The organism is Mycobacterium basiliense (genome assembly GCF_900292015.1).
In the GTDB taxonomy this organism is placed as follows: domain Bacteria; phylum Actinomycetota; class Actinomycetes; order Mycobacteriales; family Mycobacteriaceae; genus Mycobacterium; species Mycobacterium basiliense.
The window spans coordinates 575570-690912 of record NZ_LR130759.1 but is presented as its reverse complement, the minus strand read 5'-3'; the positions used below and the strand labels follow the sequence as shown (position 1 = coordinate 690912).

Genomic DNA, 115343 nt, shown 5'->3' with positions numbered 1-115343 from the left:
GGCGCTTTCCCGGTTGGGCACCGTGGGCAGCAACTCGGCAGCATCGGCGACAACGGTCGTGTAGGTCCACGAGGTGCCGGCCGGTCGGGCCGTCACCAGCGTTGCCCGCACGGTGAGCCGCTCGACGGCGACGCCGGTCTCCTCCTGCGCTTCGCGGATCGCGGTTTGTTCGGGAGTCTCGTGACTATCCCGGGCGCCGCCCGGCATCGCCCACGTGCCACCCTGATGGCTCCACACCGCACGATGCTGCAGAAGCACCGCGGGGCTGCCGTCGGAGCGTGGGGCGCGCAGCAGCAGCCCGGCCGAACCGTACTTGCCCCAGTAGTGGGCGCCGCCCTCGGAGATTGCCCATCCGTCACCGTCGCCCTGCACAGAATCCAGGATATGCAGGCTCATCAACCGTCTTGTTGGCGGCAATTGGGTCCGCCTCCGCACATCTGTCGGAACATTCTCTTAGTATTCGCTTATACGAGTTCGCGACATGGCCGAAAGATGAGGTCCGAGCAGACGTGACGGTTGAGTTGGCGCACCCGTCGACCGAACCGCTGGGATCGCGGTCGCCCGCCGAACCGGCCCATCCCCGCTGGTGGTTCGTGTCGACGACACCCGGACGCATCCTGGCCATCGGCCTGGTGCTGGCGACGTTGGGAGCCGCCAGCGCCTTCGCCACCTCGACCACCATCAACCACCGCCAACAAGTGCTGACGACTGTGCTCGATCACACCGAGCCGCTCTCGTTCGCCGCTGGACGGCTCTATACGACGCTATCGGTGGCCGATGCCGCGGCCGCCACCGCTTTCATCGCCCAGGCGGAGCCGCGCGCCGTCCGAGAGCGCTACGAACAGGCCATCACCGACGCGACGGTGGCCGTCACCCGAGCGTCGAGCGGGCTCACCGACGAGTCGTTGGTGCAGTTGCTGGGCCGGATCAATGCCGAATTGGCGGTCTACACCGGGCTGGTGGAAATCGCGCGGACCAACAATCGGGCGGGCAACCCGGTGGGGTCGTCGTATCTGTCGGAGGCCTCAGGCCTGATGCAGTTGACCATCCTGCCCGATGCCCAACAGCTCTACCAGGCGACCTCGGCGCGGGTAGACAGCGAAACCACCGCGTCCACCCAGATCCCGGCTCCGGTGATCCTGGTCGTCGCCACCACCGTGGTCTTCGGCGCCTTCGCACATCGCTGGCTGGCGCGACACACCAGGAGGCGGATCAACCCCGGCCTTGTGGTCGGTGGGCTCGGTATTCTCGTCATGGTGGTATGGGTCGGAACTGCGCTGACAATTTCTACGGCCGCGAGCCGCATCGCCAAGGACACCGCGGCCGAGTCACTCAAGACGGTCACCAACCTGGCGATCACCGCCCAGCAGGCGCGAGCCGACGAGACGCTGTCGTTGATTCGCCGTGGCGATCAAGAGGTCCGCAAGCAATCCTTCTATCAACGCATCGAAGGCATGCATCGCCAGCTCGACGAGTACATGGCCCGTCCCGACGCCGTCGACAAGCCCGATCTGCAGGGTGCCGAACAGTTGCTGGTCCGCTGGCAGCAGGCCAACGACCGAATCAACTCCTACATCTCGGTGGGCAACTATCGGGCCGCCACCCAAGTTGCGCTCGGCGAGGGAGAAGACGACTCCACGCCGGCGTTCGACAAGCTGGACGAGGCGTTGACCAGCGCCGTGGAACAAAGCCGCAACCACTTGCGTAACGACGTTCGCAATGCACGCCGGGGACTGGCCGGTGCCCAAGTCGGCGGCGTGGTGCTGAGTCTGGGAGCTGCCATCGCAGTCGCCCTCGGCTTGTGGCCAAGGCTGAAAGAATATCGGTGATGAACGGCCTGCCCAGAATTCGGCGGGCAGCTATCCTGCTCGCCACCGTGATGCTGTCCGCCGGTTGCGCCCACCCGGAGCCGTTGAAGGTCGAGGCGACACCGACGCTGCCGCTGCCCACACCGGTCGGCATGGAGGAGATGCCCCCGCAGCCCCCGCTGCCCGCGGACAGCACCAGCGACGACTGCAACCCCACCGCCAGCCTGCGTCCCTTCCCCACCAAAGCCGAAGCCGACGCCGCGGTGGCCAACATACGCTCCCGGGGCCGGCTGATCGTCGGACTCGATATCGGTAGCAACTTGTTCAGCTTCCGAGACCCGATCACCGGCGACATCACCGGCTTTGACGTCGACATCGCCGGCGAGGTGGCGCGCGACATCTTCGGCGACCCCTCGCATGTCGAGTACCGGATACTGTCGGCAGCGGAACGCATTACCGCACTGCAAAATTCGCAGGTCGACGTCGTCGTCAAGACCATGACGATCACGTGCGAGCGGCGCAAGCTGGTGAACTTCTCCACCGTCTATCTGGATGCCAATCAGCGCATCCTGACCTCGCGTGACTCGCTGATCTCGAAGGTCTCCGACTTGTCCGGCAAGCGGGTCTGCGTGGCCAGAGGCACCACGTCGTTGCGCCGCATCCGCGAGATCGCCCCGCCGCCGGCGATCGTATCGGTGGTCAACTGGGCCGACTGCTTGGTAGCGCTGCAGCAGCGCGAGATCGACGCCGTCAGCACCGACGACACTATCCTGGCCGGACTGGTCGAAGAAGACCCCTATCTGCACATCGTCGGCCCCAACATGGCCAATCAGCCCTACGGCATCGGCGTCAACCTCGACAACACCGGGCTGGTCCGGTTCGTCAATGGCACGCTGGAGCGCATTCGCAACGACGGGACATGGAACACGTTGTACCGCAAGTGGTTATCGGTCCTCGGTCCCGCGCCGGTACCACCGCAGCCGAGGTACGTGGACTGATGGCCAAAGCCGTGAACAAGGGTCTGCCGCAGCGGTCGGAGACGCCGTCGGACAGCGAATACCCCGAGGCCGCGGACGGTACCGGGGACGCCGTGAGCCCGGACAACCAGCCGGAGGAAGCGCAGACCGGCGCCGCCGCCGGGACCCGGCCGGCGGGTACCCAGGCGTTGTTTCGCCCCGACTTCGACGATGACGACGACAAGCTGTCCATACCGCTGGGGACCATAGATACCCAGCCGCAGGACCGGATGGCGACGCGGGCCCTCCCCCCGGTCAGACGGCTCGGTGGTGGGCTGGTGGAAATCCCGCGGGTGCCCGATACCGATCCACTCAAGGCGCTGATGACCGACCCGGTTGTCCCGGAGGCCAAGCGATTCTGCTGGAACTGTGGACGGCCGGTGGGTCGCAGCGACTCGAAGGACAAGGGGGCCGAGGGGCCCAAGGAAGGCTGGTGCCCCTATTGCGGCAGTCCGTATTCGTTCCTGCCGCAGCTCAGTCCGGGAGACATCATCGCCGGCCAGTACGAGGTCAAGGGCTGCATCGCGCACGGTGGAATGGGCTGGATCTACCTGGCTCTCGACCACAACGTCAACGACCGCCCGGTGGTACTCAAGGGTCTGGTGCATTCCGGCGATGCGGAAGCCCAGGCAATCGCGATGGCCGAACGGCAGTTCCTGGCCGAAGTGGTGCACCCGTCGATCGTGCAGATCTTCAACTTCGTCGAGCACACCGACAAGCACGGGGATCCGGTCGGCTACATCGTCATGGAGTACATCGGCGGCAAATCGCTCAAGCGAGGCCGCAAAAACGGGAAGGCCGAGAAACTTCCGGTCGCCGAAGCGATCGCCTACCTCCTCGAAATCCTGCCGGCCCTGGCCTACCTGCATTCCGTCGGCCTGGTCTACAACGACCTGAAACCGGAAAACATCATGCTCACCGAAGAGCAGCTCAAGCTGATCGACTTGGGGGCGGTGTCGCGGGTCAATTCGTTCGGCTACCTCTACGGCACCCCTGGCTTCCAGGCACCGGAGATCGTGCGAACCGGCCCCACGGTGGCCACCGACATCTACACGGTGGGACGCACTCTGGCAGCGCTTACGTTAAACCTGCCCACCCGCAACGGCCGATACGTGGACGGGTTGCCCGACGACGACCCGGTGCTGAGCACCTATGACTCCTTTGGCCGATTGCTGCGCCGCGCCATCGATCCCGACCCACGACGGCGGTTCGCCAGCGCCGAAGAAATGTCCGCGCAGTTGATGGGGGTGTTGCGGGAGGTCGTGGCCCAAGACACCGGGATTCCCCGGCCCGGGCTCTCGACGATCTTTAGCCCCAGCCGCTCCACGTTTGGCGTGGATCTGTTGGTCGCGCACACCGACGTGTATCTCGACGGCCAGGTGCACTCGGAGAAGCTGACCGCCAAGGAGATCGTGACCGCGCTGCAGGTACCGCTGGTCGATCGGACCGACGTCGCGGCCCCAGTCCTGCAAGCGACGGTACTTTCCCAACCGGTACAGACCCTCGACTCACTGCGCGCCGCTCGGCACGGCGCCCTGGACGCAGACGGCGCCGACCTTTCCGAATCGATCGAACTACCATTGATGGAAGTCCGTGCCCTGCTGGACCTTGGCGATGTCGCCAAGGCCACCCGCAAGCTCGATGACCTGTCCGACCGGGTGGGGTGGAGATGGCGGCTGGTTTGGTACCGAGCCGTCGCGGAGCTACTTACCGGCGACTACGACGCCGCGATCAAACACTTCACCGAGGTACTAGACACCTTCCCCGGTGAACTCGCACCCAAATTGGCGCTGGCCGCCAGTGCTGAACTCGCCGGTTACACCGACGAACACAACTTCTACAGAACGGTTTGGAATACCAACGACGGTGTGATTTCGGCGGCGTTCGGATTGGCCCGAACCCTGTCCGCCCGAGGCGATCGTGCCGGCGCGGTGCGCACCCTCGACGAAGTACCTGCAACGTCAAGGCATTTCACTACCGCGCGGCTAACCAGCGCGGTCACCCTGTTATCGGGGCGGTCGCAGAGCGAAATCACCGAGGAACAGATCCGCGACGCCGCGCGTCGGGTGGAAGCGCTGCCGCCAACCGAACCGCGCGTGCTGCAGATTCGCGCCTTGGTGCTCGGTGGCGCAATGGATTGGCTGCAGGACAACGAGGCCAGCACCAACCACATCCTCGGGTTCCCATTCACCGATCACGGGCTGCGGTTGGGCGTAGAGGCGTCGTTGCGCAGCCTGGCCCGCGTCGCACCGACTCAACGGCATCGCTACACGCTGGTCGACATGGCAAATCAGGTGCGCCCCGTCAGCACGTTCTGAACTGCGGGACGTGGCCGAGCCGCGTTCTGCTGGCGCGCCCACGCACACCGACCGCACCAGTTCTTGCGGCGATCGTCGGCTCACTGGCTACGCGAAACCGATTAGCCAAGTGACACCGATTGCGGCTCGGCGGCCGGCGATCTGCTCAGCGATTGGGACATCGTGCACAGATCATGCGATGAGTGACGTGGACGGATTCCTCGGACGATTGGGCATGTTGCTGAATTTTCGCCAATCTCCCGGAGTTCGGGCGAATTCAACCTAGTTTGAGGCCCGGGGCGTTGGGGTGGAAAACCTGGATCGGAGGCTAGCGATGTCGTATGTGGTGGCAGTTCCGGAGTTATTAGCCTCAGCGGCAACGGATTTGGCGGACATTGGCACAACAGTCGGTGCGGCGAACGTGGCGGCGTTGGGTCCGACGACTGCGGTGTTGGCCGCTGGTGCCGATGAGGTGTCGGTGGCGGCGGCCGCGTTGTTTGCCGAGCATGGGCAGGCGTATCAGGAATTGAGCACGCAGGTGGAGGCGTTTCATGCCCAGCTGGTGCGGGGCCTTAGTGGCGCGGGGAGCGCGTATGCGGACGTCGAATCGGCCAATGTCGTGTCGTTGCAGGCCTTTCAGGATGTTGCGCTGGGGGCGATCAATGGGCCTACGCAGGCGTTGTTGGGGCGTCCGTTGATTGGTGATGGTGCGAATGGTGCGCCGGGGCAGGCGGGGGGTGCCGGTGGGTTGCTGTATGGCAATGGTGGCAATGGTGGTGCCAGCGTGACTGCGGGTGTGGCCGGTGGTGCTGGTGGTGCTGCGGGGTTGATCGGCAATGGTGGGGTTGGCGGTGGTGGTGGCGCGGGTGCGGCCGGTGGCGATGGTGGAGCCGGCGGGTGGTTGTTCGGTAACGGCGGGGCGGGCGGTGCGGGTGGGACCGAGACCGCCGTGGGCTGGCCGGGTGTCCGCGGTGGAGCCGGAGGTGCTGGTGGGAGCGCCGGACTGTGGGGCGACGGCGGCGCCGGCGGGGCCGGCGGTGAGGGCGCTTGGGGGGGAGATGGCGTTGGCGACGGCGGCAACGGCGGCGCCGGAGGCGACGGCGGCAACGCCGGATTGCTGTTCGGCAGCGGTGGGGCTGGAGGCAACGGCGGCCATGCCGGCGGCGGCGGCGATGCTGGTCATACCACCAGGCCCCCCGGCAACGGTGGAGCCGGTGGCATAGGTGGGGCCGGCGGCGACGGCGGCAATGCCGGGTTGTGGGGCGACGGCGGGGCCGGCGGGCACGGCGGCGACGGCGGCGACGGCGGGGAGGGCGGCTTTCAATTGAACACGCTAAATGGCACGACCGGCGGCGACGGCGGCGGAGGAGGGGCCGGCGGTGCCGCCGGCGACGCCGGTCTGCTGTTCGGCAACGGCGGGCCGGGGGGCGACGGTGGCGGCGGCGGTGCTGGCGGCGTGGCTAAGGGCATCGACCTTCGGGGCAACCCCGGTGCCGCCGGCGCTGCTGGCGGCGGCGGCGACGGCGGCAATGCGGGACTGCTCTTCGGAAACGGCGGGGCCGGCGGGCACGGCGGCGACGGCGGCACCGGCGGCCAGGGCGCCTACGACACCGTCAATGACGATGGCGATGGCGCTGACGGCTGGGGAGGCGGCGCCGGCGGCGCCGGCGGCACCGGCGGCAGCGGCGGTTGGTTCGGCAACGGAGGGGACGGCGGGCACGGCGGTAGCGGTGGCACCGGCGGCAGGGGCGGCCTAGGCGTAGACGCCGGCGGTGCGGGTGGGGCCGGTGGTACCGGCGGGCAGGCCGGCGGCGGCGGCGCCGCCGGCCTGCTGTTTGGCAATGCTGGGACCGGCGGACAAGGCGGTAGCGGCGGGGTCGGCGGCGACGGCGGCTATGGCGGCACCACCGGCGGGGGCACGGGCGGTACCGGCGGTACCGGCGGTACCGGCGGCCTGGGCGGCAGCGGCTCAATCCTGACCGGGGACGGCGGGGTTGGCGGAAAGGCCGGCAGCGGGGGGCGCGGAGGTACCGGTGGTACCGGCTATGCCGTCGGCACCGGAGGTATTGGGGGCACCGGCGGTACGGGCGGCATTGGAGGCGGCGGTGGTGACACGTGGGTGTCCGGCAACGCTGGAGCTGGCGGCCAAGCCGGTAACGGCGGCCACGGCGGCGCCGGCGGTGGCACGTCGGTGCCCGGCAGCGCTGCGGCCGGCGGCAGCGGTGGCACCGGCGGCGTTGGCGGCGCGGGAGGCGACGCGCGGCTGTTCGGCAACGGCGGGGCTGGCGGCGACGGCGGCAGCGGCGGGCACCCCGATGTGCTCGGCGGGACCATGGGCGCCGGCGGCGGCGGCGGCTCCGGCGGGCATGCGCGACTGATCGGCGACGGCGGAGATGGCGGCGATGCTGGGCACGGCGGCATCGGCGTGCCCGGCGGGGTCGGCGGCGACGGCGGTGCCAGCGGGCTGCTGTTTGGCAAGCCCGGAGCGCAAGGGGCCTGATTCGTAACTGGCTACGACCTGCGTCGCTTGGGCCCACACCGTCTCGCGGATCCCGAAAGCGGCTGCGCCACAAAGGTTGCTGCGGTTCTTGCAGAGATTGGCCCATGTCCACCACGGCACCCCGGAGTAGCGCCGAATCTGGGCGCGTGGGAGTCCGGCGATGTCGCATGTAGTGGCAGTTCCGGAGTTATGCCGGAGCGGCGACGGATTGGCGATCATCGGCATGCCGGTCGGCGGCGCACCCTGCCGTCCGCTCCTGCGGCCGGTGCGCGCGGGGTTTGCTCTGGCCAGGCGCCGGGGCCGGCGTGACCCGGCAAGCCCACCATCGCTCAGGGGTCGGGACATCCTGCACAGGTCAGGCGGCGGCCGACCTGGGTGGATTCCGTCGACCGGTGGGCACGTTGCTGAATTTTGCGAAACTGTCAGATTCCGGTCGGCATCACACTACATTGAGTCGCAATGTGTGGTTGCTAATCACTGGGTGGAGGCTGGGAAATGTCGTCTGTAGTTGCGGTTCCGGACATGCTCGCCGCCGCGGCGGCCAACGTGGAAAGCATTGGCGCAGCACTTGGTGCGGCCAACGCGGCGGCCCTGGGCCCCACCACCGAGGTACTCGCCGCGGGCGCCGATGAGGTATCGACGGCGGTGGCAGCACTGTTTGCCAGCCACGCGCAAACCTATCAGGGACTGCGCACGCACGCCGAAGCATTTCATGCCCAATTTGTCCGAGCCCTCACCGGCGCCGGTGTGACCTATACCGCCGCCGAAGCGGCCAACGCCTCACCGCTACAGGCCCTCCAAGAAAACGTGCTGGGCGTGATCAATGCGCCCACCCAGACATTGCTGGGCCGCCCACTCATCGGCGACGGCGCCAACGGCGCGCCCGGACAAGCCGGCGGCGACGGCGGGCTGTTGTACGGCAACGGCGGCAACGGCGGTACCAGCACGACTGCCGGTGTGGCCGGAGGCGCCGGCGGTAACGCCGGGCTAATCGGCAACGGCGGAGTCGGCGGCGGTGGTGGGGCCAGCGCGGCCGGCGGGGCCGGCGGCGCCGGCGGATGGTTGCTCGGCAACGGCGGGGCCGGCGGTGCCGGTGGGACCGCGACCGCCGTGGGCTACCCGGGCGCTAACGGCGGAGCCGGCGGGGCCGGCGGCAGCGCCGGCCTGTGGGGCGCCGGTGGCGCCGGTGGGGCTGGGGGCGCGGGTGCGATGGGGGCAGACGGGGCCGGTACCGGCACCGGCGCAGGTGCCGGCGGGAATGGTGGCGCCGGCGGGAAAGCCGGCGACGGCGGGCTGTTGTTCGGCGACGGCGGCGTCGGTGGGGGCGGCGGAGCCGGCGGTCACGGCGGCGGCGATGTAAACGAACACACCCATGGTGCCGGCGGTGACGGTGGTACCGGCGGCGGTGGCGGCGGCGGCGGCCGCGGTGGGTGGCTGCTGGGTAACGGCGGCGCCGCCGGTGATGGCGGTGCCGGCGGTAACGGCGGCGCGGGCGCTCTGGACACGCCTAGTAGCGGCGGTGCGGGCGGCGCCGGTGGGGCCGGCGGCAACGCCGGCAGCGCCGGGTTGTGGGGTGATGGCGGGGCGGCGGGCGCCGGCGGTGACAGCGGTGACGGCGGCGATGGCGGGTTCGTGTTCGGTGGCACCGTCGGCAGCATGGGCGGTGCCGGCGCGAACGGGGGTGTGGCGGGTGCCGCCGGAAATGGTGGGCTGCTGTTCGGCAATGGCGGCGACGGCGCCGCCGGTGGGGACGGCGGTGCCGGCGGCAACGGCTTCCGCGACCAGGATGCCGGTGCCGGCGGTGTTGGCGGTGCGGGTAGCAACGCGGGCAAAGCGGGGCTGCTGTTCGGCAATGGCGGTGCCGGCGGGGCGGGCGGCGACGGCGGCAACGGGGGGAGCCATCAGGACAACGGCGTGTTCGGCGGCGATGGCGGCGCAGGCGGCAACGGCGGTGTTGGCGGCGCCGCCAGCAATGCCGGGCTGCTGTGGGGCGACGGCGGTGCCGGCGGTGCCGGCGGCGCCGGCGGCTCCAGCGGGGTCAGCAGTACGGTCGCTCTTGCCGGTGGCGCTGGTGGGGCCGGCGGGGTTGCCGGCAAGGCCGGGTTGTTATTCGGCAACGGTGGCGCCGGCGGCGACGGCGGTGCCGGTGGGACCGGCAGCCTTGCGCTCGGCAATTCCAACGGCGTCCCCGACGGTGGCGCCGGCGGGGCCGGGGGGGCCGGAACGGCCGGCGGCGATGCCGGCTTGTGGGGTAACGGCGGGGCCGGCGGGCACGGTGGCGCCGGCGGTCACGGCGGCGACAGCACCGCCAGCGGCGGGGGCGCCGGCGGGGATGCCGGGGCCGGCGGCGGCGGCGGAAGCGCCGGGTTGTTGGTTGGCACCGGCGGGGCCGGCGGCGGCGGCGGACACGGCGGCGGCGGCGGCCAAGGCAGCTTCGGAGGCGCCGGCGGCGGCCTCGGCGGCGCCGGCGGCGGCGGCGGCACCGGCGGGGCCGGCGGCAACGCCGGGTGGCTCTCCGGGGACGGCGGCACCGGCGGCCACGGCGGCAATGGCGGGGCCTCCGGCCAAGGAGGCAACGAAGGCGGCATCGGCGGCATCGGTCGCATGGGCGTCGACGGCGGCACCGGCGGGGACGCCGGTCGCGGCGGCAACGGCGGTCAGCTGTTCGGCACCGGCGGCACCGGCGGCAACGGCGGCACCGGCGGCACCGGTGGTCAAGGCGGTCAAGGCAATAGCGGCGGCGGCGGCGACGGCGGCGCCGGCGGCGGCGGTGGACTCGGCGGCGACGGCGGGGCCGGCGGTCAGCTATTGGGCGATGGCGGGGCCGGCGGGCGCGCCGGGGCCGGCGGGACCGGCGGGACCGGCGGGGCCGGTAGCGGTGACGGCGGCGATGGAGGGACCGGCGGCAACGGCGGCCTCACCGCCGGTCGCGGCGGCAGCGGCGGGTGGCTGTTCGGCGCCGGTGGGTCCGGAGGGTCCGGTGGGTCCGGCGGCACCGGCGGCACCGGCGGCTTTAGCTTCGCCAACACACCCGGCACCGGCGGCACTGGCGGCATCGGCGGGAGCGGCGGCACCGGCGGAAACGCCGCAGCATGGGGCGACGGCGGAGCCGGTGGAGCTGGCGGGACCGGCGGGACCGGGGGTACTGGCGGGACGAGCGGTAGTGGCCTACCCGACGGCGCTCCTGGCGGCGGCGGCGCCGGCGGGGATGGCGGCGACGGCGGCGTTGCGCGGCTGGTCGGCAATGGCGGCGCTGGCGGGGCCAGCGGCACCGGCGTTCCTAACGGGTCCGGCGGTAGCGGCGGCGCCGGCGGGCTACTGTCCGGTCAGCCCGGGACGCCGGGAACGTAGGTGTCACCCTGACGTCTGCAGCGCGGATGTGCAAGAGCGGGGCATGACGACACCCGCTCCAACCAAGACCCGTCCAACCTCACAGGCACGGAAGGCATCTTCGCGGAGATCGGCTCGGCGATTCGGATCCACCGGCGCCAGTACAAATAAGTTGCGCACCAACGCTATTCGCAATAGCGAATGTAGCGATCGGGCCGGGTCCTTGACCGCAGCGAACCGCGCCGAACACGCTAAAGCGGCTAACGGAAGCAAGCGCAGCGTTGCCCTGCCGCGCACCCCGACACCGGAGTAGCCAGAACCTAGCTTGCCGGGAAGCGTATTTTTACGTTGAATATGTTACATATTGTGCTGCAGAACAATGGTATTGGTCACGCATGCTTGACCACGTTCGACTACGCGTGCGGTGTGGATCGAGACGCACAGGAGCGAGATCTGTTGCTGCAAATCAAATACGATGCGCTGCGCTTGGCGGCCTATCGATCGGACCGCTGCAGACGAAGTGACGTTATACCCGTCATGAATGCTAGTTGTTGTGTTGCAACGTTTTCCGATGTTCTTGGACAATCTGTCGAATATTCGCGAACGTGCCGCATCGCGGGCAAAAGTCAGACTACGTCAAGTTTTGATGTGTGTCTGTTGATGGCCGGTTTGCCGGCCACGCGCAAACCTATCAGGGACTGCGCACGCACGCCGAAGCGTTTCATGCCCAATTTGTCCGAGCCCTCACCGGCGCCGGTGTGACCTATACCGCCGCCGAAGCGGCCAACGCCTCACCGCTACAGGCCCTCCAAGAAAACGTGCTGGGCGTGATCAATGCGCCCACCCAGACATTGCTGGGCCGCCCACTCATCGGCGACGGCGCCAACGGCGCGCCCGGACAAGCCGGCGGCGACGGCGGGCTGTTGTACGGCAACGGCGGCAACGGCGGTACCAGCACGACTGCCGGTGTGGCCGGAGGCGCCGGCGGTAACGCCGGGCTAATCGGCAACGGCGGAGTCGGCGGTGGTGGTGGGGCCAGCGCGGCCGGCGGGGCCGGCGGCGCCGGCGGATGGTTGCTCGGCAACGGCGGGGCCGGCGGTGCCGGTGGGACCGCGACCGCCGTGGGCTACCCGGGCGCTAACGGCGGAGCCGGCGGGGCCGGCGGCAGCGCCGGCCTGTGGGGCGCCGGTGGCGCCGGTGGGGCTGGGGGCGCGGGTGCGATGGGGGCAGACGGGGCCGGTACCGGCACCGGCGCAGGTGCCGGCGGGAATGGTGGCGCCGGCGGGAAAGCCGGTGACGGCGGACTGTTGTTCGGCGACGGCGGGGCCGGCGGCGACGGCGGCGCCGCCGGTCACGGCGGCGGCGATGTAAACGAACACACCCATGGTGCCGGCGGTGACGGTGGTACCGGCGGCGGTGGCGGCGGCGGCGGCCGCGGTGGGTGGCTGCTGGGCAACGGCGGCGCCGCCGGTGATGGCGGTGCCGGCGGCAACGGCGGCGCGGGGTCGTGGGGCACTGAAGACAGCAACGGTGGCCTGGGTGGCGCGGGTGGGGCCGGCGGCAACGCCGGCAGTACGGGGTTGTGGGGCGACGGCGGGGCCGCCGGTAGCGGCGGCAGCGGCGGCAGCGGCGGTGACGGCGGATTCAGGTACAGCACGACCAATAGCACTGGCGGAGATGGGGGGACCGGCGGCGCCGCCGGTAAAGCTAGCGACGGTGGGCTGCTGTTTGGCACTGGTGGGACTGGCGGCACCGGCGGTGCCGGCGGGATCGGTGGCGCCGGTGGCGAAGGCACCGTCTCCGGCGCCAACGGTGCCCCCGGCGGAAATGCCGGAAACGCGGGCGCGGGCGGCACCGGCGGGTGGTTCTTCGGCAACGGCGGGGCGGGCGGACAGGGCGGTAACGGCGGCGCGGGCGGCATCGGCGGGTTTGGCGGCGACGCCGCCGGTGAGGGTGGTGCCGGCGGAACGGGCGGGGATGCCGGCGCGGGCGGCAGCGGCGGCTGGTTAGTCGGCAACGGCGGCTTCGGCGGTCAAGCCGGCGGCGGCGGCAACGGCGGAGCCGGGGGCGATGGCTTCGACACCAAAGGCGGAAACGGCGGCATGGGCGGCAGCGGCGGCAGCGGCGGGACGGCAGGCAGCGGTGCACAGCTGTTCGGCGGCGGCGGCGCCGCCGGTGGTCACAGCGGGCAGATCGGCAACGGCGGCGCTGGTGGGCAAGGCGGCGCCGGAGGACAAAGCGGTGGGGCCGGCGGGGGCGTGGGCGCCGGCGGGGATGGCGGCGCCGGCGGCGACGCGCAGCTGATCGGTGACGGTGGACACGGCGGGGCCGGCGGGACGGGCGTGCCTAACGGGTCCGGTGGCAGCGGCGGCACCCAGGGGATGCTGTTCGGCCAACCCGGTAAGCCGGGCAGCTAGCCTCGATTTTTCGCGCCGGTGGGGTTCGGCGGCGCCGGGCCGTGAAAGTCGGTGAGTGCAGGCTGTGTTAGGCCTAAGGCATATTTGACTGCCCCGCGTCGCCGGGTCGGGCGGGCTTTCCAGGGGCCGGTGGATCTTCTGGTTCGCGGGACAGGGGTTGTCGCTGTCGGGGGAAGACGGCGCGGAGTTCGATGCCAGGCGGCGGCGATTGTTGCGGCCCATCGCCGGGTGGCGTCGATGCGAAGGCGGCTTCGGCGGACGCCGCGGGTGATGCCGGCGGCGATGTGCAGGACTCGGTAGCGGGACGTGGTGATCTCGGCGCGGGCCAACTCGGGGCGGCGGTGAATCCGATGATTTTGGTCCAGGAAACCAGATCTGCTGCAGTCAGGACGATTTCGACCCAGGCGGCATTGGCGCCAAAGCCATGGCAGGGCAGGTTGGCCAGACCAGCGGCTTTGGCTTCACGGATGCGGTCTTCGACGCGGGCGTGTTTGCGATAGCGCAGTTCCAAGCCGGCGAGTTGTCCTGGAACCACCCCGGGTGCGGTGTCAGTGATGAAGGCAGTCAACCTCCCGCCGTCGGTATCGGTGAACCGCAGCTGCGCCCGTGGGTGTGGGGCGTTCTTTGCGCAAGACTGGCCGGGTTCCGATCGGCCACGAGACCAGGTACCGGGTTGGTGGCCTCGGCACCCCCAGGCCCCGTCGCGGATGCCGCCGTCGGTGTCGATCATCGGGTACCAGCCATCGCCGAGGTTGGGGGGGTGTCCACGGGGTCTTGCACCCGCCAATCGGCGGGGTAGCCGAACGAGTACCCCACCCCGGCGGTGCGGCAGGCCGTGGCGAAATCATGGGTGGCCCGGGCGGTATCGCAGCGCTTCAGCGCCCGCGATCTTGGGGGCGGTCCAAAACGCCGGCAGCGGGTGGTGTCCGTAGGTTTCTTCCGGGTCGGCGCCGCCAGTTCTTTGTTGTCGGAGTGGTCGATGACCAGGTTGGCCCCAATGTCGATGTGCAGCCATTGCCCCGCTGTGGGGGCCGCCAGCGGTCCAGGTAGGTGTGCGGCGGCGATCCGTTCATCGACCAGCCGCGGCGGTGACCTGCGCCGACAACCCGTGCGGTTAGCGAGCTCACGCACCATGGCCATCCCGGCATGCGACCCGACTCCATGACCGTCGATCGACACTTTCAGCTGGAACGATTGAACCCTACAGAAGTCTAATTCTTCTTGCAGGACAGTCACTTTCGAATATCTACACCCAGACCTCACAATATTTCGCAAATAATCCGGTCTGGTGCGGACTGCTTTTGATTCGCCGAACGCCCCGCCAGCCGTTGTTGCGCATCAGCCGGATCAACCAACCCTGTTCTCCCCAATCGCATTTGGACCGAACAGCCGAAAATATTCCTCGCGTTCGGTGTAGGTGTTGCCGTCAACGCCGCCGAAATATGGGCGGACCCACTCTGTTCGGCCGGCACTTCATCTTCTTCACCTGGCTCGCCGCCGACAGATGTTTCCCCGACAAACGGACCACATTCGTCCAGTGCGCCCGCTAGCGCGACATCGACTGTTTCGCAACCACTTGCACCAGCGGCCATCATCGGCAAATCCGGGTGGGCCGACTGTCTCAACCAGTTCCCGCGCACTCACGTGTGACCGCCGTCGCAGAAATTGTTGGGTTACAAGTTACTTCGTGACCGGCGTTCCCCGGGGGCACCCACGACGTGCCCGGGTCGATGGCCTTCGGCACCTATACAGCGCTCCCGGGGCCCGCGAAATTCTGCTCATTCTGTATTTGCTGCTACACCGGCAGGGTTGTCGCCACCAGCGCGAGAACCCCTTGCGGGACAATGCTTTTTCGAACCGCTCCGACAAGTCATCGCGTCCATCAAGAACACCCCCAAGACGCGATTGGACTCGAGCGTCACGGCGGGCGCACCATCGCCGGCGTCTGCGTCCGCGTCCTTCCACGAGTCCTTACGCCGACCGCGGCGACCTGGCACAACCACAGCCAGCCGACTCATCCTGCGCTCACTGATCGCCTACGACAACTAACCAGTGCGGCCCGATCATGACCGGTAACCGCAGCCTGGTGCGGCAGTACGGCGGACCGGGCTCGCACCGACCGAAAGAGCTGGGATTCGCAGAGCTAGTGTGCATTTCGCATGGTCCGGTGTGCATTTCATACGGTCTTGTTGGCCGGTAGCCGGACAGTGCGCCAATCGCCTCAATGGGCATTGACGGATGTAGTAGCGTCCGCTTCCATCCGCGTCTGCCGAGCATGTTGATGCTTGTTTGAGGTTGCCGCGGCCGAGGAAGTGGAGGTCCGTCTATGTCGTCGTATGTGATCGCAGTACCCGAAGCTTTGGCCGCAGCCGCAACGGATTTCAGCGGGATCGGCGAGGCGGTCAGGCGGGCCAGCGCGGCGGCGGCGGGATCGACGACGAATCTGCTGGCGGCCGGGGCTGATGAGGTGTCGGCGGCGATCGCGGGGCTGTTCGGCTCCCATGCGCAGGAGTATCAGGCGCTTAGCGCACAGGTGACGGTGTTTCACGATCGGTTTGTGCAGACCATCGCTGCGGGGTCGGGCGCGTATGCGGCCGCTGAGGCCGCCAACGCGTCGCTGTTGCAGACCATTGAGGCCGACGTGCTGGCGATGATCAATGCGCCCACCAAGGCGTTGTTTGGGCGCGCGCTGATCGGTGATGGCGCCAACGGGGCCGCGGGCAGCGGGCAGGCCGGCGGGGCTGGCGGATTGTTGTGGGGCAACGGCGGTGACGGCGGCTCCGGGGCGGCCGGACAGGCCGGCGGGGCCGGAGGGAATGCCGGGCTGTTCGGCAACGGCGGCAACGGCGGAACTGGCGGGGCCGGTGGTGTCGGCGGTGGCGGTGGTGCGGGTGGCTGGTTGGGCGGGTTTGGTGGGGCTGGCGGGACTGGGGGGGCCGGTGGGGCCGGCGGCGTTGGGGGTGCCAGTCGGGCGCTGTTCGGGTTCTCCGGCGGTGCTGGCGGTACCGGCGGGGCCGGCGTTGCCGGTGGTGTGGGTGGTGTCGGCGGGGCTGGCGGTGCGGCCTGGGGGCTGCTGAGCAATGGCGGCCCCGGTGGCACCGGCGGGCTTGGTGGCAGCAGCGGGACCTTCGGCGTGGCCGGCGGTACCGGCGGCGCCGGCGGTGTTGGTGGTCATGGTGGGCTGTTCGGGGTCGGCGGTCACGGCGGCCTCGGTGGTGGTGGCGGACTCGGCGGCGCGGCCACCGCCGGCTTTGCCGCCCCTGGCGCCGCCGGAGGGGTCGGCAGCGCCGCCGCCGGCGTCGCCGGTGGTGTCGGCGGGCTCGGCGGGATAGGCGGGGCTCCCGGCACCGTCACCACCATCACCGTCGGCGACGCTCCGACCGGGGTGGCGGTGAACCCCGGCGGCGACGTCTACGTCACCAACCGAGGCGACGGCACGGTGTCGGTGATCAACCCCGCCAGCAACACCGTCATCGGATCACCCATCGGCGTCGGCTCAAATCCGACCGGAGTGGCGGTCAATCCCGGCGGCTACGTCTACGTCGCCAACTCCGGCAGCAACACGGTGTGGGTGATCGACCCCACCACCAACACCGTCACCGGAACACCCATCCCCGTCGGCGACTTTCCGTTCGGGGTGGCGGTCAGTCCCGGCGGCCACGTCTACGTCACCAACCGGGTCGACGGCACGGTGTCGGTGATAGACCCCACCACCAACACCACCGTCTCCGGAACACCCATCCCCGTCGGCAACACTCCGTTCGGGGTGGCGGTCAACCCCGGCGGCGACGTCTACGTCACCAACCTGAGCGGCGGCACGGTGTCGGTGATAGACCCCACCACCAACACCGTCACCGGAACACCCATCCCCGTCGGCAACAATCCGTACGGGGTGGCGGTCAACCCCGGCGGCAACATCTACGTCACCAACCAGGCCGACGGCACGGTGTCGGTGATAGACCCCACCACCAACACCGTCACCGGTACACCCATCGCCGTCGGCAGCGGGCCGTTCGGGGTGGCGGTCAACCCCAACACCGGCTACGTCTACGTCACCAACCATTTCAGCAACACGGTGTCGGTGATCGACCCCACCACCAGCACCGTCACCGCGACCATCGACGTCGGCGCCCTTCCCTTCGGGGTGGCGGTCGACCCCACCACCGGACACGTCTACGTTGCCAACATAGATAGCGGCACCGTGTCGGTGATCAGTGGTTAGCTAGGAGGCCAGCAAGCTCAGCGGGTCCGACTGGGGCCCGCATGCACAACGTCGATCGGCGGCGCACCCCGTCGCGGACGCACCCGCACACCGCATCAGACGTCGGGCGAAAGCGCTCGGATGCAGTCCCTGGCTATGGCCAGTTCTTCATTGGTCGGCACCACCAATACGGCAATGGGCGAGTCATCAACGGAAATGCGCCGCACACCGCCCGACGGGCTAGCGTTACGGTTCCCGGCAAGGTCGATACCGAGCTCGGCCAATCCGGCTAATGCGTCGCGGCGCACCGCCGCGTCGTGCTCACCGATCCCCGCGGTAAAGCTCACCACGTCGGTGTGGCCGAGCACCGCCAGGTAGGCACCGATGTACTTCCGTAGCCGATGGATGAACACGTCGTAGGCCAATTGTGCTGCGACGTCGCCTGACTCGATCAGCTTATGAAGCTGGCGGAAATCGCGTTCACCAGCCAGGCCGAATACTCCCGATCGGTGGTTGAGCATCGACTCGATATCATCCACACCCATCTTCGCGGCGCGCCACAGGTAACCGATTACACCGGGGTCCAGGTCACCACTGCGGGTGCCCATCACCAAGCCTTCCAATGGGGTCAGACCCATCGACGTCTCGACCGGCCTGCCCCCGGCGATAGCCGATGCCGATGCGCCGTTACCCAGGTGCAGCACAATCTGATTGAGCTCACCGAGCGACCTACCCAAGAACTCTGCGGCGCGTTGGCTGACGTACTCATGCGAGGTCCCATGAAACCCGTAGCGGCGGATCTTCCAGACTTCAGCCAAGTCACGGTCGATCGCGTAGCTGGCAGCGGCGGCGGGCAGGTGGTGAAAGAACGCCGTATCGAACACCGCGATGTGCGGGACCTCGGGCAGCAATGTGCGCGCCACCCGGATGCCCAGTATCGCGGGTGGATTATGCAGTGGAGCCAGCGCAGACAGCTCCTCTAGCCTGCCGATCACCGCCTCATCTAGCACCGTCGGTTCGTAGAAGTCCTGTCCTCCGTGCACTACCCGGTGCCCGACCGCCACCAGGCCACAGGTCTGCAAGTCAATGCCGTGCTGGGACAGCATGTCAAACACCAGATGCAGGGCCGCGTCATGGTCGGGCACCGATGACGAATCTTCACCGATCTGCTCGACGTTGCCGACCGCCAGCGACCTGCCGGAGTCCGGCTCGACAAGTTGGTATTTCAGCGAGGAAGATCCCGAGTTGAGCACCAGGACCACTTGATTACCCGTCATCTGCCGCCTTGCGCCTGAATAGCAGTAATGGCAACGGTATTCACGATGTCCTCGACCAGAGCACCGCGGGACAGATCATTTACCGGCTTGCGTAGGCCTTGAAGCACCGGGCCGATCGCGATCGCCCCCGCCGAACGCTGCACGGCTTTGTAAGTGTTGTTGCCGGTATTGAGGTCGGGAAAGATCAATACCGTCGCTCGGCCGCCCACCGGTGAGTCATGCATCTTAGTGGCCGCGACCGATGGATCGACAGCGGCATCGTACTGAATCGGCCCGTCGACCAGCAGCTCTGGATCTCTTTCTCGGATTAATTGCGTTGCAGACCTTACCTTTTCAACGTCAACCCCGGTACCCGAGTCGCCAGTTGAGTAGGAGAGCATGGCCACCCGCGGGTCGATGCCGAACTTGGCAGCTGTACGAGCCGAACAGATGGCAATGTCTGCGAGTTGCTCGATCGTAGGGTTGGGGATGATCGCGCAGTCGCCGTATGCCAGCACCCGGTCCGGCAGGCACATCAGGAAAATACTGGAGACAGTGGAGACACCCGGAACGGTTCTGATGATCTGCAGCGCCGGGCGAACGGTATGCGCTGTGGTGTGCACCGCGCCGGACACCATGCCGTCGACCATGTCATTGAACACCAACATGGTGCCGAAATACGTCGCGTCGTGCATGATTTCGCGGGCCTGCTCGACCGTTACGCCTTTGGACTTGCGCAATTCCGAATACTGTTCGGCGAATTGCTCATTCAGCTCGCTGACTCGCGGGTCGATGACTGTCGCGCCGTCCAGGCTGACGCCGAGTTCCGATGCCCGCAGGCGGATATGGGCCTCGTCGCCCAAAATGGTGAGGTCGGCAACCGAGCGCTGCAGCAGACGGCCCGCGGACTTGAGGATGCGGTCGTCGTCACCCTCTGGCAACACGATGTGTTTGCGCATGGAACGGGCCTGCTCCTGCAGCTGGTGAACGAACATCTGTGGTGTAGTGACCGTCGGGATGGGAATTGCCAACTGCTCCACCAGGTCTGCCATGTCGACGTGGCGATCCATCAGTCCCAGGGCGGTGTCGATCTTGCGCTGCGATGTCGCGGTGACCCGGCCCCGGGCCGACGCCGCCGCGCTGGCCGTGTCGTAGGTACCGGCGGTGGTGGCAATGATGGGTAGCCGCAGCCGCAGTCCCGCGACCAGGGCCGCAATCGACGTATGCAACTCGAAACCACCGTTGAGGATGAGGCACGACAGCGACGGAAACCCTTGGGCACCATGGGCGCTGGCAACAGCGAGCACCACGTCGGAGCGATCACCCGGCGTGATGACGGCCATGCCGTCACGCAGCCGCTCCAGGCAGTGGTCGGCGGTCATGCCGGCGACCATCACATCCATGACCTCACGTTCGAAGAGTTCCGTGTCGCCGCGGATCGCCTTACCCGCCACTGCTGTCTGCATTTCGGCGACGGTGGGAGCGGCCAGCAGCGGCTCCTCGGGCAGCACGTAGTTTCGCGGGCCGAATCCGCTCAGCGCCCGCGCGACCTCAGCCAGCCGCGCGGGATCACAGCGATTGGCCAACACCGCGGCAACGTGAGCACGTTGGCCAGACAGCTCTTCCAAGCAGACCCCGACGACGCTGGCGATCTCGTCGGGTGTGCGACCCCAGCCGCGCACCGTCAGCAACACCGGCGCGCCGAGATTGGCCGCAATCCGCGCATTAACCGATAGCTCGGCTGGGCTGGCCACATCGGTGTAGTCACTGCCGACAATCACTACCGCGTCGCACATCGTTGCCACCGCGTGGTAAGCCTCGACGATGGCCACGATGGCAGCGTCCCGGTCGTCGTGCAACTGTTGGTAGGTGACGCCTATGCACTGTTCATACGGCACGCCCGCGGTGGAGTGCGCGAGCAACAGCTCCAGAATGTAATCGCGTTCCTGACGGGATGTTCGGGTAATTGGGCGGAACACACCAACTTTGGCCGCGCTAGCCGCCAATCGGTGCAGCAGGCCCAGCGCGATCGTTGACTTGCCCGTCTCCGACTCTGGCGCCGCGATGTAGATCGCAGAGGTACCGGCCGGCCGCTTAGGTTCAGCCAAGTTTCCGCAATCTAGGTGCCAGATCCTTTTCGAAGAGCTCCAGGAACCGGCGCTGATCGTGCCCGGGGGCGTGGAACACGAGGTGGTTGAGACCCCATGTCACATACTGGCCCACCTTTTCGACCGCCTCGTCGGGATCCGACGCCACGATCCAGCGCTTGGCGATCTGTTCGATGGGCAATGCGTCGGCGGCCTTTTCCATCTCGATCGGGTCATCGATGCTGTGCTTCTGCTCGGCGGTCAACGAGAGCGGCGCCCAAAATCTGGTGTTGTTCAGCGCCAATTCGGGATCCGGATCGTAGGAGATCTTGATTTCGATCATTTTGTCGATCTCGTCGACGTTTCGGTTGGCGGCGACCGCCCCCTCCAGCACCGCGGGCATCAGCTTTTCGGTGTACAGCTCCTCGCCCTTGCCGGATGTACAGATAAAGCCATCGCCGGCGCGGCCGGCATATTTCGCCACCGCTGGCCCGCCGGCCGCGATATAGACGGGAACGCCCCCCTCGGGCACGTCATAGATCGAGGCGCCTTTGAGGCGGTAATAGTCACCGGCAAAGTCGACGCGGTCGCCGCCCCATAGTTCGCGCATGAGCCGCACCGATTCACGCAGCCTGGCGAACCGCTCCTTGAACTCTGGCCAGGCGCCTTCGTATCCGGTGGCGATCTCGTTCAGAGCCTCACCGGTGCCCACTCCGAGGAAGACGCGATTCGGATACAGACACCCCATGGTGGCGAAGGCCTGCGCGATGACAGCGGGGTTGTAACGAAAGGTGGGAGTGAGCACCGAGGTGCCCAGCAGCAGTCGCTTGGTGCGTTCGCCGACGGCGGTCATCCAGGCCAGCGAAAACGGAGCATGCCCGCCCTTGTGCCGCCACGGCTGGAAGTGGTCACTGACGGTGGCGCTGTCCATGCCGCGGGCTTCCGCGACGACAGCGAGTTCGACGAGTTCGCGCGGTGCGAATTGTTCAGCGGATGCCTTGTACCCAAGTTTTAGTTCAGCCACCAGTTCTTTCTACTCCTACACTCGCGGGCATGGTCCGCCAGTCAAAGACGTCGTCAAAGTCTTCGCCCCCGCTTGTTCGGCTCACCGACAAGGTCCACCTGGTCCAGGGGCCCATGGTCAATTGGGCAGTAGTGGCCGACGAAAGCGGCGTCATGCTGGTCGATGCCGGCTATCCCGGCGACCGCGAACGGGTACTCGATTCCCTACACCGGCTGGGCTACCAGGCCGGTGACGTGCGCGCGATCCTGCTGACCCATGCCCACATCGACCACCTAGGCTCCGGGATTTGGTTCGCGCGGGAGCACGGAACCCCGGTGTTCTGCCACGCCGACGAAGTGGGTCACGCCAAGCGGGAGTACCACCAGAGCGCGTCGGTTCTCGACGTCGTGTTGCGCAGCTGGCGCCCCCGCACGGCGGTGTGGGGCCTTCGGCTGCTGGGCAGCGGCGGCCTCATTCGCACAGGCATCCCGACCACCCAGCCATTGACCGCCGCGTTGGCCGCCACGTTGCCGGGTCAGCCGATGGAGATCTTCACCCCGGGGCACACCAGCGGGCACTGCTCGTACCTTATCGACGGCGTGTTGGTCAGCGGTGACGCCCTGGTCACCGGCCACACGATGTTGCGCCACCATGGACCGCAGCTGCTGCCGACGGTGTTCAATCACCGCTGGCAGCAATGTATCCGCAGTCTGGATGCGCTGGCATTGCTGGAAACCGAGATCTTGGCACCAGGCCACGGCGACGTTTGGCGCGGACCGATTCGCGTGGCGGCGCAAGAGGCGATCGCTCGAGCCCGACGCTGACGCACGTCACGTCCTAGCCGGCCCGGTCAGAAATCCAGTCGTGCAACGCCGTCGCGGTGGATCCACTCGATGTGGTAATCATTTCGAAGTGATCGCCGGGGACTTCGGCGACCGAATACGCCACCTTTTCCCCGGCCGCTCGCCATCGGTTAAGTCGCTCCGACCGCACATCGTCACCACACAGCGTTTCGTCTTTGGCGACGATGTTCAAAAGCGGTGCGATTGAGGCGCCGGGCTGCCATGAGTGAAAAATCGATGCGTACGCATCCGCGGCGGTCAGGCGCGTTGCATTGAGTCGATTGAGCGCCCTGGCCGTTTCGATGACTTTGCGAGAAAGACTGCTTCCGGCTTCGGTCATTTCGAACTCGCCATCAGCCCGTGAATGTGCGATCTGACAGGGTAGGTACGTATCGATGAGTGCGACCCCGAGAGGGTTGCGCTGGTGCCGCTTGGCCAGGTAGCAGCCCAGGGCATAGGCCAACAGACCGCCCGACGAATACCCGGCAAGCACAAAGCGCTCGCCACCGCCGACCATGTCAAGAATTGTGCCGCAGATGCTTTCCATGATCATTTCTTGGTCCTGCGGTAACGCGTCGTCCGGGCAGAACCCCGGAAGCGGTAGCGAATAGACCGAATGGCGGCCAGCCATCGCCTTGGCCATTTCGCGATATTCTTGCACATCGGAAAGCACGGTTAGCGTGGGAATGCACAGCAGGGCCACATCTGATACGCCAGGCGTGAGTAGCCGGGCACTGTATTGATCGTGGCGTCGAACCGGGACAGTCATGCGCTCTCGCATATTCGACGCCAGGGCGACCATTTTCCATCCGTCCTGCTCCCGGCCCGAGTCGTGCGCTTGCAAGAAAAGCTGTGCGAGCGAATCGACTTCCCCCTCCGGGCACTCGGCGGTGGTGGGGTTGGGGTTGCCGTCTGCGTGGGTGATCAAGTACCGAGCCAGGGCGGTGGGCGTGGGGTAGTCGAACACGATGGTGGCCGGTAGGGCCGCCCCGGTGGCGATCTTGAGCCGGTTACGTAACTCGACCTCGCTTAGCGAGTTGAACCCCGAATCACTAAATGCCTGTTCAACATTGACCTCATCGGCCCCATCACGACCCAACACCGCCGCGGCGTGCTCACACACCAACTCCAACACCACCGCGTATTGCTGCTCACCGGACAATCCCCGCAGCCGAGCGGCTAACCCCGCCCCATCCGCCTCAACCCCACAGTCCCCCACCACCGCCGAGACCACCTCGCCAGCACCACCACCACCAGCTAACGCTGCGGGCGGGCCCAGCCAAAACCGTTCATGCTGGAAGGCATACGTCGGCAGCGGCACCCGCATGGCCCCACTGCCAGAAAACACCGCAGCCCAATCCACACCCACACCCGAGACAAAAGCCCGCGCCGCCGCAACCGTCACACCCAACGACTCCGAACGGTCTTTAACCAGCGTGGGTACCGACACAATCTCAGCATCAACCAGCGATTGCTCCACCAACGACGTCAGCCCACCACCGGGCCCCACCTCAACAAAACGCTGAGCCCCCGCCGCGTGCGCCCACCGCACACCGTCGGCAAACCGCACCGCCGACCGAATGTGCTCAACCCAATACTGCGCGGAAGCAAAATCATCACCCACCACCTGCCCGGTCACATTCGAGACCACCGGAATACTGGGCCGACCCACACACACCTGCGCGGCAACAGCTTTGAACTCGGCGATCATCGGCTCCATCAACGCCGAATGGAAAGCATGCGAAACAGCAAGCTCACGCACGCGCCGACCCCGAGCACCCCATCGATCCGCGATCGCACGCACCGCCTCCCGAACCCCCGAAATCACCACCGCCCCCGGAGCATTAACCGCCGCAATGCTGACCTGCTCACCCAACATCGGCCCGACCTCATCTTCGGTTGCCTGCACCGCACACATCGCCCCACCCTCAGGCAGCCCCTGCATCAACCGCCCACGCGCAACCACCAACAGCGCCGCATCCTCCAAACACAACGCACCAGCGACATAGGCAGCGGTCAACTCCCCCACCGAATGACCCATCACCAAACCAGGCCGCATCCCCCACGACTCCAACAACCGATACAACGCCACTTCCACCGCAAACAACGCCGGCTGCGCGAATTCAGTACTGTCCAAAAGACGTTCGTCATCACCCCACAACACCGCACGCAACCCACATCGCAGGTGCAAATCCAACTCGCCCACCACCACATCGAAGGCCTCGGCAAACACCGGGAAGGCCGCATACAACTGCGACCCCATCCCCAACCACTGCGCACCCTGACCGGGAAACACAAACACCGTCGAGCCCCCCGCCAACACCCGCCCACAGACCACCCCAGCACCGGCACGGCCCGCAACCAAATCCCCCAACCCCGCCACCAACTCCGCACGACCAGCACCCACCACCACCGCCCGATGGTCAAACACCGACCGCGTCGTCACCAACGAATACCCCACATCCACCGCAGACAACTCCGCACGCGACCCCACAAACTGCGCCAACCGAGCCGCCTGCCCCACCAACCCCGCCGCCGTCTTACCCGACACCACCCACGCCACCACCCCACCCCAACCAACCCCAACCCCAGCCCCACACACCACATCCGACTCCGGCGCCTGCTGCACAATCACATGCGCATTAGTCCCGCTCACGCCGAACGACGACACCCCCGCACAACGCGGCCGACCACCCACCACCGGCCACTCCCTGGCCTCGGTGAGCAACTGCACCGCACCCGATGACCAATCCACATGCGAGGAAGGCTGATCGACATGCAACGTTGCCGGCAAGACCTGATGCCGCATCGCCTCGATCACCTTGATCACACCGGCTACCCCCGCGGCCGCCTGGGAATGCCCAATATTCGATTTGATCGACCCGAGCCACAACGGTGCGTCCGGGGCGCGGTCCTTCCCATAAGTGGCCAACAGTGCTTGGGCCTCAATCGGATCGCCCAACCTCGTGCCCGTGCCGTGGGCCTCCACCGCATCGACATCCGCGCCCGTGATGCCCGCATCCGCCAGCGCCGCGGCAATCACCCGCTGCTGAGCCAGCCCGCTCGGAGCCGTCAAACCGTTCGAGGCACCGTCCTGGTTCACCGCCGAGCCCGCCAACAGCGCCAGCACCGGGCGACCGGCACGGCGGGCATCGCTGAGTCGCTGTAGCACCAGCATTCCGGCGCCCTCGGAGAACCCGGTTCCATCGGCGGCCTCGGCGAACGACTTGCAACGTCCGTCGGTCGAGAGCCCCCGCTGACGACTGAACCCGAGAAATATCGACGGCGTAGCCAGCACCGTTGAGCCGCCGGCCAAGGCGAGATCGCACTCTCCGGCGCGCAACGAGTTCGCGGCCAGATGCAGCGCCACCAACGACGACGAACAAGCGGTATCCACCGACAGCGCGGGACCCGCCAACCCTAGGCAATACGCGATGCGGCCGGAAGCCACGCTGGTGATGTGGCCGGTGTCGGCATACCACTGAGCCTGCGCGGTACCCATCCCATAACCGTCTCCGTAGATACCGACGTACACACCGGTAGCGGTGCCGCGAAGTGTCTGCGGATCAATACCGGCGTTTTCTAGGGCTTCCCATGAGGTTTCCAGCAACAGGCGCTGCTGGGGGTCCATCACTATCGCCTCACCCGGGGAGATCCCGAAAAAGGCGGCATCGAAGTCGGCCACGTCATCCATGAATCCGCCGTAACGGGTATAGGACTTGCCGACGGCGTCGGGGTCGGGGTCAAAGAGCCCCTCGACATCCCACCCACGATCGGTCGGGAACTCGGAGATCACGTCTCGACCCGAAGCGACCAGTCGCCACAGATCGCCTGCCGACGCTACCCCACCGGGGTAGCGACACCCCATCCCTACCACCGCAATTGGCTCACCGATGTGCACCGAGGCACGTTCGGCAGCCGCGGTGGTGGGGTTGGGGTTGCCGTCTGCGTGGGTGATCAAGTACCGAGCCAGGGCGGTGGGCGTGGGGTAGTCGAACACGATGGTGGCCGGTAGGGCCGCCCCGGTGGCGATCTTGAGCCGGTTACGTAACTCGACCTCGCTTAGCGAGTTGAACCCCGAATCACTAAATGCCTGTTCAACATTGACCTCATCGGCCCCATCACGACCCAACACCGCCGCGGCGTGCTCACACACCAACTCCAACACCACCGCGTATTGCTGCTCACCGGACAATCCCCGCAGCCGAGCGGCTAACCCCGCCCCATCCGCCTCAACCCCACAGTCCCCCACCACCGCCGAGACCACCTCGCCAGCACCACCACCACCAGCTAACGCTGCGGGCGGGCCCAGCCAAAACCGTTCATGCTGGAAGGCATACGTCGGCAGCGGCACCCGCATGGCCCCACTGCCAGAAAACACCGCAGCCCAATCCACACCCACACCCGAGACAAAAGCCCGCGCCGCCGCAACCGTCACACCCAACGACTCCGAACGGTCTTTAACCAGCGTGGGTACCGACACAATCTCAGCATCAACCAGCGATTGCTCCACCAACGACGTCAGCCCACCACCGGGCCCCACCTCAACAAAACGCTGAGCCCCCGCCGCGTGCGCCCACCGCACACCGTCGGCAAACCGCACCGCCGACCGAATGTGCTCAACCCAATACTGCGCGGAAGCAAAATCATCACCCACCACCTGCCCGGTCACATTCGAGACCACCGGAATACTGGGCCGACCCACACACACCTGCGCGGCAACAGCTTTGAACTCGGCGATCATCGGCTCCATCAACGCCGAATGGAAAGCATGCGAAACAGCAAGCTCACGCACGCGCCGACCCCGAGCACCCCATCGATCCGCGATCGCACGCACCGCCTCCCGAACCCCCGAAATCACCACCGCCCCCGGAGCATTAACCGCCGCAATGCTGACCTGCTCACCCAACATCGGCCCGACCTCATCTTCGGTTGCCTGCACCGCACACATCGCCCCACCCTCAGGCAGCCCCTGCATCAACCGCCCACGCGCAACCACCAACAGCGCCGCATCCTCCAAACACAACGCACCAGCGACATAGGCAGCGGTCAACTCCCCCACCGAATGACCCATCACCAAACCAGGCCGCATCCCCCACGACTCCAACAACCGATACAACGCCACTTCCACCGCAAACAACGCCGGCTGCGCGAATTCAGTACTGTCCAAAAGACGTTCGTCATCACCCCACAACACCGCACGCAACCCACATCGCAGGTGCAAATCCAACTCGCCCACCACCACATCGAAGGCCTCGGCAAACACCGGGAAGGCCGCATACAACTGCGACCCCATCCCCAACCACTGCGCACCCTGACCGGGAAACACAAACACCGTCGAGCCCCCCGCCAACACCCGCCCACAGACCACCCCAGCACCGGCACGGCCCGCAACCAAATCCCCCAACCCCGCCACCAACTCCGCACGACCAGCACCCACCACCACCGCCCGATGGTCAAACACCGACCGCGTCGTCACCAACGAATACCCCACATCCACCGCAGACAACTCCGCACGCGACCCCACAAACTGCGCCAACCGAGCCGCCTGCCCCACCAACCCCGCCGCCGTCTTACCCGACACCACCCACGCCACCACCCCACCCCAACCAACCCCAACCCCAGCCCCACACACCACATCCGACTCCGGCGCCTGCTGCACAATCACATGCGCATTAGTCCCGCCAAATCCGAACGACGACACCCCCGCACAACGCGGCCGACCACCCACCACCGGCCACTCCCGGCATTCCTTCGCGACTTCAAGCCCCAACTTGGTAAATGGAATGTCTGGGTTTGGCTCGTCGAACTCTCCACTGGGAAGGATCAGGCCGCGCTGAATGATGAGCACCGCCTTGATGAGGCCGGCGATGCCGGCGGCGCCTTCCAGATGTCCTATGTTGGGCTTGATGCTGCCGATCATCAGCGGCGTGGTAGTTGGCCGTCGGCGGCCATAGACTTTCCCCAGGGCGTGCGCTTCGATCTTGTCGCCCAATAATGTTCCAGTGCCGTGCGCCTCCACGTATGCAATATCCGAAGGATCGACTCGAGCGTCTTTACATGCACTGTCCAGAACGGCGATCTGTGCGCGCGGGTTGGGCGCCATGAGGCCATTGGATTTGCCATCTTGATTTACCGCCGAGCCGGTCAGTAACGCTAATGTTGGCCGGCCTTCGCGGCGCGCGTCGCTAAGACGCTGCAGGATGACCACGCCGCAGCCTTCGCCACGCACCATGCCATCGGCAGATTTATCGAACGCGCGACAGCGGGAGGTGCGCGACAATACGCCCGCTTCTCGAAAGCCGATAAAGGGTTCCGGCGAAATAAGAACATTCGTACCCGACACGATGGCAAGATCGCACTCCCCATTCGAGAGGCTCCGACAAGCCAGGTGGACGGCGACCAGGGACGACGAGCAAGCCGTATCAACAACAACAGACGGACCGTTGAGATCTAAGAAGTACGAAACCCTGTTGGCGATAATGCTTGACGAGCCACCGGTGTTGTCCCAAATGGTCGTTTTACGCAATCCGTCGGACCACAAGAACCTCACATAATCGCTCGACGACACGCCAACGAATACGCCCGTACGAGATAGCCGCAGTGTCTCGGGAATTATTCCCGCCTGTTCCAACGCCTCCCAGGACAGCTCCAGCAACAATCGTTGTTGTGGATCCATTCGTAACGCCTCGTCGGGAGGAATATCGAAAAACCGGTTGTCGAATTCGTCGATCGTGTCCAGAAATCCACCGTAATTTGTCTCCGACTCATCACAGTCGCAATCGCAGGCCGGCGTGCGGTCATCGGCAACGGTTGAGCGGCGATCAGGGTAGCCGGTGATTCCCGACTTCTTGTCGGCGAGGAAGTCCCATAGCTGATCGGGATTGTTGACGCCGCCGGAGAACCGACATGCCATGCCAACCACGGCGATTGGGTCATCGGTCTGCCGCTGGGGCGCCAATTCGTGAGCGCCGTGCGGATAAGCTTCGGCAGCCCCTCCGGCGGCGTGCTCATGGAGAAGACTTTGGATCAATTCGTTGGCGCTCGGGTTGTCCCATACGGCCATGTCTGGGACGGTACGGCCGAAGCAATCGGATAAATCTCCCGGAATCGCCAGCACATCAATCGATTTCAAGCCTAGGTCGCGCACCGGAACATCAAGCCGGACCTCGTTGGGATCGCACCCAATCCGCGCGGCCAGGTACGTTTTGAACCATTTTTGCAATGCGTCTGCGCGCAGCGGATCGTCGGTCATCACGGCGCCTCGGTCGGGTCAAACACGTCCGCCCGGTGCCACATTGCACAGCCGGCACCTCGACTGGGGTGTTCCATTGTGGTCCCGAGCAGCAATCCGGACGGCACTCGTCCGCTGGCGCCCCCCCGATCCGAACTTCGTGCAGGCGCTCTCAAAGTATCCTCAGCTCGTCAGACGAAATTGCCCGTGCACTTCGACCGGTGCGGCTTCGAAGTGGGGTTCTGGGTCGCTGACTATATGCTGATATTGACGGCTGGGTAGACGGTTTCGGGGAATCCCCAACCCCCTGCCTTCACGGTGCGGCTGATCGCTCGATAATGCCCGCGGCGCTGGCGCGACCCGGCCGATCCCGTCCGGCTCGACACGGGGCAGATTGCCCATCATTGCAATGTCTCGATGCGTTCTAACTCGGCCGACTCGTAGCGCATTGCACAGGCTGCGCGACTGATCTTCCCGCTCGTGGTCTTCGGCAGCGATCCGTGCGGCACCAGAAGAAAGTCCGTTACCCGCAGGCCATGTAGTCTCGACAGGGCAGCGAGTACCTGCTTTTTCATCCTCGACAAATCCGTGCGAATCGATTCATCCGCGAGTTTTTCTACCTTGACCTCCGCCGCAATGATGAGGTTTTCGCCGAGCTCGCCGGGAACCGAAAATGATGCGACCCGACTGCCGGTGAACTTGTTCACCGTGTTCTCGATATCTTCTGGATAATGGTTGACACCATCCTGAATTACTAGATCCTTGATACGTCCAACGATGTAGAATTCTTCATCGAACGCGAATCCCAAGTCGCCGGTCCTAAGCCATGGCGATCGGGGCGTTGCCGCGGAGGGTTCTCGAATAGCGGCATGAAATTTGTCTTTATTGAGTTGGCTTTCCGCTCCGTGGTATCCGGTCGAGAGGTTGGCGCCGTGGGCCCAGATCTCGCCGATTCGCCCCGGCTCGACCTCGGCCTGCGATTCTGGATCCACAATCCGAATGAGCGGCTGGCTGCCGGACCGGTGGTAGCGGACCAACGTCGACGTCAGTGATGATTTGTCAGTCCCTGGTTCCGCACATCCCCGCGTCAGGCTTTTGGAATCGAACACGGTTGACGTCGGCGACGATCCATATTTGGTGGTCGCCAAATACACCACCGCCTCGGCCATTCCGTATGCCGGCCTGACCGCAGTGGGTTTGAGATTATACGGACGGAACTTGTCCAGAAACCTTTCTATCGTGCCGGCCTGCACCCGCTCGCCACCGTTCGCCATTGCGGAAACATGCGCAAGGTCGCGGCCTGCCATGTCTTTGTCGGAAATTCTGGCGGCCGCCAGATCAAAAGCAAAGTTAGGCGCGGCCGTGAACGGTGTGTCGTTCTGGGCAACTAATTGCAGCCACCTGGCGGGCTTGCGGATGAAAGATGCCGGACTCATTATCGTAGATGGGCATCCGGTCAGCACCGGGATGAATAGATTCGTCATTAGGCCCATATCGTGGTACAGCGGCAGCCAGGAAACGACGGAGCCTGGCAAATTTTGCGTCTGGTCTTCGGCCGTAAATAGGTCCCGAAGGATATGATTCGTGTTTTCCACCACATTATGGACGGACAGGCGCGCCCCCTTGGGATTGCCCGTCGAACCGGATGTGTATTGCAGGTATGAGCCCGTATCGAATTGCGGCGCAGCCCAAGCGTCGCGGTCCTCAGGTGCGCCAAAACACGGGTCGTCCAGTGCGTCCAGCGCTATGACCGGAGTGGTGGCCGATAAATGGTGACTGCCTAACGTCGCCCTGATCGCATCTTCCGCGGACACCGTGGTAAGCACCGCATCCGCCGAACAGTCAGCTAGAACCAAGCCGGTCCGCTTGTCCTGCAGGCTCCCCTGGGGTTCTGGCAATGGAACCGGAATCCATCCGGCACGAAGAGCCCCAAGAAATCCGACAATATAATCCAATCCTTGAGGAGCGGATATGGCGGCGAATCTTTGACGCTCGAAATGTCCGTTGAAACTAGCCAGGTACTTAGCCAGTGCCGTGGTTCGAGCATACAATTCCTGCCAGGTAAGCGTGTCAATTTGAGGCTCATCCCCGACCGCATAGTCGAAAAATCTAAATGCTTCCCGGTCGGGAGTGGTGTTTGCTCGGTCCCGCAGCGTCGAGATAATAGGCATGGCGATATGAGTCCTTTACGTCGATTGGGCTGGTCCTGAACCGTGGATGCCGATTTCCTGATGGCCTCCGACTGCTGGTCGCGATTCCCGCATCCGATGCGGCAGCGTGCGCGCAAGTTGTCACTTCGGGCCCGGCGGAGCCGTCCGGAAGAGGTGGTGACCGCGGCACAAGCCGCAGGTGCGGCACGAAATTGGCGGCAGCACAACACATAACGGGCCAGGGTCGAAAGATCCGGAACGGTTGCCGGGTTGTCGCGGCCCTCACCGGTGCGCGGTCGCGGCCGGCAGATCGCACCGCGCGACCAAGCCGGTCGCCTCGCGCCCCGGCCGTCGAGCCCGGCCAACGGCCCTCAGACGACCCAACCCGCGGCCCGATGTCGCATGACACCACCCTCACCAACCCCATCAAAACCCGCCTAGCAGGGCCCACTGCCTGCCGGAATGACATGCCGATCACCCGGCCCCGACAGCGCAACAGCAATTTGCACAACGAAATCGCCATGCAATGTATTGCCCTATTTGCAGTAGCATTCGCATACGGTACTTGTCAACATGTTGGACGAATTGGTTGTCGCAAGTCGTTAACACGAATGTCAAACTGCAGACATGTCCGAGCGACGTCCGAATATTCGCGGTTGGGTGAATTTAGATGCCGAGCCGCGCGGAACTGCCCTCCGCATGACGGCTCCCCCGGTATGGTTGATGCTCTTATGGCGACGGTTGTCGAGGCATCGCAGGCAGGGAGCCTATGATCCGCTTTGTCAGGCGCATATGGGTGCCGATTGTGATGGCTGTCGTCGTGGTGGTGGGGACAGCCGTTGTGGTGCGGTTGCATGGGGTTTTTGGTTCTCATCGATATGTTCCGGATACCGGCAACGGCGACGCGATTGTCGCGTTTAACCCGAAATACGTTCGCTATGACGTCTTCGGTCCCCCCGGAGCGGTCAGCACGATCAATTACCTGGATGAGCACGCCCAGCCGCACGAGGTTGTCGACGTAGCGATTCCCTGGTCGTTGACGATCGTGACCACGCTGACCGCGGTGATTGCCCACGTAGTGGCCCAGGGGGACGAGCAGATTATCGGTTGCCGTATCACCGTCAATGGCGAGGTACGTGCTGAACGCACAGCGAATTCGCATGATGCTGCGACCAGCTGCCTAGTGAAATCCGCGTGAGCATCCAACATTCCTCCGGGCCGCACTTCGTTATCGCCCGGACGATCCGTAGGTTCGCGGTACTGGTCATTCTGTGCTGGGTAGCACTGACCATCGCAACGAATATAATGGCGCCGCAGCTGCAAGAGGTGGCGCGGACGCACTCGGTGGCGTTAGGCCCCCACGATGCCCCGTCTCTAATTGCGATGAAGCGGATCGGCAAGGACTTTCAGCAGTTCGACTCCGATAACACCGTAATGGTGGTATTAGAGGGTCAGTCCGCGCTCGGTGATGAGGCGCACCGGTATTACGACGCCCTGATTGCCCGGTTGTCGCGGGACACGGCTCATGTCGAGCACATCGACAATTTTTGGGGCGACAGGCTGACCGCGGCGGGCTCGCAAAGCGTTGACGGCAAGGCCGCGTATGCCCAGCTTTACCTCGCTGGCGATCAGGGCGGTTGGCAGGCGAACGATTCCGTTGCCGCGGTGCAACGGATCGTGCAGAGCGTGCCGCCACCGCCGGGTCTCAAGGCCTACGTAACGGGTCCCGGCGCCCTCAGCACCGATCGAGTCGTATTCGGCGACCGCAGTCTGCAGAAAATCACCGGGATCAGCATCGCGGTGATCGCGCTCATGCTGCTGATTGCGTACCGCTCGCTTTCGACCGTTCTCCTGACGCTGCTGACGGTCGGCACCGAACTGACGTTGGTGCGCGGCGTCATTAGTGTGCTTGCCGTCAATCACCTCGTGGACTTGTCGACCTTCACCGTCAATGTTCTGGTGACGCTGGCGATTGCGGCGTCGACGGACTACATCATTTTTTTGGTTGGTCGGTATCAGGAGGCCCGCACCGCCGGTCAGAACCGAGAACTGGCGTATTACAGCATGTTCGGTGGCACGGCTCATGTGGTCCTGGGCTCGGGCCTAACCGTGGCCGGGGCCATGTACTGCCTCAGCTTTACCCGCCTGCCCTACTTTCAGACCCTCGGCGCACCCTGCTCAATCGGACTGCTGGTGGTCGTCGCGGCCTCACTGACCCTGGCACCGGCGGTCATCGCCATCAGCAGCCGATGGACAATCTTTGACCCCAAACGCAACACCACCACCCGCCGCTGGCGACGCATCGGCACCATCGTGGTGCGCTGGCCCGGCCCCGTCCTAGTCGCCACCGCACTAATCTCACTGATCGGCCTGCTGGCCCTACCCAAATACCAAACCAACTACGACGAACGCCACTACATCCCCACCAACGCACCCTCCAGCATCGGCTACCGCGCCTCCGACCGCCACTTCCCCCCGGCCCGGATGGAACCCGAAGTCCTGATGATCGAAACCGACCACGACCTACGCAACCCCACCGACATGATGCTGCTCGACCGCATCACCAAAGCCGTCTTCCACCTACCCGGCATCGCCCGCGTCCAAAGCATCACCCGCCCCCTGGGCTCACCGATCGAACACAGCTCCATCCCCTTCCAACTCAACATGCAAAACACCATCACCCTCGAAAACATCGGCTACCTCAAAAACCGCGTCGCCGACATGTACCGCATGACCGACCAACTCCAAACCATGATCGAACTCGCCCAACGCCAAGAAACCCTGACCCGAGAACTCACCAACACCAACCACGACATGCTCACCCACACCCGACACATGCAAGCCACCACCAACCAACTGCGCGACCAACTCGCCAACTTCGACGACTACTGGCGCCCCATCCGAAGCTACTTCTACTGGGAACACCACTGCTTCGACATCCCCATCTGCGCCTCCCTGCGCGCACTGCTCGACGCCGTCGACGGCGTCGACAAACTCAGCCAAGACATCGCCACCCTCACCACCGACCTCGACCACATCGACACCCTCCAACCCCAACTGCTGGCCCTCATCCACCCCACCATCCTCACCATGCAAACCGTCAAAGACCTCACCCAAACCACCGCCAGCACCTTCTCGGCACTAATCACCCAAATGCAAGACCTCACCCACAACGCCACCGCCATGGGACAAGCACTCGATGCCTCCCACAACGACGACTCCTTCTACCTACCCCCCGAAGCCTTCGACAACCCCGACTTCCAACGCGGCCTCACCCTGTTCCTATCCCCCACCGGCACCGCCGCCCGCTTCCTCATCACCCACCAAGGCGACCCCGCCACCGCCACCGGCATCGCCCACATCGACCCGATCCTGCAAGCCGCCAGCGAAGCCATCAAAGGAACCCCCCTAGCAGCCGCCAACCTCTACCTCGCCGGCACCGCAGCCACCTACAAAGACATCCACCAAGGCGCCACCTACGACCTCATGATCGCCATCGTGGCCTCCCTATGCCTGGTCTTCATGGTCATGCTCGCCATCACCCGAAGCATCGTCGCCGCCGCGGTCATCGTCGGCACCGTCGCCCTCTCCGGCGGTGCGGCCTTCGGACTGTCCGTGCTGATCTGGCAACACCTCCTCCACATGCCCCTGCACTGGCTGGTCCTACCCATGGCCATCATCGTCATGCTCGCCGTCGGATCCGACTACAACCTGCTCCTAGTGGCCCGCTTCCAAGAAGAAATCACCGCCGGCCTCAACACCGGCATGATCCGCGCCATGGCCAACACCGGCCGCGTCGTCACCATCGCCGGCCTCGTCTTCGCCTTCACCATGGGCTCCATGATCACCAGCGACCTACGCGTCGTCGGCCAAGTCGGCACCACCATCATGATCGGACTGCTCTACGACACCCTGGTCGTCCGCGCCTTCATGATGCCCGCCGTCGCAGCCCTACTAGGCCGCTGGTTCTGGTGGCCACGTCGAGCCCCCCTACCGATCCGCCAATCCCAGGTGCTCGCGCAGCGTCGCGCCGGTGTACGCGGTCCGGAACGCGCCGCGCTCCTGCAATAGCGGCACCACCCGGTCAACAAATTCGTCCAGACCATGCGGTGTCAGGTGCGGCACCAGGATGAATCCGTCACACGCATCCGCCTGGACGTAGCGGTCGATCTCGTCGGCGATGTGTTCTGGGGTACCGACAAACTGCTGACGGCTGGTGACGGCGATGACCAGTTCCCGAATCGACAGGTTTTCCGCTTGCGCGCGCTCACGATATTGGCGGGCCACCGCAACCGAATCGGCGTGCCGAACGCGCCCCTGGGTGATGCCGAAGTCGCTGGTCGGCTCGACATCGGGCAGCGGGCCATCGGGGTCATAATCCGAGAGGTCACGGCCCCATACCTGCTCGAGCATCGCGATCGCCGTGGCGCCGCTGACCTGCTGATGTTGGATGTACCGCGCCTTCTCTTCGGCGTCCCCGCGGCTGTCCCCGATGACGAAGGTCACCGCGGGAAAAACCTTCAGCTGGTTCGGGTCTCGCCCGTAGGATCGAGCCCGGCTTTTGACGTCGGCGTAGTAACGCTGGCCTTCGGGCAACGACGCGTGCAGGGTAAACAACGCATCGGCGTGCCGAGCCCCGAATGCCCGGCCCTCCTCGGAATCACCGGCCTGCAGAAGAACCGGATAACCTTGTGGCCCGGCCGGAAGAGTAGCGAAACCGCGCACATCGAAGTGCTTGCCCGAGAATTCGGCGCTTCGGATGCGCTCGGGGTCAACGTAGACCCCGGTTGCCGGGTTGGCCAGCACCGCATCGGGAGCCCAACTGTCCCAGAACCTTTGGGCCGCGGTCACAAACTCCTCGGCCCGTAGATAGCGGTCGGCATGCTCGAGAAAGCCACCGCGCCGGAAATTGGCACCGGTGAATGCATCCGACGAGGTGACGATGTTCCAGCCGGCTCGACCCTCGGACAGATGGTCAAGACTCGCGAACTGCCTTGCCACTTCGAATGGTTCGTTGAACGTGGTGTTGATGGTCCCGGTCAGACCGATCCGTTCGGTGACCCCGGCCAGCGCCGCCAGCACCGTGAAGGTGTCCGGTCGGCCGACCACATCCAGGTCGTAAATCCGGCCGCGGTGCTCGCGCAGTCGCAACCCTTCGGCCAAGAAGAAGAAATCGAACAGCCCGCGTTCGGCGGTGCGGGCCAGATGGATGAACGAATCGAACTCGATCTGGCTACCGGAGCCGGGGTCGGCCCAGACGGTCGTGTTGTTGACTCCCGGAAAGTGCGCGGCCAGATGAATCGGTTTGCGCTCCATCAGATAAGCCCCCAGCGTCGTGCGATGAGTTGGTGGGAGCGCAGTCGGTCCTGCTGTCGATACGTCACCGAGGTGATGACGAGCTCGTCGGCATCGGTGACCCGCTGCAGTGCCCGCATCCGCTCGGCGACCTCGTCCGGATTCCCGACGAATTGCGTTGCCAACCGGTCGGTTACCACCGCAAGCTGCTCGCTGGTTAGGGGAGCACAGTCGTCGGGATCCGGGTAGGGGACGGCGCCGCCACCCGTCCGAATGGAGTACACCCAATGTCCATAACTGGATGCCAGGTGCTGGGCGGTTTCGGTGTCATCGGCGACCACGATGTCGGCCGAGACCACAACGTAGGGCCGCTGCAGGGTCGCCGACGGAACGAACGCGTCGCGGTAGGCCTCGATTGCGTCCAGCGCGGTGGCGGGTGTGATGTGATAGCTGGCCACGAACGGCAGCCCCAGCTCGCCCGCCAGCCGTGCGCTAGGCCCCTTGGTGCTGCCGAAGATCCACGGTGTCAGGGCGGCGCCTTCACCGGGCACCGCATGCACGTCGAACCCGTCCACCTGATAGGTGCCAGCGAGCATAGCGACGATGTCGCCAACCTGCTCGGCGAAGTCGGGCGCCACCGCCTCCGGCTGCTGCAGGATCGATAACGTGGCCTGCAACCGCTCGCTTTGCAGCAGCGTTCGCATGTCGAACGGCGCCGGAATCACTACACCGCTTACTTCCCGCGATTGGCGCGGCGGTTGCGGCTTTCGCGTTCTTGCCGGGTCCCGTGGCTGCACGCCGCGGCGCTGCGCCGATCGGCCCAGTCCCAGATCGATGCGACCGGGGTAGAAGGCGTCGAGCATGCCGAAGCTCTCGGTCACCGCGATGGCGGTGGTGTGGCTGAGCTGGACGGCGGCCGACCCCACTCGAATCCGGTTGGTTGCCGCTGCAATTTGTCCGATCAGTACGGCCGGAGACGCGCAGGCGACGGCGACGAAGTGGTGCTCGGCGACCCAAAACCGGCGATAGCCCCAACCTTCGGCGCACCTCGCCAACTCGATGGTGTTGCGTAAGGCGGTGGCAGCATCGCCGCCGGCGCTGATCGGCGACAGGTCCAGAATCGACAGTGGAACGGCGCTCATCAATGCATCGCCTCACTGCACCGTATAACGGTTGGGTGCCGGCGGCAGACCAAGGCGCTCACGCAATGTTTCACCGTCCCGATAGCCGGTGCGGAACCGGCCGGCGCGTTGCAGTAGCGGTACCACCTGGTCGACGATAACGGGAAGGTCGTTGGCGTTCACCGCCGGTCGCAACCGCGCCCCGTCGATGCCGAGCCGCTGCCAATCCAGCAGCATGTCAACCAACTCCGTTGCTCTGCCGGCGAAGACCAGCGCATCGGATTTGAACTCATCATGACCGTCAAACGAAACAACCACGTCGGCAAACACTTTCAACTCCCCACCCCCGGCTGCGTGGACTTGCGCGAGAATGCCTTGCGCCGAGGACCCATCGGTCGGCGTGATGAACACGACATCGGCCGCGGCCGAGGCGAACTCATAAATCGGGGTGGCGTGCGCCAGGGCCGACACCAGCGGTTGGCCCTGCGGGGGGCGTGGGGTTATCGATGGCCCCTTCACGGAGAAGTACTTTCCGACGAAGTCGATGTAATGCAGTTTTTCTGTGTCGATATAGCGGCCCGTGGTGATGTCGCGGATCACCGCATCATCTTCCCAACTATCCCAGAGCCTGCGCACCACCTCGACGCAGTCTCGGGCCTCGGCAAACAGTTCGTCGGGACGCACCGATCGACGTCCGAATAGGGCCGCCTCGTGTTCGGTCGCGCTGACCCGCACCTGCCAGCCCGCCCGACCGTGCGAGACGTAGTCAAGCGTGGCAATGGATTTCGAAATGTGAAAGGGCTCGGTATGAGTGACCGTTGCCACCGGGACCAAGCCGATGTGTCGTGTCAGCGGGGCGACGCGCGCCGCAACCAACACGGCATCGGCACGACCGGCCAGACGGCGCGGGTCGATACGCTCCCGGCGCCCCGGTTGCGGCATCAGGGTGTCATCGATGGTGAGGAAGTCGAGCAAGCCGCGTTCGGCGGTTACCGCCAGATCAGCCCAGTACCGGCCGCCCAAGGCGGACCCCACACCCGACCCCGACAGGAACCGCCAGGCCTGGGGATGCCAACCAAACCCGTCCAGCGCCACCGCCAAATGCAGCAGACCGGTCATGTCAGCCTCTTGAGAAACGCAATGGGCAGCACCGGGCCCCGTGACGGTAGCGGTCCGGGCAGCCGGGCGTAGCCGCAGGCCTCATACAGCGCCTCGGCCTCGGGCTGGCGATCCCCGGTGACCAAATAGACGTTCCGATATCCGCGGGCCACGATCTGCGCCTCCAGCAGGGCCAACAACGCCTGCGCATACCCGCGGCGGCGGTAATCGCGATGCGTCCAGATGCGCTTGAGTTCGGCCGTGTCGGCGTCAAGTCTGCAGAATGCGCCGCCGGTGACCGCCTCGCCGTTGACCACACCGATCAACATTCCGCCGTGCGGCAGCGCAAATTCGGAGGCCGGGCTGGTCTTGAACCACTCCAGCACGGTGGCAGGAGTGCTTCCGTAGCGCTGCGCGTATTCGACGGCGAGCTCGTTCAGCAACGGCTGGGCCAGCGGGTCGTCCAGGGCCGCCGGGACGAACCGTAGTTCGCCGACCGCCTCGCTAGATCCGGGTTGTGCTGACATAGCTCGGGGTCATCGACAGGATGTCCATCATCGCGCTCGTGGTCGGTTCACCGGTGCCGTCGGCTGCGCCGAAATCGCCGTCGATCACCCAGTTGGAGTCGTCCACACTCGCCGCGCGAACCAGTGCCTCGGCGAACCGATCGTCGAGCAGGCCGTTGCCGGTTGCCACCGCCCTGGCGGTCGCACCGAAGCCGGCGGTCCCGACACCCGTCGACAGATCCCAGTCGGCACCGTCTGTCCACACCATCTGACTTCGGGCCTCGTTAGGCATCCGTGCGGTGTCGCAGCATCAAGATGACGACCGCCCGCCACCCGAGCAACAGGATCGCGGTGACCGTGCCGGCGACCACGACGAAACTCGCGGCCACGCCCGCCGAACTGGCTTTACGCAAGATCATGCCGACCGCGACGGTGGACAGCCACACGGCCACCCCAGTGGGGACCACATTCGTGGGGCGCTGCCAACCACGCGACACCAGCCACCCGATGATGGTCCCGGCGAGGAACGGCCACGCGGTAGTCGCTACGCCACCGATACTGATTCCTTCGGCGTGACTGCGGCGCCCGACAGCGCAGAAAACCAGCACAGCGACGATGTCGATAGCCAACCAGCCCAGCCATGAAAGCCCACGGCGCGGTTGCATGCAGCGAGACTACCGGGCCGAGGCAGGATTGGGTCATGAGCACCGACACACCACCCGCCTTCGACCCCGACGATCCGCTCGGTTTGGACGCATCGCTATCCAGCGACGAGATCGCGGTCCGGGAGACCGTCCGAAAGTTTTGCGCCGAGCACATCACCCCGCATGTCGCCGACTGGTTCGAGAGCGGCGACCTGCCGGTGGCGCGCGAACTAGCCAAACAGCTAGGCCAACTCGGACTGCTGGGCATGCATCTGCACGGATACGGCTGTGGGGGCGCGTCCTCCGTCCACTACGGCTTGGCGTGCCTGGAGCTCGAGGCCGCCGATTCCGGCATCCGGTCGTTGGTGTCGGTCCAGGGTTCGCTGGCGATGTTTGCGATCGCGACCTTTGGCACGGAGGAACACAAACAGCGGTGGTTGCCATCCATGGCGGCGGGGGAGCTGATCGGCTGCTTTGGGTTGACCGAACCCGACGTCGGCTCCGACCCGGCCGCGATGAAGACCCGGGCGCGCCGAGATGGTGCGGATTGGGTGCTCAACGGCCGAAAAATGTGGATCACCAACGGCTCGATCGCCGACGTTGCGATCGTATGGGCCGCCACCGAGGAGGGCATCCGGGGGTACGTGGTGCCTACAGAAACCCCCGGATTCAGTGCCAACACCATCCACCACAAGTTGTCCCTGCGGGCATCGGTCACCAGCGAGTTGGTGCTCGATGATGTGCGGCTGCCGGCGGAGGCGATGCTGCCGGAGGTAGCCGGGCTTAAGGGGCCGCTGAGCTGCCTGTCGGAAGCACGCTACGGAATCGTGTGGGGCGCCATGGGCGCGGCGCGGTCGGCGTGGCAGTCAGCGCTTGAGTACGCCAAGCAGCGCACCCAATTCGGCCGGCCAATCGCCGGATTTCAGTTGACCCAGGCGAAGCTGGTCGACATGGCGGTCGAACTGCACAAGGGTCAGCTGCTGGCGTTGCAACTGGGCCGCCTCAAGGACACCGTCGGCCTGCGTCCCGAGCAAGTCAGCTTCGGCAAGCTCAACAACACCCGGGAGGCGATCGAGATTTGCCGCACCGCGCGAACCATCCTGGGCGGAAACGGAATATCGTTGGAATACCCCGTCATTCGGCACATGGTGAACCTGGAATCGGTTTTGACCTACGAGGGCACACCCGAGATGCACCAGCTGGTGCTCGGCCAGGCCTTTACCGGGCTGCCCGCGTTCCGCTGACGGTCGCGCCCTGGGGTAGAACACTGACATGTCACTTTTGCCAAGGATTGCCTGGGTGATTTTGGCCGGCTGCTTGCTGGCCGGTTGTGGGTCACTACCCGTACCACAGCCCAGCTCGTCGCCGGGCGCGCCGGGCAGCACCAGCGGCAAGGCCGACGCGGTGATGCGGGTCGTGCGCGAGTTCATGGCACAGGCTCACCTGCGGGCCGTCATAGTCCGGATCACGGAGAATGGCAAGGAGATGCTCACCGAAGCCGTCGGTGAATCGATGACCGGCGTTCCGGCCACCACCGACATGCACTTTCGCAACGGCGCCGTCGCGATTTCGTATGTGTCGACGTTGTTGCTCAGGCTAGTGGACGAGAACAGGGTGAGCCTGGATGACACATTGTCGAAGTGGTTGCCAGACTTTCCCCATGCCGACCGCGTGACGCTGGGTCAGCTGGCACAAATGACCTCGGGCTACCCCGACTACGTAATCGGCAACGACGCGTTCAACAACGAGCTCTACGCTAACCCGTTCCGGCAGTGGACAACCGAAGAACTGCTGGCCCAAATCGCCGCGCGACCACTACTCTACGAACCCGGCACCAACTGGGACTACGCGCACACCAATTACCTCTTGTTGGGGCTGGCGCTCGAAAAGGCTACCGGCCAGGATATGCCGACGTTGCTGCGCAAGAAAGTCCTGGCACCACTGGGCCTGACCGCCACCGCTAACTTCGATACGCCCACCATCCCGCGACCCGCCCTGCACGCATTCAGCTCGGAGCGTCGGGAGTTTTTGAAGATCCCGTCTGACATACCGTTTTACGAGGAGTCCACCTTTTGGAATCCGTCGTGGACCATCACCCACGGCGCGGTGCAGACCACCAACATCTACGACATGACGGCAACAGCCGCCGGCATCGGCTCGGGCAAGCTGCTCTCCGCGGATTCGTACAAGAAAATGGTGTCGACCGACCTGCGCGGTAAGACGCGGCCCCAGCCGGGCTGCCCCACCTGCTTCACGCAAAACGAGGGCTACACCTATGGCCTGGGAATCGTCCTCTCCGGCCATTGGCTGCTGCAGAATCCCATGTTTGCCGGGTATTCGGCGGTAGCGGCGTATCTACCGTCGCAACGAATCGCAATCGCCGTCGCGGCCACCTACGCCCCTGAAGCCTTCGACGATCAAGGCGACTACAGCAACCAGGCTGACATACTATTCCGCAAGGTCGGCGCCGAGGTAGCACCCAACGACGCGCCCCCCATGCCACCGGGGAGATAGCCGAATGGACACCGAATGGACCTAGTCAGGCATCGAGTCGTTGTCACCATCACCGCGTGCCTGGTATCGCTGGGCGCCTGGCCGGCCATGCCCCAGGCAGGCGCCGACCCCGACGTCACGCTGCCGCCGATGACCTCGACCGGCAGCGGACCGATCATCGGTGGTGGCGACACCGCACTGCAGCAGCGGATCTCCGAGCAACTGGTCAGCTTCGACAAGCCCGATATTGAAGAGGTCGACGGGTCGGACGCGGCCCAATTCATCACGGCCGCAACCGCGGTGCCTAATCGCGAACTCGCGACGGTGTTTCGGCTGCTGGAACGGGCGCTGGGATGCCAAACGAACAACGCCGGATTCGGCGCGCGGGCTTATCGACGGACCGACGGTGGATGGGGCGGAGCGATGCTGGTCATCGCCAAGAGCACCGTCACCGACGTCGACGCTCTCAAGGCCTGCGTCAAGTCCGGTTGGCGCCGGGCCACGGCGGGTGGACCGGATGCGATGTGCAACAGCGGCTGGACCTACCCGCCATACACGGGTAGCCGTGGCGGCGAGGGCTACTTCGTCTTGCTGGCCGGGACGGCCGCGGACTTCTGCAGTGTGCCCAACGCAAACTACCGGACCAAGGCCAGCGGCTGGCCGCTGTAGCAGGCGCGCTAGAACGGCGGCGGATCGGCCGTGACGGGCCGCGCTTGGCGTCGGCCGCTTCAGCATCGATGCGCGCCTTGTTGATGCCGCGCTCCCAGTCGATGCGGGCGGCCGGTCCTGGGCCCGGGTGCGTCGCCGGAGCGGCATCATCAGACCTCGATGCTCCGCCGGTGGCGGCAGATCCGCCGGCAACACCAGTGCGCCGGTCGGGATGGCCAGCGCCGGAAAGAAAAGACTCCCGCCGGGCCTGGTGGTGTAGACGTGTCTCCGGACGGTGCGGTCCAGAACACGGTGCCGTCCGGCTCCTGGCGATCCTGCCAACCGTGCGACCCGGCATAGAACGACTTCAGCCGATGATGAATTCGGCATAGTAGCTTGAGGTTTGACGCATGTGTCGGCCCCAACGGATACGGCACCGTGTGGTCAATGTCGCAGTGTGCGGCGGGGCGATCGCAGCCAGGGAACCGACATGTGAGATCGCGGCATCGAACGAACTCGGCCAAAGCCGTCGACGGCCGGTACTGCGGCTCGGGCGGACGATCCTTGGGGTGGATTAGCGGGCGCAGCTTGGCCGACTTGGCCAGTTCTCGAAGCCCAGGCGCGGGAAGGCCACCGAACCCCGACAGGTAGCCAGGGGCCGCCGAGTCGCCCGCAATGGTCGCGGCGTCGGCCAGCACGTGGACGACCAGCCCACCACACGCCGCAGATTCGGACGCCGGGCACACATCACATCGATCAGCCCGGCATCGTCGAGATCATGCACCGCGCCGACGTTAGCCAACCGAATATCGAACACACATTCGACACTAGCGTCCTCTGCTGACCTCAACCATCTTAAGGGTCGGACCCACGCCGCCGTAGTCAGTCGTTCTAGTCGGTCACTGTGGTCCGGGTCGCCGATCGGCCGGCCGAGATCCACCGATCCGCGTCAGGCCAAAGCGCGCCGCGGTCGCGGGCGGTTACCACGATGCGGTTCTTGTTCGCGGCTGGCGCCGGCGCCAGGGCGACGAGACTCGTTGCCCAAAGCATCTGGGCGAGCACCGCGTACGCTTGGTGCGGATCCGAGATCGCGGCGTCGCGGAGCAGCAGAAAGTAGGTGTCGCGGCCTCATAGAGCCCGGTGACCTCCTGTTACTCGCGACGCAACACGGTGTACGCGCGACCGTCCGCCATGCGCTCGTCCGGAGTCCAGCCAAGAGCGTCACATACCGGGTCGGTGGTGGCGAGGTCGACCCAGCTGAACGTCCCCTCCGGGTACCCGGTGCGCGCTCCCATTCGAACGGAGATACCAGGAGCCGGCGGGAAACCGATACAGCGGTTACCAGCCAAGGGATTTCAATTCCCGCTCCGCGAACCTCGGCGTCCGGCATGCCTCACACGCGCAGCCTGCAACCCCGCGACAGGTTCCGTGGCAGGGCACCGGCCATGCAAACCGGGTGGGACCTCACCCGCCGAACACGGGGCGCGGCATCACCGTGGGGCGCATGCCCGCCCGCGCGCCGGCGACACCGCCAACACCCTCGCCGGCTCGGCCGGACGTGCCCGCAATTGGCAAGCCGCCCAGAATGTTTCCGACGCCACTTGGCAGCGCCGGACCCGCGCCCACGGCGGCGGGTAGCGGCGCCGCGGAGGCGCTGGGCGGCAGGGCGACGGAGGTCCAATTCGGCGGCACCGACAACTGTCCCAGGGACATTGCCCTGCCCAACCCGGCCGATCCTGCGAAACTCGCCAGGCCTGCAATCCGTGCCGGCAATGCACCCGCGGCGGGGCCGACCGCGGCAGCCGGGGTGGGGCCGAGCGTCCTGGCTTCATCCGAGACGACGGCGGTGGACGAGCCGAGCATCTTAGCCACCGAGCTCACCGACGACATGGCCGACATCGACGAACTCATCGTCGAGGCGGCCGAACTGGCCGGCGACGACAACGAGCTCAGGGTGCTCAGGCCGTCCGACAGGGTCAGGCCGGCAATTGACGACTGCACCGGCTGGGCGAGCTGTTGTAATGCTTGGGGCACAGCAGATGTCAGCTGAGACAAGGCGGCCGAGGCCGGGTCGACCACCACGGCCACGTTGGCTACTCCCGGGGCCGGCGCGAAGTCCGTCAAGGTCGTCGTCGCCGCCGCACCCGCATAGCCGTACATGGCGGCGGCATCTTGGGCCCACATCTCGCCATAGTGGGCCTCGACGGTCGCGATGGCGGGAGTGTTGACGCCCAACACGTTGGTTGCGCTCAGCAATATGAGCAAAGCGCGATTGGCGGCGATCACCGGCGGGGGCACCATTGCGGCAAACGCGGCGTCGAATGCGCCGGCGGCGGCCCGCATTTGCGTAGCGGCTTGCTGGGCTTGTGCCGCGGTTGCGCCCAGCCACGCCACGTAAGTCGCCGCGGCCGTGGCCATCGCCCACGATGCCGGGCTTTGCCAGGATTCGCCGGTCAGCCCCAAAACAAGCTCACGGCAGGCCTTGGCCGCGGCATAGAGCTCGTCGCCGATGGCCTCCCAGGCCGCCGCGGCGACCAGCATCGAGCCGGCACCCGGGCCCGAGTATATTTTCGCGGAGTTGACCTCTGGTGGCTGCGCACCATAGTCCATTTCCCCTTACCTCCAATTGATTTAGCTCTTGCGATTAGCCGTTAACACCACACTCATTGCCGGCCTTAGGATTTGGTACGCACGGCGAGCAGCGCCGATACGTGTGGCCCAATCCTGGACAGCGAAAAACGCCGTCGCGATGCGCCCAGGCGCGACCAGCTAAATGGCTTGGTATCGACCGATCAGCAACGAGCTAGACAGAAGCGCGTCAGCAGTCTCCGGCCCGACATAGCGAAACCCGGCCGAACCGGTGGACCGCGGCCGCCCGCGGTACTGAGGTCCGCCAGAAAGCCAACAACGAGGCCGATCACCACGACGACGCCGAGCGGCACCAAAGAGGTCGGCGCCCGCGGCGACTCCGCGGTCGTAAACTTCGGTGGACACGGCGGTGTCGAACCGAGGTGCAGATTCGCCTGATCACCGGCGGCCATTGCGACAAGGTGAGTCTGGGCGAAATCGACCCGCGGGATTCCGCAGTGCACTCCAGCAATACCGAAAACCAGCCAAGCGGCAACCATCGCGCCAACCGCGGGTCGCATCGACACCCGAGGGTCCAGCGTCACCCCTCGAAGCTATACCCCCCATCCGTATTCCGCAAATGTCGTCCCAGCTACGGCGACCCGGAAACGATCGACGTTGGTCTGGGTGGAGTCGTACGGTGTACATGCGCCGCAGTGACCAAACGAGATCGAGTGAACAAGTGAGACTGACGGAGAACCTGAAGGAGGACCATGACGCCCCCAACCAGCGAACCCTCAGCCGCCGGCAGGCGCCACCACGTCGTCATCATCGGAAGCGGATTCGGCGGACTGAATGCGGCCAGGGCGCTCAAGCGGGCCGACGTTGACATCACCCTCATCTCGAAGACGACCACCCACCTCTTCCAACCGCTGCTGTATCAGGTAGCCACCGGCATCTTGTCCGAAGGCGACATCGCCCCAACCACCAGGTTGATTCTGCGTAAGCAGAAAAACGTACGAGTGTTGCTGGGTGAGGTCAACGGGATCGACCTGAACGCGAAGACGGTTACGTCGCAATTGATGGACATGACGACGGTGACGCGGTATGACAGCCTCATCGTGGCCGCCGGCGCACAACAGTCCTACTTCGGCAACGACGAGTTCGCCATCTTCGCCCCCGGCATGAAAACCGTCGACGACGCCCTGGAATTGCGCGGCCGCATCCTCGGCGCGTTCGAGGCGGCCGAGGTCGCTACCGATCACGCCGAGCGCGAACGACGTCTGACATTTGTCGTGGTCGGCGCCGGACCGACCGGCGTCGAAGTGGCCGGCGAGATCGTCCAGCTGGCCGAGCGCACGCTGGCCGGGGCGTTTCGGACCATTACCCCCAGCGAGTGCCGGGTCATCCTGCTCGACGCGGCGCCCTCGGTGCTGCCGCCGATGGGCCCAAAGTTAGGCCTCAAGGCGCAACATCGACTGGAAAAGATGGATGTCGAGGTCCAGCTCAACGCGATGGTGACGGCCGTCGACTACAAAGGCATCACGGTCAAGGAGAAGGACGGCGCCGTGCGCCGGATCGAATGCGCGTGCAAGGTGTGGGCGGCGGGCGTGCAGGCTAGCTCGCTGGGCAAGATGATCGCCGACCAGTCCGAGGGCACCGAAACCGACCGCGCCGGACGAGTAATCGTCGAGCCCGACCTCACCGTCAAGGGCCACCCGCACGTCTTCGTCATCGGCGATCTGATGTCGGTGCCCGGTGTACCCGGGATGGCGCAGGGCGCCATTCAAGGGGCGCATTACGCCACCACGGTGATCAAGCACGCGGTGAAGGGCCACGACGATCCGGCCAACCGCAAGCCGTTCAAGTACTTCAACAAGGGCAGCATGGCCCTCATCTCCCGGTATAGCGCCGTCGCGCAGGTCGGCAAGCTCGAGTTCGCCGGCTTTATCGCATGGTTGGCGTGGCTGGTGCTGCATCTGTACTACCTGGTCGGCCATCGGAACCGGATCGCCGCGATGTTCGCCTGGGGAATCTCCTTCCTTGGCCGCACCCGCGGCCAGATGGCGATTACCAGCCAGATGGTCTACGCGCGATTGGCGATGCGCTATGTCCAGGCCCGAGCGGAAGGGGGCGCGCTGGCGGCCGCCGAACGCGCCGAGGCGGCCGAACGGGAAGCGGCGAGTTAGCGCGCTATCCCAGGGCCCGGTCGATGTCGGCGATCAAGTCCTCGGTGCCTTCCAACCCGACCGAGATGCGCACCACGTCGTCCCCGAGCCCGATGGCGGCCCGACCCTCCGGCCCCATCGCCCGGTGCGTCGTGGTCGCCGGATGGGTGATGAGCGACTTGGCATCGCCAAGGTTGTTGGAAATGTCGATCAGCCGCAGTTTGTCCAGCACCTCGAAGGCCCGTTTCTTGGCGGCCTCCTGCGGGCCGGCAAGCGCGAAAGTGACGACCGTTCCGCCACCGGACATCTGGCGCTTGGCCAGATCATGCTGCGGATGTGAGGCCAGATATGGGTAGCGCACCCAGCGGACCGCCGGATGTCCCTCCAGGAATTCCGCAATGTGCTGCGCCGAGGAATTGCCCTGCTCCACTCGAAGCGCCAGCGTTTCAAGGCCTTTCAGCAACACCCAGGCATTGAAGGCGCTCATCGCCGGGCCGGTGTGCCGCATCAGCTTCTGCACCGGACCGTCGATGTACTCCTTATCTCCGAGAATGGCTCCGCCCAGCACCCGGCCCTGACCGTCGATGTGTTTGGTGCCCGAGTACACCACCACGTCAACCCCCAGCGGAATGCTCCGCTGCAATAGCGGCGTAGCAAAAACGTTGTCCAGCACCACTTTTGCACCGGCAGCGTGGGCCAGCTCGGTCACCGAGGCAATGTCGACCAACGACTGCATCGGATTCGACGGGGTTTCGAAGAACACCGCCTGTGTCGGTTCCGCGAGGGCCCGCTCCCACTGCGAGAGGTCGTCACCGTCGACGAAAACGGTTTCTACCCCCCAGCGCGGCAGTATCTCGTTGCACACCACAAAGCACGACCCGAACAAGCTGCGCGATGCCACCAACCGGTCCCCCGCCGCCAGCAGGGCGCCCAGCGCGGTAAATACCGCTGCCATGCCGCTGGCGGTGGCGAATGCCGCCGGGGCTCCCTCGATCAGACGTAGGCGTTCCTCGAAGGTGGCCACCGTCGGGTTGCCGTAACGCGAGTACACAAAGTGGTCTACTTCGCCGGTGAACGACTGCTCGGCAAGCGCCGCCGAATCGTAAACGTAGCCCGATGTCAGATACATCGCCTCGGCCGTCTCGTCGAACCCGGACCGCAACATCCCGCCACGCACGCCGATGGTGGCTTGGCTGACGCCATCCGGCAGCGCATGAGGTGTGCGGACCGAACGTCCCGACCAGGAACCGTCGGTCATAGGCACCGCCCCTCCGAGGGCTGGGTGCCCCGGCCGGCGGGGGTCATCGCCGCTTCATCCCTGTCTCCAGGGCAAGCCGATGGCGCGCCAGCCTGCCACGCCGCGATGCCCGTCGGCGTCGGGGTGTCCTTCAAAGCCGTCCAGCACGTTGTAGGCCGGCACTATCCCCGCCGCGGTCGCGGCCTCGGCGGCACCAATGGAGCGGTTACCCGACCGACACAGGAAGACCACGGGACGCTCTTCGTCGGCCCCGTCCGCGGGTGGGATAGCCTCCTGCAGTTCGGCCAGGAAGTTCCCATTGTGGCCCCCGTCGACGGTGTTCCACTCGATGTAGACCACGTCACGGCCGAGGCTGGACAAGTCCGGCACTCCGACAAAGGTCCACTCGGCGGAGGTGCGCACGTCTACCAGCACCGCTCGAGGGTTATCGGTGAGGATCTTCCATGCCTCGAGTGGCGTTATGTCTCCCGCGTAGCTCACCCGCGTGAGTCTGGCATATCTAGCCGCGCCGCGACCTCACGGGCGCGGTCGCGGGCAATCGCCACGTCGGGCGCGGTGGCCAAGGCCACCGCACGCTTTCCGGGGGCACCCGCGCCCGCCCGCCCGAACACTCGGACATCGCTTTCGGGCACGCTGAGCGCGGCGGTAAGGGCCTGGAAGGCGTGGGCGCCCGGCGCCCCGCTCGCCGATGCCCGGCCCGGACCGATCACCCAGGCCGCGCCCGGCGACACCATCAAGGTGTCGACCGCAACGCCCAGGATTGCCCGTGCCTGCAGCTCGAACACCGAAAGACGCTGGGTGCGCCGGGTAACCCAGGAGGTGTCACCCGGCCATGCGGTGACGTCGGCAAAGTACACCTCGTCGCCGTTGATCATCAATTCGACACCGAAGACGCCGCGCCCACCCAGCGCTTTGACGATGCGCGCGGCAATCGACTTGGCGGCATCAAACGCGGCCGCACTCATCTTCTGGGGTTGCCATGCCTCCAGCTGGCCGCCGTCGGCGACCCGATGACCGATCGGTGCGCAGAATTCGATAACCGGCCCGTTGGCCGCCTCGGTGCACACCACGATCAGCGTGATCAAAAACTCGACGTCGACCACCATCTCGGCCCAGACGCGCGGTTGCGCTCCGGCCGCGCCGCCGGCGGTGGCGCGTTCCCAGGCCTCGTTGATGCCGGCGCGTTCCCTGACCACTGAGTGCCGCCGACCGTCCGCCTTCGTGGCGGGCCGGACGAGCAGCGGGTATCCGGCATGGGCGGCCACCGCTTCGAGTTCGCCAAGCGATCCGACAAACCAGAAAGGCGCGGTGGGCAAGCCCAATTCGTCGGCGGCCAGCTTGCGCAGGCCCTCTCGATCACCGAGCAGCCGGACGCTGCGCGCGTTGGGCACCAGCTCGGTGAATCCGGCTCCCGAGTCGCTGTCCCGAGCTTGGCTGCTGTCGAAAGCATCCAGAGCCGCCCCGTTGACCGCGTCGGTGAGCGTCACCACGAAGTCGGGCCGCAACCGCGCCAAGACCGCGCCCAGCTCGTCGCCATCAGTCAGCGTTACCACCAGCGACTGGTCGGCGACCCGGTGCGCGGGCGCGTCGGGATAACCGTCGGCTGCGATCACCTCCGCACCGAAGCCTTGCAGCGCTACCGCAAGCTCCCGGCCGAATTCGCCGGCGCCGAGCAGCAGCACTCGCGGCCCCACGCCGGCTTCGGCTTCGGCGCGCGGCGCCGTGGCGGGCGATACGGTAATGGCCGTCGTCTTGTCGCCTGCGGGCGCCGAGTCCTCGTCGCGAACAGCCAGGTGCTCGTGGTTGCCGAGTGGCTCGCCGTGTCCTTCGGTCAGACCGTCAGTCACCAGCTCACCCTCTCGCTCGGCACCTTCGCTCGGTACCTCTCGCTCGGTTATTGTCTCGCCGCTCAAGGATAGGTGCGCGCCACCGCGGCGAACTTTGGTAGCACCCATACCAACATGTACCCGCAATAACAGAGGGCTCTATAAGAGAAAGGCGCTTCCGCGCGCAATCCCAGGATTTTTGTGTAAATCTGCTCACAGGTCACTGTGTAACTTGGCCTTAGGAGGTGGGGGCAAGTGCGCGACTAGCGAAGACCCGAGGCATCCGAGATTGCTGGCGGGCGCCGCGGTTGATCCGCACGACGCATCCCAGTCCGGTGGCAGGGGAGGTCCTTCGCGGACCCGATAGTTCCGTCAAGGAGTAGTCCATGTCAATCGTGACGACACGGCCCCAGATATCGGGCCTGGCCGCCACCCGATATGTGGCGCCCAAAACCGCCAGCAGCACCGCGGCCGACCCAGGAGAGGCGCGGTGGTGACGATGGAGATGGATTTCGGGGCGCTACCGCCAGAAATCAATTCCGCCAGGATGTATGCCGGTCCGGGCTCGGCACCACTGGTGCAAGCGGCCAACGCCTGGTCGCGTCTGGCCAACGAGCTCAACGCGACGGCGACCTCCTACACCGCGGTGATCTCCGGGCTCGCCGGGGATGAATGGCGAGGCGCCTCGGCGCTGTCGATGGCGGCGGCGGCCGCTCCCTACGTGACGTGGATGAGGGCTACCGCGGCCCAAGCCGAACAGGCCGCGGCTCAGGCCATCGCCGCGGCCAACGCCTACGAGTCGGCGCATGCGGCGACGGTGCCGCCGGCGGAGATCGCCGCCAACCGTAGCACCATGATCTCGCTGGTACGGAGCAATATTTTCGGCCAGAACACACCGGCGATTGCCACCAGCGAAGCCGATTACGGCGAAATGTGGGCCCAGGACATCGTCGCCATGGACGGCTACGCCGGCACCTCGGCGGCCGCAGCGGAATTGACGCCGTTCAGCCCGCCCCCGGCCACCACCACCGGGGTTCAGCTGGGAAGCGAGGCGGTGGTGCCGGCGGCCGCGGCCGCCGCGGCACCGGCGGAAACGAGCGTGCTACCGACCCTGGGGTCCTTCTTACCTCCGCCGTTCGATTCCATCACCAACCCGTTGGACGATCTCGACGTTCTGGTGCTGGCGGCCGTCGCCGTTTCGGCCGGCGCGTTGGGCGTGTCAGGGGTGCAGCTGGGCGAGGTTTATCGCCACGACCTCGTCGACGAAGAAGAAAACGCTCCTGCCTGCCCCGGAGACTACGAAGAGAATCCGGCCGCGGGCCTCAAGACCACCCCCGGCAGTCCAGACCTGTTCGAAGGCGGACAGCGCCTCACCCGACCGGCTCCACCGCCTATTGCCGCGCTTTCGGGCTACTCGGCCAACGTCGGGGGACTCTCGGTACCGCAGAGCTGGAATCTTCCTCCGGCGGTGCGCCAAGTCGCCTCGATGTTCCCCGGCGCCACACCGATGTACCTAACGGCCGGCTCGGACGGCACGTATACGGGGGTTATGGCGGCGGGCTTGGCCGGTTCCAGCTTGGCCGGCCTGGCGGCGCGGGGCGGCTCCTCACCCACCCCGGCCGGCGCCGCGCCGTCCGCCAACAGCGGCGGGGCCGCCGCGGCGGCCAGGCCCGCGGCCAACACCCCCGCGGTCCCCGCGGCGGCCGCGGGGGTGAACATACCCGGCTTGCCGTCCGGCCTACCTCCCGGCGTCGTTGCCAACCTCGCGGCGACCCTGGCGGCGATCCCGGGGGCGACTATCATCGTGGTACCACCGGACCCGACCCAAGAACGGTCCTAGCGCCGGCTGGCGTCCACCGATCACGGCTGGCCCGGCAGTAGCCGCACCATCAGGCCGTTGGCCTCAGCGAGCAGCATCCCTTCGCCGTCGACCAATTCCGCGGACACGAACGCCTTGCGGCCCTCCGTGCGGGCGACTCGGCCGCGCACCACCAACGGTGTGTCGATCGGGGTGATCTTGCGGTAGTCGACATGCAGGAACGCCGTTCGACTGATCGGCCGTGCGGCCGCATGCGAGATCATGCCGAACATATGGTCAAACAGCAGCGGCAGCACGCCGCCGTGCACCGCCGAGTTGCCCCCGACATGAAACCTGCTGAAAGAACCCGTCATCTCCACCCCGTCGGGTGCGTACCGGGTCACCGTCCACGGCGGCAGCAACAGGCTGCCCATGCCGGGTAGGCCCGGGCTTCGCCCGGCCGGCGCCTTACCCTCCTCGGCCGCGAACGGGACCAGCAGTTCCACCAGCTCCGCGGCCCGCTCGGCCGCCTCGTCCCACACGATGTCGCCGGGATCGGCCGACACCGCCAGATCCTGCAACCGACGCATGGTTGCCACGAAACGGCCAAATCCCGGCCCCGGGTTGGCCGGTCCATATTCCGGAAATCCGCCGTGGTGTTCGTACTCGGGATCGACCTCGTCAGGATTGCCATCCGACCCGATCGACGAATAGTGGGTCACCTGCGCTCCTGCAGGATGTCCCGGCGCACGATGGTCTGGTCTCGCCCGGGACCCACACCGATGCAGGAAACCGGCGCTCCGGCAAGCTCTTCGAGCCGCAACACGTAGTCGCGGGCTTTGGCGGGCAGATCGTCGAACTCGCGTGCCGCGGAGATATCTTCCCACCAGCCCGGCAGTTCCTCATACACCGGTGTGGCACGGCACAAATCGCTCTGGGTCATCGGCATCTCGGCGGTGCGCTTGCCGTCGATCTGGTATCCGACGCAGACCGGCACCGTTTCCAAGCTGGACAGCACATCGAGTTTGGTCAGGAAGTAGTCGGTGATGCCGTTGACCCGGGAGGCGTAGCGCGCGATGACCGCATCGAACCAGCCGCAGCGACGGCGCCGCCCGGTCGTCACACCGAATTCGCCCCCCGTCTTCGACAGGTATTCGCCGTGCTCGTCGAAGAGCTCGGTAGGGAACGGACCCGAACCGACCCGGGTGGTGTAGGCCTTGAGGATCCCCAGCACGGTGTGAATTCGGGTGGGGCCGATGCCGGAACCGACGGCCGCCCCGCCCGCTGTCGGGTTCGATGACGTCACGTACGGATAGGTGCCGTGGTCGACGTCGAGCAACGTGCCCTGAGAGCCTTCCAGCAACACCGTTTCACCGGCATCCAGCGCGTTGTTCAGCAACAGCCGCGTGTCGGCGATGCGATGCCGGAAACCGTCGGCCTGTGCCAACAACGAGTCGACCACCTGGGCCGGGTCGAGGGCCTTGCGGTTGTAGATCTTGACCAGCACCTGGTTCTTGAACTCGAGCGCCGCCTCGACCTTGTGCGCCAGCTCGTCAGGGTCCAGCACATCGGCGACCCGGATGCCCATGCGAGCAATCTTGTCCTGGTAACACGGCCCGATACCGCGTCCGGTGGTACCGATCTTCTTGCTGCCCATATAGCGCTCGGTGACCTTGTCGATGGCCACGTGGTAGGGCATCAGCAGATGCGCGTCGGCAGAGATCAACAGCTTGGAAGTGTCGACACCGCGATCCTCCAGGCCCTTCAGTTCGCTGAGCAGCACCCCGGGGTCGATCACCACGCCATTGCCGATGACGTTGGTGACCCCCGAGGTCAACACCCCGGATGGGATCAGGTGCAGTGCGAAGTTCTCCCCGGTGGGCAGGACCACGGTGTGCCCGGCATTGTTGCCGCCCTGGTAGCGCACCACCCACTGCACCCGCCCACCGAGCAGATCCGTGGCTTTTCCTTTGCCCTCGTCGCCCCATTGGGCGCCGATGAGGACGATTGCCGGCATGACGCGCTCCCACTCTGGTCTCGCGGGTTATGCCCGCATATTGTGGTCCAGCCGGTGACCTACCCTACCCAGCAGGTCGGGAGGAGCTTCGAAAATGGGCATGAATATCGGGCTGAAGTCGGCCGGGGGCACGCCCAACATGGCGGTCTTGCTGTTCGGCGAGCAACCTGCGCCCGCCGCATTGGCCGGGTTCGCCGCCCACCGAGCCCACGAACCGACCGCGGTAGACACCGTGCTGGGTTTGCACCCACGGCTCGTCGTGGTCGGCGGTGACTCCGACCTGGCCGCGGTGTTGACTCGGCTGTTGCGCGCCGACCGCCTCGACGTCGAAGTGGCCTACGTCCCGCCCCGGCGCACCGCCGCGACCCGGGTTTACCGCCTGCCGGCGGGTCGCCGGGCCGCGCGCCGCGCACACCGCGGAACCGCCCACCGGGTGCCGCTCATCCGGGATGAGACCGGGACGGTGGTCGTCGGCCGGGCAAGCTGGCTGCCGACACCGGAGGCGCGGGCCATCCACGGCGAGGCGGTGGTCGATGACACCCCGCTGTTCGATGGCGATGCCGTCGGCGTATCCATCGAACCGACGTTGGGGCTGCCGGGTCTGCGAGCCACGTTGGGAGCCACCACGCCAAGAGGCCGCTGGATCGCCGGACGCGCAGCCCAACTGGGCACAACCGGCGCCCGGGTGGTGCGCGATGGCGTCGCGGCGCCACGAAAGGTGCGCCGATCCACGTTCTACCGCAACGTCGAAGGCTGGCTGCTGGTCCGGTAGTTTTCCACCGGTGAGCGACAAGTGAGAGAAATCGGCCTGCACGAGTCGGTGCGACCGAGCCCGATCTTTCTGGGCCTGGTCGGCCTGACCGCCGTCGGAGGAGCACTGGCCTGGCTGGCCGGGGCCAGCGTGCGGCCACTGGCCTACGCCGGGGTGTTCATCTTCGTGATCGCCGGTTGGTTGGTCTCACTGTGCCTGCACGAATTCGGGCACGCGTTCACCGCCTGGCGATTCGGTGACCACGACATCGCGGTGCGCGGCTACCTCACGCTGGACCCGCGACGCTACAGCCATCCTGGGCTGTCGCTGGTGTTACCGATGGTTTTTATCGCACTGGGCGGGATCGGTTTGCCAGGTGCCGCGGTGTATGTGCGGACCTGGTTCATGACGCCAAACCGTCGCAGTCTGGTCAGCTTGGCCGGACCGGCGGCCAATGTGGTGCTGGCGGTGCTGCTGCTGACCGCAACCAGGTTGTTCTACGACCAGGACCACTGGGTGCTGTGGGCTGGGATGGCATTCCTGGGCTTTCTGCAAATCATGGCCGTGGTGCTGAACCTGCTGCCGATCCCGGGCCTGGACGGCTATGACGCCGTGGAGCCGCACCTGAGCCCGCAGACTCAGCGCGCGCTAGCACCCGCGAAGCAATTCGGGATCTTCATCCTGCTGCTGTTGCTGTTGGCGCCGGTGCTTAACCAGTGGCTGTTCGGGATCGTGGGCTGGCTGTTCGACTTCTCCGGGGTGCCTCACCTGCTGGCAATGGTGGGCAATTCACTGACCCGCTTCTGGAGCCGCTGGATCTGACGCCGTTGTCACATGTGCGGCAGCTGTCTGGCCGCCGCGCCGGCACACGGTTAGCGATCCGCGTCGCAGCATGCCAACCACCCGGTCACTGGACACTAGAACCCAAGGGCCGTACGTGCCGCGGGATCGCAATCGTCGAGCAGATCCAAACAACGGCCGTATTCGTCGGTCTCGCCGATGGCGTCAGCGGCCCGCGCCAGCGCCGCCACACACCGCAGAAAACCCCGGTTGGGTTCATGCGAATACGGCACGGGCCCAAAGCCCTTCCAGCCATTGCGCCGCAAATGATCCAGGCCTCGGTGATAGCCGGTGCGCGCGTAGGCGTAGGCGGTGATGACTTTGTCGTCGGCCAGCGCCTCCTCTGCAAGCGCCGCCCATGCCACCGACGCCGACGGATGCGCGGCGGCCACGATTTCCGGCCTTTCGTCGGCCAGTAGCTCCGCTTCGGCCGCGCTATCGCCAGGCAGCAGGATTGGATCGGGTCCCAGCAGATCACCCATCGACGTCATGGGGGCCATTCTGCCAACCCACCGCACGAGTGGGCCGCTCCCCCCTGGGTCCCTACCTCGGCAATAACCCTATCCGCGGGTTGGGTCGCTAAGCTCCAAGCAACCCACTCGATAGCGGGAGGACAGCAGTACTCATGCCCAACGCACCCGAGCCCGACCGCGACGGCACCGAAACCGGGGACGACCCGGTCGGCGGAGAAGGCACCGAGGGCCCTCTCATCCCCGACGACGCCGAAACCGCGACCGTGGTGATCTCCAAGTCGGATCCGGCGGACGACCCCGAACCGACCAGCGCCGACGCGCAGCGCGAACGCCGCTTCACCGCGCCAGGCTTCGACGCAAAAGAAACCCAGGTCATCGTCACCGCTCCCGAGCCGGCCACCGAGGTGTTCCAAACTCACCCGGCGCCCAGCAATCCGCCGCCGTCGACCGGTACGCCGCCGAAAACCGCGATGCCACAATCAATTCCGCCGCGTGACGGAGGTCGACCAGCCGCGCTGAAACAGCGCAACTGGGGTTGGGTGCTAGCAATCGTGGTGATCGTGCTGGCGCTGGCCGCAATCGCCATCCTGGGCACCCTATTGCTGACTCGCAGCAAACACCCCCAGGTGTCGCAGGAGGATCGGGTGCGGCAAACCATTCAAAGCTTTGACATCGCAATCCAGACCGGCGACCTGACCGCGCTGCGCAGCATCACCTGTGGCAGCACCCGGGACGGCTACGTGGACTACGACGAGCACGCCTGGGCCGAAACCTATGGCCGGGTGTCGGCCGCCAAGCAGTACCCGGTGATCGCGAGCATCGACCAAATCGTGGTCAACGGCCAGCACGCCGAAGCCAACATCACCACGTTCATGGCCTACGACCCGCAGGTTCGCTCGACCCGCAGCCTCGACCTCCAATTCCGGGACGATCAGTGGAAAATCTGCCAGTCCCCGAGCAACTAGCCGGATAGTTGGCCCATTAGTCACCGCCAGTTCCGGACAAGTTTCGGCCCGCACCACCGGAACGTCACGATGACGGAGTAGCTGGGTTTCCAGCGAATAAGTTCGGCTGACGCCGAAATGCGCCGAATAGAGATATATGGCAAGGTGTTGGCGAATTGCCTGCTCCTGCGGGGATTTCGGCCGAATTCGCTACTCCGGGAGAGGCAGGTGAGAACACGTGAGCATCCGCTATCCGACCATCGAGCAGTCGACCATCGATATCAGGCAAGTTGTCGGTATCGGAACACCAAAAGCCGTCGATCTATGGCTTGACATCGTCGACGAGCTGCCGGATCGGGCCCGTGAACTCGCCTCATTGTCCAAGGCCGAACTGGCCAAACTCGGCCAGCTCCTCGACGCCGACAGCGGCACCGAGCTGTTCGAGTCCGTCGACGACAACCTGGCCGCACGGGCCCTGCAAGCGATGGAGCCGCCGGTGGCGGCATCACTGCTCGATGCCCTCGATTCCGATCACGCCGCAAACATCCTGCGTGAGTGCAAGAGCCCAAAGCGCGAAGCGTTACTGACCTTGCTGCCGCTGGAACGCGCAAAGGTCTTGCGTGGGTTGTTGAGCTGGCCCGAGGACTCCGCTGCGGCGCATATGGTGCCCGAAACACTGTCCGTGCGACCGGACATGACGGTGTTGGATGCCGTCGCCACCGTGCGTGAGCACGCCGCGGGGCTCCGTAGCAATTCCCGGACCACCGCCTACGTGTATGTGATCGACGCCGACTCCCACCTGCTGGGTGTGGTCGCTTTCCGGGCGCTCGTGTTGGCCGATCCCACACAGCGGGTGCGTGAGCTGATGGCCGAGGACCTGGTCGTCGTCTCCCCGCTGACAGACAAGGAGTTGGCGGCGCAGACCCTCGTGAGCCACCACTTGATGGCCGTTCCCGTTGTCGACGGCGACCGACGCCTGCTCGGCATCATCGCCGAGGACGAAGCCCTCGACATCACCCAGGAGGAAGCGACCGAAGACGCCGAGCGCCAGGGCGGATCGGCCCCGTTGGAGGTGCCCTATCTGCGGGCGTCGCCTTGGCTGCTCTGGCGCAAACGAGTCGTGTGGCTACTCATCCTCTTCGTCGCCGAAGCCTACACCGGCAGCGTCTTGCGGGCATTCTCCGAAGAGATGGAGGCCGTGATCGCGCTCGCGTTCTTCATCCCGCTGCTGATCGGTACCGGCGGCAATACCGGCACGCAGATCGCGACCACGCTGGTTCGCGCGATGGCCACCGGTCAGGTCCGGTTTCGCGACGTTCCCGCGGTGTTGATGAAGGAATTGTCCACCGGAGCCCTGGTCGGCCTCACCATGGCGCTGGCCGCGGTGATCCGCGCCTGGACCCTGAAGGTGGGCCCCCAAGTCACGGTGACGGTGGCGGTGACGGTCGCGGCCATCGTGGTGTGGTCATCGTTGGTGGCCGCGGTGCTTCCACCGGTCCTGAAAAAGTTGCGGATCGACCCCGCGATCGTGTCCGGGCCGCTGATCGCCACCATCGTCGACGGCACCGGGCTGATCATCTACTTCATGATCGCCCACATGACCCTGACCGAACTTCAGGGGTTGTGAGGTCGCCGCCCGGGGACTACCGGAGGAATAATGCGCCCCGGCCCGGTTCAGGCGTTCACTCACCGCCCGACCGGCCGGTGCAGCTCAGCCGGCTCACGTTCAGCCGGCCACCGTCTTCCCCGCGCAATGCAGGTCGTTGCAGGCCTCGATCACCCGTTCGGTCATCCCGGCCTCGGCCTTCTTGAGGTAGCTGCGCGGGTCGTAGACCTTCTTGTTCCCGACCTCGCCGTCCACCTTGAGAACGCCGTCGTAGTTGGTGAACATGTGTCCGACGATCGGTCGGCTGAACGCGTACTGGGTGTCGGTGTCGACATTCATCTTCACCACGCCGTACCGAAGTGCCTCCTCGATCTCCGACTTCAGGGAGCCCGAACCACCGTGGAAGACGAAGTCGAACGGCTTAGCGCTGTCGGGCAACCCGAGCTTGGCCGCGGCCACCTTTTGCCCCTGGTCGAGGATGTCGGGGCGCAGTTTGACGTTGCCCGGCTTGTAGACGCCGTGCACATTGCCGAAGGTCGCGGCCAGTAGGTAGGTGCCCTGCTCACCGGAGCCCAGCGCGTCAACTGTCTTCTCGAAGTCCTCGGGTGTGGTGTAGAGCTTCTCGTTGATCTCGGCCTCGACGCCGTCCTCTTCGCCGCCGACCACGCCGATTTCGATCTCGAGGATGATCTTGGCGGCCACGGCCGCCTTGAGTAGCTCCTGGGCGACGACCAGGTTCTCGTCGATCGGGATCGCCGACCCGTCCCACATGTGCGACTGGAACAACGGGTCTTTTCCGGCCGACACCCGTTCGGCAGAGATCGCCAGTAGAGGCCGCACGTAGGTGTCGAGCTTGTCCTTGGGGCAGTGGTCGGTGTGCAGCGCCACGTTGATCGGGTACTTGGCCGCAACCACGTGAGTGAATTCGGCCAGCGCGACGGCGCCGGTCACCATGTCCTTGATACCGAGGCCGGAACCGAACTCCGCACCGCCGGTGGAGAACTGGATGATGCCGTCGCTGCCGGCGTCGGCGAAGCCTTTGAGAGCGGCGTTGACGGTCTCCGAAGAGGTGCAGTTGATGGCCGGGAAGGCGTACGAATTCTCTTTGGCACGTCCCAGCATCTCGGCGTAGACCTCGGGCGTTGCGATGGGCATGAAGAAACTCCTCCTAAAGGCTGGGTGTACCCAGTATTGCAACATCGGGGTTTGCGTGTAGACCGGTGGGCCAACCTATCTGAGCCGGTATGTTGGGACACCGTGAAGACATCGTGAACACCGCCGTAACGGCGTTGCCGGACATCCTCGACCCGATGTATTGGTTGGGCGCCGACGGCGTCTTCGGGTCCGCCGTGCTGCCCGGGATCCTGATCATCGTTTTTATCGAGACCGGGTTGCTGTTTCCGCTGCTACCCGGCGAGTCGTTGCTGTTCACCGGCGGGCTGCTGGCGGCGAGCGCGCACCCGCCGGTCACCATTGGAGTGCTCGCCCCGTGTGTCGCGCTGGTGGCCATATTGGGGGACCAGAATGCCTATTTCATCGGGCGTCGCATTGGCCCCGCGCTGTTCAAGAAGGAAGATTCGCGGTTCTTCAAGAAGCACTACGTGACCGAATCACACGCGTTCTTCGAAAAGTACGGACCCTGGACGGTCATCCTGGCCCGCTTCGTACCGTTCGCACGAACCTTCGTGCCGGTGATCGCCGGCGTTTCCTACATGCGCTACCCGGTGTTTCTCGGATTCGACATCGTCGGTGGCATCAGCTGGGGCGCGGGCGTCACGCTGGCCGGCTACTTTCTGGGCAATGTGCCGTTCGTGCACCAGAATCTCGAAAAGATCATCCTGGCGATCCTGTTCGTTTCGCTGGTGCCGGCAATGACCGCGGCGTGGCGCGGCTACCGGTCCCGGCGACAGGCGCCCAAGGACGAGGCCCCGCTCGCCGAGTGAGCTAGCCGCTCGCGGCGGAGTGGGCGGCTTCCATCAGCATCCAGCCCGATAGCTGCACCGATAAGTCTCGCTCGGGAGTCTCGGAGCTGCGCACCGCCCCTTCGACGAACTGCGCCTGCTGACCACCAGCGGCGGGCAGCTCTGCGTCGCGGTCCCAGAACGCCCCGAATACTGGCAACCCGTCCACTGTCTGCCGGTAGTCCCAGGCCGATTTCGCCGACGACAGCACAATGTTGCGGGCGGTATCGCGGGCCGCGACATCTTCGACGGATTCCCCCGGCAGCGCGGTGGCCACCAACGCGAGGTAGCGGGCGGTAATTCCGCCGAAGAGGCCTCCGTCGCCGCCGCCGGCGCCTTTGAGCACCCGGCCCGGGGCCATGTGCGCGTCGACCGCCGACACCAGCCGGTGCACCCGAGCCCGGTGCCGTTGGTCGCCGGTGCGCACCGCCAGTTCGGTTTCCAACCCCAGCACCACTCCCTGGCAGTAGGTGTACTGCGCGCGCACCAGCGACCCGGCCTTGATGCCGTCGAACACCAGGTGCGTCTCCGGGTCAATCAGCGTGGCCTCGATCCAGTCACCCATCTGCTGGGCCCGTTTAAGCCAGTCGTCATAGCGGGCCAGAAATATCCCCGCCGGGCCGTTGGCGGGGGCGTTGAAGAACTGGTCCTGCTTGCGCCACGGAATGCCGCCGCCGTCCTCGGGGACCCATGCCTTGACGAACTGGTCGGCGAGCTTTGGCAGTGCTCGCCGCCGCTCGACGCCGGCGATGCGGGCGGCCCGCTCCAGCGCCAGGGCCAGCCAGGCCATGTCGTCGTAGTAGCTGTTGATCCACGAGAAATTGTTGCGCAGTCGATGCGAGCGCACCTGCCGGTTGATCCTGACGCGCCGGTCGGGCAGCGGGTCGCGTAGCTCCGCGTCGACCAGACAGTCCAGCAGATGCGCCTGCCACCAGTAGTGCCAGGTGCCGAACAGCCGGTCTTTGCGCTCTGCCGGCCAGGCAACCACACCCAGCTGGGTTCCCGGCAGCGCCCAGAGCCGATTGAGGTGCCGCTGCGTGACAGCGACTTCCGAACTTGCGGCCCGGTTCGCCCATACCTGGTCCATAACCTTCGATCCTGCCTCAGACTGGCTGGCACCCGCCGCCGGTACGGAGCCCCTGGTCGGCGAGTCACGCGGCCTCGTCAAGACAGGTTGGTCGGTTGGTGAAAGTTAAGTCTGTATTGCACGGCTTGGCTTTCCCGACCACCAGGCCAGATGCTGAAGTCCCATCGAACGAGACTGGAGGCTGCCGAGGTGCCAAGCGATCACGAGGTTGCCCACCTAACGAGCGATCACTCAAGTGGCACCGACAGCCACCTGGAGACACCGGCCTACCTGCAGAAACGACAACTACAGACCGGCAGTGCCGGGTGGCTGCTGCTGGCGGGCCTAGGCGTTAGCTATGTGGTGTCTGGGGACTATTCCGGCTGGAACTTCGGGCTGGCACGCGGTGGCTTCGGCGGATTGGCGATCGCGGCCGTAGTGATCGCCGCGATGTATTTGGCGTTGGTGCTAAGCATGGCTGAATTGGCCGCAGCCCTGCCGGCCGCTGGCGGCGGCTATACGTTTGCCCGGCGGGCGCTGGGACCGTGGGGTGGATTTGCGACCGGCACCGCGGTCTTGATCGAGTATTCGATCGCGCCCGCGGCGATCGCCACCTTTATCGGTGCCTACGTGCAATCGCTGGGCCTGTTCGGCATTCGCGACGGCTGGTGGGTCTACCTCGCCATTTATGCGGTTTTCATCGGCATTCATCTGTCCGGTGTGGGTGAAGCGCTGAAAGTCATGTTCGTCATCACCGCTATCGCGCTGGTGGGCCTCCTGGTCTTCGCCGTTGCCGCCGTGGGCCGCTTCCGGTCCGGAAATCTGATGGATATCATGCCGTCCGGCGCCGCGGGCGCATCGAGTTTCCTGCCGCACGGCTATCTTGGCGTGTGGTCGGCGCTGCCCTTTGCGATTTGGTTCTTCCTCGCCGTCGAGGGAGTGCCGCTGGCCGCCGAGGAGACGGCGGATCCGGCCCGCAATGTTCCGCGCGGGATCACCGCGGCATTCAGCGTCTTGGCGGTGACGTGTGCGGCCGTGCTGCTGTTGGCCACCGGCGCCGGCGGCGCCCAGGCGATGTCGACATCCGGCAACCCGCTCGTGGCGGCGCTGGGACCGACCGGCGCGGCCACCGTCGTCAACTACATCGGGTTGGCCGGGCTCGTCGCCAGCTTCTTTTCCATCATCTACGCCTACTCCCGGCAATTGTTTGCGCTGTCGCGGGCGGGCTACCTGCCGACAGCCCTCTCAATCACGAACTCGCGAAAAGCGCCGACGCTGGCTCTGGTCGTGCCCGGTGTCATCGGTTTCGCACTATCCACCACGGGCAAAGGTGATCTTTTGCTGAATATGGCCGTCTTTGGGGCCACGCTGAGCTACGTATTGATGATGGCGAGCCACATCGTATTGCGGCGAGGGGCACCCGCTATGGCCCGCCCCTATCGCACTCCCGGTGGCATTGCCACCTCCGGCTTCGCATTGCTGGTCGCCGCGACCGCACTCATTGCCACCTTCCTGGTGGACACCGTAGCCGCGCTATGCTGCCTGGGCGTATTCGTCGGGTTCATCCTCTATTTCGGCCTATACAGTCGCCATCAATTGGTCGCCAACTCCCCCGACGAGGAACTAGCCCGCATCCAACATTGTGAGAGCGAACCGCAGTGAGCTACCGACAGACGATTTCGGGTACCACCTACAGCTTTTCCGGACTGGTGGAGGTGCTGGCCAAAGCCACGCCGGTACGCTCCGGTGACCAGCTCGCCGGCTGCGCCGCCGAGCATGACGCCGAACGTGCCGCCGCCGCTTGGGTACTTGCCGACATGCCGTTGACGAGGTTTCTCACCGACGTGGTCGTCCCCTACGAAACCGACGCGATTACCCGGCTCATCATCGACAGTCACGATCGCGACGCATTCGCCCTGATATCCCATCTGACCGTGGGCGGTTTTCGAGATTGGTTGTTGGACAACGCAACCCGCGACGATAGCGCGGCTCGCATGGCCGCCATTGCCCCTGGTCTCACCCCGGAAATGGTTGCCGCCGTGTCAAAGATCATGCGCAACCAGGACCTGATTCTGGTCGCCGCCGCGGCGACCGCCACCGCCGCCTTCCGCACCACCATCGGGTTGCCGGGCACGCTCGCCACCCGGCTGCAGCCCAATCATCCGACCGATGACCCGCGCGGAATCGCCGCCGGCATGCTCGACGGCTTGCTCATGGGCTGCGGCGACGCCGTCGTCGGCATCAATCCGGCCACCGACTCGCCCCACGCAACGGCGGATCTGCTCTATCTGCTCGACGACATACGGCAACGTTTCGAGATCCCGATGCAATCGTGCGTGCTATGCCACGTGACGACCACCACCGAATTGATCGACCGCGGTGTGCCCGTCGATCTGGTGTTCCAGTCCATCGCCGGCACCGAAGGCGCGAATTCCAGTTTCGGTGTGACCATCCCAATGTTGTTGGAAGCCAACGAAGCCGCACGGTCGCTGCACCGTGGCACCGTCGGCGACAACGTTATGTACCTGGAGACAGGACAGGGCTCGGCGCTGTCCGCCGGAGCGCACCTGGGCACCGGCGGCAAGCCCGTCGATCAGCAGACTTTGGAGACGCGAGCCTACGCGGTCGCCCGACTGCTGCAGCCGCTGCTGATCAACACGGTGGTCGGGTTCATCGGACCCGAATACCTCTACGACGGAAAGCAGATCATCCGCGCCGGACTTGAGGACAACTTCTGCGGCAAACTGCTTGGCCTGCCGATGGGCGTCGACGTCTGCTACACCAACCACGCCGAAGCCGACCAAGACGATATGGATACGCTGCTCACCCTGCTGGGCGTGGCGGGCGCGGCCTTCGTCATCGCCGTCCCCGGCGCCGACGACATCATGCTCGGCTATCAAAGCCTGTCGTTTCACGATCCCTTGTATGTGCGCCAGCTATTGCGGCTGCGCCCCGCACCCGAATTCGAAAGCTGGCTGGCCGGTCTGGGCATGGCCGACGGCACCGGCCGAATTCTGCCCATCGATCTCGCGACCTCACCGCTGCGGGCATTGGCAACCGGTGCATGAATACCCCGGACGCGCGGCCCACAGACGACGTGTGGGCACTGTTACGAGACGTCACCAAAGCACGGATCGGGCTTGGCCGGGCCGGTAATTCGCTGCCGACCCAGCGAGTCCTGGAGTTCCAGGCCGCGCACGCGGCCGCCCGCGACGCCGTACATGATCCCCTCGATGTCGATGGCCTCACCGTGGAGATCCGCAAGCTCGGCATCGGTGCCCCACTGGTGGTGCGCAGCAAAGCCGCCTCACGGGGCGAGTACCTGCGCCGACCCGACCTCGGCCGCACCCCGGCAGACCTCTCTGTGCTGCCGAACACCGGCGCCGACATCGGCATCGTGCTCGCCGACGGGCTATCGCCGCGCGCACTGACCGAGCACGCCGCCGGCCTGGTCGCCGCCCTGGTTCGTCAGTTCGAGGATCGCTATCGCCTCGCAACGCCGGTGATCGCGACCCAAGCCCGCGTTGCCCTCGGCGACCACATCGGTCAGGCATTGGGGGTACGCACGCTGCTGGTCATCATCGGAGAACGCCCCGGACTATCGGTGGCCGACAGCCTGGGCATCTACCTGACCCACCGGCCGGTACCGGGGCTGACCGACGCGGATCGCAACTGCATCTCCAATATCCACCCTCCCGACGGTCTTGACTACGAGGCCGCCGCCGCCACTGCCGCGGCCCTCGTCGCCGGGGCCCGCAAGCTTGGCCGCTCAGGTGTGGCCCTCAAGGACACCTCGCGTAACGAACTCGGCGCCGGCGAGGTACCCGGCAGCGACTGACCACACCAGCAGCGACACCGACAGCCGCCTTGGCTCGCGCGATATAAACGTTGGCCTCCCTCCCCGGCGTGTCGTGTACGTGGTTTATGTGTCGGGGAGCGGGCGATCACTTGGCTGCTGATGCGCTGCTGGTGCGCTGCTGGTGCGCTGCTGGTGCGCCCCCAACGCCAGAAATAGTTGGTGTAGGCCGGCCAGTGAGTGCGCCGGCAGGAACAGATCGCACTGCGGCAACGCGGCCGCCATGGAACCGGCCAACGGCTGGAATTCCTCCTGCGCGGCACGCGGATTGAGCCAGACCAGCAACTCGGCTCTACGCCGCACCCGGGCCAGCGCGTGATAGAGCACCTCGGGTGGATCGCTGTCCCAGCCATCGGAGGCGATGATCACCACGGCACCACGCAGCGCGTTGCCGTGCGGTGCCGCGAGCAGGGCCGCGACACTGCGGCCGATGAACGTGCCGCCGTAGCGGTCAACCACCCTCGCGTTGGCTCGTTGTAGCGCCACCTCGGCGCTGCGGTGCGAGAGCACCGACGTGAGCCGGGTCAACGACGTCGAAAACGCAAATACCTCGGGCCGCAGCCCACCTCGGCGCAGGGCCGCCGCACGCATCAAGTGCAGATAGATCGCGGCGTAGGGCTGCATTGACCGGCTCACGTCGCAAACCAACACGATCCGCCGGGGTCGGCGCCGCGGCCGGGTGCGCGCCAACCGCAGCGATTCCCAGCCGGTGGACCGCGAGGCAGTCATAGTCGCCCGCAAGTCGATGCGCTTGCCGTGGCGACTGGATTCGAACCGGAGGCTGCGTCGACGGGGCCAGCGCTGCACCGACGTTTCCAACCACGAACCCAGCTGCCGTAGGTCGTCGGGATCGAACTGGTCAAACGGCTCGTCGGCGAGCGCGGCGATGCGGCTGGGCAGGAAGTCCGGCAGCCGGACTGCCCCGGGTGGCGCGCCGTCCTGCTCGGTGGCGGTGCGGGTGGCCCACGGCAACGTATCCGCGGCGGCACCGGATCGGCTGGCGGTGCCGTGCACGATCCCGGCCGCCGGCGTACGCGGGCCGGGCAGCAGCGGCGATCCAGAGGATCGCTGCGTCGCGTCAATGCCGATACCGCCGAACACCTCGCCGAACACCGCGTCGAAGGCCACCAGCTCTTCCATCCGGTTGACCAGGGTCAACCGCGCCGCCCAGTACAGCGCCGACACGGTGTGCGGCACCATGTGTCGTAGCGCCTGGACAAAGCTCGCCTGGCCACCGGCCGACACCGCCACTCCGGCGTCGCGTAGCCGCGCCACCATCGCGGCCGCGAAGGCCGCCAAATCGACACCCCGTAACAGCGCTGGGCCGGCCATCGAGGAAGGCCCCGCTCAGCGCCGCCGGCGCAGCACCCAGATCAGCACCAGCACGGCCAGCGTGGCCACCGCCACCGGAGCGTACTTTTTGAGTCGATCGGCCCCGGCGAGCTCAAGCAGGTCGATCGGCGCGGGTTCGGCGGCCGCTGCCGCGGCGGCCGCATCGGGCGGACCTTCCTGGTCTTCTGGGCTCCGTTGGCTTGTCGGTCCGTTGGCGGCGAGTTTGGCCTCCAGCGAGTCCACAAACTGGCTGAGCAACTTCTCCGACACTTGCTGCAGCATTCCGCTGCCGAACTGGGCCAGCTTGCCGACGATCTTCAGGTCCGTGTCGACGGTGACGCGCGTGCTTTGCCCCGCCTCCTGCAACTGGGCGGTGACGGTGGCGGCCGCGTTGCCGGTACCACGCGATTCTTTGCCTTTGGCGTCGATGATCGCCCGGTGCTGCGCCGAGTCCCGTTCGACGAAATGCACCTTGCCACTGAATTCGCTGGTGACCGGACCGACCTTGACCTTGACCTTGCCGAGGTAGTCATCGCCTTCGTGACCGGTCAGCTGTGCGCCCGGCATCAACGGAATCACCTGCTCCAGATCGCACAGCACGTCCCAGGCCCGATCGATCGGCGCGCTGACGGTGAACTGGTTGGCGAGCTTCATCCTGGGGGTCCTCTCATGTCCGGCCGTACTCGACAAATGCCTCGCGAATCAGAGTACGGTCGTCGGGCGTCTTGGCCAGCGCACCCAGGCTGCCCAGCGCGGTTGGACTCACCAGATCCGCGACGCCCAGCGACACCAGCGCGGCAACCCAGTCGATGGTTTCCGCTACCCCGGGCGGCTTGTCCAAATCCAGTTCGCGTGTGTTGCCGATGAATTGGGTGGCGTGCTCGATCAACGGGGCGGTCGCGCCTGCCACCGTTCGACGGACAATCGCGGCCGCCCGGTCTGGCTCGGGGTAGTCGATCCAGTGATACAGGCAGCGTCGCCGCAGTGCGTCGTGCAGGTCTCGGCTGCGATTTGAGGTCAGAACGGCAATCGGCGGCCGCTCTGCGACGAAGGTACCCAGCTCCGGAACGGTAACTGCGGATTCACCAAGGAACTCCAGCAGCAGTGCCTCGAATTCGTCATCAGCACGGTCGATTTCATCGATCAACAGCACCGGAGGGACCGGCCCACGATGACGCACGCATTGCAGAATGGGACGCTCCACCAGATATGTCTCGGCGTACAGGTCGCCCACCGAGATATCCGAGACACCGGTTCCGCGCGCTTCGGCGAGCCGGATGGACAGCAACTGACGTTGATAGTTCCAGTCGTAGAGCGCCTCGTTAGCGGTCAGACCTTCATAGCACTGTAGCCGGACCAGCGGGGTATCTAGAACGGTTGCAAGGGTTTTCGCAGCGGTCGTCTTGCCGACTCCGGGCTCACCTTCCAACAACAGCGGCCTGCCAAGGCTTATCGCCAGGTAGATCGCGGACGCCGTTCCGATATCGAGCAGGTAGTCCTGCGTGTCAAACCGCCGGATCACGTCCTCGGGGTCGTTGAAGGTCATATCGGTCATTCACGACACCGATTCCCGCAGCCGCCGATGGTCGTCCCAGGTGCCCGCATCGAGGGCCACCCGATGGGCTTGCATACCGCGCGACCGCCGTACAGGTGCCAAGCGGTTGGGCCGCCGGCGAGCAGCGGCACCAAGCCGGTGACGCCACGCGCTGTCATGCACTGCCCTTCCTGGCCACGAATGCCGTCCGGCAACCCGAACAGCAGAACCAGTAGTCCGTACCGGCCAAGCGCAGGTGCTCGGTGGTGGGCCCGGTCGGCACGGACATGCCGCAGACCGGGTCGACCGCCTCCACGCACGGTTTACTCGATGCGCTGACAAGCCTGCCAGCGCGCAGGGCGACAACCAGTTCGGCGGCGATCGACACCGCGATCTCGGCGGGCGTCTTGGCGCCGATCGCCAATCCGACCGGTGTGCGTATCCGAGCCCGTTCGTCCGCCGAGAGATGCAGCGAGTCCAGGATCGCCGCGCCGCGAACCTTGCTGGCCACCAACCCGATATAGCCGACGCCGCTATCCAGCGCCGCGCGGATGATTTCAGCTTCCGGCCCGCCATGGCTGGCGATGACGACGGCCGTCGGCAGAGCGGGATCCTCGGCCAGATCGGCTTCGCGTCGAGCGTCGTAACCCAGCACCCGGCAGACATCGATCAACACGCCGGCGATGGGAGTGGCGCCGTAGATCCGGATCAGCGGGGCGGGCAACTGTGGCGTCAAGAAGATCTCCAGCGACCCGCCGGACAGGCACGGATTGACCACCACACATGCGCCGGGGGCTTCCGGGAAATGCACGTCGCCGTTGGGAAGCACTCGTAGCAAGACACTTTCGCCTGCCTGCAAGGCCCCCAGCGCCGCCTTGCGCACGGAGTTTTGTGCACACTGTCCACCGACGAAGCCCTCGATGGTGCCGTCCGCCAAAAGAATCGCCTCGTCGCCGGGGTATGCCGAGGTGGGCGGCTGGGCGCGCACCACGGTCGCGTGGACAAACGGGGTCCGCGCAGCCAACAGCTGGGCGGCCCGTTCACTGATGGTGATCAAATGGGTGGCCTCGCTCTGCCCTGCATGGCTTCCCAAACCCGCGATGGGGTGAGCGGCATATCGGCGTGCCGAACCTCGAACGGCGCCAACGCATCAACCACTGCGTTCACCACGGCCGGTGGTGACCCCACGGTCGCCGATTCGCCAATCCCCTTGGCCCCGATCGGATGATGGGGTGACGGAGTCACGGTATGCCCGGTCTCCAGGTGCGGCACTTCAAGGGCGGTCGGGATCAGATAATCCATCAGCGAGCCGCCCAGACAGTTGCCGTCTTCGTCGAACGCGATCATCTCCATCAGCGCCATACCGATGCCGTCGACGATGCCGCCGTGTACCTGGCCCTCGATGATCATCGGATTGATCCGGGTACCACAGTCGTCGACGGCCAGGAAGCGGCGCACCTTGACCACCCCGGTGCCCGGATCGATGTCCACCACACAGAAGTACGCGCCGTATGGGTAAGTCAGGTTAGACGGGTTGTAGCACACCTCGGCGTCCAGACCGCCCTCGATGCCCTCGGGCAGATCCCCGGCCCCGTGCGCGCGCATCGCAACATCGGCGATGGTCACCGACGCCGACGGATCTCCCTTGACGTGGAATGATCCCTTCTCCCATTCCAAGTCGGCCACCGAAACCTCGAGCATCCCCGATGCGATGATCTTGGCCTTGTCACGCACCTTGCGAGCGACCAGCGCCGCGGCGCCACCCGAGACCGGGGTCGAACGGCTGCCGTAGGTGCCCAACCCGAACGGGGTCTGATCAGTATCGCCGTGCACCACCTCAATGTCGTCGGGTGGGATGCCCAGTTCTTCGGCGACGATCTGGGCGAACGTCGTCTCGTGCCCCTGCCCCTGAGTCTGCACCGAAAGTCGCACCACGGCCTTGCCCGTCGGGTGTACCCGCAGCTCGCACCCGTCGGCCATGCCAAGGCCAAGAATGTCCATGTCCTTGCGCGGTCCGGCGCCGACCGCCTCGGTAAAGAACGACATCCCGATGCCCATCAGCTCTCCACGCTCGCGTCTCTGCTGTTGCTCGGCCCGCAACGCGGCATAGCCAATCATGTCCATGGCCTTACGCATGGTGGCTTCGTAGTCGCCCGAGTCATACACCCAGCCCGTCTTGGTGGTGTAGGGAAACTGCTCGGGCTTCAACAGATTTCGCAGGCGCAGCTCAGCGGCGTCCATCTTCAGCTCGAAGGCCAGGCAGTCCACTAACCGCTCAACGAAGTAGACCGCCTCGGTGATGCGGAACGAGCATGCGTAGGCCACCCCGCCAGGCGCCTTGTTGGTGTACACCGCGGTCATGTGACAGTACGCGGCCTCCAGATCGTAACTGCCGGTGAAGACACCGTAGAAGCCGGCCGGGTATTTCGTCGGCGCCGCTTGGCCATTGAATGCGCCGTGGTCAGCCAGCACGTTGGAGCGCAGCGCCAAAATCTTGCCGTCCTCGGTGGCGGCGATCTCCCCGACCATGATGTAATCGCGCGCGAAACTGGTGGACGTCAGGTTCTCGCTGCGGTCCTCCATCCATTTGACCGGCTTGCCCAGCACCAGTGAGCCGACGATCGCGCACACATATCCGGGATAGATCGGGACCTTGTTACCGAAGCCGCCACCGATGTCGGGCGAAATCACCCGGATCTTGTGTTCGGGCAGGCCAGCGACCAACGCGTACAGCGTGCGGTGGGCATGCGGGGCCTGTGAGGTGGTCCATAGCGTCAGCTTGCCGGACACCGGGTCCAAATCGGCTACGGCACCGCAGGTTTCCATTGGCGCGGGGTGCACCCGCGGGTAGACCATCTCCTGCTTGACCACGACGTCAGCCTTGGCGAACACCGCGTCGGTGGCCGCGGCATCACCGGTCTCCCAGTCGAAGATGTGGTTGTCGGTCTTGCCCTCAAGATCGCTGCGAATCACCGGTGCCGAGGAATCCAGCGCACGCCGGACATCGATGACGGGATCCAGCGGGTCGTACTCGACGTCGATCAGCTCCAGCGCGTCGCGAGCCGAATAGCGGTCCTCGGCAACGACGAACGCCACTTCCTGGCCCTGGAAGCGCACCTTGTCGGTGGCCAGCACGGCCTGCACGTCGTTAGACAGCGTGGGCATCCAGGCCAGGCCCTTCTCGGCCAGATCCGCGCCGGTCACCACCGCCTTGACCTTCGGATGAGCAAGGGCCGCAGTCACATCGATGCCGACGATGCGGGCGTGCGCATATGGCGAACGCAGGATCGCTAAATGCAGCATGCCCGGCAGGGCGACGTCGTCGACGTAGTTGCCGCGCCCACGGATGAATCGTGGATCCTCCTTGCGCAGCATCCGGCCGTGACCGCATGGCTTTTGATCGTTGTCGGCTAGGTCTTCTGGGCGGGACTCGATGGTGGTCATGACTCCGCCTTTACTGCCTCGTTGGCGTGCTTGGCGGCCCACTGGATGGACCGCACGATCGTGGTGTACCCGGTGCAGCGACAGATCTGACCGGAGATCGCCTCCCGAATGGTCTCCTCGTCGGGGTCGGGGTTGCGGTCCAACAGGGCGCGGGCGGTGATCATCATTCCTGGGGTGCAGAAGCCGCATTGCAGGCCGTGGCACCGCATGAACCCTTCCTGCACGGGGTCGAGTTGGCCGCCCACAGCCAGCCCTTCCACGGTCCGCACGCTGCGTCCGGATGCCATCACGGCCAGCATGGTGCAGGACTTCACCGGGACGCCGTCGACATCCACCACGCAGGTTCCGCAATTGCTGGTGTCACAGCCCCAGTGAGTTCCGGTGAGCCGCAGGTGATCACGCAGGAAATGCACCAGCAGCATCCGGGGCTCGACCTCGGCGCTGACCGGCTCACCGTTGACGGTCATAGTCACCTGCATCATCAGTTTCCTTCCGGGGCCGGCTGGTTGCGCACCCGCTGTACCGCGCTGCGCAGGGTTCGGATGCTCAGTTCGGTGGCCAAATGCCGCTTGTAGTCGGCGGTGCCACGGACGTCGGTCACCGGCTCGCACGCCTCGCTGGCTCGTCGGCCCGCTTCGGCGAAGGTCTCTTCGGTGACCGGGCGACCGATCAACGCCTGCGAGAGTTCCACCAACGCGCCCTGGTCCGGATTCACCGCGGTCAGGCCCACTCGCGCAGCGGCGATCACGTCGTTGTCCACGGTGACCGCCGCCCCGGCCGCGGTCACCGCCCAGTCGCCGACACGCCGCTCGACCTTCGCATAGGCGCTCGATGTGTTGTGCCGCACCGGTATTCGAACTTCTACCAGTATTTCGTTGGGCGCCAGCGTGGTCTCGTACGGCCCGGCTAGAAAGTCATCGATGGCGATCTCTCGTTCTCCCGACGGTCCGCGCGCTAGGCATACCGCGCCCAGCACCGTGCACACGGTCGACAGGTCCTCGGCGGGGTCTGCCTGGCACAGCGAACCACCCAGGGTGCCGCGATTGCGTACCACGGGGTCGGCGATCACCCGCTCGGCGTCGCGGAAGATCGGGCACACCGCCGCCAGCGCGTCCGACTCGAGGATTTCCCGATGCCGGGCCATCGCGCCGATCCGAACCAGGGTCGGATCGGTGATCACGTATCCCAGCTCGGGCGCCAGGTCGTTGATGTCGACCAGATATTCGGGGTTGGCGATACGCAATTTCATCATCGGCAGCAGGCTGTGCCCGCCGGCAACAACGCGGGCCGTCTCCCCTAGCCGGTCCAGTAGTCCGATGGCGTGGTCAACGCTCGTCGCACGTTCGTATTCGAAGGGGCCTGGTACTTGCATGCCGCAAGTCTCGGCCCGCCCGAAATGGGCGTCAATATCGAGTTAAGTGATCCCTGAACTCGCCCTCTACCTGCGCGTCTCGGTGAATACGGCCGCTAGTCTCGGCCAGCGGACGCCCGCCGCCACCCCACCGGCGGGCGATGACGTCGGCGGCGATCGAGACCGCGGTCTCCTCGGGGGTGCGGGCACCCAGATCCAACCCGATCGGGCTGGACAATCTGCTCAGCTCGGCATCGGTCAGCCCAGCCGCGCGCAGCCGGTCCATCCGGTCCCGATGCGTCCGGCGCGATCCCATCGCCCCCACATAACCGACGCGGGGCAGGCGCAGCGCCAATTCGAGCACCGGAACGTCGAATTTCGGGTCGTGGGTGAGCACACAGATCACCGTGCGCTCATCGATGGCGCCCGCCTCGGCTTGGGCGGCGAGATACCGGCTGGGCCACTCGACGACGACCTCATCGGCCGTCGGGAAGCGCACCGGCGTCGCGAACACCGCGCGGGCGTCGCAGACGGTGACCCGGTAGCCGAGGAAGGAACCCTGCCGGGCCAGCGCCGCCGCGAAGTCGATCGCGCCGAACACCAGCATGCGTGGACGCGGCGCGAAGCTGGACACGAAAACCTCCATGCCGTCGCCCCGGCGCTGCCCGTCCGGCCCGTACTTGAGGATCTCGCTACGCCCGAGCGCGAGCAGCCCCCTGGTGTCGTCGGTGATCGCGGCGTCGGCACGCACCGATCCCAGCGATCCCGCCGCGGGCCTGCTGGCATCGGGCCGGACCACCAGCCGGCGGCCTACCCGGTGCGGGTCCGGGTGGGCGATGACCGTGGCGATCGCCACCGGCCGATGGCCGCCGATATCGTCTGCCACCGTTTCCAGGTCGGGAAACGTCGCCGGCGACACAGCTTCGATGAAGATGTCTATGATGCCGCCACAGGTTAGGCCCACAGCGAACGCTTCGTCATCGCTGACGCCGTACCGCTCCAGCCGAGCTATGCCGGTCCGCATCACCTCGTCGGCGAGCTCGTATACGGCGCCCTCCACGCAGCCGCCCGACACCGAGCCACTCACCGAACCATCCTGCGCTACCACCATCGAAGCGCCCGGCGGTCGCGGCGCCGAGCGCATGGTGCGCACCACCGTCGCCAGCCCTGCGTTGTCACCGGCGCGCCAGATCGACATTAGCTCGTCAAGCACGTCGCGCACACATCCCAAAGTAAGCTCAAAGCCGTGACCCCGGCTCAACTTCGGGCCTATTCGGCGGTGGTGCGGTTGGGCTCGGTGCGAGCGGCCGCCGCCGAACTCGGCCTCTCCGACGCCGGAGTTTCCATGCATGTCGCGGCGCTGCGTAAGGAGCTCGACGATCCGCTGTTCAGCAGGACCGGTTCCGGGCTGGCCTTTACCCCGGGCGGTCTGCGGTTGGCCAGTCGTGCGGTGGAGATCCTGGGCCTGCAGCACCAGACGGCGATCGAGGTCACCGAGGCGGCCCACGGTCGTCGCTTGCTGCGCATCGCCGCGTCCAGCACCTTCGCCGAACACGCGGCGCCGGGCCTGATCGAACTCTTTTCATCGCGGGCCGACGACCTATCCGTCGAGTTGAGCGTGCATCCGACCAGCCAATTCCGCGATCTGATCGGCTCGCGGGCGGTCGACATCGCGATCGGGCCGGCCAGCGAGAGTTCCATCGGTTCCGACCCCACGCTGTTCGTGCGGCCCTTTCTGAAATACCAGATCATCGCCGTTGTGGCGCCCAACAGCCCGCTAGCCGTCGGGATTCCGACGCATTCGCTGTTGCGGCAGCAACAGTGGATGCTCGGTCCGTCGGCGGGCAGCGTGACCGGCGAGACCGCAACCATGTTGCGCGACTTGGCGATTCCGGAATCCCAGCAGCGGATTTTCCAGAGCGACGCCGCCGCGCTGGAGGAAGTTATGCGCGTCGGCGGCGCGACCTTGACTGTCGGCTTTGCCGTCGCCAAAGATCTCTCCGCCGGCCGGTTGATACACGTGGCCGGTCCGGGGCTGGACAAGGCGGGTGAATGGTGCGCGGCAACCTTGCCACCGGCAGCACGCCAACCGGCCGTTTCTGAACTGGTCCGCTTCATCACCACACCGAGGTGCATCCAGGCGATGATTCGGGGCAGCGGGGTCGGTGTGACGAGGTTTCGCCCGAAGGTGCACGTCACGCTCTGGAGTTAGCTATACGCTTTACCTCCATGAGCGTGTACAAGGTGATCGACATCATCGGGACGAGCCCCACGTCATGGGAGCAGGCCGCCGCCGAGGCGGTGCAGCGGGCGCGGGAAAGCGTCGACGACATCCGCGTGGCACGGGTTATCGAGCAGGACATGTCGGTGGATTCCAGCGGCAAGATCACCTACCGCATCAAGCTGGAGATCTCGTTCAAGATGAGGCCGGCCAAACCGCAGTAAGGCGGGTGTCCGTCCTGGGCAGCGCCCCCCGGGCCGCCTACCAGGCGCGGGATAGGTCCCCGTGCTGGCTTATCCAAGCATGCATCGCGATCCCGGCGGCGACGCCCGCGTTGATGCTGCGGGTAGAACCGAACTGGGCGATCGACACCGTGATCGCCGCCGTCGTCCGGGTGTCATCGGTGATGCCGGGCCCTTCTTGGCCAAACACCAACAGGCAATTTTTCGGCAGCGCGGTCTGCTCTAACCGCGCGGCTCCCGGCACGTTGTCCACCGCGACCACGGTCAATCCGGCACCCACGGCGAATTCCATCAATTCGGCGGTGCTGTCGTGGTGGCGCAGTCGCTGGTAGCGATCGGTCACCATGGCGCCGCGGCGGTTCCACCGCCGCCGGCCGACAATGTGCACGGTGTCCACGGCAAACGCGTTGGCGGTGCGCACCACCGAGCCGATGTTGGCGTCGTGCCCGAAGTTCTCGATCGCCACATGCAACGCGTGCCGACGCGTATCGATATCGGCGACGATCGCCGAGCGCGTCCAGTACCGGTAGGCGTCGACGACATTGCGCGCATCGCCGTCGCGCAACAAGTCCGGGTCATACCGAGGATCATCGGGCGGGTCACCTTCCCACGGCCCTACGCCGTTGACCTGCGCGCCCCATTCGGTGGGTCCTGCCTGAGGCCGCTGCGGGTCGTCCCGACCCGGGGTGGGGCCGGGCGCTCCGGACTCGTGCGTCATCGCGAGGTCCACACCGCGGCATGCGTACCCACGACCGCTATCGTCGCGTAGAGCAGCGCCTCGTTCACCTCGCCCTGGGTGCACAGCGATGCGTTGACGTGCACCGCGTCCAACGATGCGTCGGGCAGGATCAGCACCGACGATCCGTAGGTGGCACAGGCGGGATTCAGCCCGGCGCCGGGCAACGTGGGCGCGGCGAGCAGCATCATCGGACCACCGCGGGCGGCGGAGTCGTCACGGTAGCGCGCCGCCAGGGCATCGACCTGCAACCCCAGCAGCATGTAGCCGTTGCCGGTGAATGCCGCCGCATCACCCAATTGGGCCTGGGAGAGCGGCGTACCGTCGGCGCGCCACGCCGACACGCTGGTGGTCTTGACCACCAGGCCGGTGTCGTTCTGATTGGTCGGCAGCATCCCCACCGGGAAGGCGGCCGGGTACGCCGCGGCGGTATTGGCGATCCGATCGTGCGGCGAATAGGTGTACACGCCGCGGACCGCGCTGCGGTCGTTGAGCGGGCCCAAGCATGCCGTGCCGGTAAGCCGGTCCGGCGACGCCGACAGCGGGTTGGTGATGCCGTGCACCTTGGTCATCGCGTCATCGCAGCTGCCGGGGCCCGCGGATTCCATCGGGTGAGAAAGCGCTCCGTATAGCCCGAAACGAATGTCCTCGGGTTTGGCGTGCGGCGCCTTGGGATCCGTCGCCGAGGCATCGACATCGACCAGGACATAGTCGCCGGACCAACGCAGATTCGACACCGCCATGTTCCAGCCGAGCACCGCTAGCGCCCCACCGAACCGCACATGCTGGGCGCCGTAGATGCGATCGGGTTGCGAGCCAGAGCAGGCCACCAGGCAGGACAAAACGACGGCCAGCGCAACCAGAAGACGCACGGCCGGCGGCCTAGCCCAGCCCCAAGTCGGCCAGGCCGAGCACGCTCCGGTACGGCACTCCCTGGGCTTGGATCGCCTGGGCCGCGCCGGTAGCCCGGTCCACCACGGTGGCCACGCCGATGACCTCACCGCCCGCTTCTTGGACGGCGTGCACCGCGGTCAACGCCGAGCCGCCGGTGGTACTGGTGTCTTCGACCACCAGCACCCGCTGACCAGAAACCTCTGATCCCTCGATAAGTCGTTGCATCCCATGGGTTTTCACTGACTTTCGCACCACGAACGCGTCGATTGGACGGCCGGGAGCATGCATGATGGCGGTCGCGACCGGGTCGGCGCCCAGGGTGAGGCCGCCGACGACCGCGTAGTCCCAGTCGGCAGTGAGTTCGCGCATCAGTTTGCCGATCAGCGCCGACGCCCGATGGTGCAACGTGGCCCGGCGCAGGTCAACGTAGTAGTCGGCCTCCTTGCCCGACGACAGCGTCACGCGCCCATGCACCACCGACAACCGGCGCACCAGCTCGGCTAGCTCTTCCCGGTCAGCTTCGGCCACGACCACCACCGACCCTTTTTACCGCCGCCCGAGCCAGACCCCGCGGAACCATCCGCCCGGCGGCGACGAGTGCCTTGTACTGCAGACCGGGAATGCTGACCACTTTTCCGGCGGCGATATCGGTCAGGCTTTCGCGGACCACCTCGTCGACCTCGAGCCACATGAACGACGGCAACTTGGCCATGTCGATGCCGGCCCGGGCGTGAAATTCGGTGCGCACGTATCCCGGGCAGACGGCGTGCACACCGACGCCGGTGCCTTGCAGGCCGACGGACAGGCCCTCGCTGAATGAAATCACCCACGCCTTCGATGCCGAATAGGTGGAACCGCGACCCGGTACCAGCCCGGCAACGCTGGCTACGTTGATGACGGTGCCCGCGCCGGCGTCGAGCATCGGCGGCAGCGCCGCCCGGGTGAAGTGCATAACCGCTGTCACGTTGACGTCGAGCTGCCCCTGCAATGCGGCCGGATCGGTCGTCCAGAATTCTCCGGAGGTACCGAAACCGGCGTTGTTGACCACGACGCGCACACCCCGGGACAGCCGGTCGACGACCTTTTCCCGGCCGGTCGCATCGGCCAAATCAGCGGGCAGAATCTCGACATTGGCGGCGTCGGCCTCCAGCTCGCCCGCCAGTTGCTTTAACCGATCCACGTCACGGGCAACCAGCACAAGGTCGTAACCATCGCGAGCGTAGCGTCGCGCGTAGCCGCCGCCGATCCCGGAAGTCGGCCCGGTAATCAGGGCAACGGGGCGTGGCATGAGCGACAGTGTACTGACCGGGTCCCGAGGCGCCCGGGCGCGCTATCAGCGCTGGTAGTTCGTGGCCTGGCGGCCGTTGCGACCGCTGGCCGGTGGACGCCGGGTGCCCTCGGAACGAGGCTCATCGCGACGGACCGGCTCGGCTGCGCGGCGCGCAGGGTCGGACATCAGCCCGGCGGCGGGATCAGCCGCGGCGCGCCGCGGCGGCAACTCGGCGCGACGGGCCGAAGCCAGCGAGCGGTCGGGCGCTTCCCCGGTCTCCTGCAGGGTCTCCTGGCGGGTCTCCTGCGGGCCCTCGGGCGGCAGCGGCGGCAGGACCCGCAACAAATCGTTGAATTGCCGAACGGTTCGCAACCCCTCATCCCACTGGGAGCGGCTACTTGCGATCGGCATGCTGACCAACGTCCAGTTCTGCTCGTTCCACATGATCTCGGCGCAGTCGGGTGCGGTGTGGGCAAAGGTCACCATCCGCCGGTCGCACGCCCGCCGAGCCGCATCGAGGTTGGTGGAATACACCATGCGCGGCCCGATCGCACCCAGCAACCAAATATCGCTTTCCCGTGGCTCTTTGAGCCCCTTGAGCCGCAGATCCACCACGACGTTGGTGCCCACCTTGCGGTGCAGCGCAATCACCGTGGCGACCTCCTCGAGATCGAAGATGTAGACCGCCTCGCCGCGGATCTGCCCCAGCACCACGTTCTTGGCCGGGACATCGCCGACCGTCGACATCACGCCGCGCTTCCAGCGCTGCAGGATCTCGGTGGATTCACGCTCATAGTCGAAACCGTGCGACCGCGCCCACGATCTCCGTCGTCTACTGCGCCCGCGGCGTCGATCGATGTCGACGTATAGCAACACCACCGCACCGACAAAGCACAGTGCGGACAGCGTGAACCAAAGCGGGACCATTCGGGACAGCCTAACCGTTCTGCCCACCGAGTACAGAATCCGAGCAGGTCACAACCGAATCAAGGTTTGCTAAGCACGGATTTCGCCACCACTGGCTCGAATAAGCTCCCGTATCGCTCGTAAAGTTCCGCTCATGCCCTACCCGGACTACCAGCTCATACGCATCGCCACCGCCGGTGGCGTTTGCCGGGCAACGATCGACCATCCACCGATCAATCTGTTGGACGTCGCGCTGATCGGCGAAATCGAACGCCTCACCGCGGAGGTCGCGGCCGACGACGACGTGCGGGTCCTGCTAGTCGACTCGGCCGATCCGGACTTCTTTATTGCGCACGCGGACGTCGCGCTGATCTTGGACCTGCCGACCGACGACACCGCACTGCACGACGAGCTGTCACCCTTTCACGCCGCGATGGAGAATTTCCGGACCCTGCCGAAGGCCACCATCGCCGTTATCGAGGGCATCTGCCGCGGTGGCGGCAGCGAGTTCGCGATGGCGTTCGATATGCGCTATGCCGCCCTGGGCAAGGCGCGCTTCGGCCAGCCGGAGGTGGCACTCGGGCTCATCCCCGGTGGCGGCGGCACCCAGCGGCTGCCCCAGCTGGTCGGTCGCGGTCGGGCCCTGGAGGTCATCCTCGGCTGCATGGACGTCGATGCGGCCACCGCCGAAACCTGGGGGTACATCGACCGCGCGCTGCCTACCGAGAAGCTACGGCGCTTCGTCGACAAGCTGGCCATGCGCATCGCGTCGGCGCCGCCGGAGGCCATCGCGGCCGCCAAACGTGCGGTGGATGCCGCCTTAGACTGTCCCGCCGATCGTGCGGGTCGGGCCGATCTGGCGACCGGCCTGCGGATCGAGGACCAGCTGTTCCGCCAAGTGCTGTCGCGGCCGGCCGCCCGCGAACGCCTGCAGGAGGTCATCGACGCCGGAGCCCAGACTCGCGACTTCGAGCTGGGTGACCGGCGCCGCACGGACTAGCCCAGGATCAGGGAGTCCCCGTCCGGGCTGACATTGACCGGGACGGTGTCGCCGTCGTGCACGTCGCCGGCCAACAACATTTTGGCCAGTTGGTCGCCGATGGCCTGCTGGACCAGCCGCCGCAACGGCCGGGCACCGTACACGGGGTCGAAGCCGCGCTGCGCCAACCATCGCTTGGCCGGCAGCGACACCTCGAGCTGCAAGCGCCGTTGTGCCAACCGCTTGCCCAGCTGCTGGAGTTGGATGTCAACAATCTGCACCAATTCCTCGGGATTGAGCGCGTCGAAGATCAGCACATCGTCGAGCCGGTTGATGAACTCCGGCTTGAACGCCGCCCGCACCGCCGCCATCACCTGATCCGGTGTGCCGCCCGAGCCGAGGTTGGACGTCAGGATGAGGATCGTGTTGCGAAAGTCCACCGTGCGGCCCTGCCCATCGGTCAACCGGCCCTCGTCGAGCACCTGCAGGAGCACATCGAAGACGTCCGGGTGCGCCTTCTCGATCTCGTCGAACAGGATCACGGTGTACGGACGCCGCCGCACCGCCTCCGTCAACTGACCGCCCTGGTCGTAGCCGACGTAACCGGGAGGGGCACCGACCAGCCGGGCGACCGAGTGCTTCTCGCCGTACTCGCTCATGTCGATGCGGACCATCGCGCGTTCGTCGTCGAACAGGAATTCCGCCAGCGCCTTGGCCAACTCGGTCTTGCCGACGCCGGTGGGCCCCAGGAACATGAACGACCCGGTGGGCCGGTTGGGGTCGGCAACCCCGGCGCGAGAACGCCGCACGGCATCCGAGACGGCCTGCACCGCCTGCTTCTGCCCGATGACGCGGTGGCCCAATTCGTCTTCCATCCGCAAAAGCTTGGCCGTCTCGCCTTCGAGCATCCGTCCGGCGGGAATGCCGGTCCACGCCGAAACCACCTCGGCGATGTCGTCGGGTCCGACCTCTTCCTTGAGCATCACCTGCTCGCGGGCCTGCGCCTGCGGCACCGCGGCCTCAAGCTTCTTCTCCGTCTCCGGTATGCGCCCGTAGCGCAGCTCGGCTGCTTTGGCCAGGTCACCGTCGCGCTCGGCGCGCTCCGATTCACCGCGCAGGGTTTCTAGCTGCTCCTTGAGCTCGCGGACGATCTCGATGGAGTTCTTCTCGTTCTGCCATCTGGTGGTGAGCTCTGCCAGCTCTTCTTTCTTGTCCGCCAATTCGGCGCGCAGCTTGTCCAGCCGTTCCTTGGAGGCATCGTCCTCTTCTTTGGCCAGCGCCATCTCTTCGATCTCGAGCCGGCGCACCAACCGTTCGACCTCGTCAATCTCGACGGGCCGCGAGTCGATCTCCATGCGCAGCCGGCTGGCGGCTTCGTCCACCAAATCGATGGCCTTGTCGGGCAGGAAGCGAGCGGTGATGTACCGGTCAGACAGCGTGGCGGCGGCCACCAGCGCCGAGTCGGTGATGCGCACACCGTGGTGCACCTCGTAGCGGTCCTTGAGCCCACGCAGGATGCCGATGGTGTCCTCAGCCGACGGTTCGCCGACGTACACCTGCTGGAAGCGGCGTTCCAGCGCGGCGTCTTTCTCGATGTGCTTGCGATACTCATCGAGCGTGGTCGCGCCGACCAGCCGCAGCTCGCCACGCGCCAGCATGGGCTTGATCATGTTGCCGGCATCCATCGCGCCCTCGCCGGTCGCACCGGCACCGACGATGGTGTGCAGCTCGTCGATGAAGGTGATGATCTGGCCGGCGGAGTTCTTGATGTCGTCGAGGACGGCCTTGAGTCGTTCCTCGAATTCACCGCGGTACTTCGAGCCGGCCACCATGGAGCCGAGGTCCAGCGCGACGATCGTCTTGTCGCGCAGGCTTTCCGGGACGTCGCCGCCCACGATGCGCTGGGCCAGGCCTTCCACGATCGCGGTCTTGCCGACGCCGGGTTCACCGATCAGCACCGGATTGTTCTTGGTGCGCCGCGAGAGGACTTGCACGACGCGGCGAATCTCGTTGTCGCGCCCAATCACGGGGTCGAGCCTGCCCTCTCGGGCCCGCGCGGTCAGGTCGGTGGAGTACTTCTCCAGCGCCTGATAGGTCGCTTCCGGTTCGGGACTGGTCACCCGCGCGCTTCCGCGCACCTTCACAAACGCCTCCCGCAGCGCCTGCGGCGAGGCCCCTTGGCCGGTCAGCAATTTGGCGACATCGGAGTCGCCGGTGGCCAACCCGACCAACACGTGTTCGGTGGAGACGTACTCGTCGTCCATCTCGGTGGCCAGCTGCTGGGCGGTGGTAATCGCGGCCAGGGACTCGCGGGACAACTGCGGCTGGGCGCTGGCGCCGCTGGCCTGCGGCAACCGGTCGAGCAGGTGCTGGGCTTCGGTGCGGACCGTGGCTGGCTGGACGCCGACGGCCTCCAGCAGCGGCGCGGCGATCCCGTCGGCCTGCGTCAACAGCGCCATCAGCAGATGCGCGGGCCGGATCTCGGGGTTACCGGCGGCCGACGCCGCCTGCAGAGCCGACGTCAGGGCCGCCTGCGTCTTGGTGGTCGGGTTGAAAGAATCCACGACAGCTCCGTTCAGGGTACGTATCTGGAAAAATGCTTGTCGGGTTATGCAACGCCGTCAAGGTTGAGTCTGTTCCGCTCAACTCTAGCTTTTTTCTATCGCCGCCGCCGCCGCCGCGGGGAAACCCACGACGGGACCGGCGCGCCCGGATCGGCCCGGCCGGCGGGAGGGGGGAAATCGCCGCCCGAACCGGCGCACGCTGCACCGCTAGCGCTCGGCGAGGACCCCGGTCGTGACCGCCGGTGCGCCGCGGCGAGCCTAGAATCGTGCTCCGTGGGCCTCGACGACCGAGATGCATTGCGGGTGTTGTGCGACGCCTTCGCCCCACAGCAGGGTTCGGACCCGAAAGCAGAGCCCAACCACGTCGTCCGCCAGTTCTATACCAACTGGTTTGCCCTCGACATCTCGGTGCACGACCTATTTCCACCCGAAATGAGCAGCCAGCGAGCCGCTTTCGCGCACGCACTGCACTGGGTATACGGCGAACTGGTAGCCCAGCGTGCCGCGGAACCGGTGGCCTTCCTTGCCCAGCTCGGCCGCGACCACCGCAAATATGGTGTGCTGCCGACCCACTACGAGACCCTGCGCACCGCACTGTATGCGACATTGCGCAGCCATCTGGGTAGCGCGTGGACCGACTCCGTCGAGCGGGCCGCCGACCAGTCGCTCAACTTGATCACCGGGGTGATGAGCGGCGCCGCGGATTCCGACGAAGGGCCGGCCTGGTGGGACGGCACAGTGATCGAACACACCCGAGTCTCCCGTGACCTCGCGGTCGTCCGCCTGCGCCTGGATCGGCCGCTGCAGTACCACCCGGGCCAGTATGTCAACGTTCAAATCCCGCAATGCCCCCGCCGTTGGCGATACCTCAGCCCCGCCATCCCCTCCGATCCCGACGGCCGCATCGAGTTTCACGTCCGCGCGGTAGCCGGCGGCCTGGCCAGCAATGCCATCGTCACAGAAACGGCGCCGGGCGACCGTTGGCGGCTGGCCAGCCCGCATGGCGGTTTGCACGTGGACCGCCACGGGGGCGACGTACTCATGGTTGCCGGTAGCACTGGATTGGCACCGCTCCGGACACTGATCATGGACCTCAGCCGTTTCGTGGACAATCCGCGAGTTCATTTGTTTTTCGGCGCACGCTATTCCTGCGAGCTCTACGATCTGCGCACGCTGTGGCAGATTGCCGCACACAACCCGTGGCTGGCAGTTTCTCCGGTGACGGAGTACAACCGCGACCCGGCCTGGGCCGCCGACTATCCCGACCTCTCGCCGCCACGCGGGCTACACGTGCGCCAGACCGGCCGGCTGGCCGACGTAGTCGCCAAGTACGGCGGCTGGGGCGACCGGCAAATCCTGATCTGCGGCGGCCCCACGATGGTCCGCACCACCAAGGTCGCTCTGATCGCCAAAGGCGCTCCGCCGGAACGCATTCAGCACGATCCGCTGCCATCATAAGAACATCGGTCGACGGCCCGGACCCCGCTCCGTCGGGCACCTGCCGTGCGTGCACGGCAGCGCCAGCGATCCGACTAGTCTGACCGTCGTGCATGTCGTTACGCTGCGCGACCCAGCGTCACCGCTGGTGGCCCAGTTCGTGCCCGAGGCCGGCATGGTCGGTAACTCATTGACCGATGCCGGTGTCCAACTGCTCGGCCAACGACGCGGGTTGGCGGCCTATATTGCGGCCGGCAAGACGATGGGGATCCCGATTCTGTACCCCTGGGCAAATCGACTGGGCGCTCACACATACACCGCCGAAGGGGCGACTGTCACGTTGACGCCGGGCGAAAACGGTGTCCGCACGGACCCGGCCGGGTTACCCATCCACGGCGTCCTGGCGGGATATCGCGGCTGGCGGGTGACTGCGCAGTCGGTGAACGAGGTGAGCGCCGAACTCGACTTTGGTGCCGACCCGCAGTTGCTGGCCAGCTTTCCCTATCCGCACCTGCTCGCGTTGACGGTCCTATTGGCCGAGCGGACCCTGACGGTGCGCACCACGGTGCGGCCGACCAGCGAGCGGTCGGTGCCACTGTGTTTTGGCTTTCACCCGTACCTGCGTGTGCCAGACGTCGCGCGCCACGAGTGGATTATCGAAACACCACCGCTGTGTCAGCTGCGGCTCGACGAACGGGGGCTACCCACCGGTGAGGTGGTACGGCAACCGGCAATGGCGACGGAATTAGGCGACGAGGAATTTGACGACTGCTACGACCAAGTGGACCGGGGAGCGGTGTTCGCGGTCCGCGGCGGTCGGCACCGCATGGAAGTGCATTTCGAACAGGGCTACCCCGCGGCGCAGGTCTTCGCGCCACGGGGTGAGGACGTGGTGTGTTTCGAGCCCATGGCCGCTCCCACGGACGCGTTGCGCCGTGGCGGGTACCGGGTTGCGCGGCCCGGTGAACCGGCGGTCGCAGTGTTCTCCGTGCGAGTGGAGCCGTCGTCTCGGCGACCAGCTCGGCAGTCATGAGCGGTCAACGGCGACGACATCTCGCCAGTTTCGGCGGCCGCGCCCGGAGACAACACACCAAAAATTTTTGCGAATCGAAAGCGAAGTACCGCCAACGATTAAATAATCGTCGAAGCGGGAGCTTCAAATCTCTCCGAGGCACGTTCTGGTAAAAACGTTATTGCGGTGGTACTTATGCTTTTTCGACGATTGATGAATTGATTTAGCCGGGACGAGTGATGAATTTCGCAATACTGCCCCCTGAGATCAACTCGGTGCGCTTGTACGTCGGCGCCGGGTTGGGGCCGATGCTGGAAGCGGCGTCGGCGTGGGAGGGCCTGGCTGAAGAGTTGGGTTCGGCAGCCGCTGCGTTTTCCTCGGTGACCTCCAATCTCGCGGGCGCGGCCTGGCAGGGCCCGGCGTCGACGGCGATGGCCGGCGCGGCCGCACCCTACCTGGGCTGGCTCAGCACGGCGGCGACCCAGGCCGGGGAAGCCGCCGCACAGGTACGGCTGGCGGCCGCCTCGTTCGAGGCAGCGCTGGCGGCGACGGTCGAACCAGCCGTCATCTCCGCCAACCGCTCACAGTTTGTTTCGCTGATCCTGTCCAACCTGTTCGGACAAAATGCTCCGGCAATCGCCGCCGCTGAGGCCGCCTACGAGCAAATGTGGGCCCAGGACGTGGCCGCGATGTTCGGATACCATTCCGGCGCCTCTGCGGTGGCAGCCGCGTTGACACCGTTCCCGTTGCCGGCGGCCGTACTGCCCGGCCCGTTGGGCCAGGCGGTGTCCGCGTTCGACGTCAACCTGGGCTGGGCAAACATCGGCACCGACAACATCGGCAACGGCAACATTGGCGACGGCAACGTCGGCTCCGGGAACTTCGGCAGCGGAAACATCGGCAGCGGAAACATCGGCAGCGGAAACATCGGATTCGGCAATGCCGGTCCGGGATTGACCGCCGCGCTCAACAACATCGGCTTCGGAAATACCGGCAACAACAACATCGGCTTCGGAAATACCGGTAACAACAACATCGGCTTCGGCAACACCGGGGACGGAAACCGAGGTATCGGACTCACCGGCAGCAATCTTTCCGGCTTTGGCGGGTTTAACTCAGGCAGCGGTAACATCGGTTTGTTTAATTCCGGCACCGACAATGTCGGAATTGGTAACTCGGGCACCGGAAACTGGGGCATCGGCAACTCCGGCAATAGCTACAACACCGGTATCGGCAACTCCGGTGACGCCAACACCGGCTTTTTCAACGCCGGCATCGCTAACACCGGGATCGCCAACACCGGCAGCTACAACACCGGCAGCTACAACCCCGGCGATAGCAACACCGGTGGCTTCAACGTTGGCGACTACAACACCGGCTACTTGAACGGCGGGAACTACAACACCGGCTTGGTGAACTTCGGTGATGTCAACACCGGTGTGCTGATTTCGGGCAACTTCAGCAACGGCTTCTTGTGGCGCGGCGACTATCAGGGCCTGATCTTCGGCAGTCCGGGGTTCGGAAACACGACCACCATCCTCTCGTCCGGCTTCTTCAATAGCGGCGAAGGCAGTGCATCGGGCTTCCTGAACTACGGCGCCAACAACTCCGGCTTTGTCAACTTTTCGTCAGGCGCCATCGGCAACTCGGGCTTCGCAAACACCGGTGTGCTGCAGTCAGGCCTGGCGAACTCAGGCAACACCGTATCGGGATTCCTCAACTCGAGCCTGCTGGCTATCACAATTCCGGCCAATGTCTCCGGCTTCTTCAACACCGGCAGCAACTTGGCCGGCTTCTTACGTGGCCCAACAACTTTCAATATCGGGTTGGCCAACGACGGGGTGGGAAACATCCTCGCCAACGCCAACGTCGGCGACTACAACATCCTGGGCAGCGGCAACGTCGGCGACTACAACATCCTGGGTAGCGGCAACGTCGGCAGCTACAACATCTTCGGCAGCGGCAACCTGGGCAGCCAGAACTTCGGCAACGGCAACATCGGCAGCCAAAACTTCGGCAGCGGAAACAACGGCACTTTGAACTTTGGGGCGGCCAACATTGGCGCCGTCAACGTCGGTTTCGGAAACCTGGGAACCTACAACATCGGGCCCGGGAACTTCGGCGACTACAACGTCGGCTTCGGCAATGCCGGCAACTACAACCAGGGTTTCGCCAACACCGGCAACAACAACATCGGCTTTGCGAATACCGGTTCGGGAAACCTCGGCATCGGCCTGACCGGTGATGGTGAGATCGGAATCGGGCCGCTGAACTCAGGCATCGGCAACGCCGGCCTGTTCAACTCGGGCACCGCAAACATCGGCATCGCCAATTCGGGCTCCGGGAACGTCGGCATCGGAAATTCGGGCACCGGGAACTGGGGCGTGCTCAACGCGGGTGCGTCAAACTGGGGCATCGGGAATCCGGGCACCGAGAACACGGGCGGCGGCAACGCCGGGCAGTTCAACACGGGGTTCCTCAACGCCGGAGCCACCAATACCGGCTTCTACAACACCGGCAGCTACAACACCGGTGGCTTCAACGTCGGCGACACCAACACGGGCAGCCTCAACGTGGGTAGCACCAATACGGGCAACTTCAATCCCGGCGATACGAACACCGGCTCTTACAATCCCGGCGATGTCAATACCGGTTTCTTCGACACCGGAAACTACAACAACGGCATCCTGGTGGCCGGCGACAACCAGGGTCAGATCGCGATCAACATTTCGGTGGACACGCCCTACGTTCCCATCGACGTGCAGACGATCATTCCGATCAACGACGTATACACCGTGGGCGGCAACGTAATACAGGTTACCGAGGCGGGGTCGGTGTTCCCCCGGACCTACTATCTGGGCGGCTTGTTCTTCCTGGGCCCCATCAACCTCGGCGCATCCACGCTGACGGTGCCCACCATCACCATTAACGTCGGCGGGCCTACCACCAACATACCCATCAGTATTGTTGGTGCGATCGAAAGCCGCACGATTACATTCCTCGACATTCCGGCGGCTCCCGGAATTGGAAATACGACGGCCAACCCATCGTCTGGTTTTTTCAACGCCGGCACCGGCGGCACGTCCGGCATTGCAAACTTCGGCGCCACGAGTTCGGGCCTGTGGAACAGTGGGCTCGCCGCGGTCGGAAACTCAGGTATCCAAAACTTTGGCTCGCTCAATTCGGGCTGGGCAAACCTGGGCAACACGGTGTCGGGCCTGTACAACACCAGCACAGCGAATACCACGACGCCGGCCAACCTTTCTGGGCTGTTCAACGTCGGCACCGACCTAGCGGGTGTGTTGCGAGACGCCAACGGCACGATCTTCAACGCGGGCTTGGCCGACCTTGGTCACCTCAACGTGGGTAGCGGAAACATCGGCGACCTCAACTTCGGCAGCGGCAACATCGGCAGCGGCAACATCGGCTTCGGCAATGTCGGCGGAAGCAACATCGGCAGCGGCAACATCGGCAGCGGCAACTTCGGGTTCGGCAATGCCGGCCCGGCGTTTGCCGACGCGTTCAACAACTTCGGCTTCGGCAACACCGGCAACAACAACATCGGTTTCGGCAACACCGGCAACGGCAACATCGGCTTCGGCAACACCGGCAACGGCAACTTCGGCATCGGACTGACCGGCAACGGCCAGCAGGGCATCAATTTCGCCGGCGGTCTGAACTCGGGCAGCGGCAACATCGGCCTGTTCAACTCCGGCACCAACAACGTCGGTTTCGGCAACTCCGGCACCGGCAACTGGGGCTTCGGCAACTCCGGCAACTACAACACCGGAATCGGCAATGCCGGCAGCACCAATACGGGTCTATTCAACACCGGCATGGTCAACACCGGCATCGCCAACGTGGGCGACTACAACACCGGGTTGTTCAACACCGGCAATACCAACACCGGCGTGGCCAACCGCGGTGATTTCAACACGGGCTGGTACAACACGGGCAACTACAGCACCGGCTTCGCCAACGCGGGCGACATTGATACCGGCCTCTTCATCACCGGCGACCTGAGCAACGGCTTCGCCTGGCGGGGCGACGAGCAAGGTCAGGTCAGCGCCAGCTATGTGATCCACGTTCCTGAGATCCCGGCGCACGTTGACGCGCAAGCTCCCATCAATGTCCCCATCACCGCCAGCTTTACCAACACCCTCTACAGCGGCATAACGATGGACGACATCAACTTTGGCTTCACCGTCTCGCTGGGACCGCTGCCGGTGTTGACCGGAACGATCAATTCCATAACCCTGCAGCCGGTCACCGCCACCGGCCCCGCGGTGGTGCTCAACATCGGCGACCCCGGCGGCACGACCGTGATATCGATTCCCGCCACGGCCAGCCTCGGTCCCGTCGACTGGACTGTCTTCGACATCCCGGCGGTCACGGGTTTCTTCAACACCACGACCAGCCCGTCATCGGGTTTCTTCAACGGCGGCACCGGAACCGTATCGGGCATCGCGAACTTCGGCTCCGACATCTCCGGCATCCAGAACTTCGCCACCACTACGACCTCCGGGTTCAAGAACTTCGGCCCGAGGCTGTCCGGTTTTATCAACATCGGCGACGCCATCTCAGGCCTGTTCAACACCGGCACCGGAATACCGGCCAACCTCTCGGGCGTGTCCAACGTCGGGATCAACCTAGCGGGCTTTTTCCGCGACCAGGTGTCGGGCGCGTCGGCCTGGAATCTGGGCCTGGCCAACATCGGCCAGGGCAACGTGGGCTTCGGAAACTCCGGGGATGCCAACATCGGCTTGTCGAACCTGGGTGCGGCAAACTTCGGCCTGGGCAACGCCGGATTCAACAATCTCGGTTCGGCGAACCTCGGCAATTTCAATTTCGGTTCGGCAAACCTCGGCGACTACAACATCGGTTCGGCGAACCTCGGCGACTACAACATCGGCTTCGTGAACGCCGGTAACAACAACCAGGGTTTGTCGAACACCGGCAACAACAACATCGGCCTGTTCAACACCGGCAACAACAACATCGGTATCGGGCTCACCGGCGACAACCAGCAGGGCTTCAACTTCGGTGCCGGTCTGAACTCGGGGACCGGCAATACCGGCCTGTTCAACTCCGGCACCAACAACACCGGCCTGTTCAACTCCGGCACCAACAACACCGGCATCTTCAACTCCGGTACCGGCAACTGGGGCATCGGCAACACCGGAGCCACCAACACCGGTCTCTTCAACTCCGGCGACGTCAATACCGGCCTCTTGAACGCCGGCAACGTCAACACGGGCTTCGTCAACCCCGGCAGCTACAACACCGGAAGCTTTAACACCGGAAGCTACAACACGGCGGGCTTCAACCCGGGCGACTACAACACCGGCTACCTGAACACCGGCAATTACAACACCGGCTTTGTCAACTCCGGCGACGTCAACACCGGCGCATTCATCTCGGGTAACTACAGCAACGGCCTACTGTGGCGCGGCGACTACCAAGGCCTGTGGGGTGTCGACTTCACCATTACGATTCCCGACACCCCGATCCCGTTGAACCTCCACGTGCCGATCTATCTCGACGTCCCGATCGCCGGCACGCTGGGCGTCTACACCGTCCAGTCCTTCACCATCCCGGCAGCCACCGTCGATTTGGACATCGTCGGCATCGGAGTGCGGGCCGTCGATGTCAGTTCGATCACCATCCCCAATATCGTGCTCGGACTGCCGGCGATAAACCTGAATCTCGGTACCGGCCCGGATCCCTTGATCGACATCGTCGGTACCGGCGGGCTGCTGCCGATCAAGATCCCGATTATCGAAATACCGGCGGCCCCCGGCTTCGCAAACTCGACGAGCACCCCGTCCTCGGGATTCTTCAATACCGGCAGCGGAACCGCGTCCGGCTTCGGAAACACCGGCGGAAACAGTTCAGGCTTCTTCAACCTGACCTCTGGCACTTCGGGAATCTCGGGCTACAAGAACTTCGGCGACCTGCTGTCGGGTATGTCCAACTTCGGCAACAACATCTCGGGCTTCCTCAATACAAGCAACCTGGGCGTGCTGACACCGGCCAACATCTCCGGCGTCGGGAACATTGGCAACAGTGTCGCAGGCTTCTTCAACGACAACCCGATCGGCAACGTGGGCGTCGCCAACATCGGCATCGCCAACATCGGCAGCGGCAACATCGGCAACAACAATTTCGGTTTCGGAAACGTCGGCAACAGTAACGTCGGCAACGGCAATATCGGCAGCTTCAATGTCTTCTCCGGAAACCAGGGCGTATACAACTTTGGCCCCGGAAACCTGGGGAACTACAACATCGGCCTGGGCAACCTCGGCGACTACAACCTCGGTCTCGGGAACGCGGGCAGCTTCAACCAGGGCCTTGCCAACACCGGCAACAACAACATCGGCCTGTTCAACACCGGCAATAACAACATCGGCATCGGACTCACCGGCGACAACCAGCAGGGCTTCAACTTCGCCGGTGGTCTGAACTCCGGCACCAACAACACCGGCCTGTTCAACTCCGGCACCAATAACACCGGCTTCTTCAACTCCGGCACCAACAACACCGGCGTCTTCAACTCCGGCACCGCAAACTGGGGCATCGGCAACTCCGGCAACACCAACACCGGGTTCGCCAACTCCGGCATCGGCAACTGGGGCTCGTGGAACCCGGGCACCGGCAACACCGGTATCGCGAACGCGGGCGACTACAACACGGGCCTGTTCAACGCCGGCACCGCCAACACCGGCCTGGCCAATCCGGGCGACTACAACACCGGCCTGTTCAATACCGGCAACCACAACACCGGCCTAGACAATACGGGCGATTACAACACCGGTTTCTCCAACGCCGGCGACTACAACACCGGGCTGGCGAACGCGGGCAACGTCAACACCGGCGCATTCAACTCGGGTAGCTACAGCAACGGTATTTTCTGGAGGGGCGATTACCAGGGATTGTGGGGCGCCCACTATGAAATCTATGTCCCAGAATTCCCGGTGCTGAACTTCGACATAAATATCCCGGTAAATATCCCCATCTACGCCGACCTCGGCGGGCTGGCCCTCAACGGCTTCAGCATTCCCGCCATCACGATCAACGCCTTGAGCATCACCGACTTCAAAATCGGGCCGATCACCATCCCAACCATCACGGGCACCTTGCCGGTCATCGATCTCAATATCGGTAATCCGGATGGTTCCAGTTCGATACCCATCGCAATACGAAGCGGCGCCGGTCCCATCAGCATCGTCCTGCTCGACATCCCGGCGGCACCCGGTTTCGGCAACTCGACCTCGGCCCCATCGTCGGGTTTCTTCAACTCGGGTTCCGGAACTACCTCCGGCTTCGGAAATGTCGGCGCAAACAATTCGGGCTTTTGGAATACCGCGTTGGGCAGCAATGGGAATTCGGGCTTCCAAAATGCGGGTCAGCTGCAGTCCGGCTGGGCAAACCTGGGCAACACGGTGTCGGGCTTCTACAACACCAGCACGGCCAACCTCACGACGCCGGCCGGCCTGTCGGGCTTCTTCAACATCGGCACGGATCTGTCGGGCGTGCTCCGCGACCCCGCCGGCACGATCTTCAACGCAGGTCTCGGCGATCTCGGTCGATTGAACCTCGGCAGCGGGAACATCGGTGACTTCAACGTGGGCAGCGGAAATATCGGCAGCGCCAACATCGGTTTCGGGAATGTCGGCTCCAACAACATCGGCAGCGGAAACCTCGGCAGCGGAAACCTCGGGTTCGGCAACGCCGGTCCGGGATTGACGGACGCGTTCAACAACATCGGCTTCGGCAACATCGGCAATAACAACTTCGGCTTCGGCAACACCGGCGACGGCAACATCGGCTTCGGCAACACCGGCAACGGCAACTTCGGGATCGGACTCACCGGCGACGGCCAGGTGGGGTTGGGACCGCTGAATTACGGCGTCGGCAACACGGGTCTGTTCAACCTGGGCGACTTCAACGTCGGATTGGCCAACGCCGGCAACAACAACCAAGGATGGTCGAACACCGGCAACAACAACATCGGCCTGTTCAACACCGGCAACAACAACATCGGCATCGGGCTCACCGGCGACGGCCTATCCGGGTTCGGGTCGCTGAGTTCCGGCGCCGGCAATACCGGCTTCTTCAACTCCGGGACCGGCAACACCGGCATGTTCAACGCCGGATCGGGCAACACCGGCTTCTTCAACTCCGGCAGCGGCAACCTCGGCATCGGCAACATGGGTACCGGCGGCATCGGCATCGGCCTCAGCGGTGACAACCTGATCGGTATCGGCGGCCTGAACTCGGGCAGCTTCAATGTCGGCTTTGGCAACTCCGGCACCGGCAACGTCGGCTTCTTCAACTCGGGCACCGGAAACTGGGGTATCGGTAACTCCGGTAGCTACAACACCGGCATCGGCAACACCGGCAGCTACAACACGGGCCTGGTCAACACCGGGACCTTCAACACCGGTATCGCCAACCCGGGCGACTACAACACCGGCTTGTTCAATATCGGCGTCTTCAACACCGGCATCGCCAACCCGGGCGACTACAACACCGGCTCCTACAACACCGGGAACTACAACACCGGCCTGGCCAACGTCGGCGATCTCGGCACTGGCGCATTCATCACCGGCGATATGTCCAACGGCTTCTTCTGGCGGGCCGACAGCGAGGGGCAGCTGTCGGCGAACTACACCATCACAATCAACAGCATCCCGGCATTCATGACGATCGATGCTCCGATCAACATCCCGGTCACCGGCACCATTACCGACATTTCCATCCCCGCCGTCACCTTCCCGGTGGTGCCCGCCTCGGGCAAGGTCGACCTGGCCATCCTCAGCGGCACGGTCTTCGCGCCGATCGGCCCGATCGTCATCCACGGCGGCGACGCCTCGGCGCCGTTGAACACACCCATCACCATTGACTTCGGCACGCAACCCGCGGTGCAGCTCAACTTTGGCAACACCGATGGTTCCACCGTCGTGCACTTTGGCGGTTACTTCAACTTCGGCCCCGGCCAGATTCCGCTCATCGACCTCAAACCGGCGCCCGGCTTCTTCAACGCCACCAGCAGCCCATCGTCGGGCTTCTTCAACCTGGGCGCCGGAAGCGCGTCCGGCTTTGCCAACGTGGGCGCAAACAACTCGGGTATCTGGAACGTCGCCACCGCGGCCCTGGGCAACTCCGGCTTCCAAAACATTGGGTCTCAGCAATCCGGACTGGCCAACCTCGGCAACGCCATCTCCGGTGTCCTCAACACCGGCGTGGGAACCCCGGCCAACCTGTCGGGCTTCCAAAACATCGGCGCCGACCTGGCCGGCTGGTATCGCTATGGTCCGGACGCGACGACCTTCAGCTTCGGTATCGCAAACCCCGGCTTCTGGAATGTGGGCAGCGCGAACATCGGCAGCTACAACTTCGGCAACGGCAATATCGGCAGTTCAAACTTCGGCTTCGGCAACATCGGCGACTCGAACATCGGCAGCGGAAACCTCGGCAGCTTCAACGTCGGCAGCGGCAACCTCGGCAGCGGCAACGTCGGCTTCGGCAATGCCGGTCCCGGATTGACGGACGCGTTCAACAACACCGGCTTCGGCAACACCGGCAGCTTCAACATCGGCTTCGGCAACACGGGCAATGGAAACCTCGGCTTCGGCAACACCGGTGACGGAAACATCGGGATAGGGCTGACCGGCGACACCATGACCGGGTTCGGGGGCTGGAATTCGGGCACCGGCAACATCGGCTTGTTCAACTCCGGCACCGACAACATCGGCTTCTTCAACTCGGGCACCGGAAACTGGGGCATCGGTAACTCCGGTAGCTACAACACCGGCATCGGCAATACCGGCACCACCAATACCGGGTTTTTCAACGCCGGCATCGTCAACACCGGGATCGGTAATGCGGGTGACTACAACACCGGCTTCTACAACGCCGGCGACTTCAACACGGGCAGTTTCAACCCGGGCGACTACAACACCGGAGGGTTCAACCCGGGCAACTACAACACCGGCTACTTCAACGAGGGCAACTCCAACACGGGTCTGGCGAACTCCGGCAACGTCAACACCGGCGCGTTCATTTCCGGCAATTTCAGCAATGGGATGCTATGGCGCGGCGACTATCAGGGTCTTCTGGGCTTCACCTACGAATCCACCGTGCCGGAGATCCCGTGGAACGTCGGCCTGAGCTCCGACATCGACATCCCATTGACTGGCACCATCAATGCCATCACCCAGGACATGTTCACCATTGCCGAATTCGAGATCCCGATCAGTTTGGAGATCACGATCTGCCTCGTCTACATCCCCTTCGTCGGATGTGTGCTGCACGTTTCGGCCACCATTCCGATCACCACCGAGCATGTCGGGCCGTTCGAAATCGACGCCAGTGAAATCAATCCTCAGACCCCGATAAACACCGCGATCACGGGCATCGTCGACTTCTCCGACAGCGGCACCGTGGGCCCCTTCACCTTCGGCTTGAACTGGCAGCAAACCCCGGGATTCTTCAACTCGACCACCGCCCCGTCGTCGGGTTTCTTCAACTCCGGAGCCGGTGGCGCATCGGGTTTCCTCAACGACGCCCAAGGCGCGGTGTCGGGCATCGGAAACGCGTTCCTGCAAAATTCGGGCTTTTTCAACGCCGGCGGTGCCGGGCTGTCGGGCTTCCAGAACCTCGGCACCCTGGAATCGGGCTGGGCGAACCTGGGCAACTCCCTGTCCGGTTTCTACAACACCAGCATCCTGAACCTGATGACGCAGGCGTTTGTCTCCGGCTTCGGGAACGTCGGAAGCCAACTATCCGGCTTCTTCCACGACGAAACCGTGTAGTCCTATCCCCGACTAAGCATTGCGAATTCTCGCCGAACCACCCGAAATCGGGAACGGAATACGCAAAAACGGTTAGCCTGAGGACCGAAGTAGCCCTCGGCAATTATGGATGAGTGTCACTATTGTCATGAAACACCCGGCCCTTCACCTGGTGGCGGCGAGTAGGCGCGGCCAATGAGCTTTGTGGCGTTGCCCCCAGAGATCAATTCGGCCCGAATGCACCTCGGCGCGGGGTCGGGGCCAATGCTGGCGGCAGCGGTGGCCTGGGATGGGCTCGCAGCGGAGTTGTTCGCCGCGGCGAGTGCGTTCGGGTCGGTGACTTCAGGGCTGGCGGGCGGGTCGTGGCAAGGTCCGGCGGCGGCGGCAATGGCCAGCGCTGCACAGCCCTATCTAGTGTGGCTGAGCGCGGCGAGCGCCAAGGCCGAGCAGGCGGCCGATCAGGTCCGGGTGGCGTTGGCTTCTTTCGAGGCGGCTCTGGTGGCCACGGTCAACCCGTCGATGATCGATGCCAACCGCACCATGCTGGTGGCGCTGGTGAACTCCAACGTGCTGGGCCTCGCGGCCCCGGCTATCGCGGCCGTCGAGGCCCAATACGAGCAAATGTGGGCCCAGGATGTGGCCGCCATGTTCGACTACCACGCCGGGGCTTCCGCGGCTGCCTCAGCGTTGACACCCTTGACCAAACCGGGGCAGGCCTTGACCGGATTGGCGAGCCGGGTCGGCGGCGCGGCCGCAGCGAACATCGCCAGCGCCGCCCCCGCCAGCGCCGGCATGGCAGCCGCCGCCAAGGCGGCGGTCGCCGACGCCGCAAGCGCTGTGGGCATCCCCAACCTGGGCCTGGCGCTATCGAGCCCACCAAGCCTGGGCGCTGCCAGCGTTGACATTTCCAATCTGGGCCTGGGAAATATCGGTAGCGGAAACTTCGGCAACGGCAATATCGGTGACGGAAATCTAGGCGGCGGAAACCTCGGCAGCTACAACCTCGGCTTCGGCAATTTAGGCAGCAGCAATCAGGGCTTTGGCAATTCAGGCAGCAATAACCAGGGATTTGGCAACACCGGCAGCAGCAACCAGGGCTTAGCCAACACCGGCAGCTTCAATATCGGCTTTGGCAACACCGGCAGCAACAACATAGGGATCGGCCTCACCGGCAACGGCGAGATGGGCTTCGGCGCCCTGAACTCGGGCACCGGAAACATCGGACTGCTCAACTCCGGCACCGGAAACATCGGACTGCTCAACTCCGGCACCGGGAATTTCGGAGTGCTGAACTCGGGCAGCTACAACACGGGCGTTGGCAACTCGGGCGTGAGCAATACCGGGGTGTTCAACCCCGGCCTCGCCAACACGGGCTGGGCAAACACGGGCAACTACAACTCGGGCAGCTACAACGCGGGAGACACCAACACTGGCGCGTTCAACGCGGGCAACCTCAACACCGGCATTGCAAATACCGGTGATGTCGACACGGGCGCATTTATCTCGGGGAGCTACAGCAACGGCCTCTTCTGGCAGGACGACTACCGGGCGCTTGGCATCGATCTCAAGATTAACTTTGGCGGGACCAGCGGCGACTACGCCGTGAGCATCCCGCTCGATAACACCTTCAGCGCCACCATCCCCACTATCACCACGCCGGGCGCAACCATTCCCAAGCAGACCTTCCTCAACGGGGGCTACATCGGCCCGATCACCATCCCACCGATCACGATCGTCGGCCCGCCGATAGATGCCACGCTGGGACCCGCATCGCTGGATCTGTCCCTTTCCTACGACGTCAGCCCTATCCAGCTGCAACTGATCTACATCCCACCCACCACGGGCCTCGGGAACACCAGCGCCAGCCCGTCCTCCGGCTTCTTCAACCAGGGCAGCGGCGGCTCGTCGGGCTTCTTCAACACGACCTCAAGCGCCTCAGGAATCTCGGGCTTGCTCAACTACGGTGCTCTGGAATCGGGCGTGTTCAACGTCGGCAACACCATCTCGGGCATCTACAACACCACGGGGCTGGACCTTGCGACGCCGGCCAATGTATCGGGCTTGGGCAACATCGGCAGCAACATCGCGGGCGTGCTTCGTGACGGCGTAAGCGCCACCACCTTCAACGTGGGCCTCGGCAACGACGGTGGCCTGAACTTCGGTAGCGCAAATATCGGCCACTACAACGTCGGCAACGGAAACGTCGGCGACCTCAACTTCGGCGGCGGAAACATCGGCGAAGCAAACTTCGGCGGCGGAAACCTCGGCGACTACAACATCGGCAGCGGCAACCTCGGCAGCGGCAACTTCGGGTTCGGCAACGCCGGACCGGGATTGACGGCGGGGTTCAACAACATCGGCTTCGGCAACACCGGCAGCAACAACATCGGCTTCGGCAACACCGGCGACGGCAACATCGGCTTCGGCAACGACGGCAACGGCAACTTCGGCATCGGGCTGACCGGCAACGGCCAGCAGGGCATCAATTTCGCTGGCGGTCTGAATTCGGGCAGCGGCAACATCGGCGTGTTCAACTCCGGCAACAACAACGTCGGCATCGGCAACACCGGCACCGGCAACGCCGGCATCGGCAACACCGGCAGCTACAACACCGGCGTCGGCAACGTAGGCCTGGGCAATACGGGCCTGTTCAACATCGGCAACTTCAACACCGGCATCGGCAACCCGGGCGACTACAACTCGGGTGCGTACAACGTGGGCAGCACCAACACCGGTGGCGCCAACCAGGGTGACTACAACACCGGCTGGTTCAACCTGGGCGACTACAACACCGGCCTGGCAAACGGGGGCAACGTCAACACCGGCGCCTTGATGACCGGCAACTACGACAACGGCATCTTGTGGCGGTCCGACTATCGGGCCCAAGGTGGCTTCAGTTATGCGCTTGGTCTGGTGCCCGTCACCGCCAGCCTCGACCTCAGCGTCCCCATCGACGTCCCGATCAGCCTCACCGTCGGCAACACCGTCATCGAGGGCTTCACCATTCCCGAAATCCCGATCGGTGCCTACGGCGTGGTCAGCGGAAAAATCGGCCCCGAAACCTTCCCGACCATCACGATTGTCGGTCCGGTGATCGACATCGCGATCGGCGGGCCAAATTCCGTGTTCACGCCGAGCTTCGTCGTCGACACCGGCTTGGTACAGGCGATTGTCCTCGACGTACCGTCCGGCCCGGGATTGGGCAACTCGACCAGCGTGCCCTCGTCGGGATTCTTCAACTCCGGTAACGGGACCGCGTCGGGCTTTGCAAACGGGGGCGGCAGCAATTCGGGCTTCCTGAACTTCGCCACCGACAGCCTCGGAAACTCCGGCATCAAGAACTACGGCGCGCTGGAGTCAGGTATCGCCAACCTCGGAAACAGTGTTTCGGGCCTGTTCAATACCAGCTCGCTGGACCTCCTGACGGCAGCCAACCTCTCGGGTGTGTCCAACGTCGGCAATAACCTCTCGGGATTTTTCCTCGCCGGCGATGTCGAGGATCGAATGTTCAGCGTGGGCTTCGCCAACGAGGGCAGTCTCAACGTGGGTGGCGCCAACCTCGGCGACTACAACGTGGGCCTGGGAAACGTCGGCAGCTTCAACATCGGCCCCGGGAACCTCGGCAACGGAAACATCGGCGGCGGAAACATCGGCGGCACCAACTTTGGCTTCGGAAACATCGGCAGCGACAACTTCGGCTTCGGCAATTCCGGTGCCTCGTTGACCGACGGCAACCACAACTTCGGCTTCGGCAACACGGGCAGCAACAACATCGGCTTCGGCAACACCGGCAACGGCAACATCGGCTTCGGCAACACCGGCAACAACAACACCGGCATCGGGTTAAACGGCGACGGTCTGAACGGGTTCGGGGGTTGGAACTCGGGCGACGGAAACATCGGTATTTTCAATTCCGGCACCAACAACGTCGGCATCGGCAACTCCGGCACCGGCAACGCCGGCATCGGCAACTCCGGCAGCTACAACACCGGCATCGGCAACTCGGGCCTGGCCAACACCGGCTTGTTCAACGCCGGCACCGTCAACACCGGCCTCGGCAACGTGGGCAACTACAACACCGGAGCCTTCAACATCGGCGACCACAACACCGGCAATTTCAACCTGGGCCAGAGCAACACGGGCTCGCTCAACGTGGGCGACTTCAACACCGGATGGGCCAACACCGGCAACGTCAACACCGGCGCTCTCATCTCCGGCGATTACAACAACGGCTTGTTGTGGCGTGGCGATTTCCAGGGCAACCTGGGTGCCTTCAACTACACGGTCAACGTTCCGGCCATACCGGTGAACCTGAATTTGAGCTTCCCGGTAAGTCTCCCGATCACTGTCGATGTCGGGACGATCATCATCGACAGCTTCACCTTGCCGAAGATCACGGCCAACCTCAACGGCAAAATAAAATACAAGATACCCGGGGTCGGCAAGGTAAACGTCAAGCTCTATTGGGACCTCAATATCAGCCCCATCACGTTCGAAGACATCTCGATTTCCGGGCCCACGTTGACCAGCACTATCGGCAACACCGACGGTTCCACGGTGTTGGGGGTAAATACCAACGGTACCCTGGGCCCCTTCACCATCCCACTCGTCGATATTCCGGCCGGTCCCGGTTTCGGGAACTCGACCACCAGCCTGTCGTCGGGTTTCTTCAACTCCGGTGATGGCAGCTCTTCGGGCTTTGGAAACGTCGGCAGCAACAATTCGGGCTTCCTGAATGTCAGCTTTATCGACGGAAACTCGGGCGTGCGCAACTACGGCGACCTTGAATCGGGTTTGGGCAACCTTGGCAACAGCATCTCGGGATTCCTCAACACCAGCACGCTGGACTTCTCGACGCCTGCGTTTGTTTCGGGCATTGCAAATATCGGCACCGACCTTTCCGGTTTCTACAACGATGCCTCGGGCAATGCGCCGGATTCGACATTTAACCTCGGCTTCGCGGACGTCGGTATCTTCAATGCGGGCGCGGCCAACGTTGGCGACTACAACGTGGGCTTCGGAAATATCGGGGACCTGAACTTCGGCGCCGGCAACGTCGGCAACCTCAACTTTGGTGGCGGAAACGTCGGCGACACCAACTTCGGTTTCGGCAACATCGGCAGCAACAACTTCGGCTTCGGCAATTCCGGCGCCTCGTTGACCGACGGTAACTACAACGTCGGCTTTGGTAACACCGGCAGCAACAACATCGGCTTCGGCAACACCGGCGACGGCAACATCGGCTTCGGCAACAACGGCAACAACAACATCGGATTCGGACTCGACGGCGACGCACTGCGCGGCTTCGGCGCCCTGAATACCGGCAGCGGCAACATCGGCTTGTTCAACTCCGGTACCAACAACATCGGCTTGTTCAACTCGGGTAGCGACAACATCGGCATCGGGAACTCGGGCGTCGGCAACGCCGGCCTATTCAATTCGGGCAGGTACGACACCGGCTTGTTCAACACCGGCATCGCCAACACCGGCATCGCCAACGCCGGCGACTTCAACACCGGCACCTTCAACGCCGGCAGCGCCAACACGGGCGACGCCAACACGGGAAGCTACAACACGGGCGGCTTCAATTCGGGTAACTACGACACCGGTTGGGCCAATACCGGCGACGTTGACACCGGCATTTTCATCTCCGGCAACTACAGCAACGGCATCCTGGCACGGGGCGACTACCAGGGCCTGGTCGGCATCCCGCTGTTTGACATCGCCGCGGCCCCAGGATTCGGAAACACCACCACCAGCTACTCATCGGGCTTCTTCAACAACGGCGCTGGCAGCGGATCGGGCTTCTTCAACTCCGGCACCGACTTCTCGGGCTACGGAAACCTGGGCGCGGTCCAATCCGGCCTAGCGAACTACGGCAACAGCGTTTCGGGCCTGTTCAACACGAGCGGGCTGGACACCGCTACGGCGGCCTATCTCTCGGGCGTCGGAAATGCGGGCACCAACCTCGCCGGCCTGTTCCGTGACTCCGCGGGCGGCACCACCTTCAACCTGGGCTTTGCCAACCTCGGCATCCTGAACCTTGGCGCCGCCAACGTTGGCGATTTCAACCTGGGCGCCACCAACGTCGGCGGCATCAACCTTGGTGGCGCCAACATCGGCAACCTCAACTTCGGTGCCGCAAACATCGGCAGCAACAACATCGGCTTCGGGAACCTGGGCAGCAACAACTTCGGCTTCGGCAATTCCGGTGCCTCGTTGACCGACGGCAACTACAACTTCGGCTTCGGCAACACCGGCAGCAACAACATCGGCATCGGCAACACCGGTGACGGCAACATCGGCTTCGGCAACACCGGCAACAACAACATCGGAATCGGGCTCTTCGGTGACGGCCTGCGCGGTTTCGACTCGCTGAACAGCGGCACCGACAACGTCGGCCTGTTCAACTCGGGTACCGGCAACGTCGGTATCGGAAACTCGGGCACCGGAAACTGGGGCATCGGGAACACCGGCAACTACAACACCGGCATCGGTAATACGGCCATCGCCAACACGGGCCTGTTCAACTCCGGCATCGCCAACACCGGCGTCGCGAACGCGGGCAACTACAACACCGGCAATCTCAATACCGGCGACGTCAACACCGGCTCCTTCAACACCGGTGTCGGCAACACCGGCTACTTCAATGTGGGCGACACCAACACCGGATTTGCCAACCTCGGCGACATCAACACCGGTGGTTTCAACTCCGGCAGCATGAACAACGGCTTCTTGTTGCGTGGCAATGAGCTAGGCCAGCTGGGCTTCGTGTACACGCTCAACGTCCCCACCGTTCCGGTGGACCTCGACATCTACGCAAACTTCCAAACACCGATCAGCCTCGACATCAGCGGCGCAAAGATCCATAGCTTCGATATTTCGTCGTTCACCATCTCCGGCAAATACGGCTACTCGTACAAGATCTTGGGAATCAAGTTCAATTACCCGTTCCCCTACTCCTTCTATATCCCCCCGATCAACGTCCCCAGCATTCAGATCGCCGGCTCCAGCCAGAACTTCACCGTGGGTCCCCCTGCGCTCAACACGTCGATCAATCTCGACGGCGGGCCGCTCGCCATCGCGGTCGACATGGCGCCAGCGCCGGGCTTCTTCAACTTCACCAGCAACGACTCGTCGGGCTTCTTCAACTCCGGCACCGGCTTCACATCGGGGCTAGGGAACATCGGCGCCTACGATTCGGGTTTCTTGAACGGCAGCATGGACCCCTTCGGCTCGGGAAGCAGCCAGACCTCGGGTGTCTACAACTTCGGCGATCTGCAATCGGGCCTGGTGAACGTGGGCAATACCGTCTCGGGCTGGTTCAACACCAGCAAGGTCAAGGACGCCGCGGCCTACATCTCGGGCTTCTTCAACACCGGGTCCAACCTCTCCGGCTTCTTCAACAACTAGACCGAGCCGTCGCCCCGGGTCGGAGCAGGCCGGGGGCAGCTCAGCGGGGCCGGCGCGGCTGCCACACGACCAGTGCCGTGCTCTTGGGCACCAGCGCCACCTCACGGCGTTGCTTTGCGCGCATCGTCTCGAGTTCATCGGCCATTTCCGCCAACCTCGCCTGCAGCGCCTCGACCTGATTGGTCAGCTCGATGATGCGCTTGATACCGGCCAGGTTGACCCCCTCGTCTTGCGAGAGATGCTGCACCTGCCGCAGCAGGTCGACGTCGCGCTCCGAATAGCGGCGCCCACCACCGGTGGTCCGCCGCGGACTGACCAGGCCGAGTCGGTCGTAGGTGCGCAGCGTTTGCGCGTGCATGCCGGCCAGCTCGGCTGCTACCGAAATCAGAAAGGTGCGGGTTTCCCCTTCGCGCGGACTCTTGGCCATTTAGCTGTTACCTGCCCAACCTGCCCTGGGATTGAATCCACTGGACCGCTCGGCCGCTGCATAGGCTTCCAGCGCTTCCTGCGCGGCGCCTTCCAGATTCGGCGGGACTGCCACCTTGACGGTGACCAGAAGGTCGCCGCTTCCGCCGCTGCGCTTGGGCACACCGCGTCCACGCACCCGTAGGATGCGCCCGTCGGCGGTCCCCTTCGGCACCCGGACGCCGACGGACCCGTCCAACGTCGGCACCGAAAGCGTTGAGCCCAAAGCCAACTCGGTGAAACTGACGGGAACCGTCACGGTCAGGTCGTCACCGTCGCGCCCGAAGATCTTGTGCGGCCGCACGTGCACGGTCACATACAGATCCCCCGAGGGCGCCCCGCGTAGGCCGGCTTCCCCCTGTCCGGCCAACCTGATCCGCTGTCCGTCCTCAACACCTGGCGGAATCCGCACGTTGATGGTGCGGGTGCGGGTGGTGACGCCGGTGCCTTTGCACTCGTCACAGGGGTGCTCGATGATCGAACCGCTGCCCCGGCAGTCGGTGCAGGGCTCGGAGAACCCGAATGCGCCCTGGTTCCGGTTGATCACACCGGAGCCATTGCAGTTTGGGCACACCTTGGGGCTGGTGCCCGGCCGCGCTCCACTGCCGTGACAGTTGGTGCACGGCGCCGGGCTGGTCAGCCGCAGCGGCATCGCCACGCCTTTGGCGGCCTCGACGAAATCCAGTTGGGTCTCGGTCTCGAGGTCGTTGCCCCGGCGTGGCCGGCTCGGACGGGCGCTGCCGCCGCGCCCGAACAAGCCGCCGAACAGATCTCCGATGTTGGTGCCGCCGGAGCGGCTGGCGGCATCGAACAGATCGTTGAGGTTGAACTCGGCGCCGTCTGAGCCGTAGCTGGCGCCCCCGAAGCCGCCGAATCCGCCCGCGTCAAACCGCCGGCCGCCGAATCCGCCACCGGCAAAGAGCCGGCGAGTTTCGTCGTACTCCTTGCGCTTGGCCGGATCGGTGAGTACTTCCTTGGCCTCGGAGACGGCCTTGTACCGCTCCTCGGCCGTCTTGTTGCCGGGGTTGCGGTCGGGATGATTCTCCGCAAGTAGCTTGCGAGCCACCCGCTTGATCTCTTCGGGAGTGGCGTCGGAGGAGACGCCCAGCTCCTTATAGAAGTCCTTTTCGACCCATTCACGCTGGGCCATGCCGCGTCACCTCCTTACCTTCATGTCCATGTTTTGTTGTCGTCCTGATTCTGGGCCCTATTCAGCGGGGGCGTCGGCGTTATCGCCCGTGTCGGACCCACCGTTTTCGGCGCCGCCCTCAGCCGAGGCCGCCGTGGGCTCCGGCGCAGAGGTGGCGTCGGCAACCGTGTCGACCACCGCCACCAGGGCGTTGCGCAGCACATGCTCACCGAGCTGGTAACCCTGACGCATGACGGTGCCGATCACCGGCTTGGATCCCTCGCCGCCATCGCCCTCGTGCTGCACCGCTTCGTGCAGCACCGGGTCGAAATCCTCGCCTTCGGCACCGAACGGCGTCAGACCGAGCCCGTTCAACGCGCTCATCAGCTTGTCGGCAACCGCTTTGAGCGGACCAGAGTCCAGATCACCGTGCTTGCGCGCCCGTTCCAGATCGTCCACCACGTGCAGCAATTGGCTGACCACCCCCGCCTTGGCCCGATCCGCGGCGGCCTGCTGATCACGCAGCGCCCGCTTTCGGTAGTTGGCGAAGTCGGCCTGAACACGTTGCAGATCGGCGGTTAGCTCGGAGATCTTGTTCACCGCATCCGCGGGCGCCGTCCCTCCCGGCGTATCGCCGGGAGGGACGTGCCGGACTTCACCCGTCTCAGGATCGATCCGTCGGTTGTCGGTAACGGTGACTTGCTCCTGCGGATTGCCTTCGGTTTGCGGATTTCCGTTGGTCACTTTGCACCCTGGTCGTCGTCGACTACCTCCGCGTCCACCACATCGTCGTCGGCACCGGCCTGAGCGCCGCCCGGCGCGGCGGCACCGGCGGCCGCCGACGCGGCCTGGGCGTCAGCCTGGGTGGCCTCATAGATCGCCTGGCCCAGCGCCTGGGACTCCTGGCCGAGCTTCTCCATCGCCGACTTGATCGCGGCAATATCCGTTCCGCCAAGCGCCGACTTCGCTTCGCTGACAGCGGCGTCCACTTTGTTCAAGGTGTCCTCGGGCACCTTGGAGCCGCCCTCGGCCTCGCGCTGTTCTTTGACAAACTTCTCCGTCTGGTAGACCAGCGTCTCGGCCTGGTTGCGCACGTCGGCCTCTTCGCGACGGTTGCGGTCCTCCTCGGCGTGCGCTTCGGCGTCCTTGATCATCCGGTCGATCTCTTCCTTGGACAGGCCCGAGCCTTCCTGGATCCGGATGGTGTTCTCTTTGCCAGTGCCCTTGTCCTTGGCCGTGACGTGCACGATGCCGTTGGCGTCGATGTCGAATGTGACCTCGATCTGCGGCACGCCCCGCGGCGCCGGCGGGATACCGGTCAGCTCGAAGGAGCCGAGCAGCTTATTGTGCGACGCGATCTCGCGCTCACCCTGATACACCTGAATCTGCACCGACGGCTGGTTGTCGTCGGCAGTGGTGAAGGTCTCCGACCGCTTGGTCGGGATGGTGGTGTTGCGCTCGATCAGCTTGGTCATCACGCCGCCCTTGGTCTCAATACCCAGGCTCAGCGGCGTAACGTCAAGCAACAGAACGTCTTTGACTTCGCCCTTGAGCACACCGGCCTGCAGCGCGGCGCCCACGGCGACAACCTCGTCAGGGTTGACGCCCTTGTTGGGCTCCTTGCCTCCGGTGAGTTCTTTGACCAGCTCGGTGACCGCGGGCATCCGGGTCGAACCGCCCACCAGCACGACGTGGTCGATCTGCGACACCGAGATGCCGGTGTCGGCGATGACCGACTGGAATGGCTTGCGGGTGCGGTCGAGCAGGTCCTGCGTGATGCGCTGGAACTCCGCGCGAGTCAGTTGCTCGTCGAGGAACAACGGGTTCTTGTCGGCGTCGACGGTGATGTAGGGGAGGTTGATCGAGGTGCTCTGGCTCGAGCTCAGCTCGATCTTGGCCTTCTCGGCGGCTTCGCGAAGCCGCTGCATGGCCATCTTGTCCTTGGTGAGGTCGATGCCGCTGCTGGCCTTGAACTTGTCGACCAGCCAGTCGACGACGCGGTCGTCCCAGTCGTCGCCGCCGAGGTGGTTGTCACCCGAGGTGGCACGCACCTCAACCACTCCCTCGCCGATCTCGAGCAGAGATACGTCGAAGGTGCCGCCGCCGAGGTCGAAGACCAAGATGGTCTGTTCTTTCTCACCCTTGTCCAGGCCGTAGGCCAGCGCGGCCGCGGTCGGCTCGTTGACGATCCGCAGCACGTTCATGCCGGCGATCTGGCCGGCATCCTTGGTGGCCTGACGCTGGGCGTCATTGAAGTAGGCGGGCACGGTGATCACCGCGTCGGTGATGTCCTCACCGAGGTAGGCCTCGGCGTCGCGCTTCAGCTTCATCAAGACGCGAGCGCTGATTTCTGGAGCCGTGTATTTTTTGTCGTCGATCTCGATCGACCAGTCGCTGCCCATGTGCCGTTTGACCGAACGAATGGTGCGGTCGACGTTGGTCACCGCCTGGTTCTTGGCGGGCTGACCGACCAGCACTTCGCCGTTGCGCGCGAACGCGACGACCGACGGAGTGGTGCGGGAGCCCTCCGAGTTGGCGACAACAACCGGGTCGCCACCTTCGAGAACTGCGACGACGGAGTTGGTGGTCCCGAGGTCGATACCGACCGCACGAGCCATGGTGAATCCTCCTGAGTAGGTAGAGCTTCTTACGTCACTATGCTGAGTGAACCCCGCTCAAGCCTGCCTCTGATAGCACCACGCTGTCAACTTAGCCTTGAGTCTAGTGCACTCAACTTGTTCGAACATGGTAACGGCGGCCGTCGGCAACTTGTTCCCGGGTCGGTAAGAGATGGCGGCCTAGCCGGTCTGGCTCGTGGGTCCCACCGTGCCGACGCGCGGTTATTGCCGCCTCACGCACCGCTTGTTGCCCGCGATTTACGGCGACCTCCTCCCCGGATTGTTCCGGGTTGGTTAACAACCGGCCGGTGGCACAACCGTGCGCTAACCTGTCAGCCAGTCCATCCCTCCGGCGTGCCCGCATCGCGGCGTTCCAGGGAAGCCGATGCCAGCAGGAGCTCAATGCCACCGCTAGACGACGCCGCCACCGAGAGACTTACCCGCGAAGACTCGGGCTATCACAAATCGCTCAATAACCGACAATTGCAGATGATCGCGCTCGGCGGCGCGATCGGGACCGGCCTTTTCCTGGGTGCCGGCGGCCGGCTTGCGTCGGCCGGACCGGGGTTGTTCCTGATCTACGGAGTCTGCGGATTCTTCGTTTTCTTGATCCTGCGCGCGTTGGGTGAACTTGTCCTGCATCGCCCGTCGTCGGGGTCGTTCGTCTCCTATGCCCGCGAATTCTTCGGCGAGAAAGTGGCTTTCGCAGCGGGTTGGATGTATTTCCTGAACTGGGCGATGACCGGAATCGTCGACACCACCGCGATCGCGCACTACTGCCACTACTGGAAAGCTTTCCAATTCATCCCACAATGGACGCTCGCGTTGATCGCGCTGGTGGTGGTGTTGGCGATGAATTTGATCTCGGTCAAGTTGTTCGGCGAGCTGGAATTCTGGGCCGCGTTGGTCAAGGTGGTCGCGCTGGTGACCTTTCTGGTCGTCGGAACGGTTTTCTTGGCCGGGCGCTACCACATCGACGGCCAGCAGACCGGCCCGTCGCTGTGGAGCAGCCACGGCGGCCTCTTGCCGACCGGACTGCTGCCGCTCGTGCTGGTCACCTCGGGGGTGGTGTTCGCTTACGCCGCCATCGAGCTCGTCGGCATCGCCGCTGGGGAAGCGACCGAACCGGAGAAGATCATGCCGCGGGCCATCAACTCCGTGGTGTTCCGGATCGCCCTGTTCTACATCGGGTCGACGGTTCTGTTGGCCCTGCTGCTGCCCTACACCGCCTACCGCGACCATGTCAGCCCGTTCGTGACGTTCTTTTCCAAGGTCGGATTCTCCGGGGGCGGCGACCTGATGAACGTGGTGGTGCTCACCGCGGCACTGTCCAGCCTGAACGCCGGACTGTATTCCACCGGAAGGATCCTGCGTTCGATGGCCATCAACGGCAGTGGCCCGAAATTCACCGCGCCGCTGTCTAAAAACGGTGTGCCGTTCGGCGGGATCCTGCTCACCGCCGGGATCGGCATGTTCGGCATCGTGCTCAACGCCATCAAACCGAGTCAGGCGTTCGAAATCGTGCTGCACATCGCCGCGACGGGAGTCATCGTGGCCTGGGCGACGATCGTGGCATGCCAGTTGAAGTTTCATCGCTTGACCAGCGCCGGGCTGCTGGAACGGCCAAAGTTCCGAATGCCGCTGTCACCGTACAGCGGGTGGGCCACGCTGTTGTTTCTGGCGGGCGTACTGATTCTGATGCTGATCGACGAGACCTACGGCCGGTGGTTGCTCGCCGCGATGCTGGTCGGTATCCCGGCCCTCATCGGTGGCTGGTATCTGGTTCGCCACCGCGTGCTGGCCACCGCACAGCGCGCCGTGGCAAGACCGCCAACCCAGCCGACCCAGCAACCCCAGTAGCGCCTTAGCGCGGTTGTCTTGCCGGGGTTTCGGGCCATCGGGGTGTGCCCGGAACCGCCCCACCCGCCGACGAATATGGGGATGACACTCGACCGGCACACCATGGGAAAACATTTGATATTGGCAAGAACTCGCCAAATCCGCAGCGCCGTCGGCTGACGGGCGGCATAGCGTTAGTTCGCCGGATTTTCTGAAGACCGGAACCTTCGAGGTCATCATGGCGTTTGTGGTTGTGACACCGGAGCTGCTAGCCGCGGGTGCAACAAGGGTGGAGCACATCGGCTCGGCGCTGGGCGCGGCCAATGCGGCGGCGGTGCCCGCGATCACCAGCGTGGTTGCGGCCGCTGAAGATGAGGTGTCGGCGGGCATCGCGTCATTGTTTTCCGAGTGCGCTCGGGCCTACCAGGCGCTCAGCGTGCAAGCGGCGGGGTTTCACAGCTCGTTCGTGCAGGCCATAAGGTTCGCGTCGGAGCAGTATCAATCCGCTGAGGCCGAGTTTTACGCCCTCCTGGCGGCACGGCAAGCGCAGCGAGCGTCTCTGCAGAGCCCCGGGCCGGACCCGAACCACACCAGCCCCGCTGGCGGCGGCTAACGATAACCCCGCGCCACGGGAGCGCGCGGCGCTTCACGATGGTTCGTCGATGTCGAGCCCGGTGGCCAAGTCGCCACACTCGACCACCTCGACGTTAGCGGCGCCACGCAGGTAGGAGGCCGCACCTTGGTCCCCGGACATTGCCGTTAGCACCCCTGGCCAATGCGCGCGTGCGATAACCACGGGATGGCCGGGTTGCCCTCCGAAGTACGCCCGCGCCAGACCGCTACGAGACGCCAACCCGCGCGCAACCACGCGCGCTACCACCGCGGCGTCCACATCGGGTGTATCGATGACGTGCAGCACTGCGTAGTCCGCCCCCATCCGCTCAACCTGGGCCAGACCCGCGCGAACCGACGCGCTTAGACCCTGCTCCCAATCCGCGGCGGTGATCGCGGTGACACCGGGTGGAGCGGCAACCTCGGCCGCACCCAACACCACAACGACTTCCCGACAGCCACCACCCACCAGCGCCGCCACTGCGGTCTCCAGCCAGCCGTCTACCAGCACTTTTGGATGTCCGTACCGTCGGCCCGCCCCCGCAGCCAGCAAGAGCCCGACGGCTATCGACTCCGATAATGCCACTCTCCTATCATGGCATTGTGCTTCTCGTAGTGCGACAACCGGATGGAGCGCGATGACTCAGGATGCGCAACGCGGTGCACCGGCGCCCCGCTACGCCGGCACCCGTGTCCACCGGGTAGAGGACGCCCGGCTGCTGACCGGTCACGGCAGTTTCGTCGACGACATCTCGCGGCCCGGAATGCTGCACGCCTGCTTCGTCCGTAGTCCGTTCGCTCGAGCCCGGATCAACAGCATCGACACCGCAGCGGCCCTGGCATTGCCCGGGGTGCACACGGTGTTCACCGCGGCCGACCTCAACCCCGACGTCAAAGAGGCGTGGCATGCCGTTGCCGGCAAGGATGTTTCGGACACACCGCGGCCGCCGCTGGCCGAGGGCGAGGCAAAATTCGTCGGCGACCCGGTGGCGCTGGTCGTCGCCGAGAGCCGCTATCTCGCCGAGGACGCGCTGGAACTGATCGATGTGGACTATGAACCACTGCCCTCGATCACCGATTTCACCCGCGCGCAGTCGTCGGACGTGCTGGTCCACGACGGCTATGCCGATAACGTTGCCGGCGGCATGGCTGGGGCGCCGCCCGACGAGGAACTCTTCGCGACGTCAGCGTGTGTTGTGAAAGAGAGCATCTACCAACAGATCTACGCGCCGGTACCCATCGAGACACGCGGCCTGGTCGTCGAGTGGGCCTCCGCGTCACAAGAACTCACATTGTGGGCGTCCACGCAAACACCACACGAGCTGCGCGCATTCTGCGCTCGACTATTAGGAATTCCGGCACAACGTGTCCGGGTGATCATGCGCGACACCGGCGGTGGATTCGGCCAAAAGGTCGTCCCGATGCGCGAAGACATGTGCATCATGCTGGCCGCCCGCAAAGTGCCATCGGCGTTGAAGTGGATCGAAGACCGCCGCGAGAACCTGATGTCCGCGGGCCAGGCACGCCACGTCAGCGGCACCGCACGGATGGCCTTCGCCGACGACGGCAGCATCCAGGCGGCCGATATCGAGTTCATCCAGGACATCGGGGCATACCCAACGCCCTACCCGGTGTTGACCACCGCCGCCATCGGCATGTTCTTTCCGGGGCCCTACCGTGTCCCCAAGGCCAGCTTCAACTACAAGACGATCTTCTCCAACACCAGCGGTCTGGCCGCATACCGGGGTCCGTGGCAATACGAAACGCTAACCCGCGAAATACTTCTCGATATCGCGGCCCGCAAGATGCACATCGATCCGGTCGACCTGCGTCGACGCAACCTGCTGCGCCGCGACGAGATGCCGTACGTAAACCCCAACGGCATGCCCTACGATCATGTTGCCCCAATCGAGACTTTCGAACAGGCCGTGAAAATCCTTGACCACGAAGGGTTTCTCCGAGAGCAGCGCGACGCGCTGGCCCACGGACGCTACCTGGGCGCGGGATTCTCTGTCTACATCGAGCCGACCGGAGCCGCCACCGGCCACTTGGCCACCGAAGGCGCCACCATCCGGATGGAGTCAACCGGCAAGATCAACGTCTACGTCAATGGCGGCTCGAGTGGAAACAGCCTGGAAACTACCGTTGTTCAGCTGACCGCCGATGCGCTCGGTGCCGACATCGACGACGTAGCCACCATCCAAGGTGACACCGCAATCACACCCTATGGTGCGGGAACACAGGGCAGCCGCAGCGGACCGATGACCGCAGGAGCCATCAACGAAGCGGGCACCATCCTGCGGGAAAAGATCATCGCGCTGGCAGCACATCACCTCAACGTCACCGAATCCGAAGTTGAACTGGCATATTCGGCAGCCAGCGTGCGTGGCGCCCCGGCGAAGACGGTGACGTTCGGTGAACTGGCCTACGCGGCGTACTACTCTCCCCAGCAGTTGCCGCCCGGGATGTCACCCACCCTGGAGGCAACCGCTCGTTTCAACTCCGCCAACCCGATTCACTGGTCGAACGCGACTCACGCTTGCACCTGCGAGGTCGATACCCAGACGGGCAGAGTCACCTTGCTGCGCTACATCGTCAGTGAAGATGTCGGGCCGATGATCAATCCGGCGGTCGTCGAAGGTCAGATCGCCGGCGGAACGGTCCAAGGCATCGGTGGCGCGTTGATGGAAAACTTCGTCTACGACGACGAGGGAAACCCGTTGGCCACCACCTTCGTCGACTATCTGCTGCCGACCAGCACCGAAGTTCCAGGCATCGAATACGGCCACGTCGAGATACCTGGCCCCGGTCCGGGCGGCTATAAGGGAGCCGGCGAAGGCGGGGCCATCGGCTCGGCACCTGCGGTGATCAACGCGATCAACGACGCACTGGCGCCGCTGGGCGTGACCGTCACCCGGCTGCCGGCCAGCCCGTCGGCGATCATGTCGCTGCTTGCGGAGACGGCGCGATGAAACCTGCCTCGTTCGACTACCACCGCCCCGGCACCGCCGAGGAAGCGGTGAGCATGTTGGCGGAACTTGGTGAGGACGCCAAAATTCTGGCGGGCGGCCAAAGCCTGGTGCCGATGCTGTCCATGCGCCTGGCGTACTTCGATCATCTGATCGATATCTCCAGGCTCAGTGAGCTACAGGGGATCGAGCAACGCGGCGGTCACGTGTGGATAGGCGCGGGTACCACCGACGCCAAGGTGGGCGCCAATCGACTAGTACGGGAAACGGTTCCGCTCCTGGCCCAAGTGACTCCGTTCATCGGACATTTCCAGATCCGCAACCGCGGCACCCTTGGCGGGTCGATCGCGCATGCCGATGCAGCGGGCGAATACCCGGCGGTGGCGCTGACTTTGGATGCGGTGATGGAAGTGCTCTCCCCGCGGGGACGACGCGAGATCGAAGCCCAGAACTTCTTCGCCGGAGTATGGGAAACCAGTCTGGAGCCCGATGAGTTGCTCAC

At 65.1% G+C, this 115343-nt stretch carries 77 protein-coding genes and 2 pseudogenes (2 of these 79 running past the window's edge); 34 read left to right on the top strand and 45 right to left on the bottom strand.

Annotated elements, in window-relative coordinates; all coding sequences use genetic code 11:
• On the bottom strand, positions 1-372 hold the 5' portion of the coding sequence (locus tag MB901379_RS02935; protein WP_174237069.1) for an NUDIX hydrolase. Its footprint begins 252 nt before the window's first position; only the first 372 of its 624 coding nucleotides appear in the window; its start codon is at positions 370-372; its stop codon lies off the left edge, out of view.
• Positions 373-509: 137 nt separating this feature from the next.
• On the opposite strand from MB901379_RS02935, the gene glnX reads away from it, so the two are divergent.
• From glnX to MB901379_RS02905, 6 genes are all read left to right on the top strand, one after another.
• Complete coding sequence (gene glnX / locus MB901379_RS02930; RefSeq protein ID WP_158015286.1) at positions 510-1829, top strand: protein kinase G-activating protein GlnX; 1320 nt, start codon at positions 510-512, stop codon at positions 1827-1829.
• The gene (locus MB901379_RS02925; protein ID WP_158015285.1) at positions 1829-2806 is read left to right on the top strand and encodes a glutamate ABC transporter substrate-binding protein; all 978 of its coding nucleotides are present in this window, start codon (positions 1829-1831) and stop codon (positions 2804-2806) included. Before glnX ends, MB901379_RS02925 begins: the two co-directional genes overlap by 1 nt.
• Entirely contained in the window at positions 2806-5142 is a 2337-nt protein-coding gene (locus MB901379_RS02920) for a serine/threonine-protein kinase PknG (protein WP_232021970.1), read from the top strand. The genes MB901379_RS02925 and MB901379_RS02920 overlap by 1 nt, the downstream gene beginning before the upstream one ends.
• 313 nt (positions 5143-5455) lie before the next feature.
• The gene (locus MB901379_RS02915) at positions 5456-7621 is read left to right on the top strand and encodes a PE family protein (protein WP_158015284.1); all 2166 of its coding nucleotides are present in this window, start codon (positions 5456-5458) and stop codon (positions 7619-7621) included.
• 495 nt (positions 7622-8116) lie between these two features.
• Complete coding sequence (locus tag MB901379_RS02910) at positions 8117-10972, top strand: PE family protein (protein WP_158015283.1); 2856 nt, start codon at positions 8117-8119, stop codon at positions 10970-10972.
• Positions 10973-11601: 629 nt separating this feature from the next.
• A complete protein-coding gene (locus tag MB901379_RS02905) occupies positions 11602-13368 on the top strand; it encodes a PE family protein (protein ID WP_158015282.1) in 1767 nt (588 codons plus the stop codon).
• Between the two features lie 194 nt (positions 13369-13562).
• On the opposite strand, the pseudogene MB901379_RS02900 reads toward MB901379_RS02905, so the two are convergent.
• Together MB901379_RS02900 and MB901379_RS02895 are read right to left on the bottom strand one after the other, a co-directional pair.
• Positions 13563-14595 (bottom strand): annotated as a pseudogene (locus tag MB901379_RS02900) (transposase); the annotation flags it as partial.
• A gap of 32 nt (positions 14596-14627) precedes the next feature.
• The gene (locus MB901379_RS02895; protein WP_158015281.1) at positions 14628-14963 is read right to left on the bottom strand and encodes a hypothetical protein; all 336 of its coding nucleotides are present in this window, start codon (positions 14961-14963) and stop codon (positions 14628-14630) included.
• A gap of 731 nt (positions 14964-15694) precedes the next feature.
• Here MB901379_RS02895 and MB901379_RS25150 point away from each other — a divergent pair.
• Positions 15695-17590 (top strand): PE domain-containing protein, encoded by a 1896-nt coding sequence (locus MB901379_RS25150; protein WP_158015280.1) that lies wholly within the window; start codon positions 15695-15697, stop codon positions 17588-17590.
• A 95-nt stretch (positions 17591-17685) separates the two neighbouring features.
• On the opposite strand, the gene MB901379_RS02885 is transcribed toward MB901379_RS25150, so the two are convergent.
• The 3 genes from MB901379_RS02885 to fgd are packed head-to-tail and all read right to left on the bottom strand — an operon-like array spanning position 17686 to position 21936.
• Positions 17686-18846 (bottom strand): acetate kinase, encoded by a 1161-nt coding sequence (locus tag MB901379_RS02885; protein ID WP_158015279.1) that lies wholly within the window; start codon positions 18844-18846, stop codon positions 17686-17688.
• A complete protein-coding gene (pta, locus tag MB901379_RS02880) occupies positions 18843-20933 on the bottom strand; it encodes a phosphate acetyltransferase (RefSeq protein WP_158015278.1) in 2091 nt (696 codons plus the stop codon). The genes MB901379_RS02885 and pta overlap by 4 nt, the downstream gene beginning before the upstream one ends.
• Positions 20926-21936, bottom strand: coding sequence for a glucose-6-phosphate dehydrogenase (coenzyme-F420) (fgd, locus tag MB901379_RS02875; RefSeq protein WP_158015277.1), 1011 nt, complete (start codon positions 21934-21936; stop codon positions 20926-20928). Before fgd ends, pta begins: the two co-directional genes overlap by 8 nt.
• 29 nt (positions 21937-21965) lie before the next feature.
• Between fgd and MB901379_RS02870 the strand changes: the two genes are divergently transcribed.
• Positions 21966-22739 carry an MBL fold metallo-hydrolase gene (locus MB901379_RS02870; protein WP_158015276.1) on the top strand — a complete coding sequence of 258 codons (774 nt, stop codon included), beginning with the start codon at positions 21966-21968 and terminating at the stop codon, positions 22737-22739.
• 13 nt (positions 22740-22752) lie between these two features.
• Here MB901379_RS02870 and MB901379_RS02865 read toward each other — a convergent pair whose 3' ends face one another.
• A complete protein-coding gene (locus MB901379_RS02865; protein WP_158015275.1) occupies positions 22753-30012 on the bottom strand; it encodes a type I polyketide synthase in 7260 nt (2419 codons plus the stop codon).
• Between the two features lie 380 nt (positions 30013-30392).
• A complete protein-coding gene (locus MB901379_RS02860) occupies positions 30393-32162 on the bottom strand; it encodes an AMP-binding protein (RefSeq protein WP_158015274.1) in 1770 nt (589 codons plus the stop codon).
• Between the two features lie 748 nt (positions 32163-32910).
• Here MB901379_RS02860 and MB901379_RS02855 point away from each other — a divergent pair.
• Together MB901379_RS02855 and MB901379_RS02850 are read left to right on the top strand one after the other, a co-directional pair.
• On the top strand, positions 32911-33339 hold the full coding sequence (locus tag MB901379_RS02855; protein WP_158015273.1) for an MmpS family transport accessory protein: 429 nt from the start codon (positions 32911-32913) through the stop codon (positions 33337-33339).
• 32 nt (positions 33340-33371) lie between these two features.
• Positions 33372-36212, top strand: a complete 2841-nt coding sequence (locus MB901379_RS02850) for an MMPL/RND family transporter (RefSeq protein ID WP_408632354.1) — start codon at positions 33372-33374, stop codon at positions 36210-36212.
• On the opposite strand, the gene MB901379_RS02845 is transcribed toward MB901379_RS02850, so the two are convergent.
• The 6 genes from MB901379_RS02845 to MB901379_RS02820 are packed head-to-tail and all read right to left on the bottom strand — an operon-like array spanning position 36132 to position 40826.
• Positions 36132-37457 carry an NtaA/DmoA family FMN-dependent monooxygenase gene (locus tag MB901379_RS02845; protein WP_158015271.1) on the bottom strand — a complete coding sequence of 442 codons (1326 nt, stop codon included), beginning with the start codon at positions 37455-37457 and terminating at the stop codon, positions 36132-36134. The two genes, MB901379_RS02850 and MB901379_RS02845, sit on opposite strands and share 81 nt — an antisense overlap.
• Entirely contained in the window at positions 37457-38578 is a 1122-nt protein-coding gene (locus MB901379_RS02840) for an LLM class flavin-dependent oxidoreductase (protein ID WP_158015270.1), read from the bottom strand. Before MB901379_RS02840 ends, MB901379_RS02845 begins: the two co-directional genes overlap by 1 nt.
• Positions 38579-38590: 12 nt before the next feature.
• On the bottom strand, positions 38591-39676 hold the full coding sequence (locus MB901379_RS02835) for an LLM class flavin-dependent oxidoreductase (protein WP_158015269.1): 1086 nt from the start codon (positions 39674-39676) through the stop codon (positions 38591-38593).
• Positions 39673-40182: a GNAT family N-acetyltransferase gene (locus tag MB901379_RS02830; protein WP_158015268.1), complete on the bottom strand. Its 510-nt coding sequence runs from the start codon at positions 40180-40182 to the stop codon at positions 39673-39675. The genes MB901379_RS02835 and MB901379_RS02830 overlap by 4 nt, the downstream gene beginning before the upstream one ends.
• The gene (locus tag MB901379_RS25245; protein ID WP_408632329.1) at positions 40160-40429 is read right to left on the bottom strand and encodes a class I SAM-dependent methyltransferase; all 270 of its coding nucleotides are present in this window, start codon (positions 40427-40429) and stop codon (positions 40160-40162) included. Before MB901379_RS25245 ends, MB901379_RS02830 begins: the two co-directional genes overlap by 23 nt.
• 16 nt (positions 40430-40445) lie before the next feature.
• Positions 40446-40826, bottom strand: a complete 381-nt coding sequence (locus MB901379_RS02820) for a DUF3054 domain-containing protein (RefSeq protein WP_158015266.1) — start codon at positions 40824-40826, stop codon at positions 40446-40448.
• Between the two features lie 35 nt (positions 40827-40861).
• Between MB901379_RS02820 and MB901379_RS02815 the strand changes: the two genes are divergently transcribed.
• From MB901379_RS02815 to MB901379_RS02805, 3 genes are read left to right on the top strand one after another with little or no spacing between them, the layout of a single operon-like run.
• Positions 40862-42049, top strand: coding sequence for an acyl-CoA dehydrogenase (locus MB901379_RS02815; protein ID WP_158015265.1), 1188 nt, complete (start codon positions 40862-40864; stop codon positions 42047-42049).
• Positions 42050-42077: 28 nt separating this feature from the next.
• Positions 42078-43319 carry a serine hydrolase domain-containing protein gene (locus MB901379_RS02810; RefSeq protein WP_158015264.1) on the top strand — a complete coding sequence of 414 codons (1242 nt, stop codon included), beginning with the start codon at positions 42078-42080 and terminating at the stop codon, positions 43317-43319.
• Positions 43320-43334: 15 nt separating this feature from the next.
• Positions 43335-43967 carry a hypothetical protein gene (locus MB901379_RS02805; protein WP_158015263.1) on the top strand — a complete coding sequence of 211 codons (633 nt, stop codon included), beginning with the start codon at positions 43335-43337 and terminating at the stop codon, positions 43965-43967.
• 149 nt (positions 43968-44116) lie between these two features.
• Here MB901379_RS02805 and MB901379_RS02800 read toward each other — a convergent pair whose 3' ends face one another.
• From MB901379_RS02800 to lpqS, 4 genes are all read right to left on the bottom strand, one after another.
• Positions 44117-44644 carry an HNH endonuclease signature motif containing protein gene (locus tag MB901379_RS02800; protein WP_408632353.1) on the bottom strand — a complete coding sequence of 176 codons (528 nt, stop codon included), beginning with the start codon at positions 44642-44644 and terminating at the stop codon, positions 44117-44119.
• 453 nt (positions 44645-45097) lie between these two features.
• Entirely contained in the window at positions 45098-45241 is a 144-nt protein-coding gene (locus MB901379_RS02795; RefSeq protein ID WP_232021969.1) for a hypothetical protein, read from the bottom strand.
• Positions 45242-45410: 169 nt separating this feature from the next.
• A complete protein-coding gene (locus MB901379_RS02790; RefSeq protein ID WP_158015262.1) occupies positions 45411-46556 on the bottom strand; it encodes a PPE family protein in 1146 nt (381 codons plus the stop codon).
• Between the two features lie 182 nt (positions 46557-46738).
• Positions 46739-47095, bottom strand: coding sequence for a putative copper homeostasis (lipo)protein LpqS (lpqS, locus tag MB901379_RS25405; protein WP_456319949.1), 357 nt, complete (start codon positions 47093-47095; stop codon positions 46739-46741).
• Between the two features lie 192 nt (positions 47096-47287).
• On the opposite strand from lpqS, the gene MB901379_RS02785 reads away from it, so the two are divergent.
• On the top strand, positions 47288-48703 hold the full coding sequence (locus tag MB901379_RS02785) for an NAD(P)/FAD-dependent oxidoreductase (RefSeq protein ID WP_158015261.1): 1416 nt from the start codon (positions 47288-47290) through the stop codon (positions 48701-48703).
• A 4-nt stretch (positions 48704-48707) separates the two neighbouring features.
• On the opposite strand, the gene MB901379_RS02780 is transcribed toward MB901379_RS02785, so the two are convergent.
• Genes MB901379_RS02780 through purT form a run of 3 tightly spaced genes read right to left on the bottom strand, consistent with a single transcriptional unit; the run spans position 48708 to position 51787 of the window.
• The gene (locus MB901379_RS02780; protein ID WP_158015260.1) at positions 48708-49940 is read right to left on the bottom strand and encodes an O-succinylhomoserine sulfhydrylase; all 1233 of its coding nucleotides are present in this window, start codon (positions 49938-49940) and stop codon (positions 48708-48710) included.
• Positions 49941-49994: 54 nt separating this feature from the next.
• A complete protein-coding gene (locus MB901379_RS02775; RefSeq protein WP_158015259.1) occupies positions 49995-50420 on the bottom strand; it encodes a rhodanese-like domain-containing protein in 426 nt (141 codons plus the stop codon).
• Complete coding sequence (purT, locus tag MB901379_RS02770) at positions 50417-51787, bottom strand: formate-dependent phosphoribosylglycinamide formyltransferase (RefSeq protein ID WP_408632328.1); 1371 nt, start codon at positions 51785-51787, stop codon at positions 50417-50419. The genes MB901379_RS02775 and purT overlap by 4 nt, the downstream gene beginning before the upstream one ends.
• Positions 51788-52271: 484 nt before the next feature.
• Between purT and MB901379_RS02765 the strand changes: the two genes are divergently transcribed.
• A complete protein-coding gene (locus MB901379_RS02765) occupies positions 52272-53606 on the top strand; it encodes a PPE family protein (protein ID WP_174237068.1) in 1335 nt (444 codons plus the stop codon).
• Positions 53607-53626: 20 nt separating this feature from the next.
• Here the strand turns inward: MB901379_RS02765 and MB901379_RS02760 are convergent, their stop codons facing one another.
• Positions 53627-54268, bottom strand: a complete 642-nt coding sequence (locus MB901379_RS02760) for a PaaI family thioesterase (protein ID WP_158018897.1) — start codon at positions 54266-54268, stop codon at positions 53627-53629.
• 14 nt (positions 54269-54282) lie between these two features.
• On the bottom strand, positions 54283-55581 hold the full coding sequence (locus MB901379_RS02755) for an adenylosuccinate synthase (RefSeq protein ID WP_158015257.1): 1299 nt from the start codon (positions 55579-55581) through the stop codon (positions 54283-54285).
• 94 nt (positions 55582-55675) lie between these two features.
• Here MB901379_RS02755 and MB901379_RS02750 point away from each other — a divergent pair, with 94 nt between their 5' ends.
• Together MB901379_RS02750 and MB901379_RS02745 are read left to right on the top strand one after the other, a co-directional pair.
• Complete coding sequence (locus MB901379_RS02750) at positions 55676-56353, top strand: peptidase M50 (protein ID WP_158015256.1); 678 nt, start codon at positions 55676-55678, stop codon at positions 56351-56353.
• Positions 56354-56374: 21 nt separating this feature from the next.
• Complete coding sequence (locus MB901379_RS02745) at positions 56375-57154, top strand: site-2 protease family protein (RefSeq protein ID WP_174236968.1); 780 nt, start codon at positions 56375-56377, stop codon at positions 57152-57154.
• Between the two features lie 95 nt (positions 57155-57249).
• Here the strand turns inward: MB901379_RS02745 and MB901379_RS02740 are convergent, their stop codons facing one another.
• A complete protein-coding gene (locus MB901379_RS02740; RefSeq protein WP_174236967.1) occupies positions 57250-57663 on the bottom strand; it encodes a DUF3151 domain-containing protein in 414 nt (137 codons plus the stop codon).
• Positions 57664-57797: 134 nt separating this feature from the next.
• Between MB901379_RS02740 and MB901379_RS02735 the strand changes: the two genes are divergently transcribed.
• Together MB901379_RS02735 and mgtE are read left to right on the top strand one after the other, a co-directional pair.
• Positions 57798-58610 carry an Rv0361 family membrane protein gene (locus MB901379_RS02735; RefSeq protein WP_158015254.1) on the top strand — a complete coding sequence of 271 codons (813 nt, stop codon included), beginning with the start codon at positions 57798-57800 and terminating at the stop codon, positions 58608-58610.
• A gap of 223 nt (positions 58611-58833) precedes the next feature.
• On the top strand, positions 58834-60216 hold the full coding sequence (mgtE, locus tag MB901379_RS02730; protein WP_408632352.1) for a magnesium transporter: 1383 nt from the start codon (positions 58834-58836) through the stop codon (positions 60214-60216).
• A 99-nt stretch (positions 60217-60315) separates the two neighbouring features.
• On the opposite strand, the gene fbaA is transcribed toward mgtE, so the two are convergent.
• A complete protein-coding gene (fbaA, locus tag MB901379_RS02725) occupies positions 60316-61350 on the bottom strand; it encodes a class II fructose-bisphosphate aldolase (protein WP_158015252.1) in 1035 nt (344 codons plus the stop codon).
• A gap of 113 nt (positions 61351-61463) precedes the next feature.
• On the opposite strand from fbaA, the gene MB901379_RS02720 reads away from it, so the two are divergent.
• Complete coding sequence (locus MB901379_RS02720) at positions 61464-62138, top strand: DedA family protein (protein WP_158018895.1); 675 nt, start codon at positions 61464-61466, stop codon at positions 62136-62138.
• On the opposite strand, the pseudogene MB901379_RS02715 reads toward MB901379_RS02720, so the two are convergent.
• Positions 62130-63243: pseudogene (locus MB901379_RS02715) on the bottom strand (glycoside hydrolase family 76 protein); the annotation flags it as partial. The gene MB901379_RS02720 and the pseudogene MB901379_RS02715 sit on opposite strands and share 9 nt — an antisense overlap.
• Positions 63244-63432: 189 nt before the next feature.
• Here MB901379_RS02715 and eat point away from each other — a divergent pair.
• From eat to eutC, 3 genes are read left to right on the top strand one after another with little or no spacing between them, the layout of a single operon-like run.
• On the top strand, positions 63433-64884 hold the full coding sequence (gene eat / locus MB901379_RS02710) for an ethanolamine permease (protein ID WP_158015250.1): 1452 nt from the start codon (positions 63433-63435) through the stop codon (positions 64882-64884).
• Positions 64881-66290 (top strand): ethanolamine ammonia-lyase subunit EutB, encoded by a 1410-nt coding sequence (locus MB901379_RS02705; protein WP_158015249.1) that lies wholly within the window; start codon positions 64881-64883, stop codon positions 66288-66290. The genes eat and MB901379_RS02705 overlap by 4 nt, the downstream gene beginning before the upstream one ends.
• Positions 66287-67060, top strand: coding sequence for an ethanolamine ammonia-lyase subunit EutC (gene eutC / locus MB901379_RS02700; protein ID WP_158015248.1), 774 nt, complete (start codon positions 66287-66289; stop codon positions 67058-67060). Before MB901379_RS02705 ends, eutC begins: the two co-directional genes overlap by 4 nt.
• An 84-nt stretch (positions 67061-67144) precedes the next feature.
• Here eutC and MB901379_RS02695 read toward each other — a convergent pair whose 3' ends face one another.
• From MB901379_RS02695 to MB901379_RS02660, 8 genes are all read right to left on the bottom strand, one after another.
• A complete protein-coding gene (locus MB901379_RS02695) occupies positions 67145-68410 on the bottom strand; it encodes a vWA domain-containing protein (protein WP_158015247.1) in 1266 nt (421 codons plus the stop codon).
• 15 nt (positions 68411-68425) lie between these two features.
• On the bottom strand, positions 68426-69064 hold the full coding sequence (locus MB901379_RS02690) for an SRPBCC family protein (protein WP_158015246.1): 639 nt from the start codon (positions 69062-69064) through the stop codon (positions 68426-68428).
• 13 nt (positions 69065-69077) lie between these two features.
• Positions 69078-69956, bottom strand: coding sequence for an AAA family ATPase (locus MB901379_RS02685; RefSeq protein ID WP_158018894.1), 879 nt, complete (start codon positions 69954-69956; stop codon positions 69078-69080).
• Between the two features lie 163 nt (positions 69957-70119).
• On the bottom strand, positions 70120-70998 hold the full coding sequence (locus MB901379_RS02680; RefSeq protein ID WP_158018893.1) for an XdhC family protein: 879 nt from the start codon (positions 70996-70998) through the stop codon (positions 70120-70122).
• A complete protein-coding gene (locus tag MB901379_RS02675) occupies positions 70998-73388 on the bottom strand; it encodes an aerobic carbon-monoxide dehydrogenase large subunit (protein ID WP_158015245.1) in 2391 nt (796 codons plus the stop codon). The genes MB901379_RS02680 and MB901379_RS02675 overlap by 1 nt, the downstream gene beginning before the upstream one ends.
• The gene (locus tag MB901379_RS02670; RefSeq protein ID WP_158018892.1) at positions 73385-73867 is read right to left on the bottom strand and encodes a (2Fe-2S)-binding protein; all 483 of its coding nucleotides are present in this window, start codon (positions 73865-73867) and stop codon (positions 73385-73387) included. The genes MB901379_RS02675 and MB901379_RS02670 overlap by 4 nt, the downstream gene beginning before the upstream one ends.
• Positions 73868-73869: 2 nt before the next feature.
• A complete protein-coding gene (locus MB901379_RS02665) occupies positions 73870-74760 on the bottom strand; it encodes an FAD binding domain-containing protein (protein ID WP_158015244.1) in 891 nt (296 codons plus the stop codon).
• A 31-nt stretch (positions 74761-74791) separates the two neighbouring features.
• On the bottom strand, positions 74792-75961 hold the full coding sequence (locus MB901379_RS02660) for an XdhC family protein (protein ID WP_174236965.1): 1170 nt from the start codon (positions 75959-75961) through the stop codon (positions 74792-74794).
• Between the two features lie 24 nt (positions 75962-75985).
• Between MB901379_RS02660 and MB901379_RS02655 the strand changes: the two genes are divergently transcribed.
• Positions 75986-76951: a LysR family transcriptional regulator gene (locus MB901379_RS02655; protein WP_158015243.1), complete on the top strand. Its 966-nt coding sequence runs from the start codon at positions 75986-75988 to the stop codon at positions 76949-76951.
• A 17-nt stretch (positions 76952-76968) separates the two neighbouring features.
• On the top strand, positions 76969-77184 hold the full coding sequence (locus MB901379_RS02650; RefSeq protein WP_158015242.1) for a dodecin family protein: 216 nt from the start codon (positions 76969-76971) through the stop codon (positions 77182-77184).
• Positions 77185-77221: 37 nt separating this feature from the next.
• Here the strand turns inward: MB901379_RS02650 and MB901379_RS02645 are convergent, their stop codons facing one another.
• The 5 genes from MB901379_RS02645 to ttfA are packed head-to-tail and all read right to left on the bottom strand — an operon-like array spanning position 77222 to position 81029.
• A complete protein-coding gene (locus MB901379_RS02645; protein ID WP_158015241.1) occupies positions 77222-77920 on the bottom strand; it encodes a TrmH family RNA methyltransferase in 699 nt (232 codons plus the stop codon).
• The gene (locus MB901379_RS02640; protein WP_158015240.1) at positions 77917-78810 is read right to left on the bottom strand and encodes a hypothetical protein; all 894 of its coding nucleotides are present in this window, start codon (positions 78808-78810) and stop codon (positions 77917-77919) included. The genes MB901379_RS02645 and MB901379_RS02640 overlap by 4 nt, the downstream gene beginning before the upstream one ends.
• Before the next feature lie 10 nt (positions 78811-78820).
• A complete protein-coding gene (gene pyrE / locus MB901379_RS02635; protein ID WP_158015239.1) occupies positions 78821-79360 on the bottom strand; it encodes an orotate phosphoribosyltransferase in 540 nt (179 codons plus the stop codon).
• A complete protein-coding gene (locus tag MB901379_RS02630) occupies positions 79347-80120 on the bottom strand; it encodes an SDR family NAD(P)-dependent oxidoreductase (protein ID WP_158015238.1) in 774 nt (257 codons plus the stop codon). The genes pyrE and MB901379_RS02630 overlap by 14 nt, the downstream gene beginning before the upstream one ends.
• A 45-nt stretch (positions 80121-80165) precedes the next feature.
• On the bottom strand, positions 80166-81029 hold the full coding sequence (gene ttfA, locus MB901379_RS02625) for a trehalose monomycolate transport factor TtfA (RefSeq protein ID WP_158015237.1): 864 nt from the start codon (positions 81027-81029) through the stop codon (positions 80166-80168).
• A 133-nt stretch (positions 81030-81162) separates the two neighbouring features.
• Here ttfA and MB901379_RS02620 point away from each other — a divergent pair, with 133 nt between their 5' ends.
• On the top strand, positions 81163-82008 hold the full coding sequence (locus MB901379_RS02620; protein ID WP_158015236.1) for an enoyl-CoA hydratase/isomerase family protein: 846 nt from the start codon (positions 81163-81165) through the stop codon (positions 82006-82008).
• On the opposite strand, the gene clpB is transcribed toward MB901379_RS02620, so the two are convergent.
• On the bottom strand, positions 82005-84551 hold the full coding sequence (gene clpB / locus MB901379_RS02615; RefSeq protein ID WP_158015235.1) for an ATP-dependent chaperone ClpB: 2547 nt from the start codon (positions 84549-84551) through the stop codon (positions 82005-82007). The two genes, MB901379_RS02620 and clpB, sit on opposite strands and share 4 nt — an antisense overlap.
• Positions 84552-84824: 273 nt before the next feature.
• Here clpB and MB901379_RS02610 point away from each other — a divergent pair, with 273 nt between their 5' ends.
• From MB901379_RS02610 to MB901379_RS02595, 4 genes are all read left to right on the top strand, one after another.
• Positions 84825-86009, top strand: a complete 1185-nt coding sequence (locus MB901379_RS02610; RefSeq protein WP_162334305.1) for an FAD-binding oxidoreductase — start codon at positions 84825-84827, stop codon at positions 86007-86009.
• Between the two features lie 88 nt (positions 86010-86097).
• Positions 86098-87021: an aldose 1-epimerase gene (locus tag MB901379_RS02605; RefSeq protein ID WP_158015233.1), complete on the top strand. Its 924-nt coding sequence runs from the start codon at positions 86098-86100 to the stop codon at positions 87019-87021.
• A 218-nt stretch (positions 87022-87239) separates the two neighbouring features.
• Positions 87240-97817: a PPE family protein gene (locus MB901379_RS02600; protein ID WP_158015232.1), complete on the top strand. Its 10578-nt coding sequence runs from the start codon at positions 87240-87242 to the stop codon at positions 97815-97817.
• 174 nt (positions 97818-97991) lie between these two features.
• The gene (locus tag MB901379_RS02595; RefSeq protein ID WP_158015231.1) at positions 97992-105209 is read left to right on the top strand and encodes a PPE family protein; all 7218 of its coding nucleotides are present in this window, start codon (positions 97992-97994) and stop codon (positions 105207-105209) included.
• A 40-nt stretch (positions 105210-105249) separates the two neighbouring features.
• Here MB901379_RS02595 and MB901379_RS02590 read toward each other — a convergent pair whose 3' ends face one another.
• Genes MB901379_RS02590 through dnaK form a run of 4 tightly spaced genes read right to left on the bottom strand, consistent with a single transcriptional unit; the run spans position 105250 to position 109421 of the window.
• The gene (locus MB901379_RS02590) at positions 105250-105636 is read right to left on the bottom strand and encodes a heat shock protein transcriptional repressor HspR (RefSeq protein WP_158015230.1); all 387 of its coding nucleotides are present in this window, start codon (positions 105634-105636) and stop codon (positions 105250-105252) included.
• Entirely contained in the window at positions 105637-106824 is a 1188-nt protein-coding gene (gene dnaJ / locus MB901379_RS02585; RefSeq protein ID WP_158015229.1) for a molecular chaperone DnaJ, read from the bottom strand.
• Positions 106825-106881: 57 nt separating this feature from the next.
• Positions 106882-107547 carry a nucleotide exchange factor GrpE gene (gene grpE / locus MB901379_RS02580; RefSeq protein WP_158015228.1) on the bottom strand — a complete coding sequence of 222 codons (666 nt, stop codon included), beginning with the start codon at positions 107545-107547 and terminating at the stop codon, positions 106882-106884.
• Positions 107544-109421, bottom strand: a complete 1878-nt coding sequence (gene dnaK / locus MB901379_RS02575; RefSeq protein WP_158015227.1) for a molecular chaperone DnaK — start codon at positions 109419-109421, stop codon at positions 107544-107546. Before dnaK ends, grpE begins: the two co-directional genes overlap by 4 nt.
• Positions 109422-109823: 402 nt before the next feature.
• Here dnaK and MB901379_RS02570 point away from each other — a divergent pair, with 402 nt between their 5' ends.
• Entirely contained in the window at positions 109824-111281 is a 1458-nt protein-coding gene (locus MB901379_RS02570; RefSeq protein ID WP_158015226.1) for an amino acid permease, read from the top strand.
• A gap of 217 nt (positions 111282-111498) precedes the next feature.
• Entirely contained in the window at positions 111499-111873 is a 375-nt protein-coding gene (locus MB901379_RS02565) for a PE family protein (protein ID WP_158015225.1), read from the top strand.
• Between the two features lie 33 nt (positions 111874-111906).
• On the opposite strand, the gene MB901379_RS02560 is transcribed toward MB901379_RS02565, so the two are convergent.
• Positions 111907-112458, bottom strand: coding sequence for a nucleotidyltransferase family protein (locus MB901379_RS02560; protein ID WP_158015224.1), 552 nt, complete (start codon positions 112456-112458; stop codon positions 111907-111909).
• 52 nt (positions 112459-112510) lie between these two features.
• On the opposite strand from MB901379_RS02560, the gene MB901379_RS02555 reads away from it, so the two are divergent.
• Positions 112511-114844: a xanthine dehydrogenase family protein molybdopterin-binding subunit gene (locus MB901379_RS02555; RefSeq protein WP_158015223.1), complete on the top strand. Its 2334-nt coding sequence runs from the start codon at positions 112511-112513 to the stop codon at positions 114842-114844.
• A protein-coding gene (locus tag MB901379_RS02550; RefSeq protein ID WP_158015222.1) for an FAD binding domain-containing protein crosses the window boundary here: on the top strand, positions 114841-115343 show its 5' portion. The gene runs 385 nt beyond the window's last position; 503 of the gene's 888 nt are visible here — the first part of the coding sequence; the start codon lies at positions 114841-114843; its stop codon lies beyond the right edge, outside the window. The genes MB901379_RS02555 and MB901379_RS02550 overlap by 4 nt, the downstream gene beginning before the upstream one ends.

Coding starts and splice junctions, on each gene's coding strand:
- MB901379_RS02925 (WP_158015285.1), top strand. CDS start 1,829: ATGAACGGCCTGCCCAGAATTCGGCGGGCAGCTATCCTGCTCGCCACC.
- MB901379_RS02920 (WP_232021970.1), top strand. CDS start 2,806: ATGGCCAAAGCCGTGAACAAGGGTCTGCCGCAGCGGTCGGAGACGCCG.
- MB901379_RS02915 (WP_158015284.1), top strand. CDS start 5,456: ATGTCGTATGTGGTGGCAGTTCCGGAGTTATTAGCCTCAGCGGCAACG.
- MB901379_RS02910 (WP_158015283.1), top strand. CDS start 8,117: ATGTCGTCTGTAGTTGCGGTTCCGGACATGCTCGCCGCCGCGGCGGCC.
- MB901379_RS02895 (WP_158015281.1), bottom strand. CDS start 14,963: ATGATGGCCGCTGGTGCAAGTGGTTGCGAAACAGTCGATGTCGCGCTA.
- MB901379_RS25150 (WP_158015280.1), top strand. CDS start 15,695: ATGTCGTCGTATGTGATCGCAGTACCCGAAGCTTTGGCCGCAGCCGCA.
- MB901379_RS02885 (WP_158015279.1), bottom strand. CDS start 18,846: ATGACGGGTAATCAAGTGGTCCTGGTGCTCAACTCGGGATCTTCCTCG.
- MB901379_RS02870 (WP_158015276.1), top strand. CDS start 21,966: ATGGTCCGCCAGTCAAAGACGTCGTCAAAGTCTTCGCCCCCGCTTGTT.
- MB901379_RS02865 (WP_158015275.1), bottom strand. CDS start 30,012: ATGACCGACGATCCGCTGCGCGCAGACGCATTGCAAAAATGGTTCAAA.
- MB901379_RS02860 (WP_158015274.1), bottom strand. CDS start 32,162: ATGCCTATTATCTCGACGCTGCGGGACCGAGCAAACACCACTCCCGAC.
- MB901379_RS02855 (WP_158015273.1), top strand. CDS start 32,911: ATGATCCGCTTTGTCAGGCGCATATGGGTGCCGATTGTGATGGCTGTC.
- MB901379_RS02845 (WP_158015271.1), bottom strand. CDS start 37,457: ATGGAGCGCAAACCGATTCATCTGGCCGCGCACTTTCCGGGAGTCAAC.
- MB901379_RS02840 (WP_158015270.1), bottom strand. CDS start 38,578: ATGAGCGCCGTTCCACTGTCGATTCTGGACCTGTCGCCGATCAGCGCC.
- MB901379_RS02835 (WP_158015269.1), bottom strand. CDS start 39,676: ATGACCGGTCTGCTGCATTTGGCGGTGGCGCTGGACGGGTTTGGTTGG.
- MB901379_RS02830 (WP_158015268.1), bottom strand. CDS start 40,182: ATGTCAGCACAACCCGGATCTAGCGAGGCGGTCGGCGAACTACGGTTC.
- MB901379_RS25245 (WP_408632329.1), bottom strand. CDS start 40,429: ATGGTGTGGACAGACGGTGCCGACTGGGATCTGTCGACGGGTGTCGGG.
- MB901379_RS02820 (WP_158015266.1), bottom strand. CDS start 40,826: ATGCAACCGCGCCGTGGGCTTTCATGGCTGGGCTGGTTGGCTATCGAC.
- MB901379_RS02815 (WP_158015265.1), top strand. CDS start 40,862: ATGAGCACCGACACACCACCCGCCTTCGACCCCGACGATCCGCTCGGT.
- MB901379_RS02810 (WP_158015264.1), top strand. CDS start 42,078: ATGTCACTTTTGCCAAGGATTGCCTGGGTGATTTTGGCCGGCTGCTTG.
- MB901379_RS02805 (WP_158015263.1), top strand. CDS start 43,335: ATGGACCTAGTCAGGCATCGAGTCGTTGTCACCATCACCGCGTGCCTG.
- MB901379_RS02795 (WP_232021969.1), bottom strand. CDS start 45,241: ATGGGAGCGCGCACCGGGTACCCGGAGGGGACGTTCAGCTGGGTCGAC.
- MB901379_RS02790 (WP_158015262.1), bottom strand. CDS start 46,556: ATGGACTATGGTGCGCAGCCACCAGAGGTCAACTCCGCGAAAATATAC.
- lpqS (WP_456319949.1), bottom strand. CDS start 47,095: ATGCGACCCGCGGTTGGCGCGATGGTTGCCGCTTGGCTGGTTTTCGGT.
- MB901379_RS02785 (WP_158015261.1), top strand. CDS start 47,288: ATGACGCCCCCAACCAGCGAACCCTCAGCCGCCGGCAGGCGCCACCAC.
- MB901379_RS02780 (WP_158015260.1), bottom strand. CDS start 49,940: ATGACCGACGGTTCCTGGTCGGGACGTTCGGTCCGCACACCTCATGCG.
- MB901379_RS02765 (WP_174237068.1), top strand. CDS start 52,272: ATGGATTTCGGGGCGCTACCGCCAGAAATCAATTCCGCCAGGATGTAT.
- MB901379_RS02755 (WP_158015257.1), bottom strand. CDS start 55,581: ATGCCGGCAATCGTCCTCATCGGCGCCCAATGGGGCGACGAGGGCAAA.
- MB901379_RS02750 (WP_158015256.1), top strand. CDS start 55,676: ATGGGCATGAATATCGGGCTGAAGTCGGCCGGGGGCACGCCCAACATG.
- MB901379_RS02740 (WP_174236967.1), bottom strand. CDS start 57,663: ATGACGTCGATGGGTGATCTGCTGGGACCCGATCCAATCCTGCTGCCT.
- MB901379_RS02735 (WP_158015254.1), top strand. CDS start 57,798: ATGCCCAACGCACCCGAGCCCGACCGCGACGGCACCGAAACCGGGGAC.
- fbaA (WP_158015252.1), bottom strand. CDS start 61,350: ATGCCCATCGCAACGCCCGAGGTCTACGCCGAGATGCTGGGACGTGCC.
- eutC (WP_158015248.1), top strand. CDS start 66,287: ATGAATACCCCGGACGCGCGGCCCACAGACGACGTGTGGGCACTGTTA.
- MB901379_RS02695 (WP_158015247.1), bottom strand. CDS start 68,410: ATGGCCGGCCCAGCGCTGTTACGGGGTGTCGATTTGGCGGCCTTCGCG.
- MB901379_RS02690 (WP_158015246.1), bottom strand. CDS start 69,064: ATGAAGCTCGCCAACCAGTTCACCGTCAGCGCGCCGATCGATCGGGCC.
- MB901379_RS02685 (WP_158018894.1), bottom strand. CDS start 69,956: ATGACCTTCAACGACCCCGAGGACGTGATCCGGCGGTTTGACACGCAG.
- MB901379_RS02675 (WP_158015245.1), bottom strand. CDS start 73,388: ATGACCACCATCGAGTCCCGCCCAGAAGACCTAGCCGACAACGATCAA.
- MB901379_RS02670 (WP_158018892.1), bottom strand. CDS start 73,867: ATGCAGGTGACTATGACCGTCAACGGTGAGCCGGTCAGCGCCGAGGTC.
- MB901379_RS02665 (WP_158015244.1), bottom strand. CDS start 74,760: ATGCAAGTACCAGGCCCCTTCGAATACGAACGTGCGACGAGCGTTGAC.
- MB901379_RS02650 (WP_158015242.1), top strand. CDS start 76,969: ATGAGCGTGTACAAGGTGATCGACATCATCGGGACGAGCCCCACGTCA.
- MB901379_RS02645 (WP_158015241.1), bottom strand. CDS start 77,920: ATGACGCACGAGTCCGGAGCGCCCGGCCCCACCCCGGGTCGGGACGAC.
- MB901379_RS02630 (WP_158015238.1), bottom strand. CDS start 80,120: ATGCCACGCCCCGTTGCCCTGATTACCGGGCCGACTTCCGGGATCGGC.
- ttfA (WP_158015237.1), bottom strand. CDS start 81,029: ATGGTCCCGCTTTGGTTCACGCTGTCCGCACTGTGCTTTGTCGGTGCG.
- MB901379_RS02620 (WP_158015236.1), top strand. CDS start 81,163: ATGCCCTACCCGGACTACCAGCTCATACGCATCGCCACCGCCGGTGGC.
- MB901379_RS02600 (WP_158015232.1), top strand. CDS start 87,240: ATGAATTTCGCAATACTGCCCCCTGAGATCAACTCGGTGCGCTTGTAC.
- MB901379_RS02595 (WP_158015231.1), top strand. CDS start 97,992: ATGAGCTTTGTGGCGTTGCCCCCAGAGATCAATTCGGCCCGAATGCAC.
- MB901379_RS02590 (WP_158015230.1), bottom strand. CDS start 105,636: ATGGCCAAGAGTCCGCGCGAAGGGGAAACCCGCACCTTTCTGATTTCG.
- dnaJ (WP_158015229.1), bottom strand. CDS start 106,824: ATGGCCCAGCGTGAATGGGTCGAAAAGGACTTCTATAAGGAGCTGGGC.
- dnaK (WP_158015227.1), bottom strand. CDS start 109,421: ATGGCTCGTGCGGTCGGTATCGACCTCGGGACCACCAACTCCGTCGTC.
- MB901379_RS02570 (WP_158015226.1), top strand. CDS start 109,824: ATGCCACCGCTAGACGACGCCGCCACCGAGAGACTTACCCGCGAAGAC.
- MB901379_RS02565 (WP_158015225.1), top strand. CDS start 111,499: ATGGCGTTTGTGGTTGTGACACCGGAGCTGCTAGCCGCGGGTGCAACA.
- MB901379_RS02555 (WP_158015223.1), top strand. CDS start 112,511: ATGACTCAGGATGCGCAACGCGGTGCACCGGCGCCCCGCTACGCCGGC.